The 114,058-nt window shown below is 57.7% G+C and carries 113 protein-coding genes, 1 pseudogene and 1 riboswitch (2 of these 115 cut by a window edge); of the genes and pseudogenes, 63 read left to right on the top strand and 51 right to left on the bottom strand.

Annotated elements, in window-relative coordinates; genetic code table 11:
• Nucleotides 1-215 carry the start of a bifunctional cobalt-precorrin-7 (C(5))-methyltransferase/cobalt-precorrin-6B (C(15))-methyltransferase gene (locus RA28_RS13300; protein ID WP_039529695.1) on the bottom strand. It extends 985 nt beyond the left edge of the window, so 215 of the gene's 1,200 nt are visible here — the first part of the coding sequence; its start codon is at nt 213-215; its stop codon lies beyond the left edge, outside the window.
• On the opposite strand from RA28_RS13300, the gene RA28_RS13305 reads away from it, so the two are divergent.
• Nucleotides 214-945, top strand: coding sequence for a cobalt-precorrin-6A reductase (locus RA28_RS13305; protein ID WP_039529698.1), 732 nt, complete (start codon nt 214-216; stop codon nt 943-945). The genes RA28_RS13300 and RA28_RS13305 overlap by 2 nt on opposite strands.
• Here RA28_RS13305 and cobJ read toward each other — a convergent pair.
• The 7 genes from cobJ to RA28_RS13340 are packed head-to-tail and all read right to left on the bottom strand — an operon-like array spanning nt 936 to nt 8,906.
• Nucleotides 936-1,700: a precorrin-3B C(17)-methyltransferase gene (gene cobJ, locus RA28_RS13310; protein ID WP_039529700.1), complete on the bottom strand. Its 765-nt coding sequence runs from the start codon at nt 1,698-1,700 to the stop codon at nt 936-938. The two genes, RA28_RS13305 and cobJ, sit on opposite strands and share 10 nt — an antisense overlap.
• Complete coding sequence (locus RA28_RS13315; RefSeq protein ID WP_039529703.1) at nt 1,697-2,425, bottom strand: precorrin-2 C(20)-methyltransferase; 729 nt, start codon at nt 2,423-2,425, stop codon at nt 1,697-1,699. The genes cobJ and RA28_RS13315 overlap by 4 nt, the downstream gene beginning before the upstream one ends.
• Entirely contained in the window at nt 2,422-3,051 is a 630-nt protein-coding gene (locus RA28_RS13320) for a precorrin-8X methylmutase (protein ID WP_039529706.1), read from the bottom strand. The genes RA28_RS13315 and RA28_RS13320 overlap by 4 nt, the downstream gene beginning before the upstream one ends.
• On the bottom strand, nt 3,051-4,178 hold the full coding sequence (gene cobG / locus RA28_RS13325) for a precorrin-3B synthase (RefSeq protein WP_039529709.1): 1,128 nt from the start codon (nt 4,176-4,178) through the stop codon (nt 3,051-3,053). Before cobG ends, RA28_RS13320 begins: the two co-directional genes overlap by 1 nt.
• Nucleotides 4,175-7,468, bottom strand: coding sequence for a cobaltochelatase subunit CobN (cobN, locus tag RA28_RS13330; protein WP_039529711.1), 3,294 nt, complete (start codon nt 7,466-7,468; stop codon nt 4,175-4,177). Before cobN ends, cobG begins: the two co-directional genes overlap by 4 nt.
• Before the next feature lie 5 nt (nt 7,469-7,473).
• Complete coding sequence (gene cobW, locus RA28_RS13335; protein ID WP_039529713.1) at nt 7,474-8,529, bottom strand: cobalamin biosynthesis protein CobW; 1,056 nt, start codon at nt 8,527-8,529, stop codon at nt 7,474-7,476.
• Complete coding sequence (locus RA28_RS13340) at nt 8,526-8,906, bottom strand: DUF1636 family protein (protein WP_039529715.1); 381 nt, start codon at nt 8,904-8,906, stop codon at nt 8,526-8,528. Before RA28_RS13340 ends, cobW begins: the two co-directional genes overlap by 4 nt.
• 85 nt (nt 8,907-8,991) lie before the next feature.
• Nucleotides 8,992-9,197, bottom strand: a riboswitch (cobalamin riboswitch).
• A gap of 113 nt (nt 9,198-9,310) precedes the next feature.
• Between RA28_RS13340 and RA28_RS13345 the strand changes: the two genes are divergently transcribed.
• Nucleotides 9,311-10,303 (top strand): NAD(P)-dependent oxidoreductase, encoded by a 993-nt coding sequence (locus tag RA28_RS13345; RefSeq protein WP_342585422.1) that lies wholly within the window; start codon nt 9,311-9,313, stop codon nt 10,301-10,303.
• 196 nt (nt 10,304-10,499) lie between these two features.
• Here the strand turns inward: RA28_RS13345 and RA28_RS13350 are convergent, their stop codons facing one another.
• Complete coding sequence (locus tag RA28_RS13350) at nt 10,500-11,522, bottom strand: glycosyltransferase family 61 protein (RefSeq protein WP_206539635.1); 1,023 nt, start codon at nt 11,520-11,522, stop codon at nt 10,500-10,502.
• Nucleotides 11,523-12,047: 525 nt separating this feature from the next.
• Between RA28_RS13350 and RA28_RS13355 the strand changes: the two genes are divergently transcribed.
• The 4 genes from RA28_RS13355 (at nt 12,048) to RA28_RS13370 (ending at nt 15,818) form a co-directional block, all read left to right on the top strand.
• Nucleotides 12,048-12,914, top strand: a complete 867-nt coding sequence (locus RA28_RS13355; protein ID WP_206539636.1) for a hypothetical protein — start codon at nt 12,048-12,050, stop codon at nt 12,912-12,914.
• 428 nt (nt 12,915-13,342) lie between these two features.
• Complete coding sequence (locus RA28_RS13360) at nt 13,343-14,164, top strand: FkbM family methyltransferase (protein ID WP_193747405.1); 822 nt, start codon at nt 13,343-13,345, stop codon at nt 14,162-14,164.
• A complete protein-coding gene (locus RA28_RS13365) occupies nt 14,165-14,908 on the top strand; it encodes an FkbM family methyltransferase (protein WP_241481138.1) in 744 nt (247 codons plus the stop codon). It begins immediately after the preceding gene.
• Nucleotides 14,909-14,930: 22 nt separating this feature from the next.
• Complete coding sequence (locus RA28_RS13370; protein WP_052261461.1) at nt 14,931-15,818, top strand: glycosyltransferase family 2 protein; 888 nt, start codon at nt 14,931-14,933, stop codon at nt 15,816-15,818.
• Nucleotides 15,819-16,186: 368 nt separating this feature from the next.
• Here RA28_RS13370 and RA28_RS13375 read toward each other — a convergent pair whose 3' ends face one another.
• The 4 genes from RA28_RS13375 to RA28_RS13390 all read right to left on the bottom strand — a co-directional run bounded on the left by RA28_RS13375 (nt 16,187) and on the right by RA28_RS13390 (nt 20,711).
• Nucleotides 16,187-17,026 carry a hypothetical protein gene (locus RA28_RS13375; protein ID WP_152612087.1) on the bottom strand — a complete coding sequence of 280 codons (840 nt, stop codon included), beginning with the start codon at nt 17,024-17,026 and terminating at the stop codon, nt 16,187-16,189.
• 143 nt (nt 17,027-17,169) lie between these two features.
• Nucleotides 17,170-18,642 carry a glycosyltransferase family 2 protein gene (locus tag RA28_RS13380; protein WP_052261462.1) on the bottom strand — a complete coding sequence of 491 codons (1,473 nt, stop codon included), beginning with the start codon at nt 18,640-18,642 and terminating at the stop codon, nt 17,170-17,172.
• A gap of 250 nt (nt 18,643-18,892) precedes the next feature.
• The gene (locus RA28_RS13385) at nt 18,893-19,975 is read right to left on the bottom strand and encodes a glycosyltransferase family 2 protein (protein WP_039529730.1); all 1,083 of its coding nucleotides are present in this window, start codon (nt 19,973-19,975) and stop codon (nt 18,893-18,895) included.
• A 19-nt stretch (nt 19,976-19,994) separates the two neighbouring features.
• Complete coding sequence (locus RA28_RS13390; RefSeq protein ID WP_039529732.1) at nt 19,995-20,711, bottom strand: sulfotransferase; 717 nt, start codon at nt 20,709-20,711, stop codon at nt 19,995-19,997.
• A gap of 499 nt (nt 20,712-21,210) precedes the next feature.
• Here RA28_RS13390 and dusA point away from each other — a divergent pair, with 499 nt between their 5' ends.
• Genes dusA through RA28_RS13410 form a run of 4 tightly spaced genes read left to right on the top strand, consistent with a single transcriptional unit; the run spans nt 21,211 to nt 24,626 of the window.
• A complete protein-coding gene (gene dusA, locus RA28_RS13395; protein ID WP_275041378.1) occupies nt 21,211-22,230 on the top strand; it encodes a tRNA dihydrouridine(20/20a) synthase DusA in 1,020 nt (339 codons plus the stop codon).
• A gap of 28 nt (nt 22,231-22,258) precedes the next feature.
• Complete coding sequence (locus RA28_RS13400) at nt 22,259-23,083, top strand: sulfite exporter TauE/SafE family protein (RefSeq protein ID WP_039529738.1); 825 nt, start codon at nt 22,259-22,261, stop codon at nt 23,081-23,083.
• On the top strand, nt 23,077-23,862 hold the full coding sequence (locus tag RA28_RS13405; protein ID WP_039529741.1) for a hypothetical protein: 786 nt from the start codon (nt 23,077-23,079) through the stop codon (nt 23,860-23,862). The genes RA28_RS13400 and RA28_RS13405 overlap by 7 nt, the downstream gene beginning before the upstream one ends.
• Nucleotides 23,844-24,626, top strand: a complete 783-nt coding sequence (locus RA28_RS13410; RefSeq protein ID WP_241481140.1) for an STAS/SEC14 domain-containing protein — start codon at nt 23,844-23,846, stop codon at nt 24,624-24,626. The genes RA28_RS13405 and RA28_RS13410 overlap by 19 nt, the downstream gene beginning before the upstream one ends.
• 502 nt (nt 24,627-25,128) lie before the next feature.
• On the opposite strand, the gene RA28_RS13420 is transcribed toward RA28_RS13410, so the two are convergent.
• Genes RA28_RS13420 through ccmI form a run of 3 tightly spaced genes read right to left on the bottom strand, consistent with a single transcriptional unit; the run spans nt 25,129 to nt 27,070 of the window.
• Nucleotides 25,129-25,362 carry a DUF1289 domain-containing protein gene (locus RA28_RS13420; RefSeq protein WP_039529746.1) on the bottom strand — a complete coding sequence of 78 codons (234 nt, stop codon included), beginning with the start codon at nt 25,360-25,362 and terminating at the stop codon, nt 25,129-25,131.
• Nucleotides 25,363-25,379: 17 nt separating this feature from the next.
• Nucleotides 25,380-25,844, bottom strand: a complete 465-nt coding sequence (ruvX, locus tag RA28_RS13425; protein WP_039529748.1) for a Holliday junction resolvase RuvX — start codon at nt 25,842-25,844, stop codon at nt 25,380-25,382.
• Nucleotides 25,841-27,070 (bottom strand): c-type cytochrome biogenesis protein CcmI, encoded by a 1,230-nt coding sequence (gene ccmI / locus RA28_RS13430; RefSeq protein ID WP_039529750.1) that lies wholly within the window; start codon nt 27,068-27,070, stop codon nt 25,841-25,843. The genes ruvX and ccmI overlap by 4 nt, the downstream gene beginning before the upstream one ends.
• A 176-nt stretch (nt 27,071-27,246) precedes the next feature.
• Between ccmI and RA28_RS13435 the strand changes: the two genes are divergently transcribed.
• The 4 genes from RA28_RS13435 (at nt 27,247) to RA28_RS13450 (ending at nt 32,524) form a co-directional block, all read left to right on the top strand.
• Complete coding sequence (locus RA28_RS13435) at nt 27,247-28,491, top strand: sarcosine oxidase subunit beta family protein (RefSeq protein WP_039531548.1); 1,245 nt, start codon at nt 27,247-27,249, stop codon at nt 28,489-28,491.
• A 61-nt stretch (nt 28,492-28,552) separates the two neighbouring features.
• Complete coding sequence (locus RA28_RS13440; protein ID WP_039529753.1) at nt 28,553-28,882, top strand: sarcosine oxidase subunit delta; 330 nt, start codon at nt 28,553-28,555, stop codon at nt 28,880-28,882.
• Between the two features lie 68 nt (nt 28,883-28,950).
• Nucleotides 28,951-31,965 carry a sarcosine oxidase subunit alpha family protein gene (locus tag RA28_RS13445; protein ID WP_039529756.1) on the top strand — a complete coding sequence of 1,005 codons (3,015 nt, stop codon included), beginning with the start codon at nt 28,951-28,953 and terminating at the stop codon, nt 31,963-31,965.
• A complete protein-coding gene (locus RA28_RS13450; protein WP_039529758.1) occupies nt 31,958-32,524 on the top strand; it encodes a sarcosine oxidase subunit gamma in 567 nt (188 codons plus the stop codon). The genes RA28_RS13445 and RA28_RS13450 overlap by 8 nt, the downstream gene beginning before the upstream one ends.
• Before the next feature lie 45 nt (nt 32,525-32,569).
• Here the strand turns inward: RA28_RS13450 and RA28_RS13455 are convergent, their stop codons facing one another.
• Nucleotides 32,570-32,959 (bottom strand): hypothetical protein, encoded by a 390-nt coding sequence (locus RA28_RS13455; RefSeq protein ID WP_039529761.1) that lies wholly within the window; start codon nt 32,957-32,959, stop codon nt 32,570-32,572.
• 101 nt (nt 32,960-33,060) lie between these two features.
• On the bottom strand, nt 33,061-33,822 hold the full coding sequence (locus tag RA28_RS13460) for an FkbM family methyltransferase (RefSeq protein ID WP_039531551.1): 762 nt from the start codon (nt 33,820-33,822) through the stop codon (nt 33,061-33,063).
• Nucleotides 33,823-33,922: 100 nt separating this feature from the next.
• Here RA28_RS13460 and RA28_RS13465 point away from each other — a divergent pair, with 100 nt between their 5' ends.
• From RA28_RS13465 to RA28_RS13475, 3 genes are all read left to right on the top strand, one after another.
• On the top strand, nt 33,923-34,522 hold the full coding sequence (locus RA28_RS13465; RefSeq protein ID WP_039529764.1) for a superoxide dismutase: 600 nt from the start codon (nt 33,923-33,925) through the stop codon (nt 34,520-34,522).
• Nucleotides 34,523-34,525: 3 nt separating this feature from the next.
• Nucleotides 34,526-35,407 (top strand): metallophosphoesterase, encoded by an 882-nt coding sequence (locus tag RA28_RS13470; RefSeq protein WP_039529766.1) that lies wholly within the window; start codon nt 34,526-34,528, stop codon nt 35,405-35,407.
• A gap of 215 nt (nt 35,408-35,622) precedes the next feature.
• Nucleotides 35,623-36,075: a host attachment family protein gene (locus RA28_RS13475; RefSeq protein WP_039529768.1), complete on the top strand. Its 453-nt coding sequence runs from the start codon at nt 35,623-35,625 to the stop codon at nt 36,073-36,075.
• Between the two features lie 39 nt (nt 36,076-36,114).
• Here RA28_RS13475 and RA28_RS13480 read toward each other — a convergent pair whose 3' ends face one another.
• On the bottom strand, nt 36,115-36,663 hold the full coding sequence (locus RA28_RS13480) for an LOG family protein (protein WP_039529770.1): 549 nt from the start codon (nt 36,661-36,663) through the stop codon (nt 36,115-36,117).
• Nucleotides 36,664-36,789: 126 nt separating this feature from the next.
• Here RA28_RS13480 and RA28_RS13485 point away from each other — a divergent pair, with 126 nt between their 5' ends.
• From RA28_RS13485 to RA28_RS13495, 3 genes are all read left to right on the top strand, one after another.
• Nucleotides 36,790-38,172: a LysM peptidoglycan-binding domain-containing protein gene (locus tag RA28_RS13485; protein ID WP_039529772.1), complete on the top strand. Its 1,383-nt coding sequence runs from the start codon at nt 36,790-36,792 to the stop codon at nt 38,170-38,172.
• Between the two features lie 60 nt (nt 38,173-38,232).
• On the top strand, nt 38,233-40,056 hold the full coding sequence (locus RA28_RS13490) for an ABCB family ABC transporter ATP-binding protein/permease (protein WP_152612089.1): 1,824 nt from the start codon (nt 38,233-38,235) through the stop codon (nt 40,054-40,056).
• A gap of 121 nt (nt 40,057-40,177) precedes the next feature.
• Nucleotides 40,178-40,501 carry a hypothetical protein gene (locus RA28_RS13495; protein WP_039529774.1) on the top strand — a complete coding sequence of 108 codons (324 nt, stop codon included), beginning with the start codon at nt 40,178-40,180 and terminating at the stop codon, nt 40,499-40,501.
• Nucleotides 40,502-40,547: 46 nt separating this feature from the next.
• Here RA28_RS13495 and RA28_RS13500 read toward each other — a convergent pair whose 3' ends face one another.
• Both RA28_RS13500 and RA28_RS13505 read right to left on the bottom strand, forming a co-directional pair.
• A complete protein-coding gene (locus RA28_RS13500) occupies nt 40,548-44,333 on the bottom strand; it encodes an efflux RND transporter permease subunit (RefSeq protein WP_039529777.1) in 3,786 nt (1,261 codons plus the stop codon).
• Nucleotides 44,330-45,559, bottom strand: coding sequence for an efflux RND transporter periplasmic adaptor subunit (locus RA28_RS13505; protein WP_039529779.1), 1,230 nt, complete (start codon nt 45,557-45,559; stop codon nt 44,330-44,332). Before RA28_RS13505 ends, RA28_RS13500 begins: the two co-directional genes overlap by 4 nt.
• A gap of 224 nt (nt 45,560-45,783) precedes the next feature.
• Here RA28_RS13505 and RA28_RS13510 point away from each other — a divergent pair, with 224 nt between their 5' ends.
• The 5 genes from RA28_RS13510 to RA28_RS13530 all read left to right on the top strand — a co-directional run bounded on the left by RA28_RS13510 (nt 45,784) and on the right by RA28_RS13530 (nt 51,180).
• Nucleotides 45,784-46,455 carry a hypothetical protein gene (locus RA28_RS13510; protein ID WP_039531555.1) on the top strand — a complete coding sequence of 224 codons (672 nt, stop codon included), beginning with the start codon at nt 45,784-45,786 and terminating at the stop codon, nt 46,453-46,455.
• Nucleotides 46,456-46,498: 43 nt separating this feature from the next.
• Nucleotides 46,499-47,821 (top strand): PQQ-like beta-propeller repeat protein, encoded by a 1,323-nt coding sequence (locus RA28_RS13515; protein WP_039529781.1) that lies wholly within the window; start codon nt 46,499-46,501, stop codon nt 47,819-47,821.
• Between the two features lie 49 nt (nt 47,822-47,870).
• A complete protein-coding gene (der, locus tag RA28_RS13520) occupies nt 47,871-49,334 on the top strand; it encodes a ribosome biogenesis GTPase Der (RefSeq protein ID WP_039529785.1) in 1,464 nt (487 codons plus the stop codon).
• Between the two features lie 160 nt (nt 49,335-49,494).
• Nucleotides 49,495-50,478 (top strand): fatty acid desaturase, encoded by a 984-nt coding sequence (locus RA28_RS13525; RefSeq protein WP_039529786.1) that lies wholly within the window; start codon nt 49,495-49,497, stop codon nt 50,476-50,478.
• Between the two features lie 90 nt (nt 50,479-50,568).
• Nucleotides 50,569-51,180 (top strand): helix-hairpin-helix domain-containing protein, encoded by a 612-nt coding sequence (locus RA28_RS13530; RefSeq protein WP_039531557.1) that lies wholly within the window; start codon nt 50,569-50,571, stop codon nt 51,178-51,180.
• Nucleotides 51,181-51,229: 49 nt separating this feature from the next.
• Here RA28_RS13530 and serS read toward each other — a convergent pair whose 3' ends face one another.
• Together serS and RA28_RS13540 are read right to left on the bottom strand one after the other, a co-directional pair.
• Complete coding sequence (gene serS / locus RA28_RS13535; protein WP_039529788.1) at nt 51,230-52,522, bottom strand: serine--tRNA ligase; 1,293 nt, start codon at nt 52,520-52,522, stop codon at nt 51,230-51,232.
• 72 nt (nt 52,523-52,594) lie between these two features.
• Nucleotides 52,595-54,259: a mechanosensitive ion channel family protein gene (locus RA28_RS13540; protein ID WP_039529790.1), complete on the bottom strand. Its 1,665-nt coding sequence runs from the start codon at nt 54,257-54,259 to the stop codon at nt 52,595-52,597.
• A gap of 202 nt (nt 54,260-54,461) precedes the next feature.
• On the opposite strand from RA28_RS13540, the gene yajC reads away from it, so the two are divergent.
• The 10 genes from yajC (at nt 54,462) to RA28_RS13590 (ending at nt 61,416) form a co-directional block, all read left to right on the top strand.
• A complete protein-coding gene (gene yajC / locus RA28_RS13545) occupies nt 54,462-54,746 on the top strand; it encodes a preprotein translocase subunit YajC (RefSeq protein ID WP_039529792.1) in 285 nt (94 codons plus the stop codon).
• 33 nt (nt 54,747-54,779) lie between these two features.
• Entirely contained in the window at nt 54,780-56,441 is a 1,662-nt protein-coding gene (gene secD / locus RA28_RS13550) for a protein translocase subunit SecD (RefSeq protein WP_039529795.1), read from the top strand.
• A gap of 1 nt (nt 56,442) precedes the next feature.
• Nucleotides 56,443-57,411 (top strand): protein translocase subunit SecF, encoded by a 969-nt coding sequence (gene secF, locus RA28_RS13555; RefSeq protein ID WP_039529798.1) that lies wholly within the window; start codon nt 56,443-56,445, stop codon nt 57,409-57,411.
• Nucleotides 57,404-58,150, top strand: a complete 747-nt coding sequence (locus RA28_RS13560; RefSeq protein WP_039529800.1) for a sulfite exporter TauE/SafE family protein — start codon at nt 57,404-57,406, stop codon at nt 58,148-58,150. The genes secF and RA28_RS13560 overlap by 8 nt, the downstream gene beginning before the upstream one ends.
• A 9-nt stretch (nt 58,151-58,159) precedes the next feature.
• A complete protein-coding gene (locus tag RA28_RS13565; protein ID WP_039529804.1) occupies nt 58,160-58,513 on the top strand; it encodes an Mth938-like domain-containing protein in 354 nt (117 codons plus the stop codon).
• 110 nt (nt 58,514-58,623) lie between these two features.
• Entirely contained in the window at nt 58,624-59,238 is a 615-nt protein-coding gene (ccmA, locus tag RA28_RS13570; RefSeq protein ID WP_039529807.1) for a heme ABC exporter ATP-binding protein CcmA, read from the top strand.
• Complete coding sequence (gene ccmB, locus RA28_RS13575; protein ID WP_039529811.1) at nt 59,235-59,891, top strand: heme exporter protein CcmB; 657 nt, start codon at nt 59,235-59,237, stop codon at nt 59,889-59,891. Before ccmA ends, ccmB begins: the two co-directional genes overlap by 4 nt.
• 61 nt (nt 59,892-59,952) lie before the next feature.
• Entirely contained in the window at nt 59,953-60,726 is a 774-nt protein-coding gene (locus RA28_RS13580) for a heme ABC transporter permease (protein WP_039529813.1), read from the top strand.
• Nucleotides 60,723-60,881, top strand: coding sequence for a heme exporter protein CcmD (ccmD, locus tag RA28_RS13585; protein WP_193747408.1), 159 nt, complete (start codon nt 60,723-60,725; stop codon nt 60,879-60,881). Before RA28_RS13580 ends, ccmD begins: the two co-directional genes overlap by 4 nt.
• A complete protein-coding gene (locus RA28_RS13590) occupies nt 60,874-61,416 on the top strand; it encodes a DsbE family thiol:disulfide interchange protein (RefSeq protein WP_039529817.1) in 543 nt (180 codons plus the stop codon). Before ccmD ends, RA28_RS13590 begins: the two co-directional genes overlap by 8 nt.
• A gap of 7 nt (nt 61,417-61,423) precedes the next feature.
• Here RA28_RS13590 and RA28_RS13595 read toward each other — a convergent pair whose 3' ends face one another.
• Together RA28_RS13595 and acnA are read right to left on the bottom strand one after the other, a co-directional pair.
• Nucleotides 61,424-62,125 carry an SDR family NAD(P)-dependent oxidoreductase gene (locus RA28_RS13595; protein WP_039531560.1) on the bottom strand — a complete coding sequence of 234 codons (702 nt, stop codon included), beginning with the start codon at nt 62,123-62,125 and terminating at the stop codon, nt 61,424-61,426.
• A gap of 121 nt (nt 62,126-62,246) precedes the next feature.
• A complete protein-coding gene (gene acnA / locus RA28_RS13600) occupies nt 62,247-64,937 on the bottom strand; it encodes an aconitate hydratase AcnA (RefSeq protein WP_039529819.1) in 2,691 nt (896 codons plus the stop codon).
• Nucleotides 64,938-65,166: 229 nt separating this feature from the next.
• Between acnA and RA28_RS13605 the strand changes: the two genes are divergently transcribed.
• On the top strand, nt 65,167-65,868 hold the full coding sequence (locus RA28_RS13605) for a DUF1223 domain-containing protein (protein WP_039529822.1): 702 nt from the start codon (nt 65,167-65,169) through the stop codon (nt 65,866-65,868).
• Here the strand turns inward: RA28_RS13605 and RA28_RS13610 are convergent, their stop codons facing one another.
• The 4 genes from RA28_RS13610 to purB all read right to left on the bottom strand — a co-directional run bounded on the left by RA28_RS13610 (nt 65,869) and on the right by purB (nt 70,287).
• Entirely contained in the window at nt 65,869-66,792 is a 924-nt protein-coding gene (locus RA28_RS13610; RefSeq protein WP_039529825.1) for a lysophospholipid acyltransferase family protein, read from the bottom strand.
• A 109-nt stretch (nt 66,793-66,901) separates the two neighbouring features.
• A complete protein-coding gene (locus tag RA28_RS13615; protein ID WP_039531562.1) occupies nt 66,902-67,969 on the bottom strand; it encodes a flagellar motor switch protein FliG in 1,068 nt (355 codons plus the stop codon).
• A gap of 93 nt (nt 67,970-68,062) precedes the next feature.
• Nucleotides 68,063-68,602, bottom strand: a complete 540-nt coding sequence (locus RA28_RS13620) for a hypothetical protein (RefSeq protein ID WP_039529829.1) — start codon at nt 68,600-68,602, stop codon at nt 68,063-68,065.
• A 380-nt stretch (nt 68,603-68,982) separates the two neighbouring features.
• Nucleotides 68,983-70,287, bottom strand: coding sequence for an adenylosuccinate lyase (purB, locus tag RA28_RS13625; RefSeq protein WP_039529832.1), 1,305 nt, complete (start codon nt 70,285-70,287; stop codon nt 68,983-68,985).
• Nucleotides 70,288-70,374: 87 nt separating this feature from the next.
• On the opposite strand from purB, the gene RA28_RS13630 reads away from it, so the two are divergent.
• The 5 genes from RA28_RS13630 to RA28_RS13650 all read left to right on the top strand — a co-directional run bounded on the left by RA28_RS13630 (nt 70,375) and on the right by RA28_RS13650 (nt 72,860).
• On the top strand, nt 70,375-70,707 hold the full coding sequence (locus RA28_RS13630) for a hypothetical protein (protein WP_039529836.1): 333 nt from the start codon (nt 70,375-70,377) through the stop codon (nt 70,705-70,707).
• Nucleotides 70,704-71,126 (top strand): DUF6314 family protein, encoded by a 423-nt coding sequence (locus tag RA28_RS13635; protein ID WP_039529839.1) that lies wholly within the window; start codon nt 70,704-70,706, stop codon nt 71,124-71,126. Before RA28_RS13630 ends, RA28_RS13635 begins: the two co-directional genes overlap by 4 nt.
• A 76-nt stretch (nt 71,127-71,202) precedes the next feature.
• Nucleotides 71,203-71,790, top strand: a complete 588-nt coding sequence (locus tag RA28_RS13640; RefSeq protein WP_039529843.1) for a biotin transporter BioY — start codon at nt 71,203-71,205, stop codon at nt 71,788-71,790.
• 141 nt (nt 71,791-71,931) lie between these two features.
• The gene (locus tag RA28_RS13645) at nt 71,932-72,492 is read left to right on the top strand and encodes a hypothetical protein (RefSeq protein ID WP_039529848.1); all 561 of its coding nucleotides are present in this window, start codon (nt 71,932-71,934) and stop codon (nt 72,490-72,492) included.
• Nucleotides 72,493-72,503: 11 nt separating this feature from the next.
• Entirely contained in the window at nt 72,504-72,860 is a 357-nt protein-coding gene (locus RA28_RS13650) for a hypothetical protein (protein ID WP_039531564.1), read from the top strand.
• 18 nt (nt 72,861-72,878) lie between these two features.
• On the opposite strand, the gene RA28_RS13655 is transcribed toward RA28_RS13650, so the two are convergent.
• Nucleotides 72,879-74,099: a bifunctional alpha/beta hydrolase/OsmC family protein gene (locus RA28_RS13655; protein WP_039529851.1), complete on the bottom strand. Its 1,221-nt coding sequence runs from the start codon at nt 74,097-74,099 to the stop codon at nt 72,879-72,881.
• 256 nt (nt 74,100-74,355) lie between these two features.
• Here RA28_RS13655 and RA28_RS22520 point away from each other — a divergent pair, with 256 nt between their 5' ends.
• Nucleotides 74,356-74,550 carry a hypothetical protein gene (locus RA28_RS22520; protein ID WP_082029830.1) on the top strand — a complete coding sequence of 65 codons (195 nt, stop codon included), beginning with the start codon at nt 74,356-74,358 and terminating at the stop codon, nt 74,548-74,550.
• A 10-nt stretch (nt 74,551-74,560) separates the two neighbouring features.
• Here the strand turns inward: RA28_RS22520 and dddP are convergent, their stop codons facing one another.
• Entirely contained in the window at nt 74,561-75,904 is a 1,344-nt protein-coding gene (dddP, locus tag RA28_RS13660) for a dimethylsulfonioproprionate lyase DddP (RefSeq protein ID WP_039531566.1), read from the bottom strand.
• 124 nt (nt 75,905-76,028) lie between these two features.
• Here dddP and RA28_RS13665 point away from each other — a divergent pair, with 124 nt between their 5' ends.
• Nucleotides 76,029-76,775: a heme-dependent oxidative N-demethylase family protein gene (locus RA28_RS13665; RefSeq protein WP_039529854.1), complete on the top strand. Its 747-nt coding sequence runs from the start codon at nt 76,029-76,031 to the stop codon at nt 76,773-76,775.
• Nucleotides 76,776-76,808: 33 nt separating this feature from the next.
• On the opposite strand, the gene RA28_RS13670 is transcribed toward RA28_RS13665, so the two are convergent.
• Together RA28_RS13670 and RA28_RS13675 are read right to left on the bottom strand one after the other, a co-directional pair.
• Entirely contained in the window at nt 76,809-77,705 is an 897-nt protein-coding gene (locus tag RA28_RS13670; RefSeq protein ID WP_241481141.1) for a hypothetical protein, read from the bottom strand.
• 198 nt (nt 77,706-77,903) lie between these two features.
• Entirely contained in the window at nt 77,904-78,701 is a 798-nt protein-coding gene (locus RA28_RS13675; protein ID WP_039529860.1) for a lytic murein transglycosylase, read from the bottom strand.
• Nucleotides 78,702-78,918: 217 nt separating this feature from the next.
• On the opposite strand from RA28_RS13675, the gene RA28_RS13680 reads away from it, so the two are divergent.
• Nucleotides 78,919-80,280, top strand: a complete 1,362-nt coding sequence (locus tag RA28_RS13680) for an MFS transporter (RefSeq protein ID WP_052261463.1) — start codon at nt 78,919-78,921, stop codon at nt 80,278-80,280.
• Nucleotides 80,281-80,329: 49 nt separating this feature from the next.
• On the opposite strand, the gene glnA is transcribed toward RA28_RS13680, so the two are convergent.
• Both glnA and RA28_RS13690 read right to left on the bottom strand, forming a co-directional pair.
• Nucleotides 80,330-81,736, bottom strand: coding sequence for a type I glutamate--ammonia ligase (gene glnA / locus RA28_RS13685; protein ID WP_039529863.1), 1,407 nt, complete (start codon nt 81,734-81,736; stop codon nt 80,330-80,332).
• A gap of 29 nt (nt 81,737-81,765) precedes the next feature.
• Nucleotides 81,766-82,104: a P-II family nitrogen regulator gene (locus tag RA28_RS13690; RefSeq protein WP_039529866.1), complete on the bottom strand. Its 339-nt coding sequence runs from the start codon at nt 82,102-82,104 to the stop codon at nt 81,766-81,768.
• Nucleotides 82,105-82,275: 171 nt separating this feature from the next.
• Between RA28_RS13690 and RA28_RS13695 the strand changes: the two genes are divergently transcribed.
• The 3 genes from RA28_RS13695 (at nt 82,276) to tig (ending at nt 86,738) form a co-directional block, all read left to right on the top strand.
• Nucleotides 82,276-83,829, top strand: a complete 1,554-nt coding sequence (locus RA28_RS13695; RefSeq protein WP_039529869.1) for a bifunctional ADP-dependent NAD(P)H-hydrate dehydratase/NAD(P)H-hydrate epimerase — start codon at nt 82,276-82,278, stop codon at nt 83,827-83,829.
• A 248-nt stretch (nt 83,830-84,077) separates the two neighbouring features.
• The gene (locus RA28_RS13700; protein WP_039531569.1) at nt 84,078-85,223 is read left to right on the top strand and encodes a porin; all 1,146 of its coding nucleotides are present in this window, start codon (nt 84,078-84,080) and stop codon (nt 85,221-85,223) included.
• Nucleotides 85,224-85,406: 183 nt separating this feature from the next.
• On the top strand, nt 85,407-86,738 hold the full coding sequence (gene tig / locus RA28_RS13705; protein ID WP_039531571.1) for a trigger factor: 1,332 nt from the start codon (nt 85,407-85,409) through the stop codon (nt 86,736-86,738).
• A 96-nt stretch (nt 86,739-86,834) separates the two neighbouring features.
• Here the strand turns inward: tig and RA28_RS13710 are convergent, their stop codons facing one another.
• The 6 genes from RA28_RS13710 to rpsF all read right to left on the bottom strand — a co-directional run bounded on the left by RA28_RS13710 (nt 86,835) and on the right by rpsF (nt 90,654).
• Nucleotides 86,835-87,689 carry an acyl-homoserine-lactone synthase gene (locus RA28_RS13710; RefSeq protein WP_039529872.1) on the bottom strand — a complete coding sequence of 285 codons (855 nt, stop codon included), beginning with the start codon at nt 87,687-87,689 and terminating at the stop codon, nt 86,835-86,837.
• Between the two features lie 97 nt (nt 87,690-87,786).
• Entirely contained in the window at nt 87,787-88,488 is a 702-nt protein-coding gene (locus tag RA28_RS13715; protein ID WP_039529877.1) for a LuxR family transcriptional regulator, read from the bottom strand.
• 277 nt (nt 88,489-88,765) lie between these two features.
• On the bottom strand, nt 88,766-89,254 hold the full coding sequence (locus RA28_RS13720) for a lytic transglycosylase domain-containing protein (protein WP_039529881.1): 489 nt from the start codon (nt 89,252-89,254) through the stop codon (nt 88,766-88,768).
• A gap of 154 nt (nt 89,255-89,408) precedes the next feature.
• Nucleotides 89,409-90,032, bottom strand: a complete 624-nt coding sequence (rplI, locus tag RA28_RS13725; RefSeq protein WP_039529886.1) for a 50S ribosomal protein L9 — start codon at nt 90,030-90,032, stop codon at nt 89,409-89,411.
• Between the two features lie 12 nt (nt 90,033-90,044).
• Nucleotides 90,045-90,272, bottom strand: coding sequence for a 30S ribosomal protein S18 (rpsR, locus tag RA28_RS13730; RefSeq protein ID WP_005608650.1), 228 nt, complete (start codon nt 90,270-90,272; stop codon nt 90,045-90,047).
• A 28-nt stretch (nt 90,273-90,300) separates the two neighbouring features.
• Nucleotides 90,301-90,654 carry a 30S ribosomal protein S6 gene (rpsF, locus tag RA28_RS13735; RefSeq protein ID WP_039529890.1) on the bottom strand — a complete coding sequence of 118 codons (354 nt, stop codon included), beginning with the start codon at nt 90,652-90,654 and terminating at the stop codon, nt 90,301-90,303.
• Between the two features lie 219 nt (nt 90,655-90,873).
• Between rpsF and RA28_RS13740 the strand changes: the two genes are divergently transcribed.
• On the top strand, nt 90,874-91,440 hold the full coding sequence (locus tag RA28_RS13740) for a hypothetical protein (RefSeq protein ID WP_241481142.1): 567 nt from the start codon (nt 90,874-90,876) through the stop codon (nt 91,438-91,440).
• Nucleotides 91,441-91,565: 125 nt separating this feature from the next.
• The gene (locus tag RA28_RS13745; protein ID WP_039531574.1) at nt 91,566-92,138 is read left to right on the top strand and encodes a YceI family protein; all 573 of its coding nucleotides are present in this window, start codon (nt 91,566-91,568) and stop codon (nt 92,136-92,138) included.
• A gap of 59 nt (nt 92,139-92,197) precedes the next feature.
• Here RA28_RS13745 and RA28_RS13750 read toward each other — a convergent pair whose 3' ends face one another.
• Nucleotides 92,198-93,424, bottom strand: coding sequence for a cytochrome b/b6 domain-containing protein (locus RA28_RS13750; RefSeq protein WP_039529893.1), 1,227 nt, complete (start codon nt 93,422-93,424; stop codon nt 92,198-92,200).
• A 175-nt stretch (nt 93,425-93,599) separates the two neighbouring features.
• Between RA28_RS13750 and fabD the strand changes: the two genes are divergently transcribed.
• The 7 genes from fabD (at nt 93,600) to mltG (ending at nt 99,929) form a co-directional block, all read left to right on the top strand.
• Entirely contained in the window at nt 93,600-94,538 is a 939-nt protein-coding gene (gene fabD, locus RA28_RS13755) for an ACP S-malonyltransferase (RefSeq protein ID WP_039531576.1), read from the top strand.
• 44 nt (nt 94,539-94,582) lie between these two features.
• Entirely contained in the window at nt 94,583-95,320 is a 738-nt protein-coding gene (fabG, locus tag RA28_RS13760) for a 3-oxoacyl-[acyl-carrier-protein] reductase (RefSeq protein WP_039529895.1), read from the top strand.
• A 210-nt stretch (nt 95,321-95,530) separates the two neighbouring features.
• Nucleotides 95,531-95,764: an acyl carrier protein gene (locus RA28_RS13765; protein WP_039529899.1), complete on the top strand. Its 234-nt coding sequence runs from the start codon at nt 95,531-95,533 to the stop codon at nt 95,762-95,764.
• A 137-nt stretch (nt 95,765-95,901) separates the two neighbouring features.
• Nucleotides 95,902-96,441: a GNAT family N-acetyltransferase gene (locus tag RA28_RS13770; protein WP_039529902.1), complete on the top strand. Its 540-nt coding sequence runs from the start codon at nt 95,902-95,904 to the stop codon at nt 96,439-96,441.
• A 123-nt stretch (nt 96,442-96,564) separates the two neighbouring features.
• The gene (locus RA28_RS13775) at nt 96,565-97,308 is read left to right on the top strand and encodes a 1-(5-phosphoribosyl)-5-[(5-phosphoribosylamino)methylideneamino]imidazole-4-carboxamide isomerase (RefSeq protein WP_039529905.1); all 744 of its coding nucleotides are present in this window, start codon (nt 96,565-96,567) and stop codon (nt 97,306-97,308) included.
• Nucleotides 97,309-97,505: 197 nt separating this feature from the next.
• The gene (gene fabF / locus RA28_RS13780) at nt 97,506-98,771 is read left to right on the top strand and encodes a beta-ketoacyl-ACP synthase II (RefSeq protein ID WP_039529908.1); all 1,266 of its coding nucleotides are present in this window, start codon (nt 97,506-97,508) and stop codon (nt 98,769-98,771) included.
• Nucleotides 98,772-99,929, top strand: coding sequence for an endolytic transglycosylase MltG (mltG, locus tag RA28_RS13785; protein ID WP_039529913.1), 1,158 nt, complete (start codon nt 98,772-98,774; stop codon nt 99,927-99,929). It abuts the gene before it with no gap.
• 54 nt (nt 99,930-99,983) lie between these two features.
• Here mltG and RA28_RS13790 read toward each other — a convergent pair whose 3' ends face one another.
• Nucleotides 99,984-101,246 carry a DEAD/DEAH box helicase gene (locus tag RA28_RS13790; protein WP_039529917.1) on the bottom strand — a complete coding sequence of 421 codons (1,263 nt, stop codon included), beginning with the start codon at nt 101,244-101,246 and terminating at the stop codon, nt 99,984-99,986.
• Between the two features lie 321 nt (nt 101,247-101,567).
• Nucleotides 101,568-102,371: pseudogene (gene phhA, locus RA28_RS13795) on the bottom strand (phenylalanine 4-monooxygenase); the annotation flags it as partial.
• 105 nt (nt 102,372-102,476) lie between these two features.
• On the opposite strand from phhA, the gene RA28_RS13800 reads away from it, so the two are divergent.
• From RA28_RS13800 to RA28_RS13815, 4 genes are all read left to right on the top strand, one after another.
• Entirely contained in the window at nt 102,477-102,944 is a 468-nt protein-coding gene (locus tag RA28_RS13800; RefSeq protein ID WP_039529925.1) for an Lrp/AsnC family transcriptional regulator, read from the top strand.
• A 192-nt stretch (nt 102,945-103,136) separates the two neighbouring features.
• Nucleotides 103,137-103,481 (top strand): hypothetical protein, encoded by a 345-nt coding sequence (locus RA28_RS13805; protein ID WP_039529929.1) that lies wholly within the window; start codon nt 103,137-103,139, stop codon nt 103,479-103,481.
• The gene (locus RA28_RS13810; RefSeq protein ID WP_241481143.1) at nt 103,459-105,858 is read left to right on the top strand and encodes a baseplate megatron protein TIM-barrel domain-containing protein; all 2,400 of its coding nucleotides are present in this window, start codon (nt 103,459-103,461) and stop codon (nt 105,856-105,858) included. The genes RA28_RS13805 and RA28_RS13810 overlap by 23 nt, the downstream gene beginning before the upstream one ends.
• Nucleotides 105,859-105,864: 6 nt before the next feature.
• Entirely contained in the window at nt 105,865-106,161 is a 297-nt protein-coding gene (locus RA28_RS13815) for a DUF7742 family protein (protein WP_039529931.1), read from the top strand.
• Here the strand turns inward: RA28_RS13815 and RA28_RS13820 are convergent.
• On the bottom strand, nt 106,142-106,480 hold the full coding sequence (locus tag RA28_RS13820; RefSeq protein ID WP_039529934.1) for a TraR/DksA family transcriptional regulator: 339 nt from the start codon (nt 106,478-106,480) through the stop codon (nt 106,142-106,144). The two genes, RA28_RS13815 and RA28_RS13820, sit on opposite strands and share 20 nt — an antisense overlap.
• An 86-nt stretch (nt 106,481-106,566) precedes the next feature.
• On the opposite strand from RA28_RS13820, the gene cysE reads away from it, so the two are divergent.
• Nucleotides 106,567-107,376 (top strand): serine O-acetyltransferase, encoded by an 810-nt coding sequence (cysE, locus tag RA28_RS13825; RefSeq protein WP_039529936.1) that lies wholly within the window; start codon nt 106,567-106,569, stop codon nt 107,374-107,376.
• Nucleotides 107,377-107,446: 70 nt separating this feature from the next.
• On the opposite strand, the gene RA28_RS13830 is transcribed toward cysE, so the two are convergent.
• The 6 genes from RA28_RS13830 to RA28_RS13855 form a co-directional block, all read right to left on the bottom strand.
• Nucleotides 107,447-108,757, bottom strand: a complete 1,311-nt coding sequence (locus tag RA28_RS13830; RefSeq protein ID WP_039529939.1) for a pyruvate dehydrogenase complex dihydrolipoamide acetyltransferase — start codon at nt 108,755-108,757, stop codon at nt 107,447-107,449.
• Between the two features lies 1 nt (nt 108,758).
• Complete coding sequence (locus tag RA28_RS13835) at nt 108,759-109,019, bottom strand: hypothetical protein (protein WP_039529942.1); 261 nt, start codon at nt 109,017-109,019, stop codon at nt 108,759-108,761.
• A gap of 4 nt (nt 109,020-109,023) precedes the next feature.
• Nucleotides 109,024-110,391 (bottom strand): pyruvate dehydrogenase complex E1 component subunit beta, encoded by a 1,368-nt coding sequence (locus tag RA28_RS13840; RefSeq protein ID WP_039529945.1) that lies wholly within the window; start codon nt 110,389-110,391, stop codon nt 109,024-109,026.
• A 15-nt stretch (nt 110,392-110,406) separates the two neighbouring features.
• Entirely contained in the window at nt 110,407-111,396 is a 990-nt protein-coding gene (gene pdhA / locus RA28_RS13845) for a pyruvate dehydrogenase (acetyl-transferring) E1 component subunit alpha (protein WP_039529948.1), read from the bottom strand.
• A 180-nt stretch (nt 111,397-111,576) separates the two neighbouring features.
• Nucleotides 111,577-111,876, bottom strand: a complete 300-nt coding sequence (locus tag RA28_RS13850) for an FtsB family cell division protein (protein WP_039529951.1) — start codon at nt 111,874-111,876, stop codon at nt 111,577-111,579.
• A gap of 154 nt (nt 111,877-112,030) precedes the next feature.
• Entirely contained in the window at nt 112,031-113,221 is a 1,191-nt protein-coding gene (locus tag RA28_RS13855) for a phosphoglycerate kinase (RefSeq protein WP_039529954.1), read from the bottom strand.
• A 133-nt stretch (nt 113,222-113,354) separates the two neighbouring features.
• Between RA28_RS13855 and RA28_RS13860 the strand changes: the two genes are divergently transcribed.
• Nucleotides 113,355-113,861: a peptidylprolyl isomerase gene (locus RA28_RS13860; protein WP_039529957.1), complete on the top strand. Its 507-nt coding sequence runs from the start codon at nt 113,355-113,357 to the stop codon at nt 113,859-113,861.
• Nucleotides 113,854-114,058, top strand: partial view of a peptidylprolyl isomerase gene (locus RA28_RS13865; RefSeq protein WP_039529960.1) — the 5' portion only. It continues 344 nt past the right edge of the window; 205 of the gene's 549 nt are visible here — the first part of the coding sequence; the start codon lies at nt 113,854-113,856; its stop codon lies off the right edge, out of view. The genes RA28_RS13860 and RA28_RS13865 overlap by 8 nt, the downstream gene beginning before the upstream one ends.

The following is a 114,058-nucleotide window of genomic DNA, read 5'->3' on the forward strand; positions in this document are numbered from 1 at the left end:
GCGCGACCGCGTTGCTGCTGTAACAGCGGCAATCCGTCCGAAAAGGGCACAGGCCACTCGAACCGCTTGGCCCCATTATCGGGTATCAGCGACAGATGGCGGGGCGGACCCATGATGACCTCGGCTCGGTCCAGCACTTGACGGCTTGCAGGCGACAGGCCATCAAACCCATCTTCGCCCAATCCAAGGACCGTCAACCAAGGAGCTTCAGACATGCCCAACCTCCTGATCCTTGGGGGCACGACCGAAGCCAACGCATTGGCCCGCGCCGTGTCCGACAGAGGTATCGAGGCGGTCTATTCCTACGCCGGGCGTGTTGATTCCCCGCGCCCTCAACCACTGCCGGTCCGTGTTGGCGGGTTTGGAGGGGCCGAAGGTCTGGCTGCATACATTCGCGAAAGCCATATCACGCATGTGGTCGACGCCACCCATCCCTTCGCGGCGCAGATGAGCCGGAATGCGATCGACGCCTGTCAGTCTTCCGAAGTCCCGCTGGCGGCGCTCACGCGTGAGGCATGGACTGCGCAACAAGGTGATGCGTGGCAGCATGTGCCCGATATCACCGCTGCAGTTTCGGCCTTGTCCGGCACCCCGCGCCGTGTGTTTTTGGCCGTTGGCCGCATGCACCTGAGCGACTTCGCGGCGCAACCTCAGCACCACTATTTGCTTCGGCTGGTCGATGACCCCGAAGAACTGCCTCTGCCAAATGCCGAGGTTGTGGTGGCGCGCGGCCCCTTCACCGAAGCCGATGACCGCGCCTTGATGCAACACCATGGTACGCAGCTTGTCGTCTCGAAAAACGCCGGAGGGTCCGGTGCGCGCGCCAAGCTTGATGCGGCCCGGGCGCTGGGCCTGCCGGTACTCATGATCGATCGCCCGATCCTGCCGCCGAGGACAGAGCTTTTGAGCGTCGCGCAGGTTCTGGACTGGCTGGGTCATCCCTGATCCTCGTCAGGAGTGAACCGCGGCGTATACACAATGGGTACACCTGAGCGTTCAATCATGCGGGTGCGTGAGGAGCCAACGAGAACCACGGTCTGCATGTCCGCCATGTCGGCTGTGGCCTCATCCAGCGTCGAAATGCGGATCGCTTCATCAGCGCGTGATACGGCGCGGGCGAACAGGATCAGACGCTCGGGTTCGCACTCCTCGCGCAGGATTTCCAATGTTTTTACAAAGCCTTCGGGGCGAGACTTTGAGCGTGGATTGTAGAACGCCATCGAAAAATCGGCCTGCGCCGCAAGGCGTAGACGCTTTTCGATCAATGACCAGGGCTTGAGATTGTCGCTCAGGTTTATGGCGCAAAAGTCATGCCCCAGCGGTGCACCGGCGCGTGCCGATGCGGCCAGCATCGCGGTAATGCCCGGCAAAACGTCGACGGGGATATTGCGCCATTCCACAGGGCCATTTTCCAAGGCTTCGAACACCGCCGCCGCCATGGCGAACACGCCCGGATCGCCGGAGGAGACCACTACGACACGCTTGCCGTCCGCCGCCATTTGCAAGGCGTGCTGCGAGCGGTCAATCTCAACCCGGTTGTCGCTTGCATGCAAGGTCAGACCGGGGCGTTCGGCGATGCGGGCGACGTAGGGGATATAGCCAACGATATCAGTTGCCTCGTCCAAGGCACCCGAAACCTCGGGCGTTATCAACGCCTCGTCCCCAGGTCCCAAACCGGCGATCTTGACCCAGCCGGTCATGGGCGTCGACCTTGCCCGTGAACGATGATGATCGAAAAGTACGGGGTAATGCCGTCGCAGTTTTCGGTCAGTTTGCACACGCGTTGGTTTGGCATCTGCGCATATTCGACAATCCAGGCCCGATCATACAGGCCCGAGCTTTGCAGCGCCCGTTTCACCTTGTTGAAGTTCCGCCCGATCTTCATCACGACCAGCGCATCGGTCTGCGCCATGCGCTTTGCCAAGTCTTCCTCTGGCAGCGTTCCTGCCAGAACGGTCAGCACATCATCGCCCCAGGTGATCGGATCGCCGGTTGCAGTCCATGCCCCGGACATGCCGGTAATGGCGGGCACGACATCAACATTAACAACGTCGCGTAGTCTGTTGTAAAGATGCATGAATGATCCGTAGAAAAAGGGGTCACCTTCGCACAGAACCACAACATCCTGACCCGTTTCCGCAAGGGTTTTCAGATGCTGTGCACAGTCCTCGTAAAAGGTGGACAGCATTTGATTGTAACGCGGATCATCCAGCGGAATCTCCGTCGTCACAGGATATTCCATTGGGAACTCGACAGCACCCTCCGGCATCATCCCGTTGACAATTTGCCGAGCCTGTCCACTGCGACCATGCTTGCGGAAATAGGCCACATGGCGGGCATTCCGCAGCAACCGATCCGCCCGAACACTCATGAGGTCCGGATCGCCAGGGCCGAGGCCCACGCCATATACGGTTCCACTGCTCATTCGGCGCGGCTCGCAATGGCGTTGATGGCGGCCACCGTGATCGCACTGCCGCCCAGGCGGCCCTTGACGATACAGGACGGAACGGGCTGTGCCTCCCACAGGGCATCTTTGGATTCAACCGCGCCTACAAAGCCAACGGGGCAGCCGATGATCGCTGCTGGGCGCGGGCATTCCGGGTCTTCCAGCATATTCAGCAGGTGAAACAGCGCGGTGGGCGCATTGCCAATGGCAACGAGCGCCCCTTCAAGATGCGGACGCCAAAGCTCCAGCGCCGCTGCAGAGCGGGTGTTGCCCATCTCAGCGGCCAGAGGGCGCACGCGCTCGTCATGCAGCGTGCAGATCACGTCATTATCGGCGGGCAGGCGAAACCGGGTCACGCCTTCGCTGACCATGCGCGCATCGCACAGGATTGGTGCTCCGTTCTCCAAGGCGGTACGCGCGGACGCGACAAAACCGGTCGAAAAATGCACGAACTCTTCCAGCCCAACCATCCCGGCGGCATGGATCATGCGGACGGCGACCTGCTCCTCATCCGCGTCGAACCGGGCCAGATCAGCCTCGGACCGGATGGTGGCAAAGCTTTGTTTATAGATCGCCGCGCCATCGGTTTCGTATTCATAGGGCATCAGGTCAGGTCCATCGTCATCAGTGTTTCGGCGGTCAGCCCGCGTTGGCTGGGTTCATCCCCTGCGCGTCCGCGTTTGACAAGATCAAACTGTCCATCGCGACCAACCAAAGTGATGTCGGCGGGACTCATGCGGGCGCAGCCTTTGGAACAGCCTGAGATGTGCAGGCTGCCGGGTACACGCGCCGCCAAAGCGCGGGCGATCTCGCGGGTCTCCACCTGTGCTTGCGGGCAGAGCGGCGCTCCGGGGCAGGCGTCGGTACTCATAAGCGGATCAGTGGCATTTGTGACGAAGTCTGGGGCGGGTATCGCCGCCCCGCCTTCCAACAGGAACAGCCGCCAGGGTGTGACCCGCAGCGCCGCGGCACCGCTGCTTTTCATCAGATCATTGAGTTTTCGCGCAGGCAACTGCCCAAACGTCGCTCCGTAAACTGGGCCAAGATCGGAGGTGCCGGGTTGAAGTGGATGTCCAACGGGACCGGGCGTGCTGCCTTGCCATTCATCCGGCAAGGGATGCACTGCAACGACACGGGTCATGCGCCGGGTCTCGCTTGTAGACCTCTCGGCAAACCAAGCGGCCAACCTAATCAGGTGATCGATGGCGTCCGACTCGGCTACAAAACGACCCGTCTCGGCCCCATCAGCCCGCAGGATCAGGCCATCGATGCCGATTTCCAGCCGGATATCTGCCGAGTCCCCGGCCAGCAGGCGCTGCGGCCCGGTGTCGATTGCAAATCCGAATTTCGCGGGCAGGTCCGGTAACTCGCCCAACCGGTCGATTAATTCCTGCGCGAGCCGCGCTGTCAGATCGCCCTTGCGATAAAGCGGTGAGACCAGAATGTTGCGACGAACCTCGATGCCGGGTTCAGCATCCAGCAGGTTCGATTTCGCGAGCTCGGTCAAGAGGGGTTCATGATCCGCCTCATCTACGCCGCGCAGTTGCAGATTCGCGCGGTTGGTCAGGTCAATCGTTCCATTGCCAAACCGCTCGGCCAAACCGCACAGCCCCAAGGTCTGTTCTGCATCCAGCCGTGCCAGCCGGGGACGTACCCGAACCACCAGCCCGTCGCCGGACATCATCGGGCGGTGCGCACCGGGGCACCAACCCTGGACGACCGGGGCACTCATCCCAGCCCCTCCAGATCGGCGCGGATCGAATTCCGGCGGGTGTCCCAAAGCCCGGCCTCCAACAACGCACGGAACCGGTCCTGCATCGCCTGATAGGCGCGTGGGTTGGCTTCTTGCAGGAAGGCATCAACCTCTGCGTCGCCCAGTGTTGCATCGTGGTAGAGGTCGAACAGATGCGGCGCGACCGTGCCCGACAGATGCGCGAAGGAGGCCATGTGGTCCAGTGTTGCCGCAATCTCGGCAGCGCCGCGGAAGCCGTGCCGCTGCATTCCAGCGATCCATGCAGGGTTCGCAGCGCGGGCATGGACCACGCGGCTGATCTCTTCCGGCAGGGTTCGGGCTCGCGGTTTTTCCGGGTTTGTGTTGTCCAGATGGTATAGCTGCGCTGAACCACCTGTGATCTTCTTTGCAGCCGCAAACCCGGCCTCGTGGGTGGCATAGTCATTCGCCAGCAGCAGGTCGGTCTCGGACAGGTCTTGCAGGTGAACAAAACTGTCGGCGCTGGCGACGCGCTGGGTGATCCCGTCCTTGTCCTGAGTGATATGTTCACCCTCCAGCGCAAAAGAACTGGCTTCCAGCCACGCTTGGCCTGCCTGCGCGCGCGCCTCGTCCGTATAAGTCTCGGACAGGTGGGTCATATTCAGCCCATAGCTGCCGGGTGCCGGGCCATAGACACGTGGGGTATGTTCCTGACCAACGTAAGGATTCCAGTCTGGCGCTTCATCGCGCGCGGCCAAGGCGCGGATGGCTTGCCCGAACAGGGCTGAGAGGGTCGGGAAAACATCCCGGAAAAGACCCGAGACCCTCAGAGTGACGTCCAGGCGCGGGCGGCTGAGGTCGGTGATCGGCAGCACTTCGATCCCCGAGACCCGCTCGGACCCTTTGTCCCAGACCGGTTTGACGCCGAGCAGGTGCAATGCCATGGCGAATTCTTCGCCGGCGGTGCGCATCGTGGCGGACCCCCACAGATCGACGATCAGACCTTTGGGATAGTCGCCTTCCTCCTGCAAATGCCGCCGCACCAACTCCTCGGCCAGTTTCACCCCTTGCGCATACGCTGCGCGGGTCGGCACCGAGCGCGGATCGGTGGTGTAGAGGTTGCGCCCCGTGGGCAGCACATCTGACCGCCCACGATAGGGGGAGCCGGATGGGCCAGCCTCAATCCTCTTGCCAGCAAGCGCGTCAATCAGGGCGTTGCGTTCTGCATCGGCTGAGGGCGCAGGGTCGAAATTGCCCGTCACCTCGGGCACGCGGCCGAAGATATGCAGGCCGTCGCCAAATTGGCTTTCCTTGATGTCGCAGACAAATCGGTCGATCCGGGTGATCGCCTCAGCCGTGCAGGTGGCCTGATCGAGGCCGAGGTCGCTTTCCAACCCAATCGCTTGCGCTTCGTCCCGGATGTCTTCCTGCAGCCGATCGCGGCGCTTGGGGTCCAGACCGTCGGCGTTCGAGAACTCATCCAACATCGCCTCAAGCCGCACCATCCGGTCGGGTGTGCCGCTTTCCTTCAGGGCAGGCGGGATGTGGCCCAGCGTGACCGCTCCGATCCGGCGCTTGGCTTGAGCGGCCTCGCCGGGGTCGTTGACGATGAAGGGGTAAATCACCGGCAGATCGCGGATCAGCGCTTCGGGCCAGCAGTCCTGCGACAGTGCAACCGATTTACCCGGCAGCCATTCCAGAGTGCCATGGGCCCCGATATGGATCAGCGCGTCAGCACCCAGACCCTTGCGCAGCCACAGATAGAAGGCGACGTAGCCGTGGCGCGGGGTGCGCGACAGGTCGTGATAGTCGTCATCGCGCAACTCGGGCGTTCCGCGCTCGGGTTGCAGCGCAATCAGAGCCTTGCCACGGCGCACAGCGGTGAAATGGAACGCGCCATTTGCGAAAGCCGGGTCGCTCTCGGGTCGACCCCAGACAGTTTCGAGGTCTGCGCGGAGTTGTTCAGGCAGTTCAGCCAACGCGGCAAGGTAGTCCTGCAGTGGCCATGCAATCCGGGCATCCAGCATTGCCTCGGCAATCGGTGCTGCCGGGGCGGTATCATAACCCGCACTTTGCAAATCAGACAGCATCGCCTCGGCCGAGGCCAGCGCGTCCAGACCAACCGCATGCGCCATCTGCCAGTCTTTGCCGGGGTAGGTGGACAGCACCAGCGCGGGCAACTGATCCGCCTTGGGTGTGTCGTTCAGCCTCAGCCAGCCGGTGACCCGATCAATGACGGCCTCGATCCGTTCGGGTTCAGCCCGGTGGGCAAAGCGAGAATATTCCAGATGCGGATCACGTTTGCCCGGTTCCTTGAACGAGACGATGCCTGCTGAAACCCGTCCGTCCACTTCGGGCAGGACGACGTGCATGGCGAGGTCGGCTGGGGACAGACCCCGTTCGGCCTCTGCCCAGGCCTTGCGCCGCGATGTTGCAAGAGCGACTTGAAACACCGGCACGTTTGCTGCGTCCAGGGGCGACGTACCAGATGCGCCTTTGCCCGAGAACGAGGTTGCATTGATGATGGCCGCCGGGGCCAAGGCCACGACGGTTTCCTGCAACCAGTCTGCTGCAGCCGGGGCCTTGAGCGATGGGGCAAACAGGCCCATCGCCTCAAATCCGCGCGCGCGCAGCCTTCGGATCAATGCAGCGACCGGGGCTGTGTCAGCCGAGGTCAGATAGGCGCGGTAAAAGGTGACAAGGATGCGTTTTGCATCGCCGGTGAAGGCTGTATCTGCAGGGATCACGCCCCGATCCGGGCACCAGACGCCGCATTCGGGGATCGTCTTGGCTCCCATTACGGGGCCCGCGTAGAGACCTGCCGCCAAGGCCATCTGGGCCAGCGCCGCCTGTGCTGCGACCTCGCCGCCCGTGTCGCACAAATGCGCCAGACGTCGCAGGGTTGAGACGGGCAGGGTGGAGTAGTCATCCAGCCGTGTATCCTCGCGCCCATCTGCAGGCAGCACGGCCAAAGCGATCCCCTTGGCCTGTGCCAGCGCCAGCACCCGCTGCAACCCGTAAGACCAATACGGGACACCACCAATCAGGCGGATCAAAATGCCCTTGGCACCCTCCAAGGTTTGCTCGACATAAGTGTCGACCGACAGGGGATGTTTCAGCGCCGTCAGGTTCGCCAATCGCAAGGTTGGCATCCGTCCTTCGGGTCCGCCGCCGCGATGCCAGCCCGCCGCAAAAGCGCCGAGGTCGCTGTCCGAAAACGACAGGACCACCAAATCCGCCGGGCTCTGGCCCAGATCGGTTGGGGTCTCGGTTTCCTCGAGCCCGTGGCTTTCGCGGAAGACGACGTGCATGGGTCTTACTCGGCGGCCTCGGTTACGCCCACAAGGATATCGCGGATCGCGGCCTCTTTGATATCGTCATGCTCGGCGATCACCACAAGACGCGAGCGGCGCGCTTCGCCAGGGTCCCAAGGGCGGTCATATTGATGACGTACACGCGCGCCAACAGCTTGCACCAGCAGACGCATGGGTTTGCCCTGAACGGCGGCGTAACCCTTGACGCGCAGGATGTTCTGCTCGGTCGCAAGACGTTCAATTTTGGCGACCAGATCAAGCGGGTCGGTTTGCTCCGGCAACTCGACGATGATGCTTTCGAAATCATCATGCTCGTGGTCGTGGTGGCCGTCGTGATGCGATGGGCGGGCCTCCATGTCGTCCTCCGCCGCAGCCTCAAGGCCGAGTACGACGCGGACATCCACAACCCCTTCGGCCACTTCGACAACGGGCAGAGGGCGCGGCGCTTCGGCAGCAATGACCTCTTTGGCCTTCGCAACACCCTCTCGACCGGCCAGATCGGGCTTGGTGAGCAGAATGATGTCAGCGCAGGAAATCTGGTCTTCGAACACCTCGGACAACGGCGTTTCGTGGTCGATCGACTCGTCCGCCAAACGCTGCGCGTCCACCGCCTCGACATTGGGGGCGAAACGACCGGCGGCCACGGCCTCGGCATCGGCCAGAGCGATCACGCCGTCCACGGTGATTTTCGAGCGGATATCGGGCCAGTCAAACGCCTTCAGCAACGGTTTGGGCAGCGCAAGGCCTGACGTTTCGATCAGGATATGTTCAGGGCGCGGCTCCAGCGCCATCAGGGCCTCGATGGTCGGAATGAAATCATCGGCCACAGTGCAGCAGATGCAGCCATTGGCCAGTTCCATGATGTTTTCCGCCGGGCAATCCGGGATGGCGCAGGACTTCAGGATATCGCCATCAACCCCGACATCGCCAAACTCGTTCACGACAACGGCCAGACGCTTGCCCTGAGGGTTCTGCATCAGATGTTTGACCAGTGTGGTTTTGCCCGAGCCCAAGAAGCCGGTGATCACTGTGACGGGAAGTTTTTCCAGATTGCTCATTTCAGGGCTCCAATCGGGGGAATGCGGGCTGCGCAGTTTTTGCGGAAATGCTCGGGGCGCTCGCGCCATTTGACCAAGCCATCGTCGGTCGCGAGATACTTGGTGGCGCCTTCGACAATAACGTCGACATGCTCGTTTTCATTCAGATGCTCGTAAACAAAGGTCCATCTGTCCGGTCCACCGCGAAGCACAATGGAACATCCCTCGTTGCAGTTGGACAGACATTCCACCGCCTTCAGGTTGATGCCATCTGGCAGGTCGGCCTGTTCAAGCGCCTTGTGCAGCAGGGTGCCGGGTCGCTGGTCGTCGTCTTCAATGGGCAAGCCTCGGCGACAGGTGGTGCAGACCAACAGTTCGACCGGTGCGGTCTCGGCCATGTCTCTCATCCCCCAAATTCCTTTTTGTGGGGGACGGGGTTTCATGCGGGTCGCGGTTGACCCGACACCGGAACACCCCGTCCGGTTTCTTACGCGGGCGTTGGCAGGTCTCCCGGCTTGCGGATGTCAGAGGATGGCCTCTGTCGGGTGTCCCGCCTTCCCGGCTTTTCGGCCAGTGGCTTGGGCACCCTCTCCGGTCACGGTCGCGGGGGCGGCTGCGTTTGACGGAAAACCCGCTGACGCATTCCCTTTTCATCTGCTTTCGCAGACACCAACAGATGCGACATGCGGCACGGGTGGGCCGCTTGTCAAGCGGGTTGCGACCACCATTGCGCGGGCAGTTGAAAAACGACCTGCCAGCGTCGTTGGGCGGCATGAACTGAACGGCTCAACCGTGCTGGCATGTGCGGGACGGTTCGAACAAGGAGTTGCGGTTCATGAAAGTTGGTTTCATCGGTCTGGGGAATGTCGGCGGCAAACTATCAGGCTCGTTGCTGCGGAACGGGATTGATCTGACAGTTCATGATCTTAACCCGGATCTGGTTGCCGATTTTGTGGCCAAAAGGGCCAAGGCAGCCGAAAGCCCAGCCCAGTTGATGCGCGATTGTGACGCCGTGATCACCTGCCTGCCATCACCTGCGGCGTCAGACGCGGTGATGCAAGAGATGCTGCCCGAGGTCGGCCCCGGTAAAATCTGGATGGAAATGTCCACCACGGACGAGGCCGAGGTCAAACGTCTGGGTGCCATGGTGATCGAACGCGGCGGCGCAGCCGTGGATTGCCCGGTTTCAGGCGGATGCCATCGGGCCGCCACCGGGAATATCTCGATCTTCGCGGGCTGCGACCGCGCGACCTTTGAACGTATCCTTCCTTTCCTGACCACGATGGGGCGGCGCATTCTGCATACCGGGGAACTCGGCTCGGCCTCGGTTCTGAAAGTTCTGACCAATTATCTTGCCACCGCCAACCTGATCACTTGTGCCGAGGCTTTGGTGACCGCCAAAGCCGCCGGTATGGATCTTGGAACAACCTATGAGGCGATCAAGATTTCGTCGGGCACCTCTTTTGTGCATGAAACCGAAAGCCAGGTCATCCTGAACGGCTCACGCGACATTTCGTTCACAATGGACTTGGTGAAGAAGGACATCGGGCTTTTTCAGGACGTCGCCGACCGGGCCGGAGTTCCGCTTGAGATGAACCCCTTAATGATCAAGATCTTCGAGGACGGCATTGCGCGGTTTGGCGACCGGGAACTGTCCCCCAACATCATCAAACGTCTCGAAGAAGCAACAGGCCTGGACATTCGCGCCCCAGGATTTCCGGCCGAGATGGAAGACGACGAACCGGAAGAGCCGGGATATGAGGTGGTGCCTGCCAGTCGAGAACCTGCCGCGTAGAAAAGCGCCCAATTCCCCTCAAGTCACTTAACCTGAATGACTTCTAGGTTTTTGACCCGATCTTCGAGACGCGAGTGTCGCCAATTCAGATGAATCCCTTAGTCTTGGGATGCTTGTTCTCTCGAAGAACCAGATGCGGGCGGTCGGCCTTGTAGCCGAGCCTACAAACCCATTCTTATATCCGCGAGACGGATACCTAAGCGCAAAAGAATGTTAGGCCGTCTGTGCTTTCGATATCCCGAAAGAACTGATCTCGTTCCTCAATATTGATATTTTTCCAGTTTTCAGAGCTTTCGAGCAACCCCCGCGCCACCAGAGTGCGCCCAATTTCTTCGATATCCAGTTCACCCATTGAAAAACGGTCCACTCGGCGACGATCGCTTCGAATCCAGTTTGTCTTGATGGCGTCGATTACAATTGGTTCGCGCCCCATAAAAGACGTCATGTGGCTGACAATCCCATTGCTGATCACGGATGATCGACGACGGATCATTGCAACCTGCTGTCGCTTGGACCCGACCATAGCCAACAGATGTAAGGCAGACCCATCAAGCGCTACGATCTGACGCGCTGCCTTGTACCGGGCGATCTGGGTTTCGACGGAGTGTTTCTGTGGATGGAAAATCTCGTATCCTGCTTCCGCCAAATGTGATTCAATGTGAACTTCTCCGACAACGCCGCCGCGGCGGGCACCGTAAGCGGATCTGGAAATATACAGCCTCTCTGGTCCGTCCGCTTGAATACCGTGCGCGAACCGCGTCTCGACAAAGTTACGGAACTTTTCGGTCCCGGTGGCCAGACGGCCCATCCCGAACCCTTGGCCCGGTATCCAAAGGTGTTGCGCAGAGATCGGTGCCTGAACCAGACAGATCGGAACATCGATCTCAAAGAGTTCGAAAAGCCGTTTCTGAAACGGATTCAAAACGCCTTCGCCGCTGGGATCAGAGCGCAGCAATGGGCTTGTCGCACTCTCGTTCCCGCGCTTGGCCACGAACAGGATACCATCCAGCGGCTCAGGGACAGCATCAATGCCCCAAGTTCGCCCCAGCGTCTCCAGAAGGAAATGCCCAAAGTGGTTGAGCATGACGCCGCCCCACATCCAATGCCCCGGAAGGTTTTCCGTTATGTCGTCGGGGCTGGGTATTGGCGGCGGTTCCATCAACGGTTTCGCGCGCCATAGCACCGCGTCGTGACAATAACGACCGTGATCGTCAAACACGCCGCTAGGTTGCACCAACGAGCGCTCGTTGGAAGGTACGACAACCGCATTATCAACCCGTCTCAAGTTCCCGGACCAACCATTTCTTTTCCATGGGGGTGATCTAAAGGGCACGTCTTGGGACATTGCTTGTGCAGACTTTTTTGTTTCCTGAATTTCCACATATCCACTCCGAGGGATTAAGCAAAGCGAAAGTGGTTGGTGTGCTACTCTGAACGGGTCACGCTTAAGATCAATTCACACCTGTGCAGACTTTTAGTATGGCTTCTCTGACTTGATCCGGGAAAGCCAATGAAAACCTGTTCCATCGTCCAATTCGAAGCCCGCCATGAGGAGGTAATTCCTTCGTTAATCAATATCCTAAATCGGCTAGGATACAGGCCCAAGGTGTTTCTCAACAGGCGCATTCGGCGCGTCCGGGGTGATATTTTTTCTGAGTTTCCTGAACTTGATGCCGAGATAAAATACACCGGTTTCAAGGCCAAGTCCGACACCCCGCCCTCGGTTGAGAGTTGGCCCGGAGACGTGGAGTCCGAAATTCTGTCGGAAGACGTGGATTTTATCGTGATGAACAGCTTCAACCGTCCTTCTGCCGCGAATTGGGCCAGAGGTTGCGGCAAGCCGGTGATCGCCTTGATCCACAATGTTGACCAATATGTAGCGGACGCTGTCTATTCGGAAACACTGGATTTAAATCAATTCGCTTTCCTGACGCTTGCCGATCATGTTTCTGCCACGCTGTTCGAGAAAATTGGCGGTCGATATGCTGAAAAGGTCAGCGAGTTCCACTGCGACTTTTTCAGCGCAACACGCGCGCCATATCGTCCATCGAAGCGGCGCAGCGTCGTAATACCCGGAAACCTAAACCTACGCACACGCAACTACAAAGGGCTGATCGACGTTTTGAAAGAGCGACGTTCATCCTGGGATGCGCTTGAATTTATCCTGCCATCAAGCGGCGCAGATCGGGATACTGTGCTCCAGGAAATTTCTGAAAACCGCCTGCAGGATCGTGTCTTTGCCCTGCCGTTGGGCGGGCAGGGACAGGTGCCGCACGCGTCGGTTATGGCCGCGTTCCGAAACGCGACGGTGCTTTTGGCACTTATCAAGCCAGGTTTTGATCAGTACCGGCGCAATAAAGTTACGTCGTCGGTTTTCGCCTCAAGCGGATTTTCTCTTCCAATGTCGATGGGAGGGGACACATCTGATTGTTATTCGATCCCGCATTTGCCCAGCACCAGTTCGCTGGCGGAGGAACTGGACCAGATTGGTGCCATAAGCGACGCCGAGCTATATCAGATCAGCAGTAGAATTGATTCCTATCGCAAGGATAAGCAGCAGATCTCTCAGGCCAACCTCGCTGGCCTGATAGACCAAATCGTGGATACCTAACTCTGACTGCCAACCGATTAGGCACACCACGACTTTTAATGAATGGCAAAGGCAACTCTTTCTGCCGACGGTTTCGTCGCAGGCTGTCGGGCTCTGGTTTGCCACGCGATCTACCATGCCATTCGCTCTGAATGAACCAGATCAAGCCGAAGAGGTTTTGCCTTCGCTGTTCGCAGATGCAGACATCTCGTGCCAGGCAGTTTGGCCTGGCGAAATATTTTTCAGTTGAATAAGCCGTCAAGTCGACGATGTCAGATGTGGAAATCGAAAAGAGCTACGAAAGAGGAGGTCAGGGCCCGTCGATCAATAGCCGCGGCACGACGCATGCTGGCAAAGGTCCAAGACTTGGATAGGGTCAATCGCCTCGGCTGAGCAACACGTGCTTCCGACCTCTGTGATTCAAAGGTTTGACTATCGCTAAAAAACCTGTGACGCCTGTTCCAATTCAAAAGCGTAAAATACCTTTTGAACGTTTCTGGAAGCGAGGAATGGAGAGCGCGATGAGCAGGGACATTGGCTTGGTTCTTGAGGATATCCAAAAGGGTGCGTACCACGACGACCAGCCTGTTATGATCACACATGCCACAATCAACGATGTTGCGGTCAAGTTCTGCACGGATTTAATCCGAGATCCAATTCAGCGCGTTCATAGAAAGGGCCAGTTTTACGAAGCGGAAGATCTGGCGGAAATATCAAAATACGTAAGCAACGACGCGACGATTTTGGACATAGGCGCGAATGTAGGCAACCACACGTTGTACTTTGCGAAGATACTGGCGGCAAGCAAGGTCATTCCGATCGAGCCAAACCCATTGGCCTGGCGCCTGCTGGTTCAAAACGTACTGCTCAATGGCATTCAGGACAAAGTTGATCTTACCAGACTTGGATGCGGCCTGTCGGACGAAGCGCACAGCGGGTTCGGAATGGAGCCAAGAAAACGAAACTTGGGAGCTGCAAAAATGCTGGAAGGGGATGGAGATATCGACGTATTTCGCGCTGATGACCTGTTCGCTGACGTTTCGCCAGACTTTGTTAAGATCGACGTAGAGGGAATGGAAATGAAGGTCCTGAGCGGCTTTGAGAAAATTCTTGAACGCTGCAAACCGATCTTCTTTGTCGAGGTTGATGTAGAAAACACCTCAGCTTTCCAAGGTTGGTGTGAGATGCGTTCTTATGAAGTGAGTTGGCAGGTTCAGCGGTATTCGACGAACATCAATTTCCTGATCAAACCAGTTGATGCTTTAAGCTGATTGTTTACTTTAGGTGGAACGGAACCAAAGCAGCGTTTTTGGCACAGGGACCATATGACAAAACACTCTGAAATTGCTGCAAATTTTTCCGGCCTGAAGGTTCCGCATTCCCCATTTATGAACGAGCGTCGGGCTGAACGTATCAATGCAGGTCGCTATGAAGCAACCGAAATTCACGGCGCGCTTGCCGTCGTTAAGAATTCTGACAGAGTTTTGGAGCTCGGTGCCGGTCTTGGTGTGGTTGGCGGGGCATGTGCTTTGTTGGCCCAACCTGAACGTATTCTGTCTTTTGAGGCCAACCCGAACCTCATACCGCATGTACAAGAATTATATCGCCTGAATGGCGTGAATGATCGGATCGAAGTTCGAAACCAATTGGTTGTTTCAGATTCCGTCAGAGCAGAGTCCATGACATTTTTTCTGCACAACTCGTTCTTAGGGTCCTCTCTGCTTCCTGCTGCGCGAAAGACGACACGGGAGGTCGAAGTACCAACAGTTGCTTTCGAAGACATAAAAAGTGAGTTATCTCCGACGGTCCTGATTTCGGACATCGAAGGCGGCGAGCTGGAGTTTCTCGAGAACGCAGATTTGACTGGGATCCGAGCCGTTGTGATTGAGTTTCACCCGAAGGTATATGGTCGCGCCGGAATGCAACGTTGCAAATCGATTTTAACCGAAACGGGCTTTGTTAAGCAGAACGACCTTTCCACCAGATTGGTTTGGACATGTGTCAAAGAGCTTTAGCCGTGAAAAGCCGCAGAACGATATGTTGACAGTTGGCGCGATCGTAAGTGAACCCGTGCAAATACTTGCCCGGTTCATTGATTGGTACATGCAAGCGGGTGCCGATCGGATACATCTTTTTTTTGATGACCCTTTGGATCCTGCAATTGACGCCGTAAAGGACCATCAAGGCGTTACGTGCACGCGCTGTGATGCCAGTTTTTGGGGTGGTATTGGTGCCAACGCAAAGGACCGTTTCACACTTCGTCAAAACGCGGCAATGAAGTTTGCGTATCAGGCAAGTCCGAAGGGCTGGTTCTTAAATGTGGACGGCGACGAGCTTGTTCACCTCGACGGGCGCAATCTTGCGTTCGAGTTGAACAGACAAGATGGCGACGTTCAGAAAGTCAGGTTTCGTCCTGTTGAACCCATTCAGACACCAGACGACGACTTGAATTTTCACGTGCGCCGACCGGGCGGCAGGCCTTGGGGAATGCGAGGGTTGTATGGTGAACTATACCCGGGATTTCGCAAACGCGGCGGTCTGGTTGGCCACAACATAGGAAAAGTGGCCATTCGCACAGGTCTTCAATTGTCCGCTCTGCGACAGCATGATGCCTGGGGCGAAGGCGGCGTCGAGTTGACAGAGGTAACACTTGGTCCCGACGAGGGTGCCTGGTTGTTGCACTTTGTAGACGGTGGATTTCTGAACTGGAGAAAAAAGGTTGAATGGAGGCTGAGTTCGCGAGGCTTTACGCCCAGAATCAAGGCACATTTCGAAAACGCTTTTTCCGCCAGCGATCCGGAGGCTGCATTGAAAGAAATTTATGAGACGATTTATATCTTTGATGAACAAAGAGTGGAGCTTTTGAAACGAAGCGGTGCGCACCACAGTTGGCTGCAAAGTGAAATCGGTTGCGTTAGTGTTTAGCGTATAATTAGCAGAACTTTCAACGAAAGTGCCCATGGGCGAGCGAGTGTTAAGCGAGGTGTCTTCGGTATGTTAAGGGCGGCGGCATTGACATCAAAAACTATTACACTATCGGCGTTTTATATAAAAGACTGTCCTCAATTGGCGATATACGCAACGAAACCCATACTAGTATGATGGCTGGGTTTGTCCGATAGGGCAATTTCCGCGATGAAGCCGTAGAAGTTAGGACGAAGAATTTACTTTTGAACGATGATCGTATTCGCTTTTGATCTTGTTAGTAACATAATGACAACGAAGACACTTCAAACCTAGCTCAAGTCTTCGGCTACCTGTTAACCGAATGGTGTTGAGCCAAAAATGAAGCTCTAATTGGAACCTGGTTTGCGAGTGCTTGCATAGCGCTTATTCAGAGCATCTAAATCGGCAGAGGCTCGCAGTTCATGTTCTGAGTAGCCTAAGGAGGTAGCCAGCTCAAAGACGGCAGCTACAAGTTTTGAATTTGGCGAGGCAATTTTTTCAGGCAGTGTTCGCTGGATGTTGTCTACTGGCGGCGTACTAAGGTCATATTTTGCCTCCCCAAGAAAACCGTCGAGAAGCTTTTTAATATCATTTGGGCCTTCTTCGTATAGCTCTTCAAAGCGAAACAATCCCAAAAAACCCTCTTTGTCGTGCTGCTCAAGCAAGTATTGATTGAGTTCTAGCCAATGAAACAAGTTCCGTTCGAAGGGGCTAAACTCCATTCCCTCTTTAGCAATCTCGTGATTATATAAAATGGGGTCGCTTGTGTGAATCATGGACCTTCGCTCGAACTGCCTCCCGTTTCGAATGGTTGGTGAAAAAAGTCCGTGCGTCGTGAGTGATGCCGCGACTTGAAAAGGGTTCCGAACGAGGTGTGCGAAGGCGAAAGAACCCGCGAAACGTTTGCTTAAGTACGGAAGCCATGCAAACGCTGGCCACCCAACGTCCAGATATGAAATGCCAACGGCAAGCGCGTCTTCAATTTCTATTAGCTTTCTTTGCATTGCAATGTTGGTTCCGAGAGCTGCAGCGAATGCTTTCGGGCGACGGAACACTCTTCGTGAATAATAATTTGGCCCCAGGCCTTCGTGCTCGATAATTGCTGTAGGATGCGACCTAGCGGCAATAGACCCAATGTTTTGCGTCGAAGTGCGTCCGGTCGACAATAGAAAACCTACTTTTGCCATTGCAGTTATAACCTCATGTTCGTCAGATTCGATTCGAAACGCTTACAATGTGGAATTCCGGCTGCGGGATCGTTTTTGAAGGTCGTGGTCACATTTGGTTTCGACAATGAAAATTGCCCACACTTGCCTAATTGGATGCATAATTAATCGACACCCAACCGCTTGAATTCCTCAATTCGCTCCTGATCCGTCAACTCGATGGCACGAATGTCGTCGTGCAGGTCTCTGAACTCCTCAACAGCCATAAGTTCGTTTATCTTGTTTTTGTGCCAACGGACGCTTTTGTTATGGAGCCGCTCCAGTTCACCATCTGCCTTGAGCTTGGCAAGCGCATCCAGACATCTGGGCAGGTTTCGCTTGATACTGATATCCTGATAGGAATTCCAATCCATGCGAACCCAATATGCTGCGCCAATTGTTCGGTCCACATGCAAAGCCCGGCCGCGTTGCCGCTTGATTAGAAACGCCTGCAGCGACCGAAGTGCATAGTGGTTCAGCTGCACCAGGTCGTAACCTATACGCTTAATGTCAGAGCGCCAAACCTTGTCCGATTTGGCGGCTTCTATCGGATCGCCGGAGCCGTTAACCCAAAACACCTGGTCCGCCATTTGGCTGCGCACTTTGTTGGGGCGATGGCAGCTTAACTTCGTGTAGGCACCGATATTCTTGGTCGCGGTTTTGAACCCCCAAGCGGTGTGCGGTTTGGGTAGATAAGATGGGGCACAACGGTCAAATTGCTCAATCACCGGAAGGTCCTGAAAATCGCTTACGCCAGCATTGCCAAACTGCCGCCATGTCATGGCGATGTTGGTCGTCTCTGGCGGGAGCTTGTCTAGCAAGTTTTGAAACGTGCCGTTGCCGGTCCGAATATTGATGAACTCGTCAGCATCAATGTGAATAAGCCATTCTGCTTCCTTAACAACTTTCAGCTTTAGGGCTCTGTTGAGTGCGTGTTGCTGCGGGGACTTGCCTTTCCATTGGTCGTTTCGCACATGGGTTACGAAGCCCAACTCCTGAAGACGGTCCAGCATCTCATCCGTGCCGTCGCTGCAATCGTTGGAGTAGATCACGAAGTGATGCACGCCGATAGTTTGATGGTAGGCCAGCCACTCAAGAATGTAGGGGCCTTCATTCTTCATACATGCAATGACCACGACGCCGGATGTACCTTGCATGGGTGCATGGTCCATCTGGGTTGTATTCGGCAGCGGTTTGGTTTCGTCGAACCCGACGATATCGTTACGCGGCGCGTAAAGAGACGGGATGTTGAAAGCAGACCTATCGGTATACGGGTTTTCTGAGCGGATTTCCGACTTGGTCGCGCCTGGGTCTGTGAAAATTGCTAAGTCTGCCTTGTACTCTTCAGGGGTCGAAACGGCATCAGACCCAAACCCATTTTGCCAGATTGCCCGTTCCTCGGGGCTGACTGAAATCACGACAATATCGGCGGCCAGAGTCAAAAGCGTGCTGGCCAGTCGGTTGATTTGTTCCTCAGAGGTTAGGGTTTTTCCAAGAGCCGGAGCATTCAAGATGACGCAACCGGGCCGGTTTTGCGCGATACTTTGCGCAAGGCGCATCGGAAACGATTCCACAGCGTCCCCTTCTGCGGTTTGCATCAGTTCGCGACCGACTCGCCTTCCAGCCATAACAATGGAACCAGAATCCGACCGGTTTAGTCGTCTAAGATCATCCGGTTGATCCGGGGTAAGTGGATCGATCAGAAGGAAAAGTCGCATTCCTTGGCTAGCCCTTTCGGTAACAACAAGAATTTCGGCTCCAAAAACGTGGCCACACTGTCAACGATGCTCGGTTGATGTTAATGCAGCGTGCCGGAATTGAAAATGCGTGGTATTGCCAGTTCAGTTTCTACGTGTTCCCAGCCGGTCGGGATCCGGACTTGTTCTCAATGCTTCGCCGCTGGCGCGCCTTGATGAGTTGTGAAAACAGCTCTTGCTGTTCGTTCCGGGGCAGAACTTTGCTGGGGCCGATTTGGCGAATTCGGGCGGACAGGTAAACGGCTTCCGGTGTTTGCATAAGCGCCTCTATACGGGCGTGTCGCCATGCCACTGCTGCAAGGTGGAGGTCTCGCAACACTTCATCATCCAGCATTTCTTTGCGGCGCTCGGTTATTTCATCCCCGAAACGGTCCCATAGTCGCGGATCGTTTTCGGACACATAGTTGCGGTCGATCCAATATGACAGACCAATGGACTCGTGCTGATGAACTGCCCGCCCACGCGCCATTTTGACAAGGAAGCTTTCGACAGAACCAAGGGAATAGTGATTGATCTGGGCCAATCTGTATTGATTGTGGAAACCCGGGATCAGGGTCATGGGGCCGGGGAAGGATCGCAGCAAGTGTCCGCTACCATCATACCAGCGGCTTGATGCCTGTGCCGCTGGGTCGGGATCGCGCGGGCGGTGCACGCCAAACCTGGAATATGTGCCGTCGCACCGAAACAGGGATTTGAACTGTATAGCCCGCCACGGCCAGAGCATGCCTTCGGGAGCGGCTTTGAGAAACTGCTGCGTAATTGGCCTATCTTCGTAGTGAAGTTGACCGGAATTTCCGAACAATCGCCATGCTATGGCAAAACCCGTTGCATCCGGTTTGGTTGCGATCAAGTCTTCCAGTTTTCCTTGACCAGCATGGATGAGAAGAAATTCGTCGACATCGGTTGCAAGGGCCCAATCAGCCTCCTTGAACAAGCGATGTTTGGACGCTCTGTTCAAAGCTTGCCACTGAACGGCCTTCTTGCCCCGCTTCGGATTTGGTTTGTGCACGATCTGGCCCAAGTCTTGCAGACGGTCGAGCATCCTGTCCGTGCCATCGCTGCAATCGTTGGAAAAGACAAGAAAGTCCGTGAAGCCGATAGCCTTGTGGTAGGCCAGCCACTCCAGAAAAAACGAACCCTCATCCCGAACTGTTGTGACGATCAAAGCGCGCATTCAGTAAAGTCCGATTGGCTCAGGATGACTGCCACGATCGCTGGCGTTGCTCAACATCGACGCTTCCTACATCTGAATCTTGGCGCTCGGTGGACCCGTCCGGATCCGTTTTTCCGACATGGGTAAAAAAAGTCGGGTCTGTATCAAAATCCGGTGCAAGAAAGTCGCTCAGTTTCTGCGGGTCGTCCCGTTCGATATTGAAACTCAGAAATCGATAGGGCTGATTGGAAAAAAAGGTTGTTACATCGTCCAAATGCTGGTCCCAAAGTTTGGACCAGTAATCAACTGTTGCTTCGAGCGTCGAAAACCCCATTGCGCGCCGATAGCGCTCTCCATAGTGCTCGTTTTCACCGTGCCTGCTTCGGCTTTTCAGCCATTTCTCTTTGTCTCGTAAGTTCAACACAAAATACGAGCGAGGGTAATAGCGTGCCAGTTCCCGAAAAAACGTGGCGCCTTCGATTACTCCGTGTCTTTTTCCGACATAATGAACGTCCGTGTATCCGATCCATCGGTCAATACCATTGAGCGGCGCGAAACCACTTTCGATGTTCGCCTTCATGGTCGTCGCCAAGGTGCCCCGGCGAAAATGTGTCGACGGGATGCCGTTTCTTTCCATAAAACTATGAAATGTTCGCGTGCCGCATTTGTTGAATCCGATCTGGAAAATTTTGGTGAGCCGCTTTTCCCGGGTCGCGGCGACAAAACGATCTGATTGCATATCCGTCCCATAGTGCATTTGACTTACACATACTAGAAGTTCGTTCTAGCCGCAAAACAGAGAACTGAGGAATCGATCTCGTAGCCTTAGATCAGACTTAACCACGACGCCAATGAGTTCGCCAAAGAATTTATGCGCAAGGTCACCCATTAGATTTTAGCGCTTTAAACTGATCGTGAATGGAGGGTTCTCGTGCCGCCCTGTCTGGCGGATCACCTTGAGCAAAAGGCGGAATTAGCCGATAGAGATAGTTTTCGCGGAGGTGTGCCCGTGGTGGAGTCGGTAAGCTGTTTTGTGCCTTGCAAAACACCTGGGTTTTTCGACCTCTACCGAAACTGCGTCGATTACCATGACTTTCAGAGAAAGCAGGACCATTTGTGGAATGTTGCTTGATAGACCACCGAGGTGGCACTGGCCCCTCCGCCGCGGGCCTATGTCGCATTTCCTCCGAAATTCGGGTTAATGTGGTTGCGGTTCTATGGTAAACGCGCATTTAGAACACTTAAGGATCAGGTAAGTGTCTGACAAAAATACAAAAATACAGGAACGCAGTGCACGTCTAAGCGTTGCCCCGATGATGGACTGGACCGATCGCCATTGTCGCTACTTCCACCGGATGCTCAGTGCGCAGGCGTTGCTGTATACCGAGATGGTGACAGCGCCTGCTTTGGTGCGGGGCGGGGCGCTGCATTTGCTGGAGTTCAGCCCGCAAGAGCACCCGGTGGCGCTGCAGCTGGGTGGGTCCGATCCCGCCGAACTGGCGAAGGCCGCAGCTTTGGGGGCTGACGCGGGTTATGACGAGATCAACCTGAACTGCGGTTGCCCCTCGGATCGGGTTCAATCGGGTACGTTTGGTGCGGTGTTGATGAAAGAGCCTGCGCGCGTGGCGGACTGTGTCAGCGCCATGCAGGAGGCGGTTGATGTCGATGTGACGGTCAAGTGCCGCATTGGTGTTGATGATCAGGACCCAACCAAGACATTGCCTGATTTTCTTGAGAAAATTAGCGCGGCGGGGTGCAGGCGTGTGACCGTTCATGCGCGAAAGGCATGGCTGAAGGGTCTCAGTCCGAAAGAGAACAGGGATATTCCGCCGCTGGACTATGCTCTGGTCCATCGCATGAAAGAGGAATTCCCCGATCTTCATATCTCGATCAACGGCGGAATCACGTCGTTGAAACAGGCGCACGACCATCTGGACGCCGGGTTGGACGGTGTGATGATCGGACGCTCGGCCTATCATCAGCCCGCCGACATACTGGCAGACGCTGATCGTCAGATTTTTGGTGTGGGACAAACCGCAGATCCGTTCGATGTCGCAAAGAAAATGATCCCTTACATCGAACGCCACCTTGTTGAGGGCGGGCGGTTGCATCAGATCACGCGGCATATGCTGGGCCTGTTTGCCGGACGCCCCGGCGCCCGCGCCTGGCGCCGGACGTTGTCCGAAGGCGCCGTTCAGGCGAACGCGGGCCCCGAAGTGGTGTTGCGCGCGTTGGAAAGCGTGTTACCTCTGTCGCAAGTGGATACAGCGGTCTAAATCGGCCTTTGGCCGGGATGGGGGAGGAATGACCGAGACGATGTTGCTGGCCCAGATGCTGGGCCTTTTGCTTGTGATCGGCGCATTTGCCGGGGTTCTGGCCGGATTGCTTGGCGTCGGCGGAGGGATCGTTCTGGTGCCCGCGTTCTTTTATGCCTTTCAGACACTTGGGTATGGCGGTCCGCAGTTGATGCAGATGTGTCTGGCAACGTCTTTGGCCACGATCATTGTCACCTCGATCCGGTCCGTGATGAGCCATAACAAGAAGGGCGCAGTTGATTGGGACATTCTGCGCGGGTGGGGCCCCGGAATTGCAATCGGGGCAATTGCCGGCGTTCTGGTCGCTTCGTCTTTGCGGACCGAGATATTGCAAGCCCTGTTCGGCGTGTTGGGCATGGTCATCGGGGTCTATCTGGGCCTTGGAAAATCCGAATGGCGACTGGGTGAGGCCATGCCAAAGGGAGTGCGCCGCGCGGCGTTGTCGCCGTCCGTTGGGTTCCTGTCGGTACTCATGGGCATAGGCGGTGGCAGCTTTGGCGTGCCGTTGATGAGCCTTTATAACACCCCGATCCACAGGGCTGTCGCAACTGCGGCGGGTTTTGGTGTGATTATCGCGGTGCCATCGGTGCTGGGGTTTTTGTTCCTCAGCATCGCGCCCGAGCATCGACCGCCGCTGACAATTGGCGCGGTGAATCTTGTTGCCTTCTTCATCATAATCGCGATGACGATGATTACCGCGCCTTGGGGTGTGAAACTGGCGCACGCGATGGACCCCAAACCCCTCAAGCGGGTTTTTGCGGTCTTCCTGACCCTTGTTGCGCTGAATATGCTGCGCAAGGCGCTGGGATGGTAGGCGCGTTTCACGAAAAAGGATGGAAAACGTTTTCGGATGATCCGGAACTGACCCAATGGGTGGCTGATGTCCTGCCGGCGGCACAGGCGGCAGTGGTCGATCCGCGCCACGCCCATTGGCACGAGTGTGAGGGCACGTGGTTCGTTGGCGTCGATGCGCTGGAAAACGATGGGGCAGGGCGGGTTGCCGGGTCGCGGCCCTTGTCAGGAAGCGCGTTGGAATTTGTCACTCAGCTCTATGGTCCGATCGATTTGCACAAGGCGCAGGTGTCGGTGATCTATCCGGGCTATCCAAAGCCTCGACGTGGGGAAGGCGAGGCCGCGACCCGTTATCGAGCCAAGCGCGACGCCGCACATGTGGACGGCCTCAAACCAACCGGGCCAGACCGCAGGAGGCATATCGACGAGCCCCATGCGTGGATTCTGGGCATTCCCTTGACGACTGCCAGCGCGGATGCCGCGCCGCTTGTGGTTTGGGACGGGAGCCATAAAATTCTGGGCGCCGCATTTCGCGAGACGTTGGCGAAAGTACCGCGGCAGGATTGGGGCCGAACAGATGTGACAAGCGTCTATCAGACCGCCCGACGTGCGGTTTTTGACAGTTGTCCGCGCATCGAATTGCCCGCGGTCCCGGGCGAGGCATACGTTCTGCATCGCCATTGCCTGCATGGTGTCGCACCGTGGGGCGAGTACGCCAGCGCCGGGCCTGAAGGACGTATGATTGCCTATTTTCGCCCCGAGATGCCGGGCGGAGTAGCGCAGTGGCTCGAATCCCCGTAACCTTCTGCCATTGCATGGATCTGGAGGGTATTTTGATGATTACGGTTCAAACGAATTCCGACGGAGCCCTGATTGAGGTCGAGTTGTCGGGAAAGGTGACGAGCACGGATTATGCGAACACCCTTGTTCCCGCAATCGAGGCGGCATTGAAGGACCACGACGCCGTACGGCTGCTTGCCATCGTGACGCCAGAGTTCAAAGGCTATGATCTTGGTGCGGCATGGTCCGATACAAAGCTGGGGCTGAGCCATTGGCGTGGATTTGACCGGATCGGCGTTGTGGCGGATCTGGGCTGGGTGCAAACAAGTGTCCGTTTGGCGGCACCCATTCTTCCATGCCCGGTTCAGGTCTTTTCGATGGACGAGATTGAAACGGCCCGTCGTTGGATTCGTGAATCGCTGGGTGCGATCCATGTAATTGACCTGGGTGGCCCATGCGTGCAGGTCAGTCTCATGGGCAAATTGGATTCCGAAGAGTACAGCCAGGCACGATCCGATCTGGACACGTTGCTCAGCAATCGCGATGGGTTTCGCCTGTTGATTGACCTTCGGGAATTTGACGGGTGGCAAGGCCTGTCGGCGCTTGCGGCGCATTTCCGATTGGCCGCTGGCCACGTGGGTATGCTGGATCGCGCAGCCATTGTTGGTGACAAAAGTTGGCAGAAGATGGCGCAGCGGATGGCCAGTCATGTTTTAGGAGCGCGAACCGAGTTTTTCCCCTCGGACGAGATCCAAGATGCCAAGTCATGGCTGGCAGCAGGGTAACGATCAATCGCATTACGTGCAGGAAACAAAACCCTGAATTTCAAGCGTATTTTTGATTTCTTGCATGACGTAACGGAACGGGATTTTCCGCTGGCGTTTTCTTGACCAGTCAGTCAAAAATTCTCCACACCGCCCAATGAACCTTCGGTTTTTGGGGGGCCGAAATGAAAACCGTTTTGCACCGCCGTGGCTCGCCGCTCACTCACTTCAGACACTTGGGCTTTTCCCCCTCGAAGCCCGGGATCGCGTCCATGGCGGTGCTTGAATAACCTGTTTTGGAAGGCTGAATGGCGCTGCGCTCTTTCTGGAAACACCTGTTTGCGCGGCGCATTTCATGTGAACGCGCAAACTCAAACAGGGTATTGGACCCTGCGGCCAACGGAAAAAAGACGATAGCGCGAACCGAATTGGCGGAGTTGTTCAGAGAAGAATTGCAAGCCAGTGAAAAGTTGGCGCATCCCGACGTTGACCAACAAAACGCGCAATGAGCCTGGTTTTTGGCTCAGGAGCCGTTCAGGCGCGCAGCGCGCCCGCCGCGCCGCTTGGAAAGACGGGGCTTGCGATTGGGCAATTCCTGCATGATCTCGGCGCGCTCAGAACTGTCCATTTTGGACCAGCGCGAAATTTCATCAATCGTGCGGTAGCAGCCGGTGCAGATGCGCTCGGTCGGGTGGACGACGCAGATCTGGATACAAGGGCTTTCGACCTCGTTCCGTTTCCAAACCATATTCGTCATCAGCGTGTTCCGATCCGTCAAAGAAAGCGCAACCTGTCCAAGGCTCCCTGAAGGATATAACCGGCCGCAACGTGATCAATAACCTGTCCGCGACGTTTTCGTGTCGTATCCGCCTCAAGCAGTGCTTTTTCTGCCGCAACTGTGCTCAGCCTTTCATCCCAAAACCCAATGGGCAGATCGGTCAAGCGGGTCAGGTTCCGTGCAAAAGCGCGGGTCGACTGACAACGCGGCCCTTCCGATCCATCCATGTTCATGGGCAAACCCAACAGGATGCCGCCAATCTCTCGGTCGTTTGCGATTTCCATAAGCCGCGCAGAATCCAGCGTGAATTTCTTGCGCCGCACAGTCTCCAGCGGGCTGGCCACCGTGCGCATCCGATCGGAAACGGCAACGCCGATTGTTTTGTCACCCAAATCCAGACCCATCAGCGCCGTCATCTGAGGCAGGGCGGCGGCGAAATCCTCGAACGCGTTGTGTATCACGGGTTCAACCCTGCCTGTTGCGACGCAGCCCGGATCATTTCAAGTGCCGCTTCATTCCCGGCAAACACGCCCAATGCCTCATCGCGGATATTGGTGGCGCGTTCAGTTTCGCCCAGAACGCCGAGGGCAGCAATCAAACGCGCCCAGTCCTGGGGCGCGCCGCCCTCGGTGGCCAGTCGGTCCGATAACCGGTTGACCATGCCAAGGATCATCTCTTGCCGCTCTTGCGGCGACAGTTCGGTTGCGGCTTGTACATCCTCTTGCGACGGGCCGGGCGCTGCGGGCTCGACGCTCAGGTCCGGCGCGTTGAATACGCCGGCGCGAAACGCCAATTCGTTGATCTGTGCCCGAATTGCCGTGGCCCATGGCGCGCCCGGCGGCGCGGAACGCAATGTGTCTACCCAAATGCGGTAGGCAAGGTCAGGACGCCCGGTCTGCGCCAGCATCTGACCCCAATAATAACGTGCTGGCCCAAGATGCGGATTGCGGTCCAGCGCCCGTTGCAAGGCGTCTTCCGCTTCGGGCGACACGTAGCCTCCAGCAGCCAGGATCATCATTTCGGCCATATCGGAATAGACGTCGGCCGAGGCCGCATCGCCTGACAACTCGATGACCCGGCTTTGGGCCTGATACGCGTCACGAAAATTTCCGGCATTGGTTTCGTGCTGTGCCAAAAGCATGTGGCCTTGAATGTCATCCGGACGGCCTGCAACCGTTTCGCGCAATTGCTCCAGCAAACTGGCGTAGTTTTCGTCGAGTGTCGGCGATGGCGGCGGCGTGGCCATATCTTCGGCCTCGGATTGGCTGGGGCGGTTTTCGCGCAAATCTCCGGCCATCTCCAAACGGGCGGACAACGGCATGTCGGGAAATCCCGCAGCCCCGATCTGACGATACAGGGCATAAGCGCCGCCAACCAGGATGGCCGCAACCAAAAGCATCCCCATCACGGATACGGTGCGAGACGGCCCACCGGCATCGGCTTCACCCTGCGCTTTTGCATCAGCGGCCAGAATGCGCCGCGATATCTCGGTACGCACCCTCTCGGCGTCCGCGTCTGCAATTACGCCACGGGCCAAATCCCGATCAACGCCAGCCAGTTGCTCGCGATAGACGCGCAGATCGTAGTTGGTGGTCGGCGCGCCCGATTGCCGCCGGCGCAACAAAGGCATCGCCAGAAAAAACGCGATCAAAAGCGCGATAAGCAAAGAAATTACCCAGAACGTCATTGATCCTCCGGAGCCGTTGCCCTGACTTAGACCTGCCGGGCTGCCGAAAAAAGGGGCAAAAGGCCGCGAACCGCACCCATGTCGCAATATTGCGATATTGTGACGTTGCGCGGCACAGGTAAAATGCGCCTACACTGCATATCTGCGCTCAATCACCGAACCGGATGGATTCGCTCATGAAACACTATTCAGCCTTTGCTGTGGCGCGCGAAGCGCTGCGCTATCACACCGGGTGGGAACGCGCCTGGCGTTCGCCCGAGCCCAAAAAGCGTTATGACGTCATCATCATCGGTGCGGGCGGCCACGGTTTGGCGACCGCCTATTACCTGGGCAAGAACTACGGCATCCAGAATGTGGCCGTGATCGAAAAGGGCTGGCTGGGCGGTGGCAACACCGGACGGAACACGACGATCATCCGCTCAAACTATCTGCAGGACCCATCGGCAGCGATGTACGAAAAGGCGCGCAGCCTTTATGAGGACCTCAGCCAGGAACTGAATTATAACATTATGTTCAGCCCGCGCGGCGTAATGATGCTGGCGCAGACCCAGCACGAAATCCGCGGCTATCAGCGCACGGCGCATGCGAACGCCTTGCAAGGTGTTCAGACCGAATGGATCGGACCCGAACGCGTCAAGGAACTGGTGCCGATCATCAACATAGACGGGCCGCGCTACCCGGTGCTGGGGGCGCTGTGGCAGGAACGCGGCGGCACCGCGCGCCATGATGCTGTCGCCTGGGGTTATGCGCGCGCCTGCTCGGCCATGGGTATGGACATCATCCAGAAATGCGAAGTCACCGGTGTTCGCTCCGAAAACGGGCGCGTGATTGGTGTCGACACCACCAAGGGCGCGATCGACTGCGACAAGCTGGGGATCGTCGTTGCGGGCCATTCAGGGCAACTGGCCGACATGGCGGGCTTCCGTTTGCCGCTGGAATCCGTGGCGCTGCAGGCGCTCGTGTCCGAGCCGATCAAACCCTGCATGGATGTGGTCGTAATGGCCAACACCGTTCACGGCTACATGAGCCAGTCCGACAAGGGTGAGATGGTGATCGGCGGTGGCACCGACGGGTTCAACAACTACACCCAGCGCGGCAGCTTCCACCATATCGAGGAAACCGTGCGCGCGCTGGTCGAAACCTTCCCGATGATCTCACGGCTCAAGATGCTGCGCCAATGGGGCGGGATCGTTGACATGACAGGCGACCGGTCTCCGATCCTGTCTAAAACGCCACTTGGCGGCTGCTTTATCAACTGCGGCTGGGGCACGGGCGGCTTCAAGGCCATTCCGGGTTCGGGCTGGGGGATGGCACAGCTGATGGCCACGGGCCATTCGCCATTGACCGAAGCCTTCACGCTCGACCGCTTCAGAGAAGGCCGCTTTATCGACGAAAGTGTCGCCGCCGGGGTGGCGCACTGATGCCGCCGCTCTACGCCTATTCCCAGATGTCTCAAGACAGCGTCTTCAAGGAGACCGCGATATGCTGACACTCAAATGCCCGTTCACCGGCGCTCTGTTGGATGAAACCGAACTTAACTGCGGTGGCGAGGCGCATCGCAAACGCTTTGGTCCCGGCTCATCGGATGAAGATTTCGAGACCTATATGTTCACGCGCGAGAACCCCAGGGGCGTGCATTTCGAACTCTGGCTGCACAGCTATGGCATCGGAAAATGGTTCATCGCGGCCCGCGATACTGAAACGATGGAAGTGTACGGAACTTATCCGGCGCAAACCACCGAACCGCCGCAAGAGGTCATAGACGCCATCAATGCCAAGCACCCGGGCTGGACGTGGAGAGAATTCTCCTGATGCTTCATCTTTTCAAAAATACTCCCGCCGGAGGCTCCGACGCCTCCACCTGCGAAAGGTACGCATAAATGAGCACCCGTCTCGCAAACCATGGTCGCCTGATCGACCGGTCGAAAAAGGTTACCTTCACGTTCAACGGCACCTCGATGCAGGGCTTTGAGGGCGATACGCTGGCTTCGGCGCTGCTGGCCAATGACCAGATGATGGTGGGCCGATCGTTCAAGTACCACCGTCCGCGCGGCGTTGTCGCCAGCGGTGCGGAGGAGCCGAATGCGCTGGTCGGTCTGGGGCAGGGGAACCGGTTCGAGCCGAACCAGCGTGCCACCACAACTGAGCTCTTCAACGGTTTGACCTCAGTCTCACAGAACCACTGGCCGAACCTGGAATTCGATGTGGGCGCGATCAACACGCATCTGTCGCGCTTTCTGCCGGCAGGCTTCTACTACAAGATGTTCATTCATCCCAAGCCGTTCTGGAAGCACGTCTACGAACCCTTCATTCGCCAGTCTGCGGGCCTGGGCAAAGCGCCCGACAAAGACTCCAGAGACGCGGACACATATGAACACTTCTACGCCTTCACCGATGTTCTGGTCATCGGCGGCGGTATTGCGGGTTTGCAGGCGGCAAAGGCGGCGGCGGCGTCGGGGGCCAAGGTGCTGCTGATCGAGCAGACCGCCCATTGGGGTGGCCGCGCCCCGGTCGATGGCGGAACCGTTGGTGACGAGCCTGTGGATAAGTTCGTGGAACAATTGGTTTCTGAACTCGAAACAATGGACAACGTCACCATGCGCAATCGCTGCATGGGGGCGGGTGTCTACGACCATGGCTATGTGCTGGGGTATGAGCGTCTGACAGACCATGCGCCGGGTGCTCAGGGTCCGCGCCATCGCCTATGGCGCATCCGCGCGAAACAAGTTGTGACCGCGACCGGCGCGATCGAGCGGCCTTTGTCCTTTGCAGGCAATGATGTGCCCGGTGTCATACTGGCGTCGGCCGTGCGCGACTATGTCGTGAACTGGGGTGTGACCCCGGGAGATCGCGTGATCATCGCCACCAACAACGACGATGCTTACCGCACGGCGATTACGCTGAAACAGGCCGGTGTGGATGTCATACGCGTTGTCGATGCCCGCTCCAGTGCCGGATTGCTGGCCGAGGAAGCCCGGCAACTGGGTATCCGTGTCGACCCCGGCAAAGCCATCGCCAAGGTCAAAGGCGGTAAGCGTGTCAAGAAGGTCGAGCTGTGCAACCAGGACGGTATCGGCGGCGCGCGGGAAGAGGTTGACTGTGATGCGGTCGCCATGTCGGGCGGTTGGTCTCCGGTCGTTCACCTGTGGTCGCATTGTGGTGGCAAGCTGATCTGGGATGAGGCCAACGCGCATTTCCGTCCCGACCCCAAGCGCCCCCCGCTGGGTGCGGATGGCGACGGGTTTGTGGTCGCCGCAGGCTCGGCCAACGGTCCCTTGGCTTTGGGCGACGTTCTGACCGATGCGCATGCTGCGGGTAAAGCCGCCGCGAAGGCCGCCGGTCACAAGCCCAAGAACACGAAGGCCCCAAGCGGTGACGCCACCGAAGAAGCGGCGATGGAACCTGTCTGGCTCATGCCCGCCAATGCCGACATTCAACTGCGCATGAAGTCGTGGCTGGACTTTCAAAACGACGTCAAAGTGTCTGACGTTCAACTCGCCGCCCGCGAAGGGTATGAAAGCGTTGAGCACACCAAGCGTTATACTACGCTGGGTATGGCCACGGACCAAGGTAAGCTGAGCAATATCAACGGATTGGCGATCCTTGCCGATGCGCTGGACGCGGAAATTCCCAAGGTCGGAACCACCACGTTCCGGCCACCCTATACGCCGATCTCGATGGGGGCGATTGGCGGCGAAGCGCGTGGCGAAGTGTTCCAGCCGATCCGCCGCACGCCGATGCACGACTGGCACGATAAGAACGGCGCGGATTGGGAACCGGTCGGCCATTGGCGTCGGACTTACGCCTATACCCGCCCCGGTGAGTCCGTGCATGATGCCGTGAATCGCGAGGTAAAAAATACCCGCGAAAACCTCGGCCTGCTGGATGCCTCGACCTTGGGCAAGCTCATCGTCAAAGGTCCGGATGCGGGCAAATTCCTCGACATGATGTACACCAACATGATGTCGACGCTGAAGGTCGGCAAATGCCGCTATGGCCTGATGTGCTCGGAAAACGGCTTTCTTATCGATGACGGCGTTGTTGCCCGGATCGACGATGACACCTGGCTGTGCCACACCACCACTGGCGGAGCGGAACGCATCCACGGTCACATGGAAGAATGGCTGCAAACCGAATGGTGGGACTGGAAAGTCTATGTCGCCAATGTGACCGAGCAGTACGCTCAAATCGCTGTTGTCGGCCCCAACGCCCGCAAGGTGCTTGAGAAACTGGGGGGCATGGATGTCAGCAAAGAGGCTCTGCCCTTCATGGAGTGGCGCGATGGCAAGATCGGGGATTTCGACTGCCGCGCCTATCGCGTCTCTTTCTCGGGTGAACTGTCTTATGAGATCGCCGTTGCGGCGAGCCACGGACAAGCCTTCTGGGATGCCTTGATGGAAGCCGGGAAAGAGTTCGGCGTGATGCCTTACGGTACCGAGTGTCTGCACATCCTTAGGGCCGAGAAGGGCTTTATCATGATCGGCGACGAGACTGATGGCACCGTGATCCCGCAGGATCTGGGCCTGAACTGGGCGTTGTCCAAGAAGAAAGAGGACTACCTGGGCAAGCGCGCCCATTTGCGCAGTCATATGGCGGACCCCGACCGCTGGAAACTGGTCGGGCTTGAGACTGTGGATGGTTCCGTCATTCCCGACGGCGCATATGCGGTGGGCGAGGGCGTCAATGCCAACGGTCAGCGCAACGTGATCGGGCGCGTCACCTCGACCTACTACTCGGCCAATCTGGGCAAGGGCATCGCGATGGGCCTCATCAAGCACGGCCCCGATCGGATGGGTGAGATTGTCGAGTTCCCGGGCACGGACGACAAAACCTACAAAGCCAAGATCGTGGACCCGATCTTCTTCGACAAAGACGGAGAGAAGCAGAATGTCTGAACCCATCAGCGCACTGAACCACGCAAGCTTTGATGGCATCGCCAAGGTCGAGGAATGCGGCCTGCAGGGGATGATCACCCTGCGCGGAAACCTGAAGGACAAAGTGCTGATCAAAGCCGTCAAGGATGCCGCGGGTCAGAAAGTGCCCGGTCAGCGTGAGGCTCTGGTCGACGGCGATACCGGTGTTTGCTGGATGTCGCCCGATGAGTTGCTGGTGCTGGTGCCCTATACCGAGGTCGAAGCCAAGCTGAGCGCAATGAACAATGTGCTCGGCGGCACGCACGCGCTTGCAGTCAATGTCTCGGATGCGCGCGCCGTGTTCCGCGTCTCGGGCGCATCAGCGCGCGAGGTGATGGGCAAGGTCGCTCCGGTCGATTTTTCGACGGATATGTTCCAGCCCGGCCAAATCCGCCGCTCGCGTCTTGCTCAAGTGGCGGGTGCCTTCTGGATGGACGACGATCAGACCTTCCGCGTGGTCTGTTTCCGATCTGCGGCGGATTACGCCTTCAAACTGCTTAAGGTTGCGGCGCAACCCGGCAGCGAGGTTGGGGTTTACTAATCCGACCAGCGAATAAGTCCCGGTTCGTCCGGGGCTTAATTGTCTTTATTGAACTTTGCACGTCCCTGTGCCGTAAGGCTTGTTCGAAGCATTCGTAGTTACGAATGCCATGCGAAGCTTGACGCTATTGTCCGTCGGATCGAGGTTGGCCTGATACCGAACGCGAAGGTTGCCTCCCGCTGACGCCGGAAGCGTCAGGTTCCAATTCATCCGATAGCCTTTTGTCCCCCGGTTCTTGAAACGTGCGTTGGTCCAGTCATGGTGGTTGCTTGCGACCTTCGCCGAGCCGGTGGCAACGTCTACTTGAAAGAAATACTCGGGCGCGATCCATCCGTGCCCATCCAGTTTGGTTATATCGCAGGCATAGGTTACCGATTCAGCCGCGGCAGCATGTGCGCCAAACAGCGTCAATAAAGCGAATGACAAATGTTTCATGAAATCCTTGTTTTCTTAGCTTTTGTCTTGCCACGACAACACCTCAAGCGGGAAATTGCAAGTCAAAACACAAGATTTGCGGGAAATTCAGGCAGGCACTTTCAATGGTGCAACAAGACGGTCTGATACTTTGACAAGGCGTCCGGTTCCAACAATTGACCGACCGATATGGGGCGCAGTTTTTCATCTTTTAAGTTGGAATAGAAGGCCAAAGCCTCAAGCAGTTTTTGTGTCGCTCCGTGCCTGTCGCTCACCGGTAACAACGGCGCATGCAGCGAGAGGTATAATGCGGCTTTCTGCTTTTTCAGCCAAGGCAAGAGAGTCGGCAGAACAAAGAACTCGGCCCCTTCAACATCCATCTTGACCAGTGAAACGCCAGACAGATCATTGACAGATTCAAACTGGTCCCACGAGATCGTCAGAGCATCGCTGCCATGTGCCCCGTCATGAAGCAGCGAGCTGGTGGAATCACCCGCCTCGCCACGCACCGAAGCCATGCGGGCCACTCCGAATTGATCCGACAACGCCACCCCAAAGGCAGATACATTTTGAATCCCATTGAGGTCCAGATTCCACGCCAGATGCCGATACGCGGTCGGGTCGGGCTCGAAGCACCAGACATGCCGGGCTTTGCGGGAACCGTACAGAACTGTCGGGCCGATCCAAGCGCCGATGTCCAGATAACCACAGTCCGACGAAAGATACCGGTCCAGAACGGAGAAGGTTTCAGGCTCCCAGTCGCCCGCCGATGCCTTGCGCCAGAATTTCGAGTGATAGGGGTCCAGACGAAACGGCTCGCCATTCAGATTGCCAGAACAGTATCCGCGGGCGCGGTAGAACATCTTGCGCGCCTCAATCAGCATCGCGGACCTCCGAGTTTTCTTTTCTCTGCCCTTGACCTGCGGGCGCAGCCAAAGCATTTAACCCTTGGAACCGCAACATTCATTTCAACAGGGGGCCGAGATGGCTTTTGAACTTCCTGATCTTCCTTATGCACATGACGCGCTGGCAGCCAAGGGCATGTCCGCGGAAACTCTGGAATATCACCACGACCTGCACCACAAGGCCTATGTCGACAACGGCAACAAGCTGATTGCGGGCACCGAATGGGACGGCAAGTCGCTGGAAGAGATCATCGTTGGCACCTATGACGCAAATGCTGTCGCGCAAAACGGTATCTTCAACAACATCAGCCAGCTGTGGAACCACAACCAGTTCTGGGAGATGATGGGACCCGGCGATTACGGCATGCCCGGCGAGTTGGAAAAGGCTCTGACCGAGAGCTTTGGCTCGGTTGACGAATTCAAGTCGCAGTTCAGCGCCGCAGGTGCCGGTCAGTTCGGGTCGGGCTGGGCATGGCTGGTCAAGAACGCAGACGGTTCGCTGGCTGTGACCAAGACCGAGAACGGCGTGAACCCGCTGTGCTTTGGTCAAACCGCGCTGCTGGGCTGCGACGTGTGGGAGCACAGCTACTACATCGATTTCCGCAACAAACGCCCGGCCTACCTGTCGAACTTTCTCGACAATCTGGTGAACTGGGAAAACGTCGCGTCGCGGATGTGATCTTTGACCCGACGAGGGTTTATCAAGGGCCTGCTAGCAACCACGCTGGCAGGTCTTTTTGTTGCCGCCTACGGGTTCTTCATCGAGCCCGGGTTACGGTTGCGCGTTCAGAAGTGGCGTCTGAAACGTGCGGACTGGACGGCCGGACCGGTGCGGATCGCAGTTTTGACCGATCTGCATGTTGGCGAACCCCATATGGGGCTGGATCGGATCAGGCAATTCGTGCGCCGGACCAACGCGTTATCGCCCGATCTGATCCTCTTGCTGGGTGATTTTGCAGCGGGGCACAGATTTGTGTCCGAACCGGTGGTGATAGACGATCTGGCCCCTGTACTGGCTGATTTGGAAGCAAAGCATGGGGTTTACGCGATTTTGGGCAATCACGACTGGTGGGATGACCTGAAGGCGCAGCGCCGGGGTGGCGGGCCGAACCTTTATGGCGAGGCGTTGCAACGACATGGTATTCAGTTGCTCTCCAACGCTGCGGTTAAGCTTGAGGATGCCGGCTTCTGGCTGGCAGGGCTTGAGGATCAACTGGCCATCGTAAAAGGGCCGGGCCGGTATCAGGGGCTGGATGATCTGCCTGCGACCCTGACGCAGATCTCGGATGACGCTCCGGTTGTGTTGATGGCGCATGAGCCTGACATTTTTCCGAAAGTCTCGGATCGGGTGGCGCTGACCCTTTCGGGTCATACGCATGGGGGACAGGTGCGATTGTTCGGCTGGTCGCCCATGGTCCCATCGCGGTTCGGCAATCGCTATGCCTATGGTCATGTGCGTGAGGATGGGCGTGATCTGGTGGTTTCGGGTGGCATCGGCTGTTCAATCCTGCCTGTGCGTTTTGGCGTAACGCCCGAGATCACGGTGATAGAGCTTTCCGCCTGATCCCATCCCCGGTGGAAACCTGCCGAAACGTCAACTTTCGGACGCGACCCTATTGTACGGGCCCAAGCAGTACCTAGCTATAGTATGCGGTAGGGAGAGAACCGCCAAATAGTCACAAGCAGGTTTGTTTCGCGCGAATTGTACCGTTCGCGCGCCGCTCGAATTGTGCCTGCAAGGGCGAGGGATTGCTTAGTCAACCTTAACAGGAGACCACTATGGCAGCACTTGAACAGGGAACATGGGTCATCATTGCGGATGGGGAAAAGGCCTTGGTGATGGAGAACATCACCGACGCGCAAGATCCCAATCTGGTCGTGGTATCGGTCGAAGAACCGGACACGCCACAGGCCAAACCGACGGACCGGGCCGGACGTCGATATGACGGCGGGCCCAGGCAGAAATCCGCAGTCGAAGAAGACCAATGGAAGACCCATGCCAAATCTCTGTTTGTGCAAGATGTCGCGAACCTGTTGAACCGGCGCGGGCTGAAAGGCGCGTTCAAGCGTCTCGTGCTGGTCGCAAGCCCGCACGTTCTGGGGCTGCTGCGGCGGCGTCTGCACAGCGATGTTCTGGCAAAGGTTGTGGCCGAGGTTGATAAGACCCTGACCAATCACCCACTCCACAAGGTTGAACAGATTTTGACGGCGCGTCTGGCAAAACCGGCCTGATTGGTCCAGCGATTGCCGGGCGGTGTTGGCCGCCCGGCCTCAGATCAAACGACGAAGGCAGGTCATGGCCTCGCTGGGCGATGCGACCCACGTGATGAAATCAGACAGGGAAGTGTCGGCAAAGCCCTGACCGATAACACGCTCAAGCAGCGTGTGCAGGCTGTCCCAATAGCCATCAATGTTCATAACCAGAATGGGCTTGTCGTGCAGGCCCAGCTGCCGCCATGTCAACGCTTCGAACAATTCGTCCAGCGAACCAGGGCCGCCCGGCATAACAACCACGGCGTCGGCATTCATGATCATGACCTTTTTGCGCTCATGCATCGTTTCGGTGACAATGAACCGGCTCAGATCCGTCTTACCGACCTCTCTTTGCAAAAGATGCACCGGGATAACGCCGAAAGTATCGCCGCCGGCCGCCTGCGCCGCTCGCGCAACTTCTCCCATCAACCCGACGTCGCCCGCGCCGTAAACCAGACGCCAGTCGGCTTCCGCCAATAGGGTGCCAAACTGGCTGGCGGCCCTTGCATAAGCCGGATTTGCGCCATTGCGTGACCCGCAATACACACAGACAGATTTCTGGGGCATGAATGGGTATCTCCGGGCTTGTGTCAGAGGTTTTGACCCCTGATAGCGGGATTGATAGATTGGCTCAACCGTCCGTTGGAATGCCTGCCACTCAGGGCGTTTACGGGGCGGAGTGAAAGGACAGAAATGAACGCCAAATCGGGAAGCGGAAGCTCTGGAACGTTTATCTGGGGGCTGGTTGCGGGTCTCGTCGTCCTGCTGGGGGCAGGCGGTCTGTATTTGGCAGGTGTCTTCGGCAGCGCCCCTGCGCCGCAGGAGGTCGAAGTTCAACAACCTGAAGAAACATCACCCCAAACAGCCGAACCTGCTGCGCCAGCCGAGGATGCGCAGGCCGAAGCGGAACCCGCCATCACCGAAGAACCGGAACAATCTGCACAGGCACCTGAACCCACTCAGGAAGAGTCGGAAGAAACGGCGTCGGCCACGGCAGCGCCGGTTCTTGACCAGATTTTCGTCGAACCCGATGGCAACGCGGTCCTGTCCGGCAACGCCGCGCCCGGATCACAGGTCAACGTGCTTTTGGATGGCGAGTCGGTACACAGCTTTACGGTCGACGAAACCGGGCAGTTTGCCGAGTTTGTTTTGATCCCGTTCGCAGATGACGCGCGTGGATTGGTGCTTGAGACGCCGGGCGGGGATCAACCGGTTCGATCCGACGACTACCTGATCGCCGCCTTGCCCAAGCCCGCCCCCGAGCCAGGCGCGCCCGCTGTGGCAGAGCCCGAGCCGTCAGAGTCGGACGCGTCCACGCAAGAAGTCGCCGAGGCGCAGCCATCGACACCGACGGAAGAGGTTGCAGAGGCCGAAGGTTTGGCTGCACCGAACGACGCGGGAGAAGATGCCGAAGTGAGCCGGGCTGACGAGCCGGCAGCGGAAGCACCAGAGACAGAACTCGCCGCGGTGGATGAAAATCCGGGCAGCGGATCTGCGACCGGACCCCAGCCGCAAACCGAAACGGAACAAGGCCAGCAGGTCGCCATCTTGCGATCGGGGGAAGAGGGTGTTGAGTTGGTCCAACCCCCGGCAGAGGACACGCCTCCGGATCAGGTGGCGCTTGATACGATTGGATACTCAGATACCGGTGAGGTCGAGTTGACCGGACGCGTGAAGGACGAATCCTCGGTCCGGCTGTATCTGGATAATCAGTTGGTGGCGGATCTTGACCCGGTCGACGATGGCCAGTGGCGCGGAGAGATCGAGGACGTGGACCCCGGCGTTTACACCTTGCGCGTCGACGAAGTCTCGCCCGAGGGTAATGTCGTGAGCCGGATCGAAACTCCGTTCAAGCGTGAACCGATCGAGACGTTGCGCGCGGCAGAAGGCACGACCGGCCCCGAAGCTGCACCGATCCGCTCGGTGACGGTACAAAAGGGCGACACGCTGTGGGCCATTTCCCGCGAACGGTTCGGCGATGGGGTTCTGTATGTCCGTCTGTTTGAAGCAAATCGCGAGTCGATCCGAGACCCGGACCTGATTTACCCCGGACAGATCTTCACGATCCCGGAATAAGACAAAAGCACTGGCCCTTTGCCGGGCCGGTCCAATCTCAGACCGCAGTCAAGATACGTGATGAGGAAAGCGCCCCCGATGCATTCCGATGACATGCCGCAGCCGGACGAGCGTCGCTCGGGGTGGCGAACGATCCGAAAGGTTGCCCCTTACCTGTGGCCCGATGACGAGCCCTGGGTCAAACGCCGTGTGACCCTCGCGTTGATCATGCTGGTCATGGCAAAGCTGATCGCCGTGTATACGCCCATTTTGTACAAAGGCGCGGTGGACAGTCTTGCGGGCGAGGGGGTGCCTCCGCTGGCGCTTGGTGCGGTCGGCTTGACGGTTGCGTATGGCGTGGCGCGGATGACGAATGTTGGCTTCCAACAGTTGCGCGATGCGATGTTCGCGCCGGTCGGCCAACGCGCGCTTCGGGCACTGGCGCTGGAGACGTTCAAGCACATCCATCAACTCTCGATGCGTTACCACGTGACGCGCCGCACCGGCGGTCTGAGCCGTATCATTGAGCGGGGGGTCAAAGGGGTCGAATTTCTTTTGCGTTTCCTTCTGTTTTCGATCGGGCCGCTGATCCTTGAGTTGCTGTTGGTGGCGGTGATCCTGATGTGGCTGTTCGACGTTTGGTATCTGGTTGTCGTTGCGGTGACGATTGCCCTTTACATCTGGTTCACCTTCGCAGTGACCGAGTGGCGCGTGAAGCTACGGCGCGAGATGAACGATCAGGACACCGAAGCCAATCAACGGGCCATCGACAGCCTGTTGAACTTTGAAACGGTCAAATACTTCAACGCCGAGATGCGCGAAGCCGACCGGTATGACGTGTCGATGAAAGCCTATGCCAAAGCGGCGCTCAAAACGGCTTATTCTCTGGCATTTCTGAACTTCGGACAGTCCATGCTGATCACGGCCGGTTTGATTGGCGTCATGGTTTTGGCAGCGGTGGGCGTGCAAAACGGAACTCTGACCGTCGGTGACTTTGTGATGGTCAACGCCTACATGATCCAAATCACCGTTCCATTGAATTTCCTGGGCACTGTCTATCGCGAGATCAGACAGTCGCTGGTGGATATGGGGCAGATGTTCGACCTGCTTGAACAGCCAGCCGAGGTATCAGACAAGGCGTGTGCGCCAAATCTGAAAGTGACGGGTGGCGAGGTCGCTTTGCAAGACGTTCGCTTCGGATATGAGGCGGATCGCGAAATCCTCAAAGGCGTATCGCTGATTGTTCCTGCGGGTCAGACTGTTGCCATCGTCGGGGCGACCGGGTCGGGCAAGTCAACCATCGGGCGGCTGTTGTTCCGCTTCTATGACGTGACCGGAGGCGCGCTGAAAATAGACGGGCAGGACGTGCGTGATGTGACACAATCCAGCCTGCACGCGGCGATTGGCGTGGTGCCGCAGGATACCGTTCTGTTCAACGATACCATCCGGTACAACATCGCCTACGGACGGGACGGGGCCAGCCAGTCGGAGGTCGAAGCAGCGGCCAAGTCTGCTCAAATCCATGAATTCATCGAAAGCCTGCCGCAGGGGTATGACACCAAGGTGGGTGAGCGTGGGTTGAAACTGTCCGGCGGTGAAAAGCAGCGCGTCGGCATCGCGCGCACGCTTCTCAAGAACCCTCCGATCCTGTTGCTGGACGAGGCCACGTCGGCGCTGGATACAGATACCGAGCAGGACATTAAGGACGCGCTGTCACGCGCGGGTGAAGGGCGCACAGTGATCACCATTGCCCACCGTCTGAGCACGATAGCCGAAGCGGATCAAATCGTGGTGCTGGAACAGGGTGAGATAATCGAGCAGGGCACACATGAAGAACTGCTGCGGCGTGACGGTCGGTATGCACAGCTATGGAACCGCCAACAGGCGGATGTTCAGGCCGCCTGATCGCATAGCTATACAGATGCCCAAAGCCCGTTTTGTGTTTGACGCGAGACGCCCATCCCGACATCTTGCGAAGACCGCAACACGCTATGCGTGCGGCCCAAGCACAACAAGGGATAACCGAATGAAATCGCGAGCAGCGGCAGCTTTGACTGCCTTGTCAATCTTTGCTACGGCAGCAATGGCCGAAGATCTGGAGTTCTTGATCATCAACGAAACCAGCGTTGATCTGGTCGAATTCAACGTATCTGCGGCCTCTTCCGACAGTTGGGAACGAAACTTGTTACAGGGCGGCTATCTGGCGTCGGATTACGAAGTCGGCGTATTGATCGCAGATGGTCTGACCACCTGCGTGTATGACATTCGCGGCGTCTTCAGCGATGGCGCGTCGGTCGAAGACTATGGCTTGGACCTGTGCGAATTGGGCGAATACGCGTTCGTAGAATAACACGAACCTCTAAAAACTGAGGGCGAGCCAACAGGCTCGCCCTTCCTTATTCTGCTGCTTTCAGCGGCGTCGTTGGCGGATGATCGGGGCGGTCATCCTGCGCATCATGCAGGTCCGACGCCGCAATTCGCTCATCCGACCAGATGACCTCGGTGGATTGAATCTCGCGCGCCGCGCGGCTCAGCAGCATGTCCTGTGCTCTCCGGCTGGATCGGCCTGACGACACGCGGGCCAACAGCTTTGCCAGCCAGATTGCGTAGGTCGTCACCCAAACCCGCAGCGCAAGGAACGACGGCGTGACGATCAACGTCAACACCGTGGCAATGCCCAGCCCGAAAACAACGGCGGTCGCCAGTTGTTTCCACCAAAGTGCCGTCGGGCTGTCGATGGTATATCCGCCATTGATAAAGTCCAGCGACAGGCCAAACATCATCGGCGTCAGACCGGCCATCGTCGTAAGCGTCGTCAACAGAACAGGGCGGATACGCGCCTCTGCCGTGCGGATGATCGCCTCGATCCGCGGCATTTGCCGGCTGTATTCCTGATAGGTGTCGATCAGAACAATGTTGTTGTTAACCACGATCCCCGCGAGCGCCACGATGCCGGTGCCGGTCATGATGATCGAGAAGGGCTGTTGCATCACCAGCATGCCGATCAGCACGCCCGTGGTAGACAGAACAACCGCCAGCAACACCAGCACCGAGTTGTAGAACGAGTTGAACTGAGCCAGCAGGATCACGAACATCAGGCCCAATGCCCCCGCGAACGCGTTCATCAGGAAGGCACCGGATTCCTCCTGGTCCTCTTGGTCGCCCGTCCACTCCCAGCTGATGACATTCGAGAATGGTCCGGTATCAAGCCATTCGGTCAGCACCGCGATCCGTTCGTTCGGGTTGATCAGCGTGAAACGCGCATCCCCGCTTTCGATTTCGGCCCGCAGGGCGTCAACGGACTCGGCTCCGGTCAGTTGCAGCAATTCGTATTGCGCGCCGTCTGCGCCGGTAATGGCGGTGCCGCTTGCTTCTTCGCCCTCGGGAACAGCACGAACCACGGCCAGGCGCTGTTCCACACCGTCCGGGCCATCGACGACGACCTTCGACAAGCCTGGCTCGACGTCCGCTTTGACATCGTAATACCTTTGCTGATCGATCCGGTTGATTTCGGCCAGCTTGGCGACCGGTTTGCGGGTCACGAAGTTGGACAGGGGAACCAGACCGTCCGGTGTACGCACCTTGAGCGAGTCCAGCGTCGAAAGTACCCGGTCTTCTTCGGGCAGGCGGACGCGAATCTCAACCTCTTCGTCGGTATTGTCCGGACGCATCTCGCCCAGAAGGATGCCGCGCGTGACCAGCTGAACCATCGCGCCGACCGTGGCAACGTCGGCACCAAACCGGCCTGCCTTGGCGACGTCCACGTCGATCTGCCAGTCGATGCCGGGCAGGGGCAGGGTGTCTTCGATCTGGATCAGGCCCGGGGTGGCTTCAAAGACTTCGCGGGCCGACAGCGCCGCGGTGGTCAGCTCTTCCCAACCATCCCCCTTGATGCGCAAATGCACGGGTTTGGCCGAAGCTGGCCCTTGTTCGAGCGGGCGGATTTCCACGACAATTCCGGGGATCTTCGCAAGCTCTGCACCGAGCTGGTCCAGAACGACGTCGCCATCATATTCCGGGTCAATGATCTCCTGCTCGAACAGGCCGCCAAGAACGGGTTCGGAAATGTTTGGCCGATCTTCCCACGGGGTGATCTCGAACTGGACACGACCAACCGTATCAGCGGGAGAAGACGCCCCACCATCATTCTGGGTCAGCCCGCCCTCGCCAGCGAAGGCAAAAACGTTTGTGACCGCAGGATGTGCGCCAATCACGGCCTCGGCAGCCAGAACCATCGCGTCTTTTTCCTGCAAAGACAGGTTGCCCCTTGCCCGGACAAAGGCCGTGGCCTGCTCTGGCTCGGTTTCGACAAAGAACTCGACACCACGGTTGTTCGCGGCGAAGGCCCCCATGACCGACATCACGGCAAAGCCTACCACTATGATGGATACGATAGGCATGATCGGGTTGCCGACAAGGAACTTGACCACCCGACCGAACGGCGTGCGCTCGCGCGAGGTGTGCACCCGTTCCTCTCGGCGACGTTCGATCTTGGCCGCGCTCAAGGTGACGGAACCGGCAAACGCCCCAAACAGGAACAACAGTGCCCCAGCGATCCTGCCGCCAGGCAGCAGATAGTCGGGGTTCAACATCTGCATCGCGCCCAGGAAAATCATGTAGAGCGATGGCGGCACCAAAACCGCCCGCACCCACCAGGGCGACACCCGCCGCAGCCAGTTCGACGTGCGATCAAAGAAACGGCTGAGACGACCAGAAACACCACCGACAACCGGCAGGTAGATCAAGGCAACAATCAGTGAGGACGACAGCACGAAAATCAGCGTGATCGGCAGCATCTTCATGAACTCGCCCGGAACACCCGGCCAGAACAGCATCGGCAAGAATGCACACAAGGTCGTCGCGGTGGAGGACACGATGGGCCAGAACATCCGTTGAGCCGCCTCGACATACGCGTGCATCGGCCCGATGCCTTCCTTGATGCGCTTGTCGGCGTATTCAACCACCACAATGGCACCGTCGACCAGCATGCCGACGGCCAGAATCAATCCGAACATCACCATGTTCGAAATGCTGACCCCCATGACCGCCAGAAATGCAAAGCTCAGCAGGAACGAGGTCGGAATCGCGAAGCCCACCAGCAGCGCGGCGCGCGTTCCCAGCGAGGCCAAAACAACGATCATCACCAGCGCGATTGCGGTCAGAACCGAACCTTCCAACTGGCGCACCATCGAGTCCACGATGCGGCTTTGGTCGTTCGAGGTGCCTACATCTACAGCGGCGCGCATTTCGGCTGGCCATTTTTCCTGCGCGGCAGCAAGCGTTTCCTTGACCTGCGCCACGGTGTCTATCAGGTTGAACCCTTTGCGTTTGACCACTTGCAGGGCGACCGTGGATTCGTTGTCGAAACGGGCCGTGCCTTCGCGATCCTCGAAGGTATAATTGATCTGGGCCAACTCGCCCATCGTCACAACCCGGTCCCCGTTGACCTTGACCGGCAGGCTGTAGACATCCTCTGCGGTTTTGAAAGACGACGGGATTTTGACCGAGAATGTACCTTGTGAGGTTTCGACCTCACCGGCTGCAATCAACTGGTTGTTGTTCTGGACCACCGTGATCAGCTCATCCGCCGATACGTTGTAGGCCTCAAGACGCAACGGGTCGATGATCACCTCAAGCAATTCGTCGCGATTGCCAGCAATCCCCGCCTCCAGAACCGAATCCAGTGCCTCAAGCTCGTCCTGCAAGTCTTTGGCAATGCGCGCCATCGTGCGTTCCGGAACGGCACCCGTCAGGTTGACGATGACGATCGGGAATTCTGACAGGTTGATTTCGGTCAGCGTGTATTGTTCGGCACCTTCCGGGAAGTCGGCCTGCGCGCTGTTCATCGCGTCGCGTACATCCGCCATGATCGCGGTTTTGTCCCAGCCGAAGTCGAACTCCAGCGCGACACCGGCGTAACCTTCGGCGGCGGTGGCTGTCATTTCTTTCAGCCCGTCCAGATCTGCCAGCTCGGTCTCCATCGGCTTGATCAGCAGATTTTCGGAGTCCTCAGCCGAAATGCCGGGAAACTGAACCGAAACGAACAGGGCCGGGATTTCAATGTCCGGCTCGCCTTCTTTGGGAAGGCCGACATACGCAAACCCGCCAACCATGAGCGAAATCGCGATGAAGGCCAGCACCATTCTGGCGCGGCCAGCGGCCCAACTGACGACGCCCGTCATTGCAATGCTTCCCTATAAGTGGGCGCGACCGAAACACCGCGAGTCACAAATTCTTGTCCAACGACAATAACGTCAGTCGTTTCCGGCAAGCCATCGACCCAGACACCTTCGGGTGTGTCGCGCAACAGTTGGATCGGCATGAAGTCAACGACGTTTCCAGCGCCGACCGTGCGCACACCCAATTGCCCATCATTATTCAGGGTCAAGGACGATTGCGGCAGAAGGTGCGCCTTTACGCCCTCGGCATCGATCTGGATGTTCGCTGTTTGCCCATCCCGGATCTGAAGGTCCGGGTTGGGGACGGTGATTTCAACTTCGAATGTCCGGGTTGTTTCGTCCGCCGAACGGCTAAGGAAGGTCACCCGACCGTCGACTTGCAAACCGGTGACAAGCTGCGCTGACGCCGTCGATCCCACGACAATACGGTTTACTTCGGTCTCGGGAACGAAGCCGACCAGCTTGATCGGATCCAATTGGATGACCGTGGCACATAGCGATCCGGGCTGCATGAGGCTGCCCAGTTCCGCCGTGTCGCTTTCCAAAAGACCCTTGAACGGCGCTTCGATAGTCAATCTGTCCAGTTCGCGGCGGGCGGCTGCAACCTCGGCAGTGGCGGCTTCAATCCCGGCTTGTGTGGCTTCCAGCCCGGCTTCGGCCGACTTCACGCCAGCTTCGGCACTGCTCATCGCGGCTTCGCTCGAGATACGGCGCGTTTCCGAACCGAACCCGCTTTCGGACAGTCTGTTGGCCGCTTTCAGGTTGATTTCGGCTTCGGCCACAAGCGCGTGGGCTTCTTCCAGACGGGCTTCGGCCTCGGGAATGCGGCTTTCGGCCTCCAACTTGCCCGCCATGGCTTCGGCCAGGCTTGCCGGTCGGGTGCCGGGGTCGAGCTCGCACAGCAAGTCCCCGGCTTCAACGAAGCTGCCCTTGCGCTTGGGCTCTGACAGAACGGTCGAAGTTGTCTCGGCCAGAACCTCGACCTGGCGGTTCGCCTTGGTTTGTCCGCGCAGCTGAACCGCGCTGCCGATTTCCCGCGCGACCGAGCGATAGGCCACCACGCCCACCGCGTCTTCCAATGCTGCCGTAGCGTCATCTTCGCCGCCCGCCGCGGTTTCGGCAGCATCATCACCCAAACCGGCGAACGCAAACAGCGCATCGCGCTGAAAAACCACTAAATACAAAGCAACGGTGACCAAAACCGCGTTGATAAGAGAAATCAACCGCATACAAAGCCTCGCTCAGATATCTTCGCCTAAAATCATTGGCGTACATGCATTGAGATGGGGACGTCGCCTCGGCATGTCCATGCTGAACTAATTAGTTCGGTTTTCTATTTTAGGCAAGAGGTGCGGCAAGATCACCAAATGTGTAGATTCGGGCACTTGGCTTGGCCGTGGCGGCGGGGTATGACATGGCGCCAGAAAGCCGAACAGATAGCCCGGGGGGCAGGATGAGCGACGCCGACAGTTTTATTGAAGAGGTCACCGAAGAGGTGCGGCGCGATCGCATGTACCTGCTTTTGCGTCGGTGGGGCTGGGTTGGTGTGGTTGCCGTTGTCGCCATCGTCGGGGGTGCCGCGTTCAACGAATACCGGAAAGCCCGCGATGCCAGTCAGGCAGAAGCGTTGGGAGACGCGATTCTGTCTGCGTTGGAACAAAACGACTCGGCGGCCCGTGCGGCCGATCTGGAAGGCGTTGCGGCGCAATCGCCCGGCGGTGACGCCGTTCTGAAAATGCTGCTGTCCGCCTCTCAGTCCGAAACCGGAAGCGAGGTTGCAGCCGTCGAAAGCCTGAACGCCATCGCGGTTCAGGGTGACTTGCCGGAGATTTACAGGCACATCGCAAGCTTCAAAGCGCTGCTGCTGCAGTCCGACGCGTTGCCTGCGTCGGATCGACGTCAACAATTCGAAGCCTTGGCCGTGCCGGGCGCACCATTGCGCCTGCTGGCAGAAGAGCAATTGGCTCTTATCGATATGTCCGAAGGTGATACGCAAGCGGCGATAGATCGCCTGCAAGCTCTGCGTCAGGACGCAGAAGCCAGCTTTGACCTGCAACAACGCGCTGCCCAGCTGATCGTGGCGCTCGGGGGTGAGCCCGAGCCGGTGGCGGCACCACAAGGCTGAGCTGCCGCAGCAGCGAGAAAACGACAGGCGAGTTCAAAAGAGCATGGTATCAAGATTTTATTCACGTTTTGGACTGGTGGCCTCGGCGGTTGCCGCGATCACGCTTAGCGCCTGTCAGGAAACCGATATTGTTCTGCCCGGCGAGCGAGAAGACATTCGCCCGACAATCGACAATGAAACTGTCGAGTTGCGCGGATCCAAACCTATTAGCCTGCCATCTCAAAGCGCGAACGCAAGTTGGTCGCAGAGCCCCGGCACACAGGCGTTCCGTACCACCAATGCCGCGCTCCGCGCGACGCCTCAGCGCGTTTGGTCGACTTCGATCGGGGCTGGTGACACGCGCAAGCAGCGGATCACGGCGGACCCGGTCGTTGCTGGCGGGCTGATCTATACGCTCGACGCCGGAGCCACGGTGTCGGCTGTCACGCCGCAAGGGCAGGTTGCCTGGAGCACCAACGTGATTCCGGCCACGGAAAAAGAGCAGGACGCGACCGGAGGTGGCCTGGCCTATGCAAATGGGGTTCTCTACGTCTCATCCGGGTTTGGGCGGTTAACTGCGCTTGATGCCAAGACCGGTGCGCAGCGTTGGCAAAAACGACTGAACGCCACAGGCAGTGGCGCGCCGCTGGTCAGCGACGGATTGCTGTATCTTGTTGCGGGTGACCAGACCGGCTGGGCCGTGAATACAAATGACGGGCGGATTATCTGGCAGATTGACGGGACACCCAGCGTTGGCAACGTGCTTGGTGCCCCGGCGCCGGTCGTGACCTCGGATCTGGCCGTGTTTGCCTTTGGCTCCGGCGATATCGCGGCGACCTTCAAAAGAGGTGGTATCAGCCGCTGGAACGCGTCGGTTGCCGGCGGGCGTCGGGGGCGGGCTGCGGCACGGATTGTGGATGTGACCGGCGGGCCGATGGTATCCGGCAGCACGATCTACATCGGCAACCATTCGGGCCGCACCGTCGCATTTGACGCCACAAACGGTGACCGCCGTTGGACTGCGCCCGAAGGCGCGGTGGACACCGTCTGGCCTGCTGGCAACAGCGTGTTTCTGATCAGTGACCGCAGCCAGCTTGTGCGGTTGGATGCAGCGGACGGCTCGATCGTCTGGGCGCAGGACTTGCCGGGCTTTGTCAAAGACCGTCCCGGACGCCGGGGCCCGATTTTTGCGCATTACGGGCCGATTGTTGCGGGCGGCCGCGTTGTCGTGGCGTCGAATGATGGGTTTCTGCGCTTCTTCAACCCCGTCGACGGCACGCTTGTTCATCAGGTCGAAGTGCCAAATGGCGCGACCACTGCGCCGGTTGTCGCGGGCCAGACGCTGTACGTCGTGTCGACCAAGGGCGAACTGCACGCTTTCCGTTGACTGCAAGATGCGTTAAAGGGCGCATCTTGAGTCTTGAAAGTTGAGAACCATGTCGCTGACCCTCGCCATCGTGGGCCGCCCCAACGTGGGCAAATCCACCCTGTTCAATCGCCTTGTCGGCAAACGTCTGGCCTTGGTTGACGATCAGCCGGGCGTCACGCGCGACCTGCGCGAGGGGGAGGGGCGTCTGGGCGATCTGCGCTTTACCGTTATCGACACGGCGGGACTGGAGGACGCGACGGATGACAGCCTGCAGGGTCGCATGCGGCGCTTGACCGAACGTGCGGTGGACATGGCCGACGTGTGCCTCTTTATGATTGATGCGCGGGTCGGTCTGACCCCGACCGACGAGATGTTCGCTGAAATCCTGCGGAAACGGTCGAAACACGTGATCCTTGCAGCCAACAAGGCCGAGGGGAACGCAGCGGATGCGGGTGTTCTCGAGGCCTATAATCTGGGCCTCGGTGAGCCTGTGCGCCTGTCCGGTGAACATGGCGAGGGCATGACCGACCTTTACGCTCAACTGATGCCGTTGGCCGATGCAGCCGAGGGTCGGCAGACGGACGACGCGCCGGAAACGGATGTTGAGCTGGACGAAGAGGGTGCAGCAGAAGCACCGCTGATCTCGGACGCGAAGCCTTTGCAGGTGGCAGTGGTTGGGCGCCCGAACGCGGGAAAGTCCACGCTGATCAATAAGATCATTGGCGAGGATCGCTTGTTGACCGGCCCAGAAGCCGGGATCACACGCGACGCGATCAGCCTGCGCGTAGACTGGGGTGGCCCGGATGGCGACAGCACACCAATGCGGATTTTTGATACAGCCGGGATGCGCAAAAAGGCCAAAGTGCAAGAGAAGCTGGAAAAGCTCTCAGTCTCGGACGGGTTGCGCGCGGTCAAGTTTGCCGAGGTCGTGGTGGTTCTTCTGGACGCGGCAATTCCCTTCGAACAGCAGGACCTGCGCATTGCCGATCTGGCCGAGCGTGAAGGTCGTGCGGTGGTGGTGGCAGTGAACAAATGGGATGTTGAGGACAACAAGCAGGAAAAACTGCGCGACCTCAAGGAGTCGTTCGAGCGTTTGCTGCCACAACTCCGCGGTGCCCCATTGATCACGGTGTCGGCAAAAACGGGCCGGGGTCTGGAACGCCTTCGCGCCGCTATTCTGCGGGCGCATGATGTGTGGAACCGCCGAGTGCCAACGGCGGCGCTGAATCGCTGGCTGACCGCCATGCTCGAACAGCATCCGCCGCCAGCACCGCAAGGTCGAAGGATCAAACTGCGCTACATGACACAGGCCAAAACCCGCCCGCCGGGCTTTGTCGTCATGTGCTCGCACCCTGACAAGATGCCTGACAGTTACTCCCGGTATTTGGTGAACGGCTTGCGCGAAGACTTCGACATGCCCGGGACGCCAATTCGCCTTACGTTGCGCGGACAGGGCGACAAGAACCCCTATAAAGGACGGCGCAAGAAGAACGCTGGTGCCCTTGCAAAGCATCTGAAGGGTCGGGCGTAACTGCGCCAATTTTATGCGTTTTTGCGCATGGGGCGTGACAGCCCCATCTCCTCGCGCTAGCATTCGTTTGCGTGCATTTGTTTTCGCGCGCGATGCCATGCGGTTTTCCGCTTTAGCTTTGAAACGACTTTCTGCAGGGCCATCGTGGGGAGCGGGCTTGATGGATTTAAGGGAATACACAAGACAATACGCGGTTCAGGACAATAAGTTAGCCGCGCTAAGCTATTTTGGAACGTTCGCGGTGTATTTCACGTCGCTGACACTGGCCATCGTCCATGTCGATAAATGGTATGTCATGGTTCCCGCCGGGATCGTATTTGCGTTTTCGGCGGTGCGTCTTTACGTGCTTCAACACGACTGTGGCCATCATTCGCTGTTCGAGACCCGACAGCAGAACGAATGGGCTGGGCACGGCCTGTCGCCGTTCACCTTTGCGCCGTTCGAGGTGATGAAACAGAACCACAATCTGCATCACGCGGGCATCGGTAACCTCGATCATCGAGAGACGGGCGAGATTCATACGATGACCGTGCGGGAGTGGAACGAGGCGGATTGGAAAACCCGTTTGTTCTATCGCCTGTATCGCAATCCTTTCATCCTTGTGCCTGTGGGCGCGCTGTTCACCTATTTCATCCGCTACCGATGGCCCAAGAACACGCTTCGGTTCGGTGTCAAAGGCGTCTTGCTGCACAACCTGTCGATCATCGTGTTCCTTGGGCTTCTGTATCTGATTGCCGGAGCAACCGGTATTCTGGTCTGGCTCGTGTTCTCGCTGTTGGGCGGGATGCTTGGGGTGTTCCTCGTCTACCTTCAGCACAATTTCGAGGATACGTATTGGGATCGTCGTCCGGATCTGGACCCTCAGTTGGCGGCTTTGCAGGGCTCTTCGGCTTTGGATTTCGGCTGGTGGTTCGACAATGCCGTGGCATGTATCACGCTGCACGACATCCATCATTTCAACGCGCGTATTCCGTCCTATCGGCTACGGGCATGCCATTACAACCTGCCGCCCGAGTACACGCCGCGCCGGATCAAGTTTCCCGAAGCGGTCGCCGCCCTGTCCCTTAAGCTGTGGGATGAAGATGCCAACCGGCTGGTGCCGTTTCCAAAGCATGAGGCGACCCAACTCGCGCAAAGTGGCTGAACCTGAAAATTTGGGGCAGGGCATCCGGCTCTTGTCTGGTCGTATATGCTGTGTATATACATATCCGAGGAGTTAACGAAAGGAACCGAAATGACCGCAGTTACCGAGGTGCGTGGCGTAGGACCTGCACTGGCACAAGCGCTGAGCGCCACCGGCATCAAAACCGCCGAGGACCTGGCCAAAGCCAAACCCGCAGATCTGGTAAACGTACCCCGAATTGGGGCTGCACGTGCTCCGATCCTGATTGCTGCGGCAAAAGAAGCGACACGCGCCAAACCTGCCGCCAAGGCAACAACGCGCCGTGCGCCGGCCCGAAAGCCGGCCACCCGTAAACCTGCGGCACGCAAGCCTGCCGCCCGCAAACCGGCGACACGTTCGACCGCGGCGATTGCGACTGCGGCTGCCAAAAAGGCCGAAGCCGAGCGCAAAGCGGCCGAAGAGCGCGCGGCCGCTGAATTGGCCGCTGCCGAGGCCAAAGCCAGGAAAAAAGCCAAGGCCAAGGCAAAGGCCGAGAAAGCAGCAAAAAAGAAATCCGAAATGGAAGCTGTTTTCAAAAGCGCAAAGGAGAAGGTGAAGGAAAAGTCCAAAAAGGGCAAAAAGTCAAAGAAAGACGATAAGAAGAAGGACGACAAAAAGAAGTCCGACAAGAAAAAGGACAAGAAATCCGCCAGTAAGAAAGACAAGAAAAAGGCGAAGAAGTAACCCGCTTCGCCCCGTCCTGAAGAAAACGGCGCCCTAAGGGGCGCCAGTTTTATTCCAACGTGCCGTCGGTTTGCAGGTTCAGTTTTCCGCCCAGATAGGGTGCCAGGACGTCAGGCAATCTTATTGTGCCATCCGCGTTCTGACCGTTTTCGAGAACCGCAATCAGACAGCGCCCAACGGCCAGCCCAGAGCCATTCAGCGTGTGGACGTATTCGGGTTTGCCGCCCGCCTCGGGGCGGAATCTGGCATTCATGCGCCGGGCCTGAAAATCGCCTGTGGTCGAGACCGAACTAATCTCGCGATACGTGTTCTGGCCCGGCAACCACGCCTCGATGTCATAGGTGCGGCGCGCGCCGAAACCCATGTCACCGGTGCACAGAACAACGGTGCGATACGGGATGCCCAACTGTTCCAGCAAATCTTCGGCACAGCGCAACATGCGCTTTTGTTCTTCATCCGATTTGTCCGGATGCGTGACCGAGACCATCTCGACCTTTTCAAACTGATGCTGGCGCAGCATGCCCGCCGTATCCTTGCCGGCACTGCCGGCTTCGGACCGGAAACAGACGGTGTGTGCGGTCATGCGGATGGGCAAGGCGGCTTCGTCCAGAATGTCCCCTGCGACCGAATAAGTCAGCGTGACTTCGGACGTTGGAATCAACCACCAGCCGTTTGTCGTCTGATAGCTGTCCTCGCCGAATTTGGGCAGTTTGTCGGTTCCGTACATCGCCTCATCGCGCACCAAAACCGGCGTTTGCATCTCGGTCAGCCCGTTCTTGTCGATATGCGTGTCCAGCATGAACTGCGCCAAAGCGCGGTGGATGCGCGCGATACCTTTGGACAGATTTACGAACCGGCTGCCGCTGGTTTTCGCCGCTGTTTCGAAGTCCATCGCAGCGGCGACGGCGGGGATGTCGTAATGCTCTTTCGGCGTGAAGTCGAATTCCCGGGGTGTCCCCCAGCGATTGACCTCGACATTATCTTCTTCGTCAGCGCCCTCCGGCACATCCTCGGCAGGCAAGTTGGCAATGCGGGCCAATTGATCGGTTAGCAACGCATCCAGATCCTTGGCCTCGACCTGCATCCGGGCCACTTCAGCCTTCTTTTCGGCCACCAACGCGCGCAGGCGCTCGAATTCAGCCTCATCCCCGCGACCCTTGGCGGCACCGACCTCTTTGCTGGCCTTGTTCTGCTCGGCTTGGGCGGTTTCGGCAGCCAGAATCTTGGCGCGGCGGCTCTCGTCCAGTCGCAAAAGATCTGACGACACCGGCGCGTCCCCGCGGCGCGCAAGGGCGGCGTCGAATGCGTCAGGGTTTTCGCGAATGGCGCGGATGTCGTGCATATCTCAGATCCTTGAAAGCGTGAATCACTGCAACCGCTTATGCACGAATTGAAAGGCAGGGTGTAGCACCGGTTACGACTTATCCGCGACCGGGTGCATTTCATGCGCCAAATGGCCATCCCACTCTTCCGACGGGATTTTCGGGTCGGGCGGATCGGCCATGTACGACGGAGTCATGATCTGGACGCCGTTTTCGTTGAACACGGCCACAATATTGCGATGCAGGTCAGATCGGATCTTGGGGATGATGCTGCCCCGCGTCGTATACCCGTTGATCTGATAGTTAATCGCGTAATCCGCCAGTGCCGTCCACAAGACAAAGGGTTCGGGTTTGGCCTTGATGCCCTTGGTGCGATTGGCGGCTTCGATCAGCATCGCCTCGACTTTTTCGGGCGGTTCTTCGTACCCGATGCCGACAGTGGTATGGAGCAACAGCCCGCTGCCGTCGGTTTTCTTTGAAAAGTTCACCACGTCCGAGTTCATGAGCTGTGCATTGGGGATCGAGATCAATTCGTTCTTGATCGATTTCAGATGCGTTTCCATCAGTTTGATCTGGACAACGTCCCCAATGTGATCGCCGATCTGGATACGGTCGCCGACCGATGTTGACCGGCGATAGATTACGAACAATCCCGCCAGCATGTTGGAAACAACGGAATTCGCACCCAAAGACAGCATCGCGCCAACAAGGATCGTCAAACCCTGAAACGCTGCCGAATCCGACCCCGGAATATAGGGAACAGCAAAAACCAGCGCGATCAGGATGACAACGACGCGGGCGATATTGAAGGTGGGGTTGATCCAGTGCCGCTCAAAATCCCCAAGATCAAAGCTGCCGGCCTCAACCGCGTCAAAGAACACGCGCATGCCCTTGATGACGTAAAGCGTGACCCATGTGATCAGCGCCAGCATGATCAGATTCGGGATGTAGCTGATGATGCCTTTGAAGATCAGCAGGACCGGTTCGGTCAAATAGGTCAGCAACAACTGCGCAAAATAGCGCGTCTCGGCAAAAGCCAGCAAAACGAAGGACAGGTAATAATAAAACCCCAGAAAGAAGACGACCAGTAGAATGAAATTCAGGCCATAGCGAACGAGCGCGGCGATGGCTTCGGCCTGCACGCTTTTGGCAGTCGCGGTTTCCACGTCCCGCAGGTAACGCTTAACAAATCTAAGCGTTCTGCGTCTGATCCTGCGGTGAAGCCAAAGGATCGCAAGAACAAAGACGACAAATCCAATGGTCCAGGCCGCCGCCTCGATCGCGCCGGATACGCGGGCTTCGTCCGTGCGGTTGGCGCGATAAGCCAGGATTGCCTCTTGAATGGCGTCGCCGTGCAACAGGCTGAGGACGCTGACTTCCATTTGATCCAGTTCGGAGTCCGCCTCGGTAACGATGGAAACCCGTTGGCCGTCGGCAAGAATCCAGACACCCAGATCCGTTTCCTCGAACGTTATCGCAACGTCCGTTGCATCCGAGCTTTCGGCGACCGAGACAATGAGGTTCTGAACCCGTTCGGCACGTTCCGGAGCGGGCAGTGCACTGGACCCACGCAGCCGGAACAGGATGTCGCCATCGACAATGACCGGGGCCTTGAAGACATCGGATTGTGCGTCCTCAACCTCGGTTTCCTGATCCGCGGCCTCCTGCGCCCAAAGGGGAAGGGAAAGCGACAAAACAATCGCCGCAGCAACAAGGAAATGCGCCAACGATTGTAAGGGTTTGAAGTGTCTTCCCATGTGCCCTCCGATATTTCGAATATATCGGACTGTGCATGTGTGCCTAGGACATATCTGCAACGCTGCGAAACAACCGTGACCGATATTGCCTATGGCAGGTGCGTTCCGTCGTCGCCATTGCTTGCAAACACTTGATGCAAAGCATAGGTTCCCGCCAACTTTGCGGAGCGTACTCCGCATCACCAGAACAAAGGAATATCCCATGGAAGGTGGCGCAATCGCCCAGTTTCTCCCGCTGATCCTGATTTTCGGTATCATGTATTTCCTGCTGATCCGTCCTCAGCAGAAGAAAATGAAGGAACACAAGGCCATGGTCGAGGCGCTGCGCCGGGGCGATCAGGTTGTCACGCAAGGTGGCTTGATCGGCAAGGTCGCCAAAGTCAAAGAAGACGGAGAGCTTGAGGTTGAGATCGCCGACGGCGTTAAGGTTCGCGTGGTTCAGGCCACAATTGCACAGGTGCTGAACAAGACCGAACCGGCGAAGTAACTTCGCGCGACAATCCCTTGAAAAGGCAGGGTAATGCTGCAAATTGATACCTGGAAGCGGGTTCTGATCTGGCTGGTCTGTGTGATCGGCCTGATCTTGGCCCTGCCGAATGCGTTCTATACACGGGTCGAGCAATCGAATGACGCCAAAGCGGCGATCGAACTTGGTGTCGACACGCCTGAAATGCAGGCGCAGGCGGCTGAGTGGCCGAGTTTTCTTCCGTCCTCACTGGTCAATCTGGGCCTCGATCTGCGCGGCGGCGCTCATTTGCTGGCCGAGGTGAAAGTTCAGGATGTCTACGAATCCCGGATGGAGGCGATGTGGCCGGAAATCCGCGATGTCCTTCGGGACGAACGTTCAACCGTGGGCACAATCCGCAAGCAACCTTCGCCGCCCGATGAGATTCGCGTGCGTATCAGTCAGCCCGAAGGGATGCCTCGCGCGCTTGAGGTTGTTCGTGGTCTTGCCCGCCAGGTGCAGACGTTAACGGGGGTAGGGGCAACCGATATCGAAGCCCGCGCCGAAGGCGATACCATCGTTGTCCAACTGACCGAGGCGGAAAAGCTGGCGACCGATGACCGCACCGTGCGTCAGGCACTTGAGATCATTCGTCGACGTATCGACGAGGTTGGTACACGCGAACCGACCATTCAGCGTCAGGGCGCAGATCGCATCCTGATTCAAGTGCCGGGGATCGGCAGTGCCGGCGAGTTGAAGGAAATCATCGGCACGACGGCGCAATTGACGTTCAATCCCGTGATTGGCCGCGGAACCGACCCGGACGCGGTACCGGGGATTGGTGAAGAAGTTGTTCCGTCAATTGATGAAAGCGGTGTGTACTACACAATCGAGGCCGCTCCGGTGGTGACGGGTGAGGAATTGGTCGATGCGCAACCGTCGTTCGACCAGAACGGGCGCCCCGCCGTCAGCTTCCGCTTCAACACGTCGGGGGCGCGAAAATTCGGCGACTACACGCTGGAAAACATCGGCGCGCCGTTTGCGATCGTTCTGGATGACGAGGTGATCTCGGCCCCGGTTATCCAAAGTCACATTCCGGGCGGGTCCGGCATCATAACCGGAAACTTCACGGTCGAAGAAAGCACCAATCTGGCGGTTCTGCTGCGCGCCGGTGCCTTGCCTGCCGGGCTGGAGTTTCTCGAAGAACGCACCATCGGCCCGGAACTTGGGCAGGACAGTATTGATGCCGGCAAAGTCGCCACCATCGTGGCCTTTGCTGCGGTTCTGACCTTCATGGCGCTCAGCTATGGTCTGTTCGGTGTCTTTGCCAACATTGCGCTGATCATCAACGTCGGGTTGCTGTTCGGGCTGCTATCACTGATTGGTGCGACGCTGACCCTACCGGGCATTGCGGGTATCGTTCTGACGGTCGGTATGGCGGTGGACGCCAACGTGCTGATCTTTGAACGCATCCGCGAAGAACTGAAATCCGCCAAAGGCCCGGCCCGCGCAATTGAGCTTGGATATGAAAAGGCGCTGTCGGCAATTCTGGATGCAAACGTAACCACATTCATTACCGCGACGATCCTGTTTGCCATGGGCAGCGGCCCCGTGCGTGGCTTTGCCATTACTCTGGGTCTGGGCATTCTGACTTCGGTCTTCACTGCAATCTTTGTAACGCGCCTGATGATCGTGATGTGGTTCGAACGTCGCCGTCCGAAAATGATCGAGGTTTGACATGAGACTGAAACTTGTCCCCCAAGGCACCTCGTTCGATTTCTTCAGCCGCTGGAAGGTCTGGCTGGGCATTTCGGGCCTGATGATGGTCATCGCCTTCACGTCTTTTCTGGTGCAGGGCTTGAACTTCGGCATTGATTTCCGAGGCGGCACGACCATTCGCACGGAATCCGCGCAGCAAATTGATGTCGGCGCTTACCGCGACGCCATTGCGCCGCTGGAACTGGGCGACGTCACAATCACCGAGATTTTCGACCCGACCTTTGGCGAGGATCAAAACGTCGCCATGATCCGAATTCAGGCGCAGGAAGATGCCGAAGCCGTTTCAGCCGCGATCGTAACTGCGGTGGAAGACGCATTGAAGGTTGCCGCGCCGGATATCCAGTTCGTTTCGGTCGAATCCGTTGGACCAAAGGTCTCGGGTGAGTTGATCCAGACCGCTGTGATTGCTGTGGTTCTCGCCATTGGCGCGGTTCTGGTCTACATCTGGCTGCGCTTTGAATGGCAGTTTGCATTGGGGGCTGTGGCTGCCTTGGTGCATGATGTCATCCTGACGATTGGCATCTTTTCTGAGCTTCAGATTCGGTTTGATCTGGCCATCATCGCGGCCCTTCTGACCATTGTGGGGTATTCGCTGAACGATACCGTTGTCGTCTTCGACCGTGTGCGTGAGAACCTTCGAAAGTACAAAAAGAAGGACCTCAAAGAGGTTCTGAACATCTCGATCAACGAAACGCTCAGCCGGACGGTGATGACGTCGGTTACCACATTGCTCGCACTGATCTCGCTTTATGTGCTTGGCGGTGATGTTATCCGTGGTTTCGTCTTTGCGATGATCTGGGGCGTGATCGTGGGAACGTATTCCTCGGTCTTTGTGGCATCGACCATCCTGTTGTGGTTGGGCGTCAAGCGCGATTGGTCCAAGCCATCGAACAACGCGGGTAACCAATACGCCAACATCGATGCCTGAAGTCTTCGGCCAGTCCATTCCCGGGCTGGCCGTCGTCCTTGCCGCCGCTTTTCTGGGCGGCGTTGTGCGTGGGTTTTCGGGCTTTGGCACCGCGCTTGTTTTTCTGCCCCTGGCAACGCCTCAATTGGGTCCTTTTGGCGCGCTGATCGCATTGACGATCATGGATATTTTCGGGCCGTTGCCCAATTTGCGACCGGCTTGGCGCCTTGTCGATCGCCGTGATCTGTTCCGGTTGTTGCTGGGGTGCGCCGTGGCATTGCCCGTTGGTCTTTGGGTGCTTACCAGGATCGAGCCTGAGGTTTTTCGATACGCTGTCAGTTTTCTTGCCTTGCTCATGCTGACCATTTTGATCCTTGGCATGCGCTATCAGGGGCAAGTCAGTCGAACAATGGTCACCGCAATTGGGGGCGCCGCAGGATTTCTGGGCGGCGTCGCGGGCCTGCCTGGCCCGGCTGTGATCCTATTCTACATGTCCCGGCCGCTGCCTGTCGCGGTGATCCGGGCGACAATCCTGTTGTTTCTGTTCGGGTTCGACTTTCTGATCCTCGGATACCTTGGCGGGATGGATCGCCTGACGTTGGCGACGGTCGGATTGGGGTTGGTTCTCGCCCTGCCAAACCTTGCCGGAAACTGGCTCGGCGGATGGTTGTTTAACCCGGAACACGAAGCGCGCTATCGCGCGGCGGCCTATGTTGTAATTGCGCTTGCCGCCTTGTCTGGCCTGCCGCTTTGGGGCTAGAAAACCGTCATGAGGCTGAATGAAATAACCTATAACAACGCGACGCCGGTCGACGGCTATGGCCCCGGGTTTTTTCGAATTGGAGGACAGGTTCATAACGGGCCGGTCCTGACGGGACCTCAGGGAACCTCCGATTGGGGCGGATACCAGGATCGCGCCGGGCTGTTGGAGCTTGCCGAACATGTTGACGTTCTGCTGGTCGGAACCGGCGCAGATTTGCAGCACATACCAATTGATTTTCGCTCGGTTCTGGAGGAGGCGGGGATCGGCGTCGAAATCATGAACTCGCCAGCTGCGTGCCGAACATACAACGTGCTTCTATCTGAAGGTCGCCGGATCGCACTGGCCCTGATCCCGACCTGATTCAGCCCTACCTGACCCGCGGTAAACAGATGGCCGCGCGTCTCTGTGATCCGGATCTTGCGGCAATTCCATCCTTTTGCCCGTGACGACAATGGGATAAGCGGGATGTCATGACGCTGTCCGTGACCGATCTTGCAATTACCCGAGGGGGTATTCCTGTGCTTGAGGGGCTGAGCTTTGCGCTGGAACCCGGCAAAGCCCTGATCCTGCGTGGCCCAAACGGGATCGGCAAGACCACGTTGTTGCGTACGCTGGCAGGATTGCAGCCGCCGCTATCGGGCCAGGTCAACGGGGCCGAAGATCGTATCGCCTATGCGGCGCATTCGGACGGCATAAAGCCGACGCTGACGGTGGCAGAGAATCTGGCCTTCTGGGCGTCCGTCTTTGGAACAAAAAGCACTCAACCCGCCTTGGATGCGTTTGATCTGGGCGACTTGTCGGGCAGGCCTGCTGGTCAATTGTCAGCGGGGCAAAAACGTCGCCTGGGCCTTGCGCGAATTCTGGTTACAGCGCGCCCGATCTGGATGTTGGATGAACCGACAGTGTCATTGGATCGCAGCGCGGTACAGATGTTTGCCGACGCCGTGCGCGGGCATCTGGGTCAGGGCGGTTCCGCGCTGATTGCCACCCATATCGATCTTGGATTGGACGGCGAGGTTCTGGATGTTGGTCCCTACAAGGCCAGACCGAAGGCGATTGACGATTTCGACGGGGCGTTCCTGTGATTGCGCTGTTGTTACGCGACCTGAAACTGGCGTTTCGCGCTGGCGGGGGCTTTGGCCTGGGGCTCGCGTTCTTTCTGATCGTTACGGTGCTCGTTCCGTTTTCGGTCGGCCCGCAATCATCGCTGTTATCGACCATCGCACCCGGTGTTCTTTGGCTCGGCGCACTGCTGGCGTGCCTTTTGTCCCTGGACCGTTTGCTGGCGCTGGATTGGGAGGACGGATCGCTGGACTTGCTGGCAACATCGCCTCTACCACTTGAAGCCGCAGTCACAATCAAGGCGCTGGCGCATTGGCTGACCACGGGCTTGCCACTGGTTTTGGCCGCGCCCGTTCTTGGGGTTCTTTTGCATCTGCCAGCGCAGGGATACGTCTGGCTTTTCCTGTCGCTGCTGATAGGCACCCCGGCAATGAGCGTCATCGGCACCTTTGGCGCAGCGCTGACCGTGGGTCTGAAACGCGGTGGTTTGCTGCTGTCCCTGTTGGTTTTGCCTCTCTACGTTCCAACACTGATTTTCGGCGCCGAAGTGGCCCGACGCGGGGCAACAGGGATGGACGTGCAAACTCCGCTTTTGATGCTGGCTGGCATTACCGCCGCAACCATTGCCTTGCTTCCGTTTGCCAGCGCTGCCGTGCTGCGCATCAACCTTCGGTGACGAAAACGATGTTTGACCGAAGTCAATTGAGAACAAGCTCGACTCGGACTAGATAGAGCCCATGACAATCGCTGCAAAAGCCAATGCCCTTTGGGAATACGCCAATCCGCGCAAGTTTCTTGCCGCGAGCGAGCGAGCGTTGCCGTTCTTTTGGACGTCTGCGGGGCTTTGCCTGTTCGTCGGATTGATCTGGGGCTTTTTCCTGACGCCGGACGATTACAAACAGGGATCGACCGTCAAGATAATCTACCTGCACGTACCAGCCGCGTTGATGGCGATTAACTGTTGGTTGATGATGCTGGTGACCTCGCTGGTCTGGCTGGTGCGCCGGCATCATGTCAGTGCGCTTGCAGCACGCGCGGCAGCTCCCGTTGGGATCGTGATGACGCTGGTCGCGCTGGCAACAGGGGCGATCTGGGGTCAGCCAATGTGGGGCACATGGTGGGCTTGGGATCCGCGGCTGACGTCGTTTCTGATCCTGTTTCTGTTCTATTTGGGCTACGTCGCCCTTTGGGAAGCGATCGAAGATCCCGACACCGCTGCCGACCTGACCTCGGTCCTGTGTTTGGTCGGGTCTGTCTTTGCAATCCTCAGTCGGTATGCCGTGAATTTCTGGAATCAGGGCCTGCATCAGGGCGCATCCGTTTTGCGCGCTGGTGCCATCACCGGAACCGACACGGATGAGAAGGTCAGCAATATCTTCTTCTATCCGCTGCTGCTATGCATCATCGGCTTCGTTCTGCTTTTTGTCGCGCTTGTGCTGTACCGTACCGGCACCGAAATCCGTGCGCGCCGGATCAGGACGCTGCTGGCGCGGGAAAGGGTAGGCGGATGATCCCTGATCTGGGCAAATACGCGGATACGGTTCTGTCGGCTTATGGCGCGTCGTTGATCTTGCTGGTCGTTTTGGTCGCGTTTAGCCTTGTGCGTGGCCGGAAGGTGCGGGCCGAGATGGAGAAGATCGAGCAAAGGATGCGTCGAGATGGCTAGGATTTCACCTTTGATGATCGCGCCGCCGCTGATCTTTGGCGCATTCGCCGTGCTGGCAGGGATCGGAATGTTCCGCGATGATCCGGATGCGCTGCCTTCGGCGCGCGAAGGTCAACCGGCGCCGCCGGTCGTCCTGACGGAGTTTCCGGGCAAAAAGATGTTCGACGATGAGACATTGCGCGACGGGCAGGTCAAGCTGGTCAACTACTGGGCAAGCTGGTGTGCGCCTTGCCGTGCCGAGCACCCTAACCTTGAAGCGCTGTCGGGTGAAGGCATCCCAGTCTACGGCATCAACTACAAGGACCAGTTGGGCAACGCAGATGCGTTCCTGGCCGAATTGGGAGACCCCTACAAGGCGATCGGACGGGATGAACAAGGGCGCATGGCGCTGGACTGGGGCCTTTACGGCGTACCGGAAACCTATGTGATCGATGGCCAGGGTACGATCATCCTGCGCTTTGCCGGACCAATCACCCAGCGCGTGATCGAAAGTACGATCCGGCCAGCACTTGAGAAAGCCGCCGGTAGCAACTGACCGCTGGCTACAACCGATACCCTCCGGTCACGCCCAGAATCTCACCCGTCACAAAATCTGCTGCGTCCGAGGCAAGGAAGCGCACGGCCTTTGCCACATCCTGCGGCTTGCCCACCCTTCCGAGGGCGGTTTGTTCGACAAACAACGCGGTCAGATCATCGGGCCTTGGGGCCTCGGGGATGTTGATTGCGCCGGGCGCGACGGCGTTGACGCGGATACCTTGCGGCCCCAACTCTTTGGCCATTGCGCGTGTCCACAAATTCAGCGCCGCTTTGCTGGCCCCATAGGTTGCCGCATCGCGAGGCGGCAACGCCGCGTTCATTGACGAAATATTGACGATAGACGCCCCCCTATGCAGGTGGGGTAAAGCCGCAGAGAGCAACGCAATGGGTGCAAGCAGATTGACGTCCAGTACTGCCCGATGATCGGCAGGGTCAAACTGCTCTTTCGGGGTGGGCTTCACGAGGCCCGCGTTGTTCACAATCACATCAAGCTGACCGAACCGATCTACAACCTGTTGCACAACGAATTCCGGCTGATCAGGTTCGGATAAATCGGATTGAAGTGGCAGCACATCGCCTTGCACCAGCGCACGATCCGGTTCCGTTGTCAGCCATGTGAACGCGATGCGGTGATCTTGGCGAAGGTCTTCGACAATTGCGCGGCCAATCCCGCGTGCGCCACCAGAGATAAGTGCAACTTTTTTCATGGCCTCAGAAAATCGGGAATTGCCGGGAAAGACAACCTCATCTTTTTCCAGTAACCCGATAGCGCACCAAAAGAAAAAGGACGCCCTGAGGCGTCCCTTTTGGATCATGTGAACCGCTGGCTCAGCCTTCTTTTGCCAAATTGCGAAGCACATATTGCAGCACCCCGCCGTTTTCGATGTATTCGATTTCGGGTGCTGTATCGATCCGGCATTTCAGCGTGATCGTCTTTTCCGTCCCGTCGCCGTAGACGATTTTACAGGGCACTTCCTGCAATGGCTCGACCGAGTCGAGCCCGTCGATCGAGACAGTTTCGTCACCCTTCAAGCCCAATGTCTTGCGTGTGTCCCCGCCGGTGAATTCGAAGGGGATCACGCCCATACCAACAAGGTTGGAGCGGTGGATGCGCTCAAAGCTCTCCGCAATGACGGCTTTCACACCCAAAAGTGCCGTGCCTTTGGCGGCCCAGTCGCGGGAAGAACCCGCGCCGTATTGTTCGCCACCAAACACCACCAGCGGAACGCCCATTTCCTGATAGGCCATCGATGCCTCGTAGACCGATGTCTGCTGTCCATCCGGGCCTTTGGTGTAACCACCTTCAACGCCGTCCAGCATCTCGTTCTTGACGCGGATATTCGCAAAGGTCCCGCGCATCATGACTTCATGGTTGCCCCGCCGCGAGCCGTAGGAATTGAACTCGCGCGGCTGCACCTGCCGTTCGGTCAGATACTTGCCTGCAGGTGTTGTCGTCGCAAACGAGCCCGCTGGCGAGATATGATCCGTCGTGATCATATCGCCAAGGATAAGCAGAACCTTGGCGCCGTCGATATTCGAGATTGTGCCCGGTTCGGGGCCCATGCCCTGAAAGTAGGGTGGGTTCTGGATGTAGGTCGAGGTTGGAGGCCAGTCGTAAGTCTCTTGCTGAGGGACCTCAACGTTCTGCCATTTTTCATCGCCTTTGAAGACGTCGGCATATTTCGACTGGAACGCTTCGCGCGTGACGGTCTGTTCGACCAATGCAGCGACTTCCTGTGTCGAAGGCCACAAGTCCTTCATGTAGACATCATTGCCGTCTTTGTCCTGTCCAACCGGTTCCGTGGTCAGGTCAATGTCCAGCGTGCCGGCCAATGCATAGATCACAACCAACGGGGGCGACGCCAGATAGTTGGCCCGCACGTCGGGTGAAATGCGGCCTTCGAAGTTCCGGTTTCCTGATAGCACAGAGGTGGCGACCAAATCGCCTTCGGCAATGGCTTCGCTGATCTCTCTCTGGATCGGACCCGAATTGCCGATACAGGTGGTGCAGCCATAGCCCACGAGGTTGAAGCCAATCTTGTCCAGGTCTTCCTGCAGGCCAGCAGCCTCAAGATAGGCAGACACAACCTGCGACCCGGGGGCCAGTGAGGTCTTGACCCAAGGTTTGCGATTGAGACCCAGCGCAGCCGCTTTACGCGCCACAAGTCCCGCACCGATCATAACGTAAGGGTTCGAAGTGTTGGTACAGGACGTGATCGAAGCAATCACGACCTTGCCCGACTCCATACCGTAGTTTTCACCTTTGACCTCAATCTGCTTGCCCATCGGGCGTTTGAAGGTCTCCTCCATTTCCCGGGTGAAAGCGGCCTTGGCGTCAGTCAGGGCTACATAGTCCTGTGGGCGTTTGGGTCCCGATATCGCGGGAACTATGGTGCCCATGTCCAGCGACAGGGTATCGGTATAAATCGGCGCGTAGTCTTCGCCGCGCCAGAAGCCGTTTTCCTTGGCATAGGCTTCGACCAACGCAATGCGGTCCTCGTCGCGGCCCGTGTTGCGCATGTATCGCAGGGTCTCGCCGTCGATTGGGAAGAAACCACAGGTCGCGCCGTATTCCGGTGCCATGTTGGCGATGGTTGCGCGGTCGGCCAGCGGCAGGCGGTCCAGACCTTCGCCATAGAATTCGACGAACTTGCCGACAACGCCCTTTTCACGCAGCATCTCGACGACCTTCAGGACCAGATCAGTGCCGGTTGTGCCCTCAATCATGGAGCCGGTCAGTTCAAAGCCCACAACCTCGGGGATCAGCATGGAAATCGGCTGACCCAGCATTGCAGCCTCAGCCTCGATCCCGCCGACGCCCCAGCCCAGAACGGCCATGCCGTTGACCATCGTGGTGTGGCTGTCGGTGCCGACCAGTGTGTCGGGATAGGCGACTTCTTCGCCGTTCTGGTCAGTGTCCGACCATACGGTCTGAGCCAGGTATTCCAGGTTGACCTGATGGCAGATACCTGTGCCCGGAGGCACAACGCGGAAGTTGTTGAACGCGTTCTGACCCCATTTCAGGAATTGATACCGTTCCATGTTGCGCTCGTACTCGCGGTCCACGTTCATCTGGAACGCGCGCGGGTTGCCGAATTCGTCAATCATGACCGAGTGGTCGATGACCAGATCAACCGGGTTCAGCGGATTGATCTTCTGCGCATCGCCGCCCAAGCCTTTGATCCCGTCGCGCATCGCGGCCAGATCGACCACGGCGGGCACGCCGGTGAAGTCCTGCATCAGAACACGGGCAGGGCGGTATGCGATCTCGCGCGGGTTCTTGCCACCGTTTGCGCCCCACTCTCCGAATGCCTTGATGTCATCGACGGAAACGGAAAACCCGCTGTCTTCGAACCGAAGCATGTTTTCCAGCACGACTTTCAATGCGGCGGGGAGGTTCGAGAAATCACCCAGACCGGCTTCTTGTGCGGCGGGGATGGAGTAATAGGAAATGGATTTGCCATTCACGCTCAGGCTGCGGCGTGTCTTGGCGGTGTCCTGTCCAACTTTGATGGGCATCTACTGGCCTCCCTCTGAAATGACTTAGATCACGGGATTCGCTGAGTGTTATCTGTATCACCTTTTGTAACGGATCAAGGCCCAAGTGCGGACCTGCGTCAATTTTTGCATACTATTGTATACATCTCAACCTTTCGGACGGCGCACGAACTCAAGAAACCTTGATTGGCTGTTGAAGCCTATCCGCCTTAAACAAGCAAAGCCTTCCATCTGATCGGGGCCGTTAAAGATGCTGAAATCCGTCCTGCTGAGTTCTGCTCTTACCATGTTCTGCGCGGGCGCGACCCTCGCCGAGAGCGATCCTGTCGTCGTCGAATTGTTCACGTCGCAGGGATGTTCGTCTTGTCCGCCAGCCGATCGCATCATGCACGAGCTGGTAAAGCGCGACGATGTCATCGGCTTGGCGCTGCATGTCGACTATTGGGACTATATCGGCTGGAAGGACGAATACGCAAACCCGGATCACACGGCGCGCCAACGGGCTTATGCCCGCGAAGGCGGACGGACGATGATCTATACGCCGCAGATGGTGATCAACGGTCAGCAGGATGTTGTCGGTGCAAAAGCGGGCGAGCTGGACCGGATTATAACGGCACACCTGACCGCTGCGCCCGAAGCTGAGGTTACAGCGACAAAGTCAGGGGATACCGTTTCCGTCGAAGTGGCGTCGATCAATTTGCCCGCAGGCGAGGTATATGACGTTCGGATCGTTCAGTATTCTCCGTTACGCCATGCGTCAATTCGGCGGGGCGAACTGGCAGGCCACGATCTGGACTATGCAAACGTGGTCGAGAACTGGCAGACCGCCGGACAGTGGGACGGCGCAGCCCGTCAAAGTTTTTCTGTGTCGCTGCCAGCGGACTTGCCCGCCGTTGTCTTGGTTCAACGCGCCGGTCATGGACCGATCGTCGCGGCAACCAAGGTCAGGTGATCACGGCATGTCTTCGGGTTGTACGCCCAGGCCCTTCCACGCTTTCCAGCGGCGGTGAATCCAAAACCATTGACCCATATTCTTGCGAACCATCGCCTCGAGATCGTCGTTGGTGAACTGGGTCATGGTCTTCGGGTCGGAGTGCGGAACAGGATCGTGCAAAACGATTTCAAAATCGATCCCGTTGGGTTGCCGCACCGCATAGCATGGGATCATGACGGCCTTGTACTTGATCGCCAGCTCGGCGTTCAATACGGACGTCACGGCCGGTTTGCCGAAGAAAGTCAGTTCCTCGCCGCCCATGGCGTGCAGATCGGATACGATGGCGATGATGCCGCCTGTTTTCAGCGTGCGCACCATCTCGACCATGCCGCGCCGGCCTTGTTCGAACATGGGCGACCCGGTTCGATAGAAGGCATCAACATACATGTCGTTGAAATACGGGTTTGCCATGCGGCGATACAGGCACCCGATCGGTTTGCCGCTGCGGGTTTGCAGGGCTATCCGCGCCGCCAGATAATGGCCGAAATGGGCGGTGATCATCATCACCGGCTTTCCTTCGGCCACGGCCGCATCAAAGGCCGCCACTCCCGAGCCGGTTACCTTTGCCGTGCTCTGCCGCTCAATGAACCCTTCTGGCGAGAAGTGTTCCATGATCGCGCGCCCGGCATTGTCGGGAACTGCGCGGCAAATCCGTTTGATCTCGGCCTCTGACAGATCCGGGCGCGTCAGCTTCAAATTGCGACGAACACGGGTGCGAAATCCAACCAAAGGCGCCAGCCAGCGCACGATCCGGCCCATTGTCGCGATCCGAGCCTCGTAGGGCAGCAGGCGCATACCGCCAATCACGCCTTTCAGGAACAGATTGGCGATGTAGTATTTGCCAAGTTCAAATCGGCTTAACTTGGACTTGGCTGCGGGCATAGAAGGATCACCGAATACTGAGGTCTGGATGGCCAGACATACTATCGCGCCCCAATGACCTCAAGTACCTGCCCAGAGGTCGGAGTGAATCCCGTCCTCGGTGGTCTTGTCAGGTGAGGTCTTCGTCCTTTTCGATCAGCGTGATAGCACCTTGGTCCAGAAGCGTTCTGATGGTGCCGACCACCTGAGACATGGCGTCTTCGGCCTCAGCCTGCTTTACTTTGCCGCGCTCTGCCATTTCTTCGCGCAGGGCATCAGCCATCCGGGACGACATGTTGGACAGAATGAAATCTGCCGCTTCCCGATCCAGATCTGTCGTTGCACCTGCCAATGCGTTGACAAGAACAGGCTGTTCCACCCCGCGCAGGATGGCCGGGATGTCGCGGGCCAATATCCGAGCGGGGATATGGGCAAAGATGAAAATGGATTGGCGGACAATGGCAGCAAAGTCTGCGTCTTCCTCGTCCAGCGCCGTTAAAAGGCCGTCGCGTGTGGTTGCCGCAGATTGATTGAGAATCGCCCCAACCCGGGCACCCGGTGCATCGTTGAATGCAGGGTGCGGGCGCTGGTCCAGCTGCGCGGCCAAAGACCATCCAATTCGCTCAACCGCTTCGGGTGTCACATTTGCAGTCATCGATACCGCGTAGGTGATACGACGCGCGACAGGACCCGGCAGACACCCAAGCAGCTGCGCGGCTTTCGCAGTGTCCAGCTTTGACAACATAACGGCCGCGACCTCGGTGCTTTCGGCTTGCGCCATGTCCGCAAGTTCGTCCGGCGAAACCCCGCGCAATCGCTCCCATGGGTCGCCAATTTGCCGAACGCCGGCCTCTTTGCGCAGGCGAGCGGCGGTTGCGGGTGCGATTTTGCCGTTTACCGCATCCAGCGCGCCTGCAAGACCGTGCGGAAAGGACAAGCCGACGCAGTCCAAGGCATCCGCAAACTCCTTTGCGACCGCAGCCAGCGTGACACGGTCGACCAGCCCCATGCGTCCCAGTTGATAGGTCAGTTTTTCCTGCAAACCATCGGGCAATTCCTCAAGAGGAATTTCTGCCCCTTCATTCAAAAGCAGCCGTACAACGACGGCTGCCTTTTCCCGGTTACTGAGGGTGCGTGGCACGACGCGCGCGGGTTCTTCCGCGTTTTCTGTTGATGTGCCACGCGCGTCGGGCGTCATTTGAACCAGTGCCTGTGTGTCCTGCATCTGCCGATTGCCGAGTTTTCGTTTCACCGGCAGATTAGGGAGAGTCGGGTAAATAAACCCTGAAGTTCAATAGTTATATGTCAGACCGGTCCGGATCGCATTGCGCAGGGATGTCTCGGCCCAGGTGCCTTCGCCACCGCGTGACTTGATTTCGCGCCACTGCTCAATCGCCAGATCGGTTTTGCCTTCGGCGACAAACCCCTGACCCATATAGCTGCGCGCCAGAATGTTGTCGGGATTGGTGGCGATGGCGTTTTCATAGAACATATTCGCCAGTTCCAGCTTGCCCATTTTGCGGTATGTAAAACCCCAATAGGTCTGAACACGATCGTCACTTTGATCCATGATCCGCAGGATGCCCTGCGCGTGTTCGTATTGACCGTCGTAGGCCAGCTCGCGCACGGCGTCGTACAGTTGGTCTTCGGTGAAGTTGTTTTGGTTCGGTTTTACACACTTTCCTGCGGCTTCGTCATAGACGCGGCCAAACAGGCATTTCTTGGTTGTATTGGTGGGTTTCGGCACACTGCCGCCGTCGCCTGCCGCAAAGGCGGCGGGTGCCATTACAAAGGCCTGAAGGGCAAGTGCTGAAGCGAATACGAGGCGCATTTTCCTACTCCGTTTTCTGGGGCGCTATCTGAGACAGTAGCGTGATCTACAGAAAATCTAACAACCGGCTGGTCGCATTTATTCACAAGCAGGAAAAATTTTCGTCAACTATTGACCAGTTTCACGCATGTTTGAGCGTCGCTGTCCCAAATCGTGCCTTCTGCACAAGATTGGGTCTGCTTAGCATGGCCTGTGCAGGCCAGCCCGGCCGAGGCCGTTAGAACCAAGGCGATACTGCAAAGTAGGGCGCGGATCATTGCGTCTCTCCTTTTCGGAAAATGCAGATGAACCATATACGATTTTGTTGATTCAGGCAAAAGAACATGGCCCGAACCGCGCGGACGATCCGGGCCAAGTCAGCAATGCCTGAAATTAGGGCGTTATTCGCCGAACACCCGGCTGAAAATCGTATCGACATGCTTGGTGTGATAGCCCAGGTCGAACTTTTCCTCGATCTCCTCGGTACTCAGCGCGGCGGTCACGTCCGCATCTGCCAGCAGTTCGGTTTTAAAGTCCTTGCCTTCTTCCCAGACCTTCATCGCGTTGCGCTGAACAAGGCGATAGGCGTCTTCGCGGCTCACACCGGCCTGAGTCAGGGCCAGCAGCACGCGCTGGCTCATCACCAGACCACGGAACTTGTTCATGTTGGCCAGCATGTTTTCCGGGTAGACGACCAGCTTGTCGACCACACTGGTCAGGCGCGATAGGGCAAAGTCCAGCGTCACGGTAGCGTCCGGGCCGATATTCCGCTCAACCGAGCTGTGGCTGATGTCACGTTCATGCCAAAGGGCGACGTTTTCCATCGCGGGCACAACGGCCATACGCACCAGACGGGCCAGACCGGTCAGGTTTTCGGTCAGAACCGGGTTGCGCTTGTGCGGCATCGCTGACGAGCCCTTTTGGCCTTTCGAGAAGAACTCTTCAGCCTCCAGAACCTCGGTCCGCTGCATGTGCCGGATCTCGATGGCGATGTTTTCGATGCTGCTGGCGATAACGCCCAGCGTCGCAAAGAAAGCCGCGTGACGGTCGCGCGGGATGACTTGCGTGCTGATCGGTTCGGGCACAAGACCCAACTGATCACAAACATGCTCTTCGACGCGCGGGTCGATATTTGCGAAGGTGCCTACCGCGCCACTGATTGCACCGGTTGCGATTTCAGCGCGCGCATCACGCATGCGGGACAGGTTGCGGTCCATCTCGGCATAAAACCGCGCGAAGGTCAGGCCCATCGTGGTCGGTTCGGCGTGGATGCCGTGGCTTCGGCCAATGCGGACGGTTTCCTTGTGCTCATAAGCACGGCGCTTGAGGGCGGCCAGCAGACCTTCAAGGTCTGCGATCAGAATATCGGCGGCACGGGTCAGCTGTACGTTGAAGCAGGTATCGAGCACGTCCGAGCTGGTCATGCCCTGATGAACAAAGCGCGCCTCGTCGCTGCCGACATGCTCGGCCAGATGCGTCAGGAAGGCGATGACGTCATGTTTGGTGACCGCTTCGATTTCATCAATGCGGGCCACGTCGAATTCCACGTCCTTGGCTTTCCACACGGCTTCTGCATTCTCACGCGGGATCACGCCCAGATCGGCCATGGCATCGCAGGCATGCGCTTCGATTTCGTACCAGATGCGGAATTTGGTCTCGGGCGACCAGATGGCGACCATGTCAGGGCGGGAATAGCGGGGAATCATTGGCGGCGGCACCTTTTTGTGATTGGGATGAGGCGTTGGCGCGGGTTTAGCCGCGCATGTCTGTGGGAACAAGGCACGAGTGCTGCGATGAGACGGTTTGCCCTGATTTTGTTGCTCTGTCCGGGTATTTTGGCCGCGGAAGAGTTCCGTGCGTTGACCGGTGATGAGATTCTTGCGGCGCTGAGCGAACGAAAGCTCGATTACGGCGATGGCGTCTCGCAGACTTTTGCGGAGTCGATGCTGACCCAGTATTTCTCGGGCCGCCCCAGCGCAGGGCGCTGGGCAGTGCGCGGCGATCAATACTGTTCGGTCTGGCCACCGTCGGACCTGTGGGCCTGTTACGATGTCCTGCAAAGCGGTGATACGATCCGTTTTGTCGATGAGGCGGGTGGCACGGCTGACGGGGTCTATTCCGAGTGACGCCGCCCGCATCCCTGTCCGATTTCGAAGGAAGTTGGAGCCTTGAGAGGCTGATCCGTGACGCCAAGGCGGGGCAGATCGTTCGCGCTGACGGCTGCGCGGAGTGGCGGCGCGTTGCGGGCGGATTGATCTATGACGAAACCGTCACGCTGCGTATCCCCGGGCAGCCTGACATGAAGGGTACTCGCCGATACCTCTGGCGGGAAGCAGGCGACCGGGTTGCGATCCACTTCGACGATGATCGCTATTTTCACGCTTTGAAACTGGGGCAGGGTCGGGTGACGGACCACCACGATTGCCCACCGGACAGCTATGATGCAGAGTATGATTTCATGGGCTGGCCGCGCTGGACCGTTCGATGGACGGTGTCCGGACCGCGAAAATCCTATGAGATGGAGACCAAATATACGCGCCGATAGCGTAATCATCTTGCAGCAAGGGCCCGGAACAGGCATTGCTGCACCTGCAAATAGGTCCGCAAGTGGAGAGAACAAAATGAATGCGAACGTATTGGCCAATGCGATTGGCCCGCGCGAAGGGACGGCGCTGCGCGTCAAACAGGTTGTACTGGTTGCTCTGGGCATTGTTGCTCTGGCGGTTGCCGCCAAAATCAAAGTACCGATGTGGCCGGTTCCGATCACGATGGGCACCTTTGCCGTTCTGACCATCGGCACCGCGTATGGCGCACGTCTGGGCCTGATCACCATGCTGGGCTACCTGCTGGTCGGAGCGCTGGGTTTTGATGTGTTCGCAGGCTCGTCGGCTGAGAAGTTTGGCCTGACCTACATGATGGGCGGCACTGGTGGATACCTCGTCGGCTATGTGCTGGCGACGCTGGCCCTGGGCGCTTTGGCTGCACGCGGCTGGGACCGTTCGGTTGGCAAACTGGCGCTGGCGCTGGTTCTGGCCAACGTTCTGATCTATGTGCCCGGTCTGCTGTGGCTGGGTCAGCTGTATGGCTGGGACAAGCCGATCCTTCAGTGGGGGCTGACACCGTTCCTGGTGGGGGATGCGATCAAGCTGGCATTGGCCGCGCTTCTGATCCCTGCGCTGTGGAAGCTGGTGGGCAACGCCCGCACCTGATCAACACCTGATCAGCACTAACAGAACCCGTGTTCGGAGCCTTCCGGGCGCGGGTTTTTTGTGCCAAACCAACGCGGTGCTGGACAAGGCGACCGTTCAAGGGGCAATCTGATGCCAGCAAAGTCATCAGGTTATCAAGATATGCGCGTATTGTTTTCAAAGGCTCTTGCCGCCTGCGCCACCGTTTGGGTGGTCGGCGTTGGTCCAGCAATGGCAGACACACCCGTCACATACACAGACGCCGGAAAGGCACTGTTCCGATTTGTCGTACCCGATTTCTGGGCCGTACGTGTCGGTGGCGCGCGCGAGATCGAGGATACAAATCTGGGCGATGCCCGTGCCGTGGCCCGCGTTATAGGGATGCGACCTGTCACCGACGACACGGTCTGGATGGGCTTTGTTTCGCCCGAAGGCGTTGCGACCATCGAGGATGGCGTTCGCTATCTGGAGGACATCGACAAATTTCTCGTCAATGACGCCGATGTCACCGACATCTCGAACCGTTCGATTGGCGGTCTGCCTGCTCGGGTCTTTCGGGGAACAGGACGCCGTGACGGCAGAGGGGTGAATTTTACCGCGACAGTGATCGACCTTCCACGCGGACGCGTTGCGGTGGCAATTGCCGTAATGCGCGAGGGTGCCGACCCCGCTTATGTCGATGATCTGAACGCGGTGTTCGGGTCTTTCCGGGCAATTCGGTGAGGGCGCGTATGATGACAAAGACGTTTTTGAAGCGCACGTTGTTGGCGCTGGGACTGGGCGGCGCAGCGATTTCGCTGTCCGGTTGCGATGGTGTTTCGGTTGGTGTCGGATATGGATACGGGTACGACCCGTTCTACGACTCGATGTTGTGGAACGATTATTATCGCAACGACGTGGACGTAGACATTGATATCGACCGACCTGACAGGCCTGATCGCCCGGATCGTCCTGACCGTCCCGATCGACCGACAAAACCCGATAGGCCGAAACCCCCGGTCGCCAAGCCACCCGCGCGTCCGCGGCCACCTGTTGCGCGCCCGCCAGCAGCGCGGCCTCCGATCCATCGACCGGCACCGCGACGCCGCTAAAGCAATCGAGGGTCCGGGCTAGGCAGAGGGTACCAATTCGGTCGTTATATGCGCCGATCCTTCGAGGGTGCGGTGCACCGGGCACTTATCGGCGATTTCCAACAGTTTGGACCGCTGTTCCTGCGACAGTGGACCGTCCAATCTGATTTTTCGGCGAAATTTGTCGACTTTGCCCTCGCCCGCCAGCCCTGCGTCTTGCGCGTGAACCTTGTCATGGCAAACGTCGACCGAGACCGCCGTCAGGGGCCACTGTTTACGACGCGCATACATGCGGATCGTCATCGACGTGCAGGCCCCCAGACCCGAAGAAACAAACCCATAAGGCGACATGCCCTGATCCGTGCCGCCATAGGACACCGGCTCATCCGCTACCGTGTGGTGGCGCGGGCCGGATTGGATGTCCTGCAGGAAACCGTTCGGGTCAGCCTCGGTCACGCGCACAACGCCTTCGGGTGCGCCGGGCGGTGGGGCAGGCGGGCACAGTTTGACATATCGCGATACCCATGCCGCGATCACGTCCGCCGCGTATTCTGCGTCCTTGGTTCGAGTGATCAGATGATCCGCGTCGTCGAGCGTCACAAAACTCTTTGGGTGTTTTGCGGCCAGAAAGATGTCACTTGCGTTGTCGATGCTGACGGTGTCGTCGCGGGGGGCATGCAGGATCAGCAACGCAGCGCGCAGGTCTGTGATGGCCGGTGTTAGGGCTGCGGTTGAGATATCATCGACAAACGCTTTGCCAATCCGGAACGGACGGCCGCCAAGCGTGACTTCCGCCTCGCCGTCCTGTTGGATCTGAGGCAGGGCATCTTGGAAGTGATGCGCCACATGGCTCGGGTCCGCCGGTGCCCCGAGTGTGACAACGGCCTTGACCGACGGGATGTCCGCACGCGCCCTCAGAACCGCTGCGCCACCCAGCGAGTGTCCAATCAAAAGCGTGGGTGCCATATTGCGCCCGTCAAGGTAGTGCGCCGCTGCGATCAGATCGTCGACGTTTGAGGTGAAGGTTGTGTTGGCAAACTCTCCGCCCGAATGGCCAAGCCCGGTGAAGTCGAAGCGTAAAACGGCAATGCCCATTGCTGCCAGCCGCGCAGCGATGCGCCGGGCGGCGGGAATATCTTTGGAGCATGTGAAACAATGCGCAAAAAGCGCAGTCGACAGCACCGGCCCATCCGGCAGGTCAAGGCGCGCGGCCAGTTGATTGCCATCGTGACCGGCAAATGTAATGCGTTCAGTGGGCATGGCCGCTCCTTGCGAGTTGGAATGCCGTCAATACTGTGTGCTGCCGCGGATCGTCTCAACCCCAATGTAAGACGCGTCACGGGAAGGTGAGCATAGCGCGCGCTCTGGTCGACGATTACTGGTTCTCCAAGCGAGGCCGCCGCACATTTTCGAAATATCAATTTTTGTTAACTTATGCCAATCAAACATTCGTTTTAATTAAGTATCATTTACCCCCATGTAGCGGGTGTCACTAAATACTTCAACGGAGGTTCAGATGGCACTTTCGACACCCGTATCACATGGTCCCGAAGTTCGCTTGAACTCAATAATTGCAATCGTCCTTGTCGGGGCGATTGGGTTCTTTCTCGGGCAGAACTGGCAAGATCTCACCGCACCGACAACTACAGGTGCCGAGGCCCAGATCGAGGATTGGCACGGTAACGTCAAGCGATCTTATTGGCCGAATTGAGATTCTGAGATCATTCAATCCCCATAAGCTGCGGATCAAACGGATAAGTTGACAGGTTTTCATATCCATCTTCGGTGATCAGGACCTGATCCTCGAGTTTGATTGAGAAATCGCCGCCGACCTCTCCGACCGCAGCTTCCACACACAGGACCATTCCCGGCTCCAGCGGATAGTCATAGGCGCCTGCAACGGCCTTGTCGGGGTAGGCGACCAATGGCCATTCGTCGCAAAGACCGACGCCGTGCATCAGGCAGCCATATTTCTGGGCTTGAAACTTGTCGTCCAACCGATGGCAATTTGCGGTCAAGTCCGGGATCATGACGCCGGGTTTCAACATCTCCATGTTGCTCATGATATGTTCATGCGCGTGCTGCATGGCATAGACCATGTCCGCGCGCGGTTTTCTGTCGCCGATCCACCAGGTTCGCGAAATATCGACGCAAATTCCGTAGGAACCGATCAGATCGGTATCGAAGGCGATGATCTCGTTCTTCTGCGTGATGCGCGGCCCGCACTCCTGAAACCAAGGATTCGTGCGCTGCCCCGAGGCAAGCAGCCGGGTTTCAATCCATTCGCCGCCGCGCCGGATGTTTTCTGCGTGCAAAACAGCCCAGATGTCGTCTTCGGATGTCTGTCCATCCCCAACATTGGCGCGGGCGAATTTCTCCATCTCGGCGACAGCGGTTTCACAGGCATGACTGGCGCAACGCATTGCAAGGATTTCGTCGGGCCCCTTGATTGCGCGGGACTTCTCGGTGACTTCCTCGCCGTCCATGATCTCGAATCCCTGCGCCTCGAGCGCGCGCAGACCATGCAACATGATCTTGTCCACAGCCAGGCGCTTGGTTCCGCTGCCGTGTTCTTCAAGCAGCACGCGAACCTCATTCGCAAAGACATCCGCAGCAACATCGACCTTGTCGCCGCGATCGAAATAGAACAAATCCGCGCCGGAGCGCTGTTCGCGCACCAGCGGATTGAACTTGGATAGAAATGGCGAGTTCTTGTAGTCCCAGATCACCATGTAGCCGTCCGCACACAACAGAACCGCGCGGAATGGGTTATGGGTGTTCCAAAGCTGCATGTTTGTGCTGTCGGTGGCGTACCGTATGTTCAACGGATCAAACATCAACAATCCGCCATACCCGCGATCCACAATCGCCTGCGTCAGCCTTTTCCAACGGAACTCGCGCATGCGTTCAAGATTGGGCAACTGCAGCCCTGCCGCGGCCCATTCCCGGAACGCCAATTGCGTTGGCCCGATTTCGATCCGATCATTGTTGTTCGGGGTGCCATCGCCCAGATTGGCCCCCTGGGTGGGATCAATCTTGCGGGTGTCGCGATAGGGTTTGTTCACAGCGGGCCTCTTTTGCTTGCGTTCTAACTTTGCGAGCGAGGCAATTGTTCGTCGCGGAAATTTGCGACCGCGACAACGTCGCTTTTTGACCGACAAGGCTGGTTCGGGGTGGTAATGCAGGGTCATGCCAGTGATTTTGCAGAAAAACATCCCCTATGATCCGCTTGCTCCCAACGCTTTGCCGGGGATCAAACCGGCAGATATGGCGGAATGGTTGCAACGCGATGACGCATTCGCGGCCCAGATGCGCCATCGAAGCTGGTTACTTGCCAATTGCAGGGATGAGGTTCTGGCAATGGACCCCAAGGCGCTTGAGGCTGCTCAGGAACTGTTGGACATGGTTTTGCACCACGCCTATCCAAACACACATGGACAGGTTTCACGACCGGACGGGGTGGATGTCGACATCGACCGCAATCGCCCCTTGGAAACCTTGTGCAACCTGGTTCAGGAGGACCTGTGCATCCTTCAAAAACATGGGGATGAACATGTTTTGACCGGAGCGATATTGTGCTTTCCAGCCAGTTGGCGGCTGTCCGAGAAATTCATGCGCCCGCTGATCGCCATCCACGACCGGATTGAGCCGTATGATGAGAACATTGCGCGCCGGGTACAGCGGCTGTTCGACGGAATTCAGCCTGACCGCCCGTTGTGGCGTTTTAACGCGCTTTGGTACCACGATGCGGAGTTGTTTCAGCCGCGCAGCATAAGCGACCCCCGGGAAATCCGGGATCGCGGTAACGCGCGTTATCTGAGAAGTGAGCGGCAAACACTTGTACGGCTTCCTGAAACAAAAGCCGTCGTTTTTTCGATCCATACCTACGTTCTGGCCGCGCATGACCTGCCGAAAATGGAAAACCCCGCCAGATAGCGGGGCCTTCCTAGGAGGGTCTTTGGTCGTTTCTTAAAATCCTAGCGCGTTTGCTACTCCTGCAAAAGCGCTTGTTGTATTTAGGGCAAACAGGGCGGTTGTAAGCGACAGAACCTGCGTGTTCAGCCGAAAATCCTCGCCCCGGATCAGGTTCACGGCGGCCATCGACAAGGCCACCGGCATGGACACGCTTGCCAGTGCTCCGGTCATGCCCCAGCTGGTCAGACGCAGAATATCGCTGGGCCGCTCGTCTTCTTCGGTGACGCTTCCGGATTGCATGTTTACCGGTGCTTCGGGTTCGTTGCGGAATGCAATGCTCAGCAGTTGTTCGTCGCTCAGCTGGATCGGGCGCGCGGTTTCCGCGGCGGCCTCGGACGAATCCCCATTGGGCAGATCAAGACCTGCAAAGGGGCCTGAGACAGCCTCAAAGATCTGCTTTCGATCACGAGGTTTGCGCGGCGTGATTGAATCAAACGCGCTCATGAATTGTTCGACGGTCAAAACCGTGTTGGGCGACAGCCATTCCACGCGCTGGGTCGTGCAGATATCGATCATGCGATACAGGATGACGACCATCATCAATTCGGAAATTTCGCTGTCATCCAAAACGCTGGAGATCGGAGAGACTTCGATGGCCAGCCTGTTCCGCGGCAGCGTCACCGGCTTTCGCGCCAAAACCTTCAGGCCAGCGGTGCGATCTCTGCGCTCGTAGCGGTCAAAGTCCGTGTCGTCATCCACCTCAAGCGTAAGACGGATCAAGTACTGGCTGGTCACAATGCTGGCCTCGTTCGGTGCAAGCAAGGTCTTGCGCTCGACCAGATGACCATAGTCCTCCAACGTCGCGACAACGATTTGGCAAGAGCGGTCCATCGCCCCGTCCGAACTGCCGCTGAATTGCAGGCCACCGTGATAACTGTGCTTTGCGGTCACAGCATGTTCCTTTGCCGTAATAATTCGTGACCTTATCCTATGGGGTGAACAGGGGTAAATTTTGACGAAAATGCAAAAAATTGAAATTTTTGCTGTATTGATTACGCTTTGGAAACCAAGAAACTAGGCGGATTTCCCGGACTCTGTGGCGAGAATGTGGCCGAATTGGGGTTCCTCGGCGCACAACGTCCCTGCGGTTCAATTGTCGATTCGCGCACCCATAATTGCGATTGACTGCTGATAAACCGTAGCCGCGTTCCACTGCTGAATGACTGCGAAATTCGGTTCTCCCGGTTGGTAGCCGCGACCGGGTTTCCATCCTTTCTTACGTAGAAAATTCGCGGTTGAGGCGAGCGCATCGGTCATGTTGTAGAAGTCGACGCGACCGTCCCCTGTCGCGTCGACACCATAGGTCAGCGCGTTACCCGGCAGAAACTGGGTATGTCCCAGCTCGCCATGTTTTGCCCCCTTTGTCGCCACCGTGATGCTACCGTTGTCGACCATTTTGAGCGCACCTATGGCGTGCGGAACAAAGAACTCGGATCGGCGACAATCATATGCCAATGTTGCTATAGCGGAAACAACCGAGCTGTCGCCCATGAAGTTCCCAAAGCCGGTTTCCATCCCGTGAATGGCAATCAGAACACCCGCCGGGACGCCGTACTGACGCTCTAGCGCTGCGTAGAACTGTGGGTTGCGCGCCTTGCGTTTTCTGCCTTGCGCAACAATCGTATCGGCGCCGCGCACCTGCATGAACTTGTTCAAAGAGTATTTGAAGCTTTTTTGGTTGCGGTCTGCGGCTATGGTTCGCGTGGCATATTGCGCCTGCGCTAACGCCTGCAGCCCTTTCTTCTTGACTCCAGCACGCTTGGCTTTGCGCGCGAAATCCGCCTTCCATGATTCAAAGCCGCTACTCGTGTTGCCACAGGTTGCTGCAAAGCTGGCAGTCGTGCAGCACATCATAAGTGCAGTTAAAGGGGCCAAAAGTCGTTTCATGGTTACTTCTCAGTGGCGTTGTTGAACTGTGTCCGACGATAGCTGTAGGCGATGCCGCAAAGAAGGGGAATTGCGTCCCGTAGAGAAAAAAACCGCCGCTTCATTTTGAGGTCGTGAGCTCCCTACGCGGACAAGATGAGGACTAAGCACTTGACGCCTCATTTCAGCGCCGTGTTCAATAATTGGCACGGGTTTCTTTTTCAGAGGCGGGTTCTCAATGCGTAAGGAAACGAACCGCCGCTGGTGGGTTTTGGGCGCGATGGGAGCGATCCTGGGCGTTATCCTGCTGGATGAAACCGTCGTAGGCGTGGCGCTGCCGACTATTCAGAAAGAGATCGGGCTCAGCGATCTGGGCGCACATTGGGTGGTCAGCATCTACCTGTTGGTCCTTGCCGCTCTGGCTGGCGCGGCCGGACGACTTGGTGACACGATTGGAACGCGGGCGCTTGTTGTCATCGGCTTGCTGCTGTTCGGCGTCTCATCCTTGGCGGCCGGGTTCGCCAACAGCGGAACCGCAATTATCCTGGCGCGGGCTCTTCAGGGTGTGGGGGCTGCAATCATCTTTCCGCTGTCACTGGTTCTTGTTTCGATGTCCTTTGAAGAACGCGAGCGTGGAATGGCGCTGGGCATCTATGGTGCCATCGGAACCAGCTTTCTTGCCCTTGGCCCGGTCGTTGGTGGGTTGCTTACAGATTACTTGTCCTGGCGGTGGATTTTCTGGATCAATCCGCCCATTGTTTTGATCGTTGCGCTGGTAACCTGGGTTTTCTGGCGTGATCCGCCACATCGCGACGAGCCGAGTTTTGATTGGCCAGGGCTGTTCTTGTTGGTTGGAGGGCTGGCCCTGACCGTGTTTGGGATCATGGAAGGCCCCGAACGCGGCTGGGGTGAAACCGATGTGATTGGTCCATTGGTTCTTGGTGTTCTGATGTTGGGGCTTCTTGTTGTTATGGAGCTTCGTGTGTCTGCGCCCCTCATTGCCATGCGCTTGTTCTCAAACGGCACCTTCGCCGCATCGAACATGATCGTTCTGCTGGCCCAGTTCGTGAAAATCGCGACTTTTGTGTTTGGCGCGATGTATTTCCAGAAAGTGAGCGGGCTGTCCCCACTGATGGCCGGCGTTGCGTTGTTACCGGCAGTTGTTCCACCTGTGCTGACGGCGACAATTGCAGGCAAGGCTGCAGACACCTATGGGACACGAATTCCGTCATTGCTGGGCGTGCTGGGAACGCTGGTAGGGCTTGTCGCGATGGCTGTTGGAATGGCGATGAGCACGAACATACTGGTCTACGCCGGTCTGCTTTTTTCAGGGATCGCGATATCGTTCCTGTTCGTCCCGCCGCAACGGGCCGTCATGATGGCCGTCCGACCCGAGATGCAAGGACAAGCGGGCGGTATTGTGCTCAGCAGTCAGCTCTTGGGTGGAACGTTCGGAATGGCAATCTGCAGCACGACATATGCCATGTCGGGATCGTTCGCTGCGGTGTTCTGGGTAACTGCAGCGTTTTCCGCCGTGATCCTGGCCTACGCCTACTTGGCTCTGGCGCAGAACGAAGCGCCTGCTGCCGGGGAAACGTAAAAAAGGGGCGCTGTTGAAAGCGCCCCCGTTATTCTTCACCACTTCGAATTTAGCAGCTGTAGTACAGGCCGTATTCAACAGGGTGTGGTGTGTGCTCGTAGGTTTCGACCTCTTCCATCTTGAGCGCGATATAGCCGTCGATCTGGTCCTTGGTGAACACGTCGCCCTGCAGCAGGAAGTCGTGATCGGATGCCAGAGCTTCCAGAGCCTCACGCAGCGAACCGCAGACAGTCGGGATGTCGGCCAGTTCTTCGGCAGGCAGATCGTACAGGTTCTTGTCCATGGCTTCGCCCGGATCGATCTTGTTCTTGATGCCGTCCAGACCGGCCATCAGCAGCGCAGCAAACGCCAGATAGGGGTTTGCGGCCGGGTCGGGGAAACGGGCCTCGACGCGCTTGGCTTTCGGGCTTTCGGTCCACGGAATACGGACACAACCCGAACGGTTACGGGCCGAGTAGGCGCGCAGAACCGGGGCCTCAAAGCCCGGGATCAGACGCTTGTAGCTGTTGGTCGACGGGTTGGTGAAGGCATTCAGGGTCTTGGCGTGTTTCAGGATGCCGCCGATGAACCACAAAGCCTCGTCCGACAGATCAGCGTATTTGTCGCCCGCGAACAGGGGCTTGCCGTCTTTCCAGATCGACATGTTGCAGTGCATGCCGGTGCCGTTGTCGCCTGCGATTGGTTTCGGCATGAAAGTGGCCGACTTGCCGTAGGCGTGCGCGACGTTGTGAATGACATACTTGTACTTCTGCAGTTCGTCCGCCTGACGGGTCAGGCTGTCGAAGATCAGGCCTAGTTCGTGCTGGCACGAGGCAACCTCATGGTGGTGCTTGTCGACCTTCATGCCCAGACGCTTCATGGTCGACAGCATTTCAGAACGCAGGTCCTGGCTTTCGTCCACTGGGTTTACGGGGAAGTATCCGCCCTTGACGCCCGGACGGTGGCCCATGTTGCCCATCTCATACTCGGTATCGGTGTTCCACGATGCGTCCGTTGCATCAACTTCGTACGATACCTTGTTGATGCTGTTGGAAAAACGAACGTCATCAAACAGGAAGAATTCGGCCTCAGGACCGAAGTATGCAACGTCACCGATGCCAGACGACTTCAGGTAGGCTTCGGCCTTTTCAGCGGTGCCGCGCGGGTCACGCTCATAGGCTTCGCCTGTGTCGGGCTCAACAACCGAACAGTGCAGGCAGATCGTTTTTTCTGCATAGAACGGGTCGATATAGGCGCTTTCGGTGTCGGGCATCAGTTTCATGTCCGATGCTTCGATCGACTTCCAGCCCGCGATGGACGACCCGTCGAACATGAAGCCTTCTTCAAGAAAGTCCTCGTCAACCTGATCGGACATGACGGTAACGTGCTGAAGCTTGCCGCGCGGGTCGGTAAAGCGGATGTCGACGTAATCGGCGCCTTCGTCCTGGATCAGCTTGAGAACTGCGTCCTTGCTCATACTCTTTTTTCCTCTGGTTTGATGTTCGATTACAGCGCTTCTGAACCGGTTTCGCCGGTACGGATGCGAATGGCTTGTTCGACAGGCGAAACAAATATTTTGCCGTCGCCTATCTTGTCGGTTTTCGCGGCAGACACGATGGCCTCGATGGCCGAGTCCACCTGGTCGTCGTCCAGTACGACCTCGACCTTTACCTTGGGCAGAAAGTCGACGACGTATTCTGCGCCGCGGTACAGCTCGGTGTGGCCTTTCTGGCGACCAAATCCCTTGACCTCGATCACGCTGAGGCCCTGGACGCCGACGTCCTGCAATGCTTCTTTCACTTCGTCCAGTTTGAACGGCTTGATGATCGCTTCGATCTTCTTCATCCCAAGCTCCCTATGCCTCTTGTCAGGATGGGACTGATCACGTCTAAGTTCGGTCGGCAATCTCATTGCCAAAATGGCGGCATGTCTGAGCCGACAAAAAACGGGCAGTAGTCTAATTTCTGATCAACTTGCACAAAAAGTAATCAAAAATGAATCGCTGAGGAATATGAGATGACAGACGTACTGACAGCCGCGCAAATGCGGGCCGTCGAACAGGCCGCGATCCAGTCCGGTGAAGCCTTGGGTCTGGAGTTGATGGAGCGGGCCGGGCGAGGGGTTGTCGAGGCGATCTTTGAGGAATGGCCGGAGCTTGCCAAAACCTCGGGCAAGGCGTGTGTTTTGTGTGGGCCCGGCAACAACGGCGGTGATGGGTTCGTCATCGCGCGTTTGCTGCAGGAATGGGGATGGAATGTTGACGTTGTTCTGTACGGTGATCCCCAAAAACTGCCTTCGGATGCGCGAAAAAACTTTGAGCGTTGGGACAGGGTTAACACTACGAATATCCGTTCGATTGTATCCGGTTCGGCAGCGGACGACAGCCTTCCGTTCACGCCGGATATTGACCTGTTGATCGATGGATTATTCGGCACCGGGCTGACACGTCCGTTCGAAGGCGTGTTTTCCCGGCTTGCGAACACGAAGACAAAAGCCGCGCTGCAAGAAAACGGCACTCGTGTTGTTGCGATCGACATACCCAGCGGATTGTGCGCCGACAGCGGTCGGGTTCTGGGGGCTGCCATAGCCGCCGATCTGACGGTCACATTTCATGACAGGAAGCTGGGGCACGTGATTGGCGATGGCCCTGCAAATTGCGGGGTCGTCCGAACCAAATCAATTGGGCTTAATCGCGAAAACGATGACCAAGTCGTAAAGCTCGTTTCCCAAGCCAATATTAAGCCAGGCAAAAAGAAAACGGATCACAAGTACTCACACGGTCACGCCCTCGTGTTTTCTGGCGCAGCGGGAAAGACTGGCGCGGCCCGTTTGGCAGCGCGCGGCGCGTTGCGAATGGGAGCGGGGCTGGTGACACTGGCCGTGCCACCGTCGGCGCAGCTGGAAGTGGCAGCGCATGCAACTGCCATCATGCTAAAGCCAGTCAAAGAGGCGGCAGATCTGACAGAGGCTTTATCTGACGAGCGGTTGAATGCCTTGTGCTTGGGGCCGGGGCTTGGGATCGAACGTGCACGAGGTCTGGTTCCAGCCGCCCTTGAGGCGAAACGAGCAACGGTGCTGGACGCCGATGCGTTGACGACTTTTGCGGATGATTCCTTTACCCTGTTTTCTTTGCTGCACGAAGACTGTGTGCTGACGCCGCACGGTGGCGAGTTTGCGCGACTGTTCCCGGACATCTTTGAGGCCCTGACCGCCGCGCCGAGCAGGGGACCGGCATATTCCAAAGTGGATGCGACCCGAAACGCTGCAAAGCGGGCCGGATGCGTTGTCTTGTTCAAAGGTCCCGACACGATCATTGCCGCGCCAGACGGGCGGTGCGCGATCAATTCAGCACATTACGAACGCGCGGCGCCTTGGTTGGCGACAGCCGGATCCGGCGATGTCTTGGCTGGGTTCATTACCGGTCTACTGGCGCGCGGATTCGACCCGATGCAGGCGGCAGAGATGGCTGCTTGGCTGCACGTGGAATGCGCGCGATCGTTTGGCCCGGGTTTGATCGCAGAAGATTTGCCCGAGCAGTTGCCCACCGTATTCAAAAAGCTTGATATTTAATTGGAATTGGAAAAAACTAACGGCACGCGGTCGCGCTCGGTTGCCTCAAGATGTTGGTGTTTTCCACCCGAGTGCCGGCGGCGATTTTTACGATTTATCTGATAAAAGATTGATAGAAAACAATAAGTCAAAACCCATGATGCCCTGAATGGCACGACGTTGCGTGCCGCAGGTGCAATGTCATCGGAGAGCACGATCGAGAGCGAAATTGAGCAGAACGCGAACTTGAAACATTCATGGTGAATGACATGACAGTGAATTACAGAATAACCTCAATCCCGGCGATTTTGGCCGCAACAACTGCGATCCCGGCGGCTGCCGAGTTGAAATACGACAACAACAGCGGCGGCTATGTCGAGCTTTATGGGCAATTTAACCCGGCCATTGTCTCGGTCGATGACGGGGAAGAAACGGAAACCCGGCTGCTGGACAATGATCTGTCCAACAGCCGCGTCGGACTGTTCCTGATGCAGCCCTACGGCAGCAACGACTTTACCTTCCGCTTTGAAACCGGTCTTGGTTTACCCAGCACGGGAACCGCAAATCAGGATGGCACGAACACCAACGGTTGGTCGCGGGAAGACATCCGGCACGTCGATTTTGCCCTTGCCGGAAATTATGGCAAGTTTTCCGCAGGGCAGGGAAGCATGGCATCGGACGGCGCGGCCGAGGTTGATCTTTCTTACGTGGGAACGGCACTTTACTCGTTTACCAACGATGAAAACGGTGCGTTTTTCTACCGCGAGCCCGATGGCATCCTGAGTGATATCACGGTCGGCGACTCGTCCAGCAACTTTGACGGAGGGCGTCGGGGCCGCATTCGTTACGACACTCCTAAATTCGGTGGAAGTACTAACGACGACGGGTTTTGGGCCGCCATCGCCTATGGCGAGAACATCTTGTCCAGCAGCGATGACGACGACTATTACGACATCGCGTTCAACTATGCGGAAACCTTCGCAGGGGGCGTGAGGTTCGCGGCCAGCGTGGCCTATGCCGTGCGCGACTATGACAACGGCCCGGGCGAGCGAAAAGATACGATCGGCTCGGCGTCTGTGCTGTTGCCAAGCGGTTTCAGCTTTACCGCCGCTGCCGGAACACGTGACGACACGCGGGACGGCGTCAGCGACCCGAGCTACTGGTACACCAAGCTTGCCTACGAGACCGACGATTGGGTGCCTTGGGGAAAGACCGGTATCGGTATCGACTACTTTGACGGCTCGGATTTCGAAAACGATGGCTCAAGCACCAAGTCTTGGGGAATTGCAATCGTTCAGAAGATCGAGAGCATCAACACAGATGCCTATCTAAAATACCGCAATCACGATTTCGACGACATGGTCGATTTTGACAAGAACGAAGCGTGGGTTTTGGGTGCACGCTGGCGGTTCTGAATACGTGTTCCCAAGGATCATGGCGCTCCGGTTCAATCCGGGGCGTTTTTTCGTACGATATGCGGGCAAATAAGGGCTGAACTGGCCTTTGCCTCTTGCACGCGGACGACAGTACAAATAGAAGGCGTCAAATTTGCCCGGCGCGCCATTTTGCGCGCCCCGAATCCTATGGGGACTACCAAAATGCAGGTAACCGAGACGCTGAACGAAGGTCTGAAACGCGGCTACAACATCACCGTCACTGCGGCCGAGTTGGACAACAAGGTCAACGAGAAACTGGCCGAGGCGCAGCCCGAAGTCGAGATGAAGGGTTTCCGCAAAGGCAAGGTGCCGATGGCGCTGTTGAAAAAGCAGTTCGGCCAGCGCCTGCTGGGCGAGGCCATGCAGGAGTCCATCGACGGAGCGATGAACAAGCACTTTGAGGACAGCGGTGAGCGCCCTGCGTTGCAGCCCGAGGTCAAGATGACCAACGAGGACTGGAAAGAAGGGGACGATGTCGAAGTCGCCATGTCCTACGAAGCGCTGCCCCAGATCCCCGAGGTCGACCTCAAATCAGTAGAGCTGGAAAAACTGGTTGTTAAGGCTGACGACGCCGCTGTCGAAGAAGCGTTGAACAATCTGGCTGAAACCGCACAGGATTTCAAAGCCCGCCGCAAGGGCTCGAAAGCCAAGGATGGCGACCAAATCGTGTTCGACTTTGTTGGCAAGGTCGATGGCGAAGAATTCGAAGGTGGGTCGGCTGAAGACTATCCGCTGGTCTTGGGGTCCAACAGCTTTATCCCCGGTTTCGAAGAGCAGTTGGTCGGCGTAAAGGCCGAAGAGGAAAAAGACGTCAACGTCACGTTCCCGGAAGAGTACGGCGCGGAGCATCTGGCCGGCAAGGACGCGGTCTTCTCGTGCACAATCAAAGAGGTCAAAGAACCGGTTGCCGCCGAGGTCAATGATGAACTGGCCAAGAAATTCGGCGCTGAAGACCTGGCAGCTTTGAAAAGTCAGATCGCCGAGCGTCTGGAAGCGGAATACGCGGGCGCGTCGCGCGCGGTCATGAAGCGTGGCCTGCTGGACGTTCTGGATGACAAAGTCTCATTCGAGCTGCCGCCGTCCTTGGTCGAAGCCGAAGCGAAGCAGATTGCGCATCAGCTGTTCCACGAGGAAAACCCGGACGTTGAAGGCGAAAACCATGATCCGGTCGAACCGACGGACGAGCATAACAAACTTGCGGAACGCCGCGTGCGTCTGGGTCTGTTGCTGGCCGAGCTTGGTCAAAAGGCCGAAGTCGAAGTAACGGACGCCGAGATGACACAAGCGATCATGAACCAGGCGCGTCAGTACCCCGGTCAAGAGCGCCAGTTCTTTGAGTTCGTGCAACAGAACGCTCAGATGCAGCAGCAACTGCGCGCACCGCTGTTCGAAGACAAGGTCGTAGATTACGTGTTCGAACTGGCGCAGGTTTCTGACAAGGAAGTCAGCAAAGACGACCTGCAAAAAGCTGTTGAGGCTCTGGAAGAGGAATAATCCTCTTCTACTCACACTTTGAACCCGCACAAAAAACGGAGCCGTCTAAAATAAGACGGCTCCGCGTGGGTGGCTTCAACTTATGAGGTGAGGGGGTCAAGCCTCATGAGCAAAAGCACGGGGGGTTCCTAGCAGAGCTGTCTTTTGCTCTGGCGTGAACTTTTCGGACAGCGTCTCAATCAGATCGAGTACCGCCTGACGCTCGCTTTCTGTCTTGGCCGCGTGCATCTGTTCGACAAAGTATTTCTCGAGGTCAGTCAGCGGTTTGTGGTCGCGATTAGCAGGGCTGAGCGTTGCAGCTTTCTTTGCCTCGAACATCTCCAGCGCCTTGTCTTCGTCGATGAAGACGTCGCCTTCGATACCGGCGAACTCGCGAACGCCCGCAATCCGTTCTTCGGTGCAATCCAGAAGTGCGGCCAGCGCAGCAACCTTGCCCATCGGTACTGTTTTGCCGACATAGTCATAGGGTGCGCAATTCGAGCGTTTCAGGACGCGATCCATGACCGGGTCGATTACCGTAATGATATCCTGAATACCCGCGCTGCGGGCATATTCCAGCGAACCGACCATCAGTTCGCATGTTGCGTAGGACACCGAATTCTTGTCTTTGCCGCGCGACAAGCGCTGCGTGTCGACGCAGAAGCGGGTGGATTCCCACATGGTCGCGCTGCGCAGTGGCGCCTCGCCACACAGAATTGCCGAGAACACATCCGAAAGCATGTGTGGACCAGTGGTCTGGAGCGCACGTACGGCTGCGACGACATTCCCCCCATCGTCGAGACCGATTACATATGCAGGATCCAGATGATCGAATTCATCGATCTCTTTGCCATCTTCGATATTGACGTCCCAACCGAGTCGCCCGCCAAATACACGAGCCCGCAATTGAAACATGTCGTCAAGTACATCGCTGAACAGATGTCTGTTCAGGCCATCAACTACTAAGATCATTTTATCCCCCTTAGAGTGGTGTGTCCGTAACCTGATCGTTACCGTGTTTTCACACCGAATCTATTGGGGGATTCCCGTAGTTTGGCTTTTTTTTGGTTTATCCTGGGTAAATTAGCCCAATTCCAATGGCGCGGCCAACTGCCTGAGGGGTGGTAAGCGCATTAAGCTTTTCTCGTGCAGAACGCAAGTGTACTTCCACCGTGCGGTGGGAAATCGACAAAATATCGCCGATATCCTGCTGAGACTTGCCGGCAGCCGCCCATTGCAGGATCTCCTGCTCGCGGCTGGACAGGGTGGGATGGTACAACATCCGGCTGATCGACTCGGACGTCATAACGTGATCATGGATATGCACGGCCAGCGACTGCAGATCAGTTATGACACTGCCAACCAGCTTTTTCCATTCTTCCCGGCTGCATTCACGCGTTGCGCTCAGCAGGCCGATATCGCCATAAGGGCCGCGAACCGGGATCGTAATCCCTTGATCCGGAATGCCAAAATCATGAGCATCCCGAAAAACGCGCTGGAAATCCTTGCCACGCTCAAGGCGGCTCCAGTCAACGGGTGCGATGCTTCGCTGGCTCATGTGCAAAGTGGGGTCAATCAGGTGCAGGCCCTGCTCCTGATAGTGTGCTTTCCATTCGTCGCTGTAGGTTACGTGGCCATGAATCGAACCGGCCGCCGGGTTCATACCCGCATAGGCCGCATGGTCCATCTCGTATTTCTCGCACACCTGTTTAAGGAACTCATCGTAACGAGTATCCTTTTGGGGCAGGGTGCTGAGATCAACAATTTCCATTCGTCAACGACCAGTTAACTCCGCAACCACGGAGGCATCCCTTTTGCGTCAGAGGATGAGAGTGGGTCTTCCCTGACGTCAAACAACACATCACACTTTCCACAATATGACAAGAACACGGGGGAAATGTCTGCCTTTTTGGTTGAGTTGTGCCTTAGAAACCGATTTATGCGGACATAATGTCGATTTTGTGTGTTTTTTGCATCTAATTTCGGGTGTTTCGGGACTTTCCTGCCCCGAAACACACCGGCAATCGGGCTGTTCAACCATGATTCCGCTAGTTGGACGCCGGTTCAAGTCCCGTTTCGACCAGCATTCCGCGTTTTTTGGCCTCGGGATAGTAACCTTTCGCATAAAGAAAGATCGCCCGGCTTTGGTCGCCATCCGACAATAACCATGCCCCACGCAGGTATTTTCCGGCGAATTCCAGATTGGTGTCGGCGTCCAACAGCCCTTTGGCGTTGCCTTTGTATCCCATGGAGCGCGCCGTAGCAGGCAAAATTTGCAGCAGGCCATAGTAGGGCCGGTTTACGGCCCAGGGCCTGTGCGTGCTTTCGCGGATCGCAAGTTTATGGACCAGTTCGCGCGGAAGCTCATAGTGATCGGCCCATTTGTTGATTGAGGCGCGCAACTCTGGGGTTTCGTTGGGATACAGGGGTGGATCAAACGTGGTGGCGTTCTGAGTGGGGGTATCGGGGCCGCCGCAGGCCATTAGAGGACTGGCAAGGATCATGGCCAGAACGCTGCGGCGAATTTGTAATCTCATAGTGCTTGCTCCGATTGAGAGTGGCGGATGATATGGATGATCAAACCATCTGCAAGCGTAGGCCTGTATTGCGGCCAAATTTTGCTATCGGGCCCGGCGCAACAAAAAAGGCCGCGCCAAACGCGCGGCCTTTGATTTGAGATCCTCAGCGCAATCAGGCTTTGGTTTCGTCTTCTTCTTCAGCCGGCGCTTCTTCGGCGACAAGCTCTTCGTCTTCCGACGCGGCAGAGCCGATGTCGTCGAACAGTTCGGCGATTTCGAATTCAGCAGCGGCCTCTTCTTCAGCGGCCAGTTCCTGAATCGATTTGCCGGATGCCTGCAATTCGGCTTCTTCTTCCGAACGGGCGACGTTCATCTTGATTTCAACTTCTACCTCGGGGTGCAGTTTTACGGCGAGCGAATGCAAACCCAGTTCCTTGATCGGAGCGATCAGGGCGATCTGTTTCTTGTCGACGGTGAAGCCTGCCTCGGTTGCGGCATCTGCGGCGTCACGCGGGGTGACCGAGCCGTACAGGGCACCGGCATCCGATGCCGAGCGAATCACGATGAACTGCTGACCGTCCAGCTTTTCAGCCAGCGCTTCAGCTTCTTTCTTGGTTTCAAGGTTGCGGGCTTCCAGCTGCGCTTTCTGGGCTTCGAACGAGGCGATGTTGGCCTCAGACGCGCTCAGCGCTTTGCCTTGGGGCAGCAGGAAGTTGCGGGCGTAGCCGGACTTGACGTCAACGACGTCGCCCATCTGACCCAGTTTTGCAACGCGTTCCAGAAGGATAACTTGCATGTCAGTCTCTCCTTACTTCACGGCGTAGGGCAGCAGGGCGAGGAAGCGCGCGCGCTTGATAGCACGGGCCAGTTCACGCTGCTTTTTCGCCGAAACGGCGGTGATGCGCGAAGGTACGATCTTGCCACGCTCAGAGATGTAGCGCTGCAGCAGACGGGTGTCTTTGTAGTCGATTTTCGGCGCGTTCTCACCCGAGAACGGGCAGACCTTGCGGCGGCGGAAAAATGGTTTTGCGGCCATGGTTTAGTGTCCTTTTCTCAGGCGTTGATCAGCGGCGCTCGCGGCGGCCTTCGCGCTCGTCGCGCTTCTGCATCTGGACCGAGGGGCCCTCGGCATGCTCGTCGACCTTGATGGTCAGAACGCGCATGACGTCTTCATGCAGGCGCATCAGGCGCTCCATTTCCTGAACGGCGCCAGCGGGGGCGTCGGTCTTCAGGAAGGAATAGTGACCCTTGCGGTTCTTGTTGATCTTGTAAGCCATCGTTTTGACGCCCCAGTACTCGCTGTCGACGACGTTGCCGCCGTTGTCAGCCAGAACGGTGCCGAAATGTTCGACAAGGCTTTCTGCCTGCGCGTTGGACAGATCCTGACGCGCGATCATTACATGCTCATACAGTGGCATGTGCACTCCTGTTTATATCAAGGCGCATTTCAAAGGCGGGGCCGTTCAACCCTTCGCGGCCCTGCCACGAGAGGCTGCGCGATTCATGTGTCTTGCGAAGGATGGCCCCGTATACACGTTTATGGCGGCGGGGCAAGCCCTGCCGCAGATGCCTTTGTGAAGTCGCCCAATTTCCACCGACGCGCCCAATTCCTGACGCTTTTCGACCCGAGGTTGTTCATGAAGCCGGCAACACCCGGTACACCAAAAAACAGACAGGGCGAGACAATGGCCGTGATGAATACGAATACTTTCGAACAAACAGCATCCAAGGCTGCTTTTGACAAATCCGTACCCGTTCTGATCACTTTTGCGCCGAACTGGAAGGCCCGTATGGTGCTGGTCAGAATGCTGGGCGCTTTTCTGGTCGTTTCGGCCTTTTCAATGTGGTTGATGCCCGGTTCCGTAATGGGTGCCGAAGTTTGGCCGATCAAACTGGTTGCGTCCTTGATGTTCCTGATCGGTGGCGTAAGCCTTCTGACAATCGAAGTCATGGACAGCCGTCCTGACGCTTACTTTGATCCGATCCGCCGTGAAGTTCGCATTTTGCAGAAGAACGCCAACGGTCGGCCACAGACAGTTCTGCGTCGCAGCTACGAGTCGCTGGGCGGCGCCCGCTTCGAAGACGACCAGGTCGAGCTTTTCGATGTGGACGGAAGCCTGCTTATGAAGCTGCCGCTGGAATCGGCGGATGTCAGCCGAGCGCTGAAAGGGCAACTCAGCCAAAACGTAACAATTTTCGGCTGAATTTTATTCTGTTCAAAAAGGAACAGAGTTTGTGAATCAAAAAAACTTGTGTGCCGCCCTTGGGCGGCACATTTTTGTTTGTGAGCATCCCCATCGGGCTGCACCCCAACATTGCGGAGACTGTTATGAAATCCACCATTCTTGCAGCTGTACTGGCCGTTTCAGCGACCTCGGCCTTCGCCAGCGCCGAGAAATACATTCTGGACCCAAGTCACAGCCAGGTCATTTTCAACTATGACCACCTTGGCTATTCCACGACCTATGGCATGTTCTCGGGCTTCGAAGGCGAAATCATGTTCGACCAGGAAGACCCCGCTGCTTCGAGCGTGAGTGTGTCGATGCCCGTTATCGAAATGATCACCGGTTGGAAACCGCGAGGAGATCACTTCATGACCGAGGATTTCTTTGGTGCCGCCGAGGGTGATCTGATCACATTCACGTCGACCGGAATCGAAGTTACCGGTGAAAACACGGCGAATATCACAGGTGATCTGACGATGAACGGTGTGACCAAATCCGTTGTTCTGAACGCCAAACTGAACCAGGCCGGCGATCATCCGATGGCGAACAAGCCTTGGGCAGGGTTCGATGCGACGACCACGTTGGTTCGCAGTGAATTTGATCTGGGCCAGTTTGCGCCGTTTGTCAGCGACGAGGTCGAAGTCAGGATTTCGATCGAGGCGCAGAAAGCCGACTAAGCGGCGAGCGGTGTTTTGCGATGAAGCCGCCGGGGTTTGCTGACCCCGGCGGCTTTTCTTTATTCTCTTCGGGTCGCTGTCAGTTCGACAGTGACTTGCACGCCAAAGCCCAGCGAGTCTTCGGTTGGCTGCGACGTGCCGACGTCAAAATCCATTCGATTGAGGTCGACAGTGCCAGCCATTGTGGCGTCGTCGTCCTGCAGTTCCAGCGAAAAGGGCAGAACGATATCAATTGTTTTGTCGCGGATCGTCAGAGGGCCACGCGCCTCGTAGCCTAAGTCTGTTTTGTAGATGTCGGCGTCGAATTGTGCGGTTGGAAACTGACCGCTGTCAAAGAAATCTGCGCCCATCGCCTGGTCTGTGACGGTTCCGATGCTAAGAGAGCCTATCGCAATCTCGACATCCACCGTGCCAGCCAAACCCGGCTCTGCTGGCTCATCAAAGTCGATGGCGGCGGTCCAGTCTGCGAACGTGCCGGTAACCGGGCTGCCCAACTGAGCGATCGTAATCGACAATGTGCCGTCCTGCACTTGCCATTGCGACTGAACTTCGGCGAGTTCGGCGGTATCCGTGCTGGCCGCTGAGTGGTGTGAGAACGCTCCGGCATACCACCCGCCTGCCAACACGGCGACCCAGACCACCAAGGCTGCTGCGGCCGGAACTGGCGAGTGATGTTGTGCGGGCGGTTCAGGCGCGTCCGAGCGGCCGGGCAACATGCGACGCAACGTGCTGTCGTTGTCGATGACGTGATGTTTCAATGCGCCTGCGATGTGCAGGCCCAGCGAACCGGCAAGAACCAGAATGAAAAGCCAATGCAGGCTGGCAGTCAGTTCCGCCAGTTCAGGAGATTTTGGCACCAAAGGCAGGTTCTGCCCAAATGGCCATAGGATCGGCGCGAAGCCTTCGGCGGCGGCATGATGAACCCAACCGGACAAAGGTACCAGAACCAGCGAGCCATACAGCAACCAGTGAACGGTTTCGGCCGCAAATGCCTCGGGTTTGTTTTCGGCGTTCAAGAGGCCGGGTTTGGTTTGGGTTGCAGCCCAGAGTATCCGGGCCAGCGCCACGAAGAAAACAGCAATCCCAACCGTTTTGTGCAGCGAGAACAGGCGTGCGGCCTGCGCGATGTCCGCCTCGGTCGTGGGGATGGACGGATCGTAGATGGCGTGTGCCAGATTATTGGCAAACCAACCCAATGGCAGGGCAGTGAAAATCAGCAGAGCAGTAAGCCAGTGAAAACTCTTGGTCACACTGCCGTAGCTTGAGAAGGAATTGGTCGCGGCCATCGGTCGAACACTCCGGGATTTGGTTGGCTGTGCCCAACCTAAAGAGAGTGGCCGCAGACTCAACAGCACGAAACGCACATTGACGGTGCCCAGATGCAGAACGCATGCAATGCTTGTGCCGCGTGGCTTGTCAGTTTACACCCCGCCGCAATCAAATGTCATCCATGAGGTTGCAATGACACGCGCGTTCGTTTTCCCAGGGCAAGGCGCCCAGACCATCGGAATGGGTAGGGCTCTGGCCGAGGCGTACCCCGCGGCGCAAGCCGTTTTCGATGAGGTCGACGATGCGTTGGGGGAAAAGCTGAGCGCCCTTGTGTGGGACGGCGACATTGCGGAACTTACGCTGACCCAGAATGCGCAACCGGCGTTGATGGCGACGTCAATGGCGGCGATGCGCGCGTTGGAGGCAGAGGGCGTTTCTGTCACAGATGCCGCATTTGTTGCCGGGCATTCGTTGGGTGAATATTCAGCTTTGGCGGCGGTCGGTGCACTCAGTGTCGCCGATACGGCCCGCTTGCTTCGGACGCGCGGTCAGGCAATGCAGAGCGCGGTTCCCGTGGGCGAGGGGGCCATGGCCGCTATCCTCGGGCTCGATCTGGATGCTGTTCGCACAGTCGCGGAAGAGGCGGCCCAAGGCGAGGTCTGCCAAGCCGCCAACGACAACGATCCGACGCAGGTGGTCGTGTCCGGTTCCAAGGCAGCCGTTGAACGTGCAGCAGAGATAGCAAAGGAAAAGGGTGCCAAACGCGCAGTTATGTTGCCCGTAAGTGCTCCATTTCACTGTGCGCTGATGCAGCCTGCGGCAGATGTCATGGCACAGGCTTTGGCTGAAGTGGACATAAATTCGCCTGCCGTGCCGTTGGTCGCAAATGTGCGTGCCGAAGCGGTCAGCGACCCGGATCTGATCCGGCAATTGTTGATCGAACAGGTAACCGGGTCCGTCCGGTGGCGCGAAAGCGTACAATACATGGCCGCGCATGGCGTGACCGAAACGTGGGAAATCGGCGCGGGCAAGGCTTTGTCCGGGATGATCCGGAAAATTGACCGCGAGATTGCGGGCAAGGCGGTTGGAACACCGGAAGACGTACAAAAGGTCCTGCAGGCCGAATCGTAAGAAAAACATGCGTCCCGCAAGGGGCGCTGGACGAGGAAAACAGAATGTTTGATTTGACTGGTAAGAATGCTCTGATCACCGGCGCTTCGGGCGGCATCGGCGGCGACATTGCGCGGGCTTTGCACGGCGCCGGGGCAGCGGTTGGGCTGTCCGGAACACGCGTGGAACCGCTTCAGGCGCTTGCGGATGAGTTGGGTGAACGCGCCTACGTCCTGCCGTGCAACCTGAGTGACCCCGAAGCCGTTGAAGCGCTTCCGAAACAGGCCGCAGAGGCGATGGGATCGGTGGATATTCTTGTCAACAATGCAGGTATCACGCGGGACAATTTGTTCATGCGCATGTCTGACGAAGAATGGCAGAGTGTGATTGACGTCAACATGACCTCGACGATGAAACTGTGCAAAGGCGTCATCCGCGGCATGATGAAATCACGTTGGGGCCGGATTGTGAATGTTTCGTCTGTTGTTGCCGCAATCGGCAATCCGGGTCAGGCCAACTATGCCGCGTCAAAGGCTGGCATGATCGGCTTTTCCAAGGCGCTGGCGCATGAGGTGGCAACCCGTGGGATCACCGTGAATGCAGTTGCTCCGGGGTTCATTACCACAGCGATGACGGAAAAGCTCACCGACGAGCAACGCAAAGGCCTGCTGCTTAAAGTACCGGCCGGGCGCATGGGTGATCCGGAAGAAATCGCCGCCGCGGTGTTGTATCTCGCCAGCCCCGAAGCTGGCTATGTCACCGGAAGCACCTTGCATGTGAACGGCGGCATGGCCATGTTGTAGGCGCAATTGGGGGCGGGCGCGAAAGCGTTTGCCTTGCGCGTTGTCTGTGCTATAGGCGGCGCACATGCTTAGGGACCGGTCAGGTTGACCGGTTCTCTTGTTTCCCGGGTAGCCGGGACCCAAACCGCCCGGAAAGGGCAAATCAAGGCCACCCCGCGCGGGCATGGGCAGAACCGGGCAGACCGCCCTGAAAAGGAATGAGGAATAGACATGAGCGACGTCGCAGATCGCGTAAAAAAGATCGTTGTTGAGCACCTGGGTGTAGAAGAAGACAAGGTAGCCGAAAACGCTTCCTTCATCGATGATCTGGGTGCGGACAGCCTGGACACCGTTGAACTGGTTATGGCCTTCGAAGAAGAGTTCGGCATCGAAATTCCCGATGACGCAGCCGAAACCATCCAAACCTTTGGCGACGCCGTCAAGTTCATCACCGAAGCGTCCTGATCGCTTTGAATTCATAAAAAACGGCGCTTCCGGGCAACGGAGGCGCCGTTTTTTTGTGTTTTGCCCAATTTCACGCTTGCGTGCTGCAAAAGGTGTTCGCACTTTTGTCTCGAGGCACATTCCGAGCGGGCAAGGGCATGATAAGATCCACCCCGATGATCAACACGGCGCGATTGACGCTGTGTGCAATGCGACCCGAGGACTTTGATCGGTTTGCAGAGATTTGGCGCGACCCCGAGGTCGTCCGCCATGTTGGCGGGACGCCGCGTACGCGGGGTGAGGCTTGGGACTCGTTTCTGCGCAATGCTGGCCATTGGCAAATGACCGGCTTTGGGCAATGGGCCGTGGTGCTTCAGTCGAATCGCAAATTGATTGGTCAGGCCGGGTTCTTTTTCGGGAACCGGAGTCTTGGGTCCGATTTTGACTCGTTCCCCGAGGCCGGTTGGGTCCTGGCACCCGAAGGCCAGGGCCAAGGGTATGGATTTGAAGCCGCCCAAGCGGCGCATGACTGGTTTGATCGCGTGATCCCCGGACCGCTGGTCGCGTTGATTGACGCGGGCAATACCGTTTCGCAAAAGCTGGCAGCCAAGCTTGGCTATTCGCTGCTGCGTGAGGCGGAATACCGCGACACTCCTGTGCATTTGTTTCGAAGAAACGGGCCACCGGCGCGGGTGTGAAACGCGTTTATCTTTGCGATGCCGCAAATCGACCGTTGGATGCCGAAACTGGTGGAATCACCGGTTCGGTCGCAGTGTATGTTATCATGGATTTCCAGAGCGATTGAGCGGAGGAGCAAGCTCATGAGGATTTACCCCACGATGGAATTGCAGAACGGTCGTTGTGTCACATTGGACAAAGGCCGTTTAAACGATGCGATGATTTGGCATGTGGATCCTGTCGAAACGGCGCGCAGCTGGGCCGCTGCCGGTGCCGAGTGGATGCACCTGACCGACTTTGACGCAATCGAGGGACGCGACACCAATGCCGCGCTGGTCGAAGAAATCATTCGCAGCGCAGAGATTCCCGTGCAACTGGCAGGCGGCATGCGGACCCGCGAACAGGTCACGCATTGGATTGACAAAGGCGCCGGGCGCATTGTCATCGGTACTTTGGCCGCATGGGACCCGAATCTGGTCAAGGAATTGGCAAAGCTCTACCCCGATCAGATCGTTTTGGCTGTGGATGTCTGGCAAGGTCTGGTCATGACGGAAGGCTGGCGCACCCAAAGCGCCTTTACTCCGGAAGCTTTCATTGACGCTTTTGCGGGCATTCCATTCGCTGCGATCCTGATCACTGACATCGACAGTGACATGGAAGACGTCGAGGCGCAGCTTGGTCTGATCTCGGGGTTGGCACAGCATTCCCGGACACCGATTGTTGCAAGCGGGGTTGTGCGTAAAGCGGATGATGTTTCACGCCTTGCCTACATCCCCAACATCGCTGGGGCGCTGGTCGGGCGTGCGTTGTTCCGTAAAACGGTGGATCTGAAAGAGGCGCTGGATATGGCGCAGGCCGCGCATGAGCCTGTGGCGCAGTTCCAGTAATTCGGTCTAATGCTCGGCAAAACCGCCCCGACGCCGAACGCAACGGGGCGGTTCATTGATTTCCAACATCGATTTTTCAAGTTTGCACAAAAATTGGCGGCGGGATGCCGACGCGGAACATGCCGTTGCTCTTGCCCCCGGCCCCCGGGGCGGGGTATGCACGGTTCTCATAACAGGAAGCAGGCAAGAGGCACTTCATGCGCAGAGTCGTTGTAACCGGTCTGGGATTGGTCACTCCGTTGGCCAGCGGAGTAGAAGAAACCTGGTCGCGGCTGTTGGACGGAGAATCCGGCGCGGGCCCGATCACGCTGTTTGATGCCGAAGCAAGCGGGGTCACTACGACCTATGCATGTGAGGTTCCACGCGGTGATGGCAGCAATGGGACATTCAATCCGGATGATTGGATGGCCCCGAAAGAGCAGCGAAAAATCGAGGATTTCATCCTTTATTCCATCGCCGCAGCCGAGATGGCCTGTAAGGATGCGAACTGGCTGCCCGAGGGTGAAGATGAACGTGAGCGGACCGGTGTTTTGATCGGATCCGGTATTGGTGGACTGGGTTCGATTGCGGATACGGCCAATTTGATCCGCGACAAAGGCCCGCGTCGTGTTTCGCCGTTCTTTATCCCCGGTGCGCTGATCAATCTGGCGTCGGGTCAAGTATCTATCCGGTTTGGGTTCAAGGGCCCAAACCATTCGGTTGTGACGGCCTGTTCGACCGGTGCGCATGCGATTGGCGATGCCAGCCGTATCATCCGCGCGGGTGATGCGGATGTGATGATCGCTGGCGGTGGCGAAGGGTGCATCTGCGAAATCGGGATTGCCGGGTTCAACGCCTGCAAAGCGTTGTCGACCAAATACGCTGACAATCCAAAGGCAGCCAGCCGCCCCTATGACGTTGATCGCGATGGCTTTGTCATGGGCGAGGGCGCAGGCATTGTCGTACTGGAGGACTACGAACACGCCAAGGCGCGTGGGGCGAAGATTTACGCCGAGGTTCTGGGCTATGGCATGTCCGGCGACGCCTACCACATCACAGCGCCTTCCGAGGATGGCGATGGCGCGGAACGCTCGATGAAGGCCGCATTGCGCAGCGCGGGATTGGAACCAAAGGATCTGGATTACATCAACGCGCACGGCACGTCGACCATGGCCGATACCATCGAGTTGGGCGCCGTGGAGCGTTTGCTTGGTGAACATGCTGGAAACGCGACGATGACGTCGACCAAGTCCGCGACCGGTCACCTTTTGGGAGCCGCCGGTGCGATCGAGGCGATCTTTTCGATCCTTGCCATTCGTGATCAGGTGGCTCCACCGACCATCAATCTGGACAATCCGGCTGTTGAAACGCCGATCGACCTGGCTCCGAACGAGAAACGTGAGCGTGAAATCAACGTGGCACTGTCAAATTCGTTCGGATTTGGTGGCACCAATGCAAGCGTGATCTTCGGAAAGGCCAGTTAAATGTGGCGCGCACTGGCTTCGAACATGCTGACCATTCTGGTGGTCGGCCTGTTTCTGATGGGCGGTCTGATCCTTTGGGGGCAATCCCAGTACAAGTCGGACGGCCCGCTTGAAACCGCCATTTGTCTGCGTGTGGAAAGCGGGTCAAACATGACCCGCGTCAGTCGCGAGCTTGAGGACCAAGGCGCGGTCAGCAGCGCGACGCTGTTCCGGATGGCCGCGGACTATACCGACAAGTCTCAGCAGTTGAAGGCGGGCAGCTTTCTGGTGCGCGAAGGCGCGTCGATGGAGCAGATCATCGACGACATCACCAAAAGCGGCGCAAGCACCTGCGGGACCGAGATTGAGTACCGCATCGGTGTGACCCGCACGCAGGCGCGGGTGCGAGAGCTGGATCCGGCGACGTTGGACTTTGTCGACATTGCCGAGTTCGAAGTGGGCACCGATGACACCCCGGACGTCTATGGACAAAAGCGAAATGAAGCTGACACCCGGTATCGCATCTCGCTGGCCGAAGGTGTCACAAGTTGGCAGGTCGTTGAGGCATTGAAATCCGCGGATTTCCTGGGCGGTGAAGTCGCAGAGATACCTGCCGAAGGTATGTTGGCCCCCGACAGTTACGAGGTTTCTTCCGGCGATGACCGAAACGCGGTTTTGAACGACATGCAGGAGAAACAGCAGCTGCGTATCAACGCGGTTTGGGAAGCGCGGCAGGACGGGTTGCCCTTGGAGAACCCGGAAGAGATGCTGATCCTCGCCTCGATCATCGAAAAGGAAACCGGTGTTCCGGAAGAACGCGGGCAGGTGGCCAGTGTCTTTGTAAACCGCCTGAATCAGGGTATGAAACTGCAAACGGACCCGACTGTGATCTATGGTGTCACCAAGGGGCGCGGTGCGCTGGGTCGTGGGTTGCGTCGCAGTGAGCTAAACCGGCCAACGCCATGGAATACATACCAGATCGATGGATTGCCGCCGACTCCGATTGCAAATCCGGGCCTTGCCAGCCTTGAGGCTGCTGTCGCACCGGACAACACTGATTTTGTGTTCTTTGTAGCAGACGGGACCGGAGGCCATGCTTTCGCAGAGACGCTGCAGGAGCATAATCGCAACGTTGCGAAGTGGCGCGAGATCGAGGCTGAGCGAAACTCGGGCAACTGAGTATCGCGGGTCGAAAGGAAACGGCGGGCTTGAGGCCCGCCGTTTCTTTTTAGTTCAAGCTGCGGGTCGCCGACGGGGACGCCGACGCCTGTGCCCTTGCGGTTTGGCGCTGTTGGCGTTGTGGTGTGGTTTTGGTCCACGACGTCGTTGGTTCGAGCGGCGGGCCGGCTTCTTGGGCTCTGCAAATTCCGGCATTTCACCGCTGGCGACGGGAATCTCGATCTTCATCAGTTTCTGGATTTGACGCAGCTGATCGACCTCGTCTGGGGCGCAGAAGGCGATCGCCTCACCCTCGCGACCCGCTCGGGCGGTTCTGCCAATGCGATGGACATAGTTGTCTGGTACTTCGGGCAGGTCGTAATTGACGACGTAAGCCACGCCGGGGATGTCGATCCCGCGCGCCGCAACGTCAGTTGCCACCAGCACGTTGACCTCTCCGGCGCGAAAGGCCTTGATGGCGCGATCACGCTGACCCTGGCTTTTGTTGCCATGGATCGAAGCTGCGTTGAAGCCGTCCGCGACTAGACCTTTCATCAACTTTTCCGCGCCGTGTTTGGTTCGCGAGAAAACCAGGGTCAGTGCTTCCGGATCCGCCGACAGAAGTTCGCGCAATTTACCCGGTTTTTCAGGGCGGCTGAGGAAGTGAACCGACTGGGTAATCTTGTCCGCGGCTTTGCCGGGAGGCGCGACTTGGACGCGTTGCGGGTTGTTCAGATAGGCTTGGCTGAGCTCTTCCATTTGCTTTGGCATGGTCGCAGAGAACAGCATCGTCTGGCGGGGTGTCCCAAGCGCGGGTGCGATTTTGCGCAGCGCGTGGATGAAGCCGAGGTCCAGCATTTGGTCGGCTTCATCCAATACCAGATGACGAACCGAGCTGAGGTCGACGGCCTTCCGCTCCATCAGGTCGATCAGGCGACCGGGGGTGGCGACAAGGATGTCGGTGCCACGCGACAGGAACATGATCTGCTTGTTGATCGATTGTCCGCCAACCACTGTCGCAACCCGCAGTTTTGTCTTTGTCGTCAGATTGCGAAGATTGTCCGCAATCTGGTTGACGAGTTCTCGGGTCGGGGCAAGGATCAACGCCTTGACCGTTTTGGGGGCCGGTTTGCCCGGTTGCGCAAGCAGATGATCAATCAGAGGCAAACCAAATGCTAGCGTTTTGCCGGTGCCGGTTTGCGCCAAACCCAGAACATCGTGGCCGTTCAGAGCCAGCGGAATCGCCTGGTTTTGAATCGGCGTGGGTTGCGTGAAGTTGGCGCGTTTGAGCGCATCGTTCAAAGCCGGCGCAAGGCCGAGCATGTCGAAATCGAACACTTATCAATCCTTTTGGGTCCGGGACGCGCATTCGCCACGGAAAACGAGAGGGCACGCTTGTGGCGCACCTTGGGTGGGTTCTGCGAAGCCTCGGGACGTATCGGCGATTCCGCTACGTCTGGCCGTCGCATCAAGAACCCTGCGTGAAGGGGAACTGGAGAGAGTTTGGCGCTTTGGGATCGGGACCAGCCCGAAAAAGTCACGCATCAGCGCCGTGGTTTTCGGGGCTGATGCGCCTTCGCGGGCAGTTTGTCAAGCGGCGGTTCACATAAAGGATGGAAATACCGCTGATTAGCGTGAAAACACCGTTGGGCCCTCAGGTTATTCGGCGGCGGTCATCTTTGGTGGGAACTTGTTTGGTAAAAGACCCAACGCGCGCGCTTGCCTTATGTCGGACAAGAGATCACGTTCTGCCGCGGCAAACAGTTCTTCCGTATCATCCAAGACAAAATACCCCATCTGGTGCATGTCGATCCTATACGGCGTGCGCAGGATGGTCAGAATGTCGAATGGATCCCGACCGGGAACATTACTGGTCACTGAATAGACAAGCTCTGTCGGAGATGATGCAAGACCGGACCCGAGCGCCTTGATCTGTCCGTCCTGTCGGCGCAATCCAAATTCTATCGAGAACCAATAAAGCCGGATCAGCCACGCGTAGTCTGATGCCTCAGCGCGGGCGCCGGCCTTGCCGATCGCATGGCTGAATGCCGCGAAGCGGGGATCGCTGAGCAACGGAGTATGCCCGAAAATCTCGTGAAAGATGTCAGGTTCTTCTATGTAGTCAAAGTCTTCCCGGGACCGGATGAAAGAGGCTGCAGGAAAAATCCGATCTGCCAGCATGCCGAAGAATTGTTTGAAGCCGATCAAGGCGGGCACAGGTTGTACACGCCAACCTGTCATGTCCAACAGGCGTTCAGAGATGTCCGCGCAGGACGGAACTTGATGCTTCGGCAGGTCCAAACGGGCCAGCCCGTCCAGATATTCGTCGGCCATGTAATTGTGAATGTTCTGCTCTTGCGCCGCGTAGAGATCTGCCCAAACTGCATCTTCTTCAGCTGAGTAATCTATGTGGCCTCGGGCATCGGCCTTTTTCGCGGTGTATTTGGTCGACTTGGGCATTACTGATCTCCTTCTGCGACCATGTTATTCGCTTTCTTATGCAGTTTTCGTTTGAATTTCGCTGATTTTGCTGGAAAATTGAAAAATATGTTTCGGAAATGATGAAATATGAAAGAAAACCTTCAACCTCCTGATATTGCAATCCTGCGAGAGCTTCAGATCAGCGGGCGGCTTTCGATGCAGGAACTGGGCGAGCGGACAGGCCTGTCAGCGTCGCAATGCTGGCGGCGGGTCCGCGATCTGGAGGCTGCGGGCGTAGTGTCTGGGTATCGCGCTCAGGTCGCCGCCAAAGCCGTGGGTTTGAATGCCATTGCCTATGTTCACGTCGCGCTACGCGATCATCAGGAGGAGAGCATCACGTCCTTCCTGCGCTTGGTCGAAACGGAACCACAGATTGTCGAGTGTGCCTCGATCACTGGTGACCATGACTTCATTCTCAAGGTTTACGCAAAGACGCCGGAAGATCTTGAAAACTTCATAATGCAGCGGCTTTTGAAATCGGGTCTGGTGCGCGATACCCGCAGCAATTTTGTGCTTCGACAGAACAAAACACGCGGCCCGTTGCCGATCATGTGATCTTAAGAAAATATTACGATTACAGCACGTTGCCCGTTGCGGAGTGTTGCGTGAAACGTTGACTTGGCGTGCGATTTTCCGTATAGGTTGTGGCATGCTAGAAGAAGTGGGCAACGGCCCCGGGGCGACCCGGTGGCCGTTTTTCGTTTCTCTCGTGCGGAGAAAACTCACGCATGAGGTCAAAAAGCAAACATGACTTTGATTACCCCGGAAGAGCGGATTTCTCAGACGGCTGACTTGTTGCAGTCCCTTGAAAGGTCCATTCGCGATCTGCGCCAAGCAGCAGAAGAACTGCGCCAGCAGATCGGAGCCGGGGAGGATGCAGATCTTGCCGGAACGGGCAAGCAACTGGGTCAGCTAGAGGGGCTGATCCGAAGTTGTCAGAAAGTGGAGACAAGCTTTGTCGAACAACATCACAGACAAGCCGGTATCGCCCAAGGGGGCTATGCGCTCGACCTTGATCGGGCACGATCTGAGATCGGGTGCAGGTTGGCTCGCCTCCGCGCCTGCTGCGGTGCAAGACAGATTTCTGAGTGAGATCGGGGAGGGGGGGCTGTGTGCCCTCCCTTTCCTGTTTGAGTTCTGGGCGTTGCCGCATCAGTTACCGCCCGAGGGCGACTGGCGGTCGTGGGTGATCATGGGCGGACGCGGCGCGGGCAAGACGCGGGCCGGGGCCGAGTGGGTGCGACAGGTGGTCGAGGGGTCGAAGCCGCTGGACAAGGGCGAGGCGAGCCGCGTGGCGTTGGTCGGGGAGACCTTTGATCAGGTACGCGATGTGATGATCTTTGGCGACAGCGGGATATTGCAGTGTTCGCCGCCGGATCGTCGGCCAGTTTGGAAGGCGTCGGAACGCAAGCTGGTTTGGCCCAACGGTGCCGAGGCGCAGGCGTTTTCGGCCCATGACTCCGAGGGGTTGCGCGGGCCGCAGTTTGACGCGGCCTGGGTGGATGAACTGGGCTGCGCAGCCATCGAAAAGGGTACAAATCAGCCGAACAAATTTCTGGACCCGAAATCGTCGGAATCGAAATTGCCCAAATATTCCAACGGACAGCGGGACGATTTCATTCAGGTTCAATACCTGAAAGCGATGTTGGGTTACTGGGAGGAGCCGGGCAACAATCCGGTATCAGAGATTTACGGCGGTCCCATGATCGATATGGCCAACGCCTATGTCTGGGCCTGGGATGCAAGGCCATATCCGACATTTCCAAACCTGCGGTCTCAGTGGACAGATGGTGCAAATTATTCGCGGGGTCACTGGTTGAACGGGCGGTCGGGTTCCCGCACGCTGGCTTCGGTTGTGACGGAAATCTGCCTGCGCGCCGGCGTTACGGATATTGACGTCACCGCACTTTATGGTGTCGTCCGTGGTTATGCGATCGAAGACGTCATGGATGCACGTCAGGCGTTGCAGCCGTTGATGCTGCGCTATGGGTTTGATGCAATCGAAAGGGATGGCAAGCTTGTTTTCCGCTCTCGCGATGGTCGGAAACCAATCGACGTCGATCCGGAGCGGATTGCAATCACCTCGGACGTAGATGGCGCAGTGGAGTACCGACGCGAGGCCGAGGCGGAAATGACAGGCCGGGTGCGGCTGCGCTTTGTGCAGTCAGACGCCGACCATGACATTATCGCGGAGGAGGCCGTGCTGCCCGACGACCGCACCCACGCGGTATCGGTCAGTGAAATGCCATTGTCCATGACTCGCGCCGAGGGTCGCCAAACCGTCGAACGCTGGCTCAGCGAGTCACGCGTGTCGCGCGAAAGCGCACGCTTTGGGCTGCCACCTTCAATGCTGCACCTTGGCGCAGGGGATGTTGTCCGTCTTGCAGGAAAAGACCAATTCCCCGGTGCGCAGTTTCGGATTGATCGGATGGAACAGGCTGATCTGCAGATTGTGGACGCGATCCGGATCGAACCCGGTGTATATGCGCCAGCCGAGATTGACGATGATGCGACAACAACGAAACCCTTTATCGCACCAGCGCCAGTACTGCCCGTTTTCATGGATCTGCCACTCATAACCGGCACGGAAACAGCACATGCGCCGTACCTAGCAGTGACTGCCGATCCTTGGCCGGGCAGCGTGAGTGTCTATTCAGCCGCGCAAGATGAGGATTATGCCCTTCGTCAGCTGGTCTTGGATGCGGCGGTGGTCGGGTTTACCGAAACACCGATGTGGCGCGCGAGCCCGGGGATCTGGGATGAGGGCCAAACGCTGCGGGTCAATTTGATTCAGGGGATGCTGGAATCGAGACCGAGGGCTGCCTTGCTCAACGGTGCCAATCTGGCTGCGATCGGCGACGGAACGCCCGGAAACTGGGAGGTCTTTCAGTTCGCAAACGCGGAATTAACCGCATCCGGCGTCTATACTCTGTCAGGTCGTCTGCGCGGGCAATTGGGGACCGATACGCTGATGCCGGAGGTCTGGCCCGAAGGCTCGGTCTTTGTTCTGTTGGATGATCGAGTGTCGCAGGTCAACCTGCTGCGCAGCGAAAGGCGCGTATCCAAACACTACCGCATAGGTCCGGCGGCGCGTGATTACGATGATCAATCCTATGATCATCAGATTCATGCGTTTGAAGGCAATGGCCTTCGGCCTTATGCACCGGTGCACTTGCGAGTGACCTCCGAAAACGGCGCTGACGTGTTCAGTTGGGTGCGACGCACGCGCATCGACGGCGACGACTGGAGTGGATTGGATGTTCCGTTAGGAGAAGAAAGCGAGTCCTATCTTGTGCGAATCCGTGTTGACGGGTCCATTCAGCGTGAAACCACCATGTCAGCTTCGGATTGGACGTACACGGCCACGATGAAAGCGACGGATGGCATCGATGGGCCTTATACGCTCGAAGTCGCACAGGTTTCCGCCGTTTTCGGCCCCGGGTCTTACGCCTCCGTGACGGTAGGCTGACCGCCAATGCGGCCGGTTTTGCACGGAGATGTGAGCTCCGCGGCTAGGGCATTGATGTCCGCGCCGCGGAATGCCCGCGCCGCGCTTTGCGCAAGGATGTTGGCCGAAGCGGAAATTGCGCATCGGCATGTGACGAAAACGGGTCGATTGCACCCTGTGCATGGAAATGGGTCGCTTATGACCGTCGCTCGTAACCGCCCCCTGATGGATGAGCCGAGCTTTGACGATTTGGAATATTGTAATTGTTTTGAGGTGGTTATTCAGCAATTGATCCGATTTCAGATCAGCCAGAGGCGCAACTGACGCATTTACTGGCAGCCAAATCCAACTCCAGTCGACCGTGCGCAATCGGTTCGCCGCAATCCTCGCAATACCCATACTCGCCCTCGCGCATGCGGGCGAGTGCAGCCTGCAGGCGGCGCGCCTCCAAGTCGCGCCGCGCTTGCTGTGCTTTGGCCATCGCCTGATTTTGCAACGCGTCCATCCGGCTCAGGCGACCGACGGCTTGCTGGTCCAGTTCGACAACCGACTGCGCTTCATGCCCGGCTTCGGATGCATCCTTTAGCGCGATCAAACGGGTCCGGATCAGGCGTTCGAAATACTGCAGTTCTTCAGCGTTCATTTTTTGTTGCAATTCTCATCAAGGGTTTGCGTTTGGCCTTTTTGGTCCTAAGTGGCTATCTTAGGCGTAGCGGAGGATGAAAAGCCATGTTTGAAACGCGCAGCCACGTGACCAACGTCGACCCGGTTTGGGATCGGATCACCGCCGAAGCCCATGCTGCGGTTGAAAAAGAGCCCCTTATGGGTGGTCTTGTACATGCTTGTATCCTGCATCATCGTAGCCTGGAGCGGGCGCTGTCGTACCGCATCGCAGCCAAGCTATGCTCAAACGAAATGTCCATGATGGTATTGCGAGAGATCGTGGACGAGGCTTATGCAGAGGACCGCAGCCTGATCGAAGCGGCACGCGCCGATCTTATGGCGGTGTATGAACGTGACCCGGCCTGCCACCGTCTGTTGCAGCCGGTGCTGTATTTCAAGGGCTATCAGGCCATGCAAGCCTATCGCGTCGGACATTGGCTGTGGCGCAAAGGGCGGCACGATCTGGCGTATTTTGTTCAGATGCGCTCATCCGAGATTTTCGGGATCGACATTCACCCTGCGGCCAAGATCGGCAAAGGGATCATGATCGACCACGCCCATTCCATCGTGATCGGCGAAACCGCCGTGGTCGGCGACAACGTATCGATGCTGCATTCGGTGACGCTGGGCGGAACCGGCAAGGAAGAGGAACAGCGCCACCCGACGATTGGGGATGGCGTTCTGATCGGAGCCGGGGCCAAGGTGCTGGGCAACATCGAAGTGGGTCATTGCAGCCGCATTGCGGCAGGTTCGGTTGTTCTGCAAGAGGTTCCGGCCTGCAAGACCGTGGCCGGGATTCCGGCCAAGATCGTGGGCGAGGCCGGCTGCGACCAGCCTTCAATCTCGATGGATCACATGCTGGGGAAAGACCAGTAGATTCCGCGATAGATTAAGAAAAAGGCCGCCTGAATTTGGGCGGCCTTGTTTTTGGTTTATGGTCGGCTGATCAGGCGAGCATAACCATTGGGTTTTCGAGATTGTCCACGATGGCTTGCATCAACTGTGCGCCTAACGCGCCGTCGATGACCCGGTGATCAACGGACATGGTGACTGACATGACCGTTGCAACCGTCAACTCGCCATCGTCGCCAACAACTGGCTTTTTCAGGCCCGTTCCAACGGCAAGGATGCCAGCATGGGGCGGGTTCACGATGGCGTCGAAATTGTCGATGCCGAACATGCCAAGGTTCGAGACCGCGAAGGTGCCGCCCTGATATTCATGCGGGGCCAGCTTGCGTTCGCGCGCGCGACCGGCGAGGTCTTTCATCTCGGTCGAGAGTGCCGAGAGCGATTTGGTGTCGGCGTCCTGCAGGACCGGTGTGAACAAGCCGCCCTCGATGGCCACCGCGACGGCCACGTCCGAGGGTTTCAGTTGCAGGACCCGGTCGCCCGCCCAGACGGCATTGCATTCGGGAACCTGTTGCAACGCATTGGCGACGGCCTTGATGATGAAGTCATTGACGCTGAGCTTCACGCCCCGGCTTTCCAACTGCTTGTTCAACTGGCTGCGGAACTTGAGCAACGCATCGAGCTTGATGTCACGGCGCAGGTAGAAATGCGGGATGGTCTGCTTGGCCTCGGACAGACGCGCGGCAATGGTTTTGCGCATACCGTCGAGCTTGATTTCCTCGTATTCGCGGCCTTCGTACATTTTCGCAACAGCATCGGCCGATGGGCCTGCCGGGGCTGCAGCCGGTGCCGCGGCGGTCGCCGCCGGTGCGGATGCCGCTGCGGGGGCTTTTGCCGTGGCCCCTTCGACGTCAACCTTGATGATACGGCCATGCGGGCCGGACCCGCTGATCTGTGTCAGATCCAGACCTTTCTGCGCGGCGATGCGGCGGGCCAGTGGCGAGGCGAAAATGCGGCCTCCATCAGCTTTGGCCGGAGCCGCCGGGGCGGGGGCAGGGGCGGCCGCCTCGGGTGCCGCGGGCGCAGCAGCCTCGTTGCCCGCGGCGGCTGCCGGGGCAGCCGCAGGAGCTGCGGCGGGTGTGGCCGCGATATCATCCGCGCTTTCCCCGTCTTCCAGCAGAACCGCGATGGCGGTGTTGACCTTGACCCCCTCGGTGCCTTCGGGGATCAGGATCTTGCCGACAGTGCCTTCGTCAACGGCCTCGAACTCCATCGTGGCCTTGTCGGTTTCAATCTCTGCCAGCAGGTCACCGGAGGAGACGGTATCACCCTCTTTGACGAGCCATTTTGCAAGGGTGCCTTCCTCCATCGTTGGGGACAGGGCGGGCATCAGGATTTCGGTGGGCATCTCAGCGCTCCTCAATCAGAGTAATTTGGTCAAAAGGCGCCTTGGGACGCCCGGTGCCGCGTGCGAGTGTCGCAATCGCAGCCTCGATTTTTTCTTTGTTTTCAGCCATCCAGACATAGGCGGTCTGATGGGAAGGGCGCGCGCCGATCAACCGCATGTCCGCCGCCAGACGTTCGGGCACAAGCGCCCGGACGGTCCGGTCATCGAGATCAATCTCGACACGGTAACACTCGGTTGCTGGATCGCGGCCCCTGATCTCCATCGTCTTACCGGTACGTCACCTGTTTGACCGCCGCGATCACCTCGTCTGTTGTGATCAACGCCAGTTTTTCAAGGTTGGCGGCGTAAGGCATCGGAACGTCCTTGCCGGTGCAGTTGATCACCGGGGCGTCGAGATAGTCGAACGCCTCTTGCATGACCACGGATGAGATATAGCTGCCGACAGACCCCTGCGGCCAGCCTTCTTCGACGGTCACCAGACGATTGGTTTTCATCACCGAATTGATGATCGCGCCGGTGTCCATCGGGCGGATGGTGCGCAGGTCGATCACCTCGGCGTTGATGCCTTCCTCGGCCAGTTTGTCGGCCGCTTCGAGCGCGAATTGCATCGAGATGCCAAAGCTGACGATGGTCACGTCCGAGCCTTCGCGCCAAATGCGTGCCTTGCCAAGCGGAACGGTCAGATTATCCACTTGCGGCACGTCGAAGGAACGACCGTAGAGGATCTCGTTTTCAAGGAAAACGACCGGGTTGGGGTCGCGGATGGCTGATTTCAGCAGTCCTTTGGCATCGGCTGCTGAATAGGGCATCACGACCTTCAGGCCGGGGACCTGCATGTACCATGCGGCGTAATCCTGGCTGTGCTGGGCCGCAACGCGGGCGGCGGCACCATTAGGGCCACGGAACACGATGGGGCAGCCCATCTGACCGCCGGACATATAGAGTGTCTTGGCGGCGGAGTTGATGATCTGGTCAATCGCTTGCATGGCGAAGTTGAAGGTCATGAACTCGACAATCGGTTTCAATCCGCCAAAGGCCGAACCGACCGCGATGCCGGTAAAGCCATGCTCGGTGATCGGCGTGTCGATCACACGCTTGGGACCAAACTCATCCAGCAAACCCTGAGAGATCTTGTAGGCGCCCTGATATTCGGCGACTTCTTCGCCCATCAGGAAAACGTCGCCATCGTTGCGCATCTCTTCGGCCATTGCGTCGCGCAATGCCTCGCGGACAGTTTCAGTTTTCATTTCCGCATCTGCGGGCCAGTCAGGGGAATGATCCACCACGGGTGCAGCAGGTGCGGTGGCGACAGGAGCGGGGGCCTCAGCCGCCGTCGGGGCAGGCTCGACCACCGCTGCGGGTGCAGCAGTGGGCAGGGCAGAGGCGTCCTCGCCTTCTTCAACGAGAATTGCGATGGGCGTATTGACCTTGACGCCTTCGGTGCCCTCGTCAATCAGGATCTTGCCGACGATACCTTCGTCAACGGCTTCAAACTCCATCGTCGCCTTGTCGGTTTCGATCTCGGCCATGATATCGCCCGAGGAAACGGTGTCACCTTCCTTGACCAGCCACTTGGCCAGCGTGCCTTCTTCCATCGTGGGCGAAAGGGCGGGCATGAGAATTTCGGTTGCCATGTCTTAATCGTCCTCTCAGGCGTAAATATCGGTCCAGAGCTCTTCTTCGGAAGGCTCGGGGCTTTCTTTCGAGAATTCGGCGGCCTGATTGACGATCTCTTTGATTTCCTTGTCGATCGCCTTCAGGTCATCCTCGGTCGCGTGTTTGCCGGTCAGCAAGAGCTCGCGCACATGTTCGATCGGATCGCTTTGTTCGCGAACCTTCTGAACCTCTTCGCGGGTGCGGTACTTGGCCGGATCGGACATCGAGTGGCCGCGATAGCGGTAAGTTTTCACCTCAAGAATATAGGGTCCTTTGCCAGACCGGCAGTGGGCAACGGCCTTTTCTCCGGCGGCTTTGACCGCCAGAACGTCCATACCGTCGACGATTTCGCCGGGAATGCCAAACGCCTCGCCACGATGATAGATGTCCTTGGTCGAGGTCGAGCGTTCCTGCGAAGTGCCCATGGCGTACTGGTTGTTTTCGATCACAAAGACAACCGGCAGATCCCAGAGGGCGGCCATGTTGAAGGTCTCGTAAACCTGACCCTGGTTGGCCGCACCATCGCCGAAATAGGTGAAGGTGACGCCACCGTTTTCCTTGTACTTGTCGGCGAAGGCCAGACCCGCGCCCAGCGGCACCTGCGCCCCGACGATGCCGTGGCCGCCGTAGAAGTGCTTCTCTTTCGAGAACATGTGCATCGAGCCGCCCTTGCCTTTGGACAGGCCGCCGATGCGACCGGTCAGTTCGGCCATAACGCCACCCGGTTCCATCCCGCAGGCCAGCATATGACCGTGATCGCGGTATGAGGTGATGCGCTTGTCACCATCCTTGGCCGCAGCCTCAAGCCCGACAACAACCGCTTCCTGACCGATGTAAAGGTGGCAGAAACCGCCGATCAGACCCATCCCATAAAGCTGGCCCGCCTTTTCCTCGAATCGGCGGATCAGCAGCATCTCGCGGTAATAGGTGGTAAGCTCTTCCGCAGAAACATTTGGTTTCTTTGTGGTTTTTCGCGCAGCCATTGTGGCGACCTCCCCCTTTCGGCAAGATAGTTTAGCGTTAAACTATCTCATAAAGCATTTCGCGCGATCTGGCGAGAGCAAATGTGACGCGGGGGCAACACGCGCAGAATATGGGGACGACAATGGAAGACTGTTTCGACGCGCGTCCGCCTTGCGCATTGATGGCGGGGGAGGGCTGCCTTAGCGAATGACGATTTCGTCCGCTCGGATCATACCCAAAACGGACCGCGCCTGCTGATCCAGAAGGTCAAGGTCCAGATATGTGTCAGAAAGGCGGCGGGTCAGGTTTTCCATTTTGGAAATTTCCGCATTCAATTCTGCCAGGTCGCGTGACAGAGCATCCCGTTCCGCTGCAATCTCGACCCTGCGAAAAAGGCCATAGTCGCCCTGAACGGCAGCAAAGGTGAAGTACACACCCAGCATGAAAGCCACCGTGAAGAAAACGACTGCGCCCAAACCGGGCCGATGGGAACGGGACACTCTGTTTACCGCCGTATGAAACTTGCCTCAAAAACGCGCCCTTTTCGGACGTCTCCCGGCACTATGTCACAGCCGATTCGGGATGTGAATCCCCCGATTCGCAAAAACATCTTTGGCGAGTCTGAAAAATTACAACGGCTTAACCGGGGCGTTGCTATTGCTCGAGGGCGGCCACGCCTGGCAGCGTTTTACCTTCCATCCACTCAAGGAATGCGCCACCCGCGGTCGAGATGTATGAAAAGTCGTGTGCCGCACCCGAGGCATTCAGTGCCGCAACCGTGTCGCCCCCGCCCGCGACCGAGATCAACTGCCCGGACCGGGTCAGCGCTGCAGCTTTCATGGCTGCGGCGTTGGTGGCCGTGTCGAACGGTTCCATCTCGAACGCACCCAGTGGACCGTTCCAGATCAGCGTCTTGCTTTGAGAAAAAATGTCCGAAATTGCCGCGACACTGTCTGGTCCGGCGTCAAGGATCATGCTGTTTTCGGGGCACTGGTCCGCCGGCAAAACCTGACTGGGCGCATTCGCCTCGAATTTCTCTGCCACAACAATGTCGGTGGGCAATATGATCTTGCACCCCGTGCTGTCAGCCTTTTTCATGATTTCGGATGCGGTGTCCTTCATCTCGCGCTCGGCCAGGGATTTGCCGACGCCGATGCCCTTGGCCACCAAAAACGTATTCGCCATTCCGCCACCGATCACAAGATAGTCCACCTTTTCGATCAGGTTGCCCAAGAGATCCAGCTTGGTCGAAACCTTCGCGCCGCCGACAACCGCTGTTACCGGACGTTTCGGTGCGCCTAACGCGCCCTCCAACGCTTCCAACTCAGCCTGCATCAAGCGCCCGGCGAAAGCGGGAAGAAGCCGTGCGATCGCCTCGGTCGAGCTGTGCGCCCGATGCGCGGCAGAAAACGCATCGTTGCAATACACATCACCCAGACGTGCCATACCCGCCGCGAGATCGGCGTCGTTTTTGGTCTCACCGGCATGGAAACGGGTGTTTTCCAGCAGCAATACCTGACCGGATTGAAGCGCCTGCGCGGCAAGTTCCGCTTCGCTGCCGACGCAATCGGCTGCAAACAGAACGTCTGCCTCAAAGGCCGTTTCCAGCGTTGGGATCAGTTGCTTCAGCGACAGATTTTCGCGACGTTCGCCACCAGGGCGTCCGAAATGCGCCAAAAGGATCGGTTTGCCGCCCGCGTTCAGAATGTCGCGAACAGTGGGCACGATGCGTTCGATACGGGTGGCGTCCGTGACGACACCATCAACAACCGGCACATTGATATCAACGCGCACCAAAACGCGTTTGCCGTTCAGGTCCATGTCGTCCAGCGTTTTCCAACCCATCGTGCAATCCCCAGAAATTGAATTCGGTTTAGGCGGTTCTTTTCCTGCATTTTGCCCTCAGGTCAATGCGTCACTTGGCTTTCGCGTGCCTGCATCATAGGTATTTGCGCAAGATAAACGACAGGAGGGCCTCATGGCCGAGATCAAAGACCCCGAAAACACCATCATCATCGAGCTGAAGGACGGTAATGTCGTCATCGAGCTTCTGCCGGACGTGGCCCCTCAGCATTCGGCCCGGATGAAAGAACTGGCCCGCGGTGGCGAATATGACAACGTGGCCTTTCACCGGGTGATCGACGGTTTCATGGCGCAGACCGGCGACGTACAGCACGGCGATATGGAAGACGGGTTCAACCTGCGAATGGCGGGTACAGGTGGTTCGTCGCTGCCGAACGTCCCTGCGGAATTCTCGAAACTGCCCCACGACCGGGGGACTCTGGGTGCCGCGCGCTCTGCCAACCCGGACTCGGCCAATTCGCAGTTCTTTATCAACTTCAAGGACAACCATTTTCTGAACGGCCAATACACGGTGTATGGCCGCGTGATCGACGGGATGGAGCATGTGGACGCAATCGTTCGTGGTGAACCGCCTGCGAGCCCGGACCGTATGATCAGCGTCAGGGTGGCAGCAGATGCATAAGCTGGCCGCTGTATTCGCTCTGATGGCAAGCCCCGCGCTTGCCACCGGGCTTGAGATCGAGATCGAAGGCGAGGGTGCCAATGGGACCGTCACAGTCGATCTGTTTGATGACCTTGCTCCCAAGCATGTAGAGCAGATAGCTGCGCTGGCGGCTGCAGGTCAGTATGATGGCGTGGTGTTCCACCGCGTGATCGACG

Origin of the sequence: Ruegeria sp. ANG-S4 (assembly GCF_000814005.1) — a bacterium.
Lineage (GTDB): Bacteria > Pseudomonadota > Alphaproteobacteria > Rhodobacterales > Rhodobacteraceae > Ruegeria.

Coding starts and splice junctions, on each gene's coding strand:
- RA28_RS13305 (WP_039529698.1), top strand. CDS start 214: ATGCCCAACCTCCTGATCCTTGGGGGCACGACCGAAGCCAACGCATTG.
- cobJ (WP_039529700.1), bottom strand. CDS start 1,700: ATGACCGGCTGGGTCAAGATCGCCGGTTTGGGACCTGGGGACGAGGCG.
- RA28_RS13315 (WP_039529703.1), bottom strand. CDS start 2,425: ATGAGCAGTGGAACCGTATATGGCGTGGGCCTCGGCCCTGGCGATCCG.
- RA28_RS13320 (WP_039529706.1), bottom strand. CDS start 3,051: ATGCCCTATGAATACGAAACCGATGGCGCGGCGATCTATAAACAAAGC.
- cobG (WP_039529709.1), bottom strand. CDS start 4,178: ATGAGTGCCCCGGTCGTCCAGGGTTGGTGCCCCGGTGCGCACCGCCCG.
- cobN (WP_039529711.1), bottom strand. CDS start 7,468: ATGCACGTCGTCTTCCGCGAAAGCCACGGGCTCGAGGAAACCGAGACC.
- cobW (WP_039529713.1), bottom strand. CDS start 8,529: ATGAGCAATCTGGAAAAACTTCCCGTCACAGTGATCACCGGCTTCTTG.
- RA28_RS13340 (WP_039529715.1), bottom strand. CDS start 8,906: ATGGCCGAGACCGCACCGGTCGAACTGTTGGTCTGCACCACCTGTCGC.
- RA28_RS13370 (WP_052261461.1), top strand. CDS start 14,931: ATGTTGACAGTTGGCGCGATCGTAAGTGAACCCGTGCAAATACTTGCC.
- RA28_RS13375 (WP_152612087.1), bottom strand. CDS start 17,026: ATGGCAAAAGTAGGTTTTCTATTGTCGACCGGACGCACTTCGACGCAA.
- RA28_RS13380 (WP_052261462.1), bottom strand. CDS start 18,642: ATGCAAACCGCAGAAGGGGACGCTGTGGAATCGTTTCCGATGCGCCTT.
- RA28_RS13385 (WP_039529730.1), bottom strand. CDS start 19,975: ATGCGCGCTTTGATCGTCACAACAGTTCGGGATGAGGGTTCGTTTTTT.
- RA28_RS13390 (WP_039529732.1), bottom strand. CDS start 20,711: ATGCACTATGGGACGGATATGCAATCAGATCGTTTTGTCGCCGCGACC.
- RA28_RS13400 (WP_039529738.1), top strand. CDS start 22,259: ATGACCGAGACGATGTTGCTGGCCCAGATGCTGGGCCTTTTGCTTGTG.
- RA28_RS13405 (WP_039529741.1), top strand. CDS start 23,077: ATGGTAGGCGCGTTTCACGAAAAAGGATGGAAAACGTTTTCGGATGAT.
- RA28_RS13420 (WP_039529746.1), bottom strand. CDS start 25,362: ATGACGAATATGGTTTGGAAACGGAACGAGGTCGAAAGCCCTTGTATC.
- ccmI (WP_039529750.1), bottom strand. CDS start 27,070: ATGACGTTCTGGGTAATTTCTTTGCTTATCGCGCTTTTGATCGCGTTT.
- RA28_RS13435 (WP_039531548.1), top strand. CDS start 27,247: ATGAAACACTATTCAGCCTTTGCTGTGGCGCGCGAAGCGCTGCGCTAT.
- RA28_RS13440 (WP_039529753.1), top strand. CDS start 28,553: ATGCTGACACTCAAATGCCCGTTCACCGGCGCTCTGTTGGATGAAACC.
- RA28_RS13445 (WP_039529756.1), top strand. CDS start 28,951: ATGAGCACCCGTCTCGCAAACCATGGTCGCCTGATCGACCGGTCGAAA.
- RA28_RS13450 (WP_039529758.1), top strand. CDS start 31,958: ATGTCTGAACCCATCAGCGCACTGAACCACGCAAGCTTTGATGGCATC.
- RA28_RS13455 (WP_039529761.1), bottom strand. CDS start 32,959: ATGAAACATTTGTCATTCGCTTTATTGACGCTGTTTGGCGCACATGCT.
- RA28_RS13460 (WP_039531551.1), bottom strand. CDS start 33,822: ATGCTGATTGAGGCGCGCAAGATGTTCTACCGCGCCCGCGGATACTGT.
- RA28_RS13465 (WP_039529764.1), top strand. CDS start 33,923: ATGGCTTTTGAACTTCCTGATCTTCCTTATGCACATGACGCGCTGGCA.
- RA28_RS13475 (WP_039529768.1), top strand. CDS start 35,623: ATGGCAGCACTTGAACAGGGAACATGGGTCATCATTGCGGATGGGGAA.
- RA28_RS13480 (WP_039529770.1), bottom strand. CDS start 36,663: ATGCCCCAGAAATCTGTCTGTGTGTATTGCGGGTCACGCAATGGCGCA.
- RA28_RS13485 (WP_039529772.1), top strand. CDS start 36,790: ATGAACGCCAAATCGGGAAGCGGAAGCTCTGGAACGTTTATCTGGGGG.
- RA28_RS13490 (WP_152612089.1), top strand. CDS start 38,233: ATGAGGAAAGCGCCCCCGATGCATTCCGATGACATGCCGCAGCCGGAC.
- RA28_RS13495 (WP_039529774.1), top strand. CDS start 40,178: ATGAAATCGCGAGCAGCGGCAGCTTTGACTGCCTTGTCAATCTTTGCT.
- RA28_RS13500 (WP_039529777.1), bottom strand. CDS start 44,333: ATGACGGGCGTCGTCAGTTGGGCCGCTGGCCGCGCCAGAATGGTGCTG.
- RA28_RS13505 (WP_039529779.1), bottom strand. CDS start 45,559: ATGCGGTTGATTTCTCTTATCAACGCGGTTTTGGTCACCGTTGCTTTG.
- RA28_RS13510 (WP_039531555.1), top strand. CDS start 45,784: ATGAGCGACGCCGACAGTTTTATTGAAGAGGTCACCGAAGAGGTGCGG.
- RA28_RS13515 (WP_039529781.1), top strand. CDS start 46,499: ATGGTATCAAGATTTTATTCACGTTTTGGACTGGTGGCCTCGGCGGTT.
- der (WP_039529785.1), top strand. CDS start 47,871: ATGTCGCTGACCCTCGCCATCGTGGGCCGCCCCAACGTGGGCAAATCC.
- RA28_RS13525 (WP_039529786.1), top strand. CDS start 49,495: ATGGATTTAAGGGAATACACAAGACAATACGCGGTTCAGGACAATAAG.
- RA28_RS13530 (WP_039531557.1), top strand. CDS start 50,569: ATGACCGCAGTTACCGAGGTGCGTGGCGTAGGACCTGCACTGGCACAA.
- serS (WP_039529788.1), bottom strand. CDS start 52,522: ATGCACGACATCCGCGCCATTCGCGAAAACCCTGACGCATTCGACGCC.
- RA28_RS13540 (WP_039529790.1), bottom strand. CDS start 54,259: ATGGGAAGACACTTCAAACCCTTACAATCGTTGGCGCATTTCCTTGTT.
- yajC (WP_039529792.1), top strand. CDS start 54,462: ATGGAAGGTGGCGCAATCGCCCAGTTTCTCCCGCTGATCCTGATTTTC.
- secD (WP_039529795.1), top strand. CDS start 54,780: ATGCTGCAAATTGATACCTGGAAGCGGGTTCTGATCTGGCTGGTCTGT.
- secF (WP_039529798.1), top strand. CDS start 56,443: ATGAGACTGAAACTTGTCCCCCAAGGCACCTCGTTCGATTTCTTCAGC.
- RA28_RS13560 (WP_039529800.1), top strand. CDS start 57,404: ATGCCTGAAGTCTTCGGCCAGTCCATTCCCGGGCTGGCCGTCGTCCTT.
- RA28_RS13565 (WP_039529804.1), top strand. CDS start 58,160: ATGAGGCTGAATGAAATAACCTATAACAACGCGACGCCGGTCGACGGC.
- ccmA (WP_039529807.1), top strand. CDS start 58,624: ATGACGCTGTCCGTGACCGATCTTGCAATTACCCGAGGGGGTATTCCT.
- RA28_RS13580 (WP_039529813.1), top strand. CDS start 59,953: ATGACAATCGCTGCAAAAGCCAATGCCCTTTGGGAATACGCCAATCCG.
- ccmD (WP_193747408.1), top strand. CDS start 60,723: ATGATCCCTGATCTGGGCAAATACGCGGATACGGTTCTGTCGGCTTAT.
- RA28_RS13590 (WP_039529817.1), top strand. CDS start 60,874: ATGGCTAGGATTTCACCTTTGATGATCGCGCCGCCGCTGATCTTTGGC.
- RA28_RS13595 (WP_039531560.1), bottom strand. CDS start 62,125: ATGAAAAAAGTTGCACTTATCTCTGGTGGCGCACGCGGGATTGGCCGC.
- acnA (WP_039529819.1), bottom strand. CDS start 64,937: ATGCCCATCAAAGTTGGACAGGACACCGCCAAGACACGCCGCAGCCTG.
- RA28_RS13605 (WP_039529822.1), top strand. CDS start 65,167: ATGCTGAAATCCGTCCTGCTGAGTTCTGCTCTTACCATGTTCTGCGCG.
- RA28_RS13610 (WP_039529825.1), bottom strand. CDS start 66,792: ATGCCCGCAGCCAAGTCCAAGTTAAGCCGATTTGAACTTGGCAAATAC.
- RA28_RS13615 (WP_039531562.1), bottom strand. CDS start 67,969: ATGACGCCCGACGCGCGTGGCACATCAACAGAAAACGCGGAAGAACCC.
- RA28_RS13620 (WP_039529829.1), bottom strand. CDS start 68,602: ATGCGCCTCGTATTCGCTTCAGCACTTGCCCTTCAGGCCTTTGTAATG.
- purB (WP_039529832.1), bottom strand. CDS start 70,287: ATGATTCCCCGCTATTCCCGCCCTGACATGGTCGCCATCTGGTCGCCC.
- RA28_RS13630 (WP_039529836.1), top strand. CDS start 70,375: ATGAGACGGTTTGCCCTGATTTTGTTGCTCTGTCCGGGTATTTTGGCC.
- RA28_RS13640 (WP_039529843.1), top strand. CDS start 71,203: ATGAATGCGAACGTATTGGCCAATGCGATTGGCCCGCGCGAAGGGACG.
- RA28_RS13645 (WP_039529848.1), top strand. CDS start 71,932: ATGCGCGTATTGTTTTCAAAGGCTCTTGCCGCCTGCGCCACCGTTTGG.
- RA28_RS13650 (WP_039531564.1), top strand. CDS start 72,504: ATGACAAAGACGTTTTTGAAGCGCACGTTGTTGGCGCTGGGACTGGGC.
- RA28_RS13655 (WP_039529851.1), bottom strand. CDS start 74,099: ATGCCCACTGAACGCATTACATTTGCCGGTCACGATGGCAATCAACTG.
- RA28_RS22520 (WP_082029830.1), top strand. CDS start 74,356: ATGGCACTTTCGACACCCGTATCACATGGTCCCGAAGTTCGCTTGAAC.
- RA28_RS13665 (WP_039529854.1), top strand. CDS start 76,029: ATGCCAGTGATTTTGCAGAAAAACATCCCCTATGATCCGCTTGCTCCC.
- RA28_RS13675 (WP_039529860.1), bottom strand. CDS start 78,701: ATGAAACGACTTTTGGCCCCTTTAACTGCACTTATGATGTGCTGCACG.
- RA28_RS13680 (WP_052261463.1), top strand. CDS start 78,919: ATGCGTAAGGAAACGAACCGCCGCTGGTGGGTTTTGGGCGCGATGGGA.
- glnA (WP_039529863.1), bottom strand. CDS start 81,736: ATGAGCAAGGACGCAGTTCTCAAGCTGATCCAGGACGAAGGCGCCGAT.
- RA28_RS13690 (WP_039529866.1), bottom strand. CDS start 82,104: ATGAAGAAGATCGAAGCGATCATCAAGCCGTTCAAACTGGACGAAGTG.
- RA28_RS13695 (WP_039529869.1), top strand. CDS start 82,276: ATGACAGACGTACTGACAGCCGCGCAAATGCGGGCCGTCGAACAGGCC.
- RA28_RS13700 (WP_039531569.1), top strand. CDS start 84,078: ATGACAGTGAATTACAGAATAACCTCAATCCCGGCGATTTTGGCCGCA.
- tig (WP_039531571.1), top strand. CDS start 85,407: ATGCAGGTAACCGAGACGCTGAACGAAGGTCTGAAACGCGGCTACAAC.
- RA28_RS13710 (WP_039529872.1), bottom strand. CDS start 87,689: ATGATCTTAGTAGTTGATGGCCTGAACAGACATCTGTTCAGCGATGTA.
- RA28_RS13715 (WP_039529877.1), bottom strand. CDS start 88,488: ATGGAAATTGTTGATCTCAGCACCCTGCCCCAAAAGGATACTCGTTAC.
- RA28_RS13720 (WP_039529881.1), bottom strand. CDS start 89,254: ATGAGATTACAAATTCGCCGCAGCGTTCTGGCCATGATCCTTGCCAGT.
- rplI (WP_039529886.1), bottom strand. CDS start 90,032: ATGCAAGTTATCCTTCTGGAACGCGTTGCAAAACTGGGTCAGATGGGC.
- rpsR (WP_005608650.1), bottom strand. CDS start 90,272: ATGGCCGCAAAACCATTTTTCCGCCGCCGCAAGGTCTGCCCGTTCTCG.
- rpsF (WP_039529890.1), bottom strand. CDS start 90,654: ATGCCACTGTATGAGCATGTAATGATCGCGCGTCAGGATCTGTCCAAC.
- RA28_RS13740 (WP_241481142.1), top strand. CDS start 90,874: ATGAAGCCGGCAACACCCGGTACACCAAAAAACAGACAGGGCGAGACA.
- RA28_RS13745 (WP_039531574.1), top strand. CDS start 91,566: ATGAAATCCACCATTCTTGCAGCTGTACTGGCCGTTTCAGCGACCTCG.
- RA28_RS13750 (WP_039529893.1), bottom strand. CDS start 93,424: ATGGCCGCGACCAATTCCTTCTCAAGCTACGGCAGTGTGACCAAGAGT.
- fabD (WP_039531576.1), top strand. CDS start 93,600: ATGACACGCGCGTTCGTTTTCCCAGGGCAAGGCGCCCAGACCATCGGA.
- fabG (WP_039529895.1), top strand. CDS start 94,583: ATGTTTGATTTGACTGGTAAGAATGCTCTGATCACCGGCGCTTCGGGC.
- RA28_RS13765 (WP_039529899.1), top strand. CDS start 95,531: ATGAGCGACGTCGCAGATCGCGTAAAAAAGATCGTTGTTGAGCACCTG.
- RA28_RS13770 (WP_039529902.1), top strand. CDS start 95,902: ATGATAAGATCCACCCCGATGATCAACACGGCGCGATTGACGCTGTGT.
- RA28_RS13775 (WP_039529905.1), top strand. CDS start 96,565: ATGAGGATTTACCCCACGATGGAATTGCAGAACGGTCGTTGTGTCACA.
- fabF (WP_039529908.1), top strand. CDS start 97,506: ATGCGCAGAGTCGTTGTAACCGGTCTGGGATTGGTCACTCCGTTGGCC.
- mltG (WP_039529913.1), top strand. CDS start 98,772: ATGTGGCGCGCACTGGCTTCGAACATGCTGACCATTCTGGTGGTCGGC.
- RA28_RS13800 (WP_039529925.1), top strand. CDS start 102,477: ATGAAAGAAAACCTTCAACCTCCTGATATTGCAATCCTGCGAGAGCTT.
- RA28_RS13805 (WP_039529929.1), top strand. CDS start 103,137: ATGACTTTGATTACCCCGGAAGAGCGGATTTCTCAGACGGCTGACTTG.
- RA28_RS13815 (WP_039529931.1), top strand. CDS start 105,865: ATGCGGCCGGTTTTGCACGGAGATGTGAGCTCCGCGGCTAGGGCATTG.
- RA28_RS13820 (WP_039529934.1), bottom strand. CDS start 106,480: ATGAACGCTGAAGAACTGCAGTATTTCGAACGCCTGATCCGGACCCGT.
- cysE (WP_039529936.1), top strand. CDS start 106,567: ATGTTTGAAACGCGCAGCCACGTGACCAACGTCGACCCGGTTTGGGAT.
- RA28_RS13830 (WP_039529939.1), bottom strand. CDS start 108,757: ATGCCCACCGAAATCCTGATGCCCGCCCTGTCCCCAACGATGGAGGAA.
- RA28_RS13835 (WP_039529942.1), bottom strand. CDS start 109,019: ATGGAGATCAGGGGCCGCGATCCAGCAACCGAGTGTTACCGTGTCGAG.
- RA28_RS13840 (WP_039529945.1), bottom strand. CDS start 110,391: ATGGCAACCGAAATTCTCATGCCCGCCCTTTCGCCCACGATGGAAGAA.
- pdhA (WP_039529948.1), bottom strand. CDS start 111,396: ATGGCTGCGCGAAAAACCACAAAGAAACCAAATGTTTCTGCGGAAGAG.
- RA28_RS13855 (WP_039529954.1), bottom strand. CDS start 113,221: ATGGGTTGGAAAACGCTGGACGACATGGACCTGAACGGCAAACGCGTT.
- RA28_RS13860 (WP_039529957.1), top strand. CDS start 113,355: ATGGCCGAGATCAAAGACCCCGAAAACACCATCATCATCGAGCTGAAG.